Annotated in this window: 101 protein-coding genes and 15 pseudogenes (2 of these 116 cut by a window edge); 59 read left to right on the top strand and 57 right to left on the bottom strand. The window is 69.0% G+C overall.

What is annotated here, in order from left to right; translation table 11 throughout:
* Nucleotides 1-186, bottom strand: the 5' end (the start) of a protein-coding gene (locus ACSU6L_RS40110; protein WP_437064568.1) for a hypothetical protein. 408 nt of this gene lie to the left of the window's left edge; only the first 186 of its 594 coding nucleotides appear in the window; it begins with the start codon at nucleotides 184-186; its stop codon lies beyond the left edge, outside the window.
* A gap of 468 nt (nucleotides 187-654) precedes the next feature.
* Between ACSU6L_RS40110 and ACSU6L_RS40105 the strand changes: the two genes are divergently transcribed.
* The gene (locus ACSU6L_RS40105) at nucleotides 655-1,428 is read left to right on the top strand and encodes a PspA/IM30 family protein (RefSeq protein WP_437064566.1); all 774 of its coding nucleotides are present in this window, start codon (nucleotides 655-657) and stop codon (nucleotides 1,426-1,428) included.
* Entirely contained in the window at nucleotides 1,425-1,703 is a 279-nt protein-coding gene (pspAA, locus tag ACSU6L_RS40100) for a PspA-associated protein PspAA (protein WP_437064565.1), read from the top strand. The genes ACSU6L_RS40105 and pspAA overlap by 4 nt, the downstream gene beginning before the upstream one ends.
* A gap of 358 nt (nucleotides 1,704-2,061) precedes the next feature.
* Here the strand turns inward: pspAA and ACSU6L_RS40095 are convergent, their stop codons facing one another.
* Both ACSU6L_RS40095 and ACSU6L_RS40090 read right to left on the bottom strand, forming a co-directional pair.
* On the bottom strand, nucleotides 2,062-2,604 hold the full coding sequence (locus ACSU6L_RS40095; protein ID WP_437064564.1) for a hypothetical protein: 543 nt from the start codon (nucleotides 2,602-2,604) through the stop codon (nucleotides 2,062-2,064).
* 642 nt (nucleotides 2,605-3,246) lie between these two features.
* The gene (locus ACSU6L_RS40090) at nucleotides 3,247-3,711 is read right to left on the bottom strand and encodes a hypothetical protein (RefSeq protein WP_437064562.1); all 465 of its coding nucleotides are present in this window, start codon (nucleotides 3,709-3,711) and stop codon (nucleotides 3,247-3,249) included.
* Between the two features lie 709 nt (nucleotides 3,712-4,420).
* On the opposite strand from ACSU6L_RS40090, the gene ACSU6L_RS40085 reads away from it, so the two are divergent.
* The 4 genes from ACSU6L_RS40085 to ACSU6L_RS40070 all read left to right on the top strand — a co-directional run bounded on the left by ACSU6L_RS40085 (nucleotide 4,421) and on the right by ACSU6L_RS40070 (nucleotide 10,185).
* A complete protein-coding gene (locus tag ACSU6L_RS40085) occupies nucleotides 4,421-7,483 on the top strand; it encodes a CHAT domain-containing protein (protein WP_437064561.1) in 3,063 nt (1,020 codons plus the stop codon).
* Nucleotides 7,484-7,538: 55 nt separating this feature from the next.
* Entirely contained in the window at nucleotides 7,539-7,898 is a 360-nt protein-coding gene (locus ACSU6L_RS40080) for a CATRA system-associated protein (protein ID WP_437064559.1), read from the top strand.
* Nucleotides 7,891-9,396: a CATRA conflict system CASPASE/TPR repeat-associated protein gene (locus ACSU6L_RS40075; protein ID WP_437064558.1), complete on the top strand. Its 1,506-nt coding sequence runs from the start codon at nucleotides 7,891-7,893 to the stop codon at nucleotides 9,394-9,396. The genes ACSU6L_RS40080 and ACSU6L_RS40075 overlap by 8 nt, the downstream gene beginning before the upstream one ends.
* A gap of 402 nt (nucleotides 9,397-9,798) precedes the next feature.
* Nucleotides 9,799-10,185, top strand: coding sequence for a hypothetical protein (locus ACSU6L_RS40070; protein ID WP_437065263.1), 387 nt, complete (start codon nucleotides 9,799-9,801; stop codon nucleotides 10,183-10,185).
* Here the strand turns inward: ACSU6L_RS40070 and ACSU6L_RS40065 are convergent.
* A pseudogene (locus tag ACSU6L_RS40065) lies at nucleotides 10,186-10,389 on the bottom strand (Tn3 family transposase); the annotation flags it as partial.
* A 186-nt stretch (nucleotides 10,390-10,575) separates the two neighbouring features.
* Nucleotides 10,576-10,794: pseudogene (locus ACSU6L_RS40060) on the bottom strand (Ku protein); the annotation flags it as partial.
* Between the two features lie 322 nt (nucleotides 10,795-11,116).
* Here ACSU6L_RS40060 and ACSU6L_RS40055 point away from each other — a divergent pair.
* Nucleotides 11,117-11,533 carry a hypothetical protein gene (locus ACSU6L_RS40055; protein WP_437064557.1) on the top strand — a complete coding sequence of 139 codons (417 nt, stop codon included), beginning with the start codon at nucleotides 11,117-11,119 and terminating at the stop codon, nucleotides 11,531-11,533.
* 310 nt (nucleotides 11,534-11,843) lie between these two features.
* On the opposite strand, the gene ACSU6L_RS40050 is transcribed toward ACSU6L_RS40055, so the two are convergent.
* A complete protein-coding gene (locus ACSU6L_RS40050) occupies nucleotides 11,844-13,910 on the bottom strand; it encodes an NACHT domain-containing protein (RefSeq protein ID WP_437064555.1) in 2,067 nt (688 codons plus the stop codon).
* A gap of 179 nt (nucleotides 13,911-14,089) precedes the next feature.
* Here ACSU6L_RS40050 and ACSU6L_RS40045 point away from each other — a divergent pair, with 179 nt between their 5' ends.
* The 3 genes and pseudogenes from ACSU6L_RS40045 to ACSU6L_RS40035 all read left to right on the top strand — a co-directional run.
* A complete protein-coding gene (locus ACSU6L_RS40045) occupies nucleotides 14,090-14,320 on the top strand; it encodes a hypothetical protein (RefSeq protein WP_437064554.1) in 231 nt (76 codons plus the stop codon).
* Nucleotides 14,317-14,649, top strand: coding sequence for a hypothetical protein (locus ACSU6L_RS40040; RefSeq protein ID WP_437064553.1), 333 nt, complete (start codon nucleotides 14,317-14,319; stop codon nucleotides 14,647-14,649). The genes ACSU6L_RS40045 and ACSU6L_RS40040 overlap by 4 nt, the downstream gene beginning before the upstream one ends.
* Nucleotides 14,607-14,756 (top strand): annotated as a pseudogene (locus ACSU6L_RS40035) (ATP-binding protein); the annotation flags it as partial. The gene ACSU6L_RS40040 and the pseudogene ACSU6L_RS40035, both read left to right, overlap by 43 nt.
* A 38-nt stretch (nucleotides 14,757-14,794) precedes the next feature.
* On the opposite strand, the gene ACSU6L_RS40030 reads toward ACSU6L_RS40035, so the two are convergent.
* Nucleotides 14,795-15,229, bottom strand: coding sequence for a chromate resistance protein ChrB domain-containing protein (locus ACSU6L_RS40030; protein ID WP_437064552.1), 435 nt, complete (start codon nucleotides 15,227-15,229; stop codon nucleotides 14,795-14,797).
* Entirely contained in the window at nucleotides 15,226-15,744 is a 519-nt protein-coding gene (locus ACSU6L_RS40025) for a Chromate resistance protein ChrB (RefSeq protein WP_437064551.1), read from the bottom strand. The genes ACSU6L_RS40030 and ACSU6L_RS40025 overlap by 4 nt, the downstream gene beginning before the upstream one ends.
* 179 nt (nucleotides 15,745-15,923) lie before the next feature.
* Between ACSU6L_RS40025 and chrA the strand changes: the two genes are divergently transcribed.
* The 11 genes and pseudogenes from chrA to ACSU6L_RS39970 all read left to right on the top strand — a co-directional run bounded on the left by chrA (nucleotide 15,924) and on the right by ACSU6L_RS39970 (nucleotide 23,657).
* The gene (gene chrA, locus ACSU6L_RS40020) at nucleotides 15,924-17,345 is read left to right on the top strand and encodes a chromate efflux transporter (protein WP_437064550.1); all 1,422 of its coding nucleotides are present in this window, start codon (nucleotides 15,924-15,926) and stop codon (nucleotides 17,343-17,345) included.
* 223 nt (nucleotides 17,346-17,568) lie between these two features.
* Nucleotides 17,569-18,375, top strand: a pseudogene (locus tag ACSU6L_RS40015) (AAA family ATPase); the annotation flags it as partial.
* Nucleotides 18,372-18,572 carry a hypothetical protein gene (locus ACSU6L_RS40010; RefSeq protein WP_437064549.1) on the top strand — a complete coding sequence of 67 codons (201 nt, stop codon included), beginning with the start codon at nucleotides 18,372-18,374 and terminating at the stop codon, nucleotides 18,570-18,572. The pseudogene ACSU6L_RS40015 and the gene ACSU6L_RS40010, both read left to right, overlap by 4 nt.
* 111 nt (nucleotides 18,573-18,683) lie before the next feature.
* On the top strand, nucleotides 18,684-18,986 hold the full coding sequence (locus tag ACSU6L_RS40005; protein WP_437064548.1) for a hypothetical protein: 303 nt from the start codon (nucleotides 18,684-18,686) through the stop codon (nucleotides 18,984-18,986).
* Nucleotides 18,987-19,075: 89 nt separating this feature from the next.
* A complete protein-coding gene (locus ACSU6L_RS40000) occupies nucleotides 19,076-19,753 on the top strand; it encodes a GGDEF domain-containing protein (protein WP_437064547.1) in 678 nt (225 codons plus the stop codon).
* Nucleotides 19,750-20,193 carry a hypothetical protein gene (locus ACSU6L_RS39995; RefSeq protein ID WP_437064546.1) on the top strand — a complete coding sequence of 148 codons (444 nt, stop codon included), beginning with the start codon at nucleotides 19,750-19,752 and terminating at the stop codon, nucleotides 20,191-20,193. The genes ACSU6L_RS40000 and ACSU6L_RS39995 overlap by 4 nt, the downstream gene beginning before the upstream one ends.
* 288 nt (nucleotides 20,194-20,481) lie before the next feature.
* Nucleotides 20,482-20,682, top strand: coding sequence for a hypothetical protein (locus tag ACSU6L_RS39990; RefSeq protein WP_437064545.1), 201 nt, complete (start codon nucleotides 20,482-20,484; stop codon nucleotides 20,680-20,682).
* A 3-nt stretch (nucleotides 20,683-20,685) separates the two neighbouring features.
* Nucleotides 20,686-21,162 (top strand): hypothetical protein, encoded by a 477-nt coding sequence (locus tag ACSU6L_RS39985; RefSeq protein WP_437064544.1) that lies wholly within the window; start codon nucleotides 20,686-20,688, stop codon nucleotides 21,160-21,162.
* A gap of 274 nt (nucleotides 21,163-21,436) precedes the next feature.
* A complete protein-coding gene (locus ACSU6L_RS39980; protein WP_437064543.1) occupies nucleotides 21,437-21,808 on the top strand; it encodes a hypothetical protein in 372 nt (123 codons plus the stop codon).
* A 321-nt stretch (nucleotides 21,809-22,129) separates the two neighbouring features.
* Nucleotides 22,130-22,291, top strand: coding sequence for a hypothetical protein (locus ACSU6L_RS39975; protein WP_437064542.1), 162 nt, complete (start codon nucleotides 22,130-22,132; stop codon nucleotides 22,289-22,291).
* A gap of 536 nt (nucleotides 22,292-22,827) precedes the next feature.
* A pseudogene (locus ACSU6L_RS39970) lies at nucleotides 22,828-23,657 on the top strand (IS5 family transposase).
* Here ACSU6L_RS39970 and ACSU6L_RS39965 read toward each other — a convergent pair.
* Nucleotides 23,623-23,904: an ArsR/SmtB family transcription factor gene (locus tag ACSU6L_RS39965; RefSeq protein ID WP_437064541.1), complete on the bottom strand. Its 282-nt coding sequence runs from the start codon at nucleotides 23,902-23,904 to the stop codon at nucleotides 23,623-23,625. The pseudogene ACSU6L_RS39970 and the gene ACSU6L_RS39965 sit on opposite strands and share 35 nt — an antisense overlap.
* 192 nt (nucleotides 23,905-24,096) lie before the next feature.
* On the opposite strand from ACSU6L_RS39965, the gene ACSU6L_RS39960 reads away from it, so the two are divergent.
* The 4 genes from ACSU6L_RS39960 (at nucleotide 24,097) to ACSU6L_RS39945 (ending at nucleotide 26,552) form a co-directional block, all read left to right on the top strand.
* Nucleotides 24,097-24,363 carry a hypothetical protein gene (locus tag ACSU6L_RS39960; RefSeq protein WP_437064540.1) on the top strand — a complete coding sequence of 89 codons (267 nt, stop codon included), beginning with the start codon at nucleotides 24,097-24,099 and terminating at the stop codon, nucleotides 24,361-24,363.
* A gap of 48 nt (nucleotides 24,364-24,411) precedes the next feature.
* A complete protein-coding gene (locus ACSU6L_RS39955; protein ID WP_437064539.1) occupies nucleotides 24,412-25,353 on the top strand; it encodes an IS630 family transposase in 942 nt (313 codons plus the stop codon).
* 185 nt (nucleotides 25,354-25,538) lie between these two features.
* Nucleotides 25,539-25,913, top strand: coding sequence for a hypothetical protein (locus tag ACSU6L_RS39950; protein ID WP_437064538.1), 375 nt, complete (start codon nucleotides 25,539-25,541; stop codon nucleotides 25,911-25,913).
* A 171-nt stretch (nucleotides 25,914-26,084) separates the two neighbouring features.
* Nucleotides 26,085-26,552, top strand: coding sequence for an ArsR/SmtB family transcription factor (locus tag ACSU6L_RS39945; RefSeq protein ID WP_437064537.1), 468 nt, complete (start codon nucleotides 26,085-26,087; stop codon nucleotides 26,550-26,552).
* 492 nt (nucleotides 26,553-27,044) lie between these two features.
* Here ACSU6L_RS39945 and ACSU6L_RS39940 read toward each other — a convergent pair whose 3' ends face one another.
* Together ACSU6L_RS39940 and ACSU6L_RS39935 are read right to left on the bottom strand one after the other, a co-directional pair.
* The gene (locus ACSU6L_RS39940; protein ID WP_437064536.1) at nucleotides 27,045-27,236 is read right to left on the bottom strand and encodes a ComF family protein; all 192 of its coding nucleotides are present in this window, start codon (nucleotides 27,234-27,236) and stop codon (nucleotides 27,045-27,047) included.
* Nucleotides 27,237-27,414: 178 nt separating this feature from the next.
* A complete protein-coding gene (locus ACSU6L_RS39935; RefSeq protein ID WP_437064535.1) occupies nucleotides 27,415-27,678 on the bottom strand; it encodes a hypothetical protein in 264 nt (87 codons plus the stop codon).
* A gap of 240 nt (nucleotides 27,679-27,918) precedes the next feature.
* Between ACSU6L_RS39935 and ACSU6L_RS39930 the strand changes: the two genes are divergently transcribed.
* Complete coding sequence (locus ACSU6L_RS39930) at nucleotides 27,919-28,686, top strand: PIN domain-containing protein (RefSeq protein WP_437064534.1); 768 nt, start codon at nucleotides 27,919-27,921, stop codon at nucleotides 28,684-28,686.
* Between the two features lie 804 nt (nucleotides 28,687-29,490).
* Here ACSU6L_RS39930 and ACSU6L_RS39925 read toward each other — a convergent pair.
* The 3 genes from ACSU6L_RS39925 to ACSU6L_RS39915 all read right to left on the bottom strand — a co-directional run bounded on the left by ACSU6L_RS39925 (nucleotide 29,491) and on the right by ACSU6L_RS39915 (nucleotide 31,543).
* On the bottom strand, nucleotides 29,491-30,270 hold the full coding sequence (locus ACSU6L_RS39925; RefSeq protein ID WP_437064533.1) for an SDR family NAD(P)-dependent oxidoreductase: 780 nt from the start codon (nucleotides 30,268-30,270) through the stop codon (nucleotides 29,491-29,493).
* A 629-nt stretch (nucleotides 30,271-30,899) separates the two neighbouring features.
* Nucleotides 30,900-31,256 (bottom strand): NAD-binding protein, encoded by a 357-nt coding sequence (locus ACSU6L_RS39920; protein WP_437064532.1) that lies wholly within the window; start codon nucleotides 31,254-31,256, stop codon nucleotides 30,900-30,902.
* The gene (locus ACSU6L_RS39915) at nucleotides 31,196-31,543 is read right to left on the bottom strand and encodes an NAD(P)-binding domain-containing protein (RefSeq protein WP_437064531.1); all 348 of its coding nucleotides are present in this window, start codon (nucleotides 31,541-31,543) and stop codon (nucleotides 31,196-31,198) included. The genes ACSU6L_RS39920 and ACSU6L_RS39915 overlap by 61 nt, the downstream gene beginning before the upstream one ends.
* Before the next feature lie 317 nt (nucleotides 31,544-31,860).
* Between ACSU6L_RS39915 and ACSU6L_RS39910 the strand changes: the two genes are divergently transcribed.
* Nucleotides 31,861-32,691 carry a helix-turn-helix transcriptional regulator gene (locus ACSU6L_RS39910; RefSeq protein ID WP_437064530.1) on the top strand — a complete coding sequence of 277 codons (831 nt, stop codon included), beginning with the start codon at nucleotides 31,861-31,863 and terminating at the stop codon, nucleotides 32,689-32,691.
* 194 nt (nucleotides 32,692-32,885) lie between these two features.
* Nucleotides 32,886-33,170 (top strand): annotated as a pseudogene (locus ACSU6L_RS39905) (transposase); the annotation flags it as partial.
* Between the two features lie 160 nt (nucleotides 33,171-33,330).
* On the opposite strand, the gene ACSU6L_RS39900 reads toward ACSU6L_RS39905, so the two are convergent.
* The 3 genes from ACSU6L_RS39900 to ACSU6L_RS39890 form a co-directional block, all read right to left on the bottom strand.
* Nucleotides 33,331-33,486 carry a hypothetical protein gene (locus ACSU6L_RS39900; RefSeq protein WP_437065262.1) on the bottom strand — a complete coding sequence of 52 codons (156 nt, stop codon included), beginning with the start codon at nucleotides 33,484-33,486 and terminating at the stop codon, nucleotides 33,331-33,333.
* Between the two features lie 983 nt (nucleotides 33,487-34,469).
* The gene (locus ACSU6L_RS39895) at nucleotides 34,470-35,633 is read right to left on the bottom strand and encodes an ATP-dependent DNA ligase (protein WP_437064529.1); all 1,164 of its coding nucleotides are present in this window, start codon (nucleotides 35,631-35,633) and stop codon (nucleotides 34,470-34,472) included.
* Between the two features lie 1,020 nt (nucleotides 35,634-36,653).
* Complete coding sequence (locus ACSU6L_RS39890) at nucleotides 36,654-38,120, bottom strand: non-reducing end alpha-L-arabinofuranosidase family hydrolase (RefSeq protein WP_437064528.1); 1,467 nt, start codon at nucleotides 38,118-38,120, stop codon at nucleotides 36,654-36,656.
* 514 nt (nucleotides 38,121-38,634) lie between these two features.
* On the opposite strand from ACSU6L_RS39890, the gene ACSU6L_RS39885 reads away from it, so the two are divergent.
* The 3 genes and pseudogenes from ACSU6L_RS39885 to ACSU6L_RS39875 form a co-directional block, all read left to right on the top strand.
* On the top strand, nucleotides 38,635-40,068 hold the full coding sequence (locus ACSU6L_RS39885) for an endo-1,4-beta-xylanase (protein WP_437064527.1): 1,434 nt from the start codon (nucleotides 38,635-38,637) through the stop codon (nucleotides 40,066-40,068).
* A gap of 31 nt (nucleotides 40,069-40,099) precedes the next feature.
* A complete protein-coding gene (locus ACSU6L_RS39880; protein WP_437064526.1) occupies nucleotides 40,100-41,467 on the top strand; it encodes an RICIN domain-containing protein in 1,368 nt (455 codons plus the stop codon).
* Between the two features lie 63 nt (nucleotides 41,468-41,530).
* Nucleotides 41,531-41,698 (top strand): annotated as a pseudogene (locus ACSU6L_RS39875) (non-reducing end alpha-L-arabinofuranosidase family hydrolase); the annotation flags it as partial.
* Nucleotides 41,699-41,802: 104 nt separating this feature from the next.
* Here the strand turns inward: ACSU6L_RS39875 and ACSU6L_RS39870 are convergent.
* Entirely contained in the window at nucleotides 41,803-42,753 is a 951-nt protein-coding gene (locus tag ACSU6L_RS39870) for an expansin EXLX1 family cellulose-binding protein (RefSeq protein WP_437064525.1), read from the bottom strand.
* A 336-nt stretch (nucleotides 42,754-43,089) separates the two neighbouring features.
* Between ACSU6L_RS39870 and ACSU6L_RS39865 the strand changes: the two are divergent.
* The 11 genes and pseudogenes from ACSU6L_RS39865 (at nucleotide 43,090) to ACSU6L_RS39815 (ending at nucleotide 55,900) form a co-directional block, all read left to right on the top strand.
* Nucleotides 43,090-44,347, top strand: a pseudogene (locus ACSU6L_RS39865) (SLC13 family permease).
* A gap of 3 nt (nucleotides 44,348-44,350) precedes the next feature.
* A pseudogene (locus tag ACSU6L_RS39860) lies at nucleotides 44,351-44,838 on the top strand (universal stress protein).
* 623 nt (nucleotides 44,839-45,461) lie between these two features.
* On the top strand, nucleotides 45,462-46,523 hold the full coding sequence (locus ACSU6L_RS39855) for a LacI family DNA-binding transcriptional regulator (protein WP_437064524.1): 1,062 nt from the start codon (nucleotides 45,462-45,464) through the stop codon (nucleotides 46,521-46,523).
* Nucleotides 46,524-46,646: 123 nt separating this feature from the next.
* On the top strand, nucleotides 46,647-47,981 hold the full coding sequence (locus tag ACSU6L_RS39850) for an extracellular solute-binding protein (RefSeq protein ID WP_437064523.1): 1,335 nt from the start codon (nucleotides 46,647-46,649) through the stop codon (nucleotides 47,979-47,981).
* A 5-nt stretch (nucleotides 47,982-47,986) separates the two neighbouring features.
* Nucleotides 47,987-48,976: a carbohydrate ABC transporter permease gene (locus ACSU6L_RS39845; protein ID WP_437064522.1), complete on the top strand. Its 990-nt coding sequence runs from the start codon at nucleotides 47,987-47,989 to the stop codon at nucleotides 48,974-48,976.
* The gene (locus ACSU6L_RS39840; protein WP_437064521.1) at nucleotides 48,973-49,809 is read left to right on the top strand and encodes a carbohydrate ABC transporter permease; all 837 of its coding nucleotides are present in this window, start codon (nucleotides 48,973-48,975) and stop codon (nucleotides 49,807-49,809) included. Before ACSU6L_RS39845 ends, ACSU6L_RS39840 begins: the two co-directional genes overlap by 4 nt.
* A 53-nt stretch (nucleotides 49,810-49,862) precedes the next feature.
* Nucleotides 49,863-52,085, top strand: a complete 2,223-nt coding sequence (locus ACSU6L_RS39835) for a beta-glucosidase (protein WP_437064520.1) — start codon at nucleotides 49,863-49,865, stop codon at nucleotides 52,083-52,085.
* 63 nt (nucleotides 52,086-52,148) lie between these two features.
* Nucleotides 52,149-53,228: an endo-1,4-beta-xylanase gene (locus ACSU6L_RS39830; protein WP_437064519.1), complete on the top strand. Its 1,080-nt coding sequence runs from the start codon at nucleotides 52,149-52,151 to the stop codon at nucleotides 53,226-53,228.
* Nucleotides 53,229-53,446: 218 nt separating this feature from the next.
* Nucleotides 53,447-53,947, top strand: coding sequence for a hypothetical protein (locus tag ACSU6L_RS39825; protein ID WP_437064518.1), 501 nt, complete (start codon nucleotides 53,447-53,449; stop codon nucleotides 53,945-53,947).
* 911 nt (nucleotides 53,948-54,858) lie between these two features.
* The gene (locus ACSU6L_RS39820; protein WP_437064517.1) at nucleotides 54,859-55,449 is read left to right on the top strand and encodes a helix-turn-helix domain-containing protein; all 591 of its coding nucleotides are present in this window, start codon (nucleotides 54,859-54,861) and stop codon (nucleotides 55,447-55,449) included.
* Nucleotides 55,450-55,459: 10 nt separating this feature from the next.
* Nucleotides 55,460-55,900: a hypothetical protein gene (locus ACSU6L_RS39815; protein ID WP_437064516.1), complete on the top strand. Its 441-nt coding sequence runs from the start codon at nucleotides 55,460-55,462 to the stop codon at nucleotides 55,898-55,900.
* A 318-nt stretch (nucleotides 55,901-56,218) separates the two neighbouring features.
* Here the strand turns inward: ACSU6L_RS39815 and ACSU6L_RS39810 are convergent, their stop codons facing one another.
* The 4 genes and pseudogenes from ACSU6L_RS39810 to ACSU6L_RS39795 all read right to left on the bottom strand — a co-directional run bounded on the left by ACSU6L_RS39810 (nucleotide 56,219) and on the right by ACSU6L_RS39795 (nucleotide 58,209).
* A complete protein-coding gene (locus ACSU6L_RS39810; protein WP_437065227.1) occupies nucleotides 56,219-56,863 on the bottom strand; it encodes a CHAT domain-containing protein in 645 nt (214 codons plus the stop codon).
* Between the two features lie 192 nt (nucleotides 56,864-57,055).
* A pseudogene (locus ACSU6L_RS39805) lies at nucleotides 57,056-57,172 on the bottom strand (hypothetical protein); the annotation flags it as partial.
* Between the two features lie 17 nt (nucleotides 57,173-57,189).
* Nucleotides 57,190-57,402 carry a helix-turn-helix domain-containing protein gene (locus ACSU6L_RS39800; RefSeq protein ID WP_437065225.1) on the bottom strand — a complete coding sequence of 71 codons (213 nt, stop codon included), beginning with the start codon at nucleotides 57,400-57,402 and terminating at the stop codon, nucleotides 57,190-57,192.
* Between the two features lie 129 nt (nucleotides 57,403-57,531).
* On the bottom strand, nucleotides 57,532-58,209 hold the full coding sequence (locus ACSU6L_RS39795; RefSeq protein ID WP_437064515.1) for a hypothetical protein: 678 nt from the start codon (nucleotides 58,207-58,209) through the stop codon (nucleotides 57,532-57,534).
* 238 nt (nucleotides 58,210-58,447) lie between these two features.
* Between ACSU6L_RS39795 and ACSU6L_RS39790 the strand changes: the two genes are divergently transcribed.
* On the top strand, nucleotides 58,448-59,395 hold the full coding sequence (locus ACSU6L_RS39790) for an alpha/beta fold hydrolase (protein WP_437064514.1): 948 nt from the start codon (nucleotides 58,448-58,450) through the stop codon (nucleotides 59,393-59,395).
* 595 nt (nucleotides 59,396-59,990) lie between these two features.
* Nucleotides 59,991-60,074: pseudogene (locus ACSU6L_RS39785) on the top strand (hypothetical protein); the annotation flags it as partial.
* On the opposite strand, the gene ACSU6L_RS39780 reads toward ACSU6L_RS39785, so the two are convergent.
* The 7 genes from ACSU6L_RS39780 to ACSU6L_RS39750 form a co-directional block, all read right to left on the bottom strand.
* Entirely contained in the window at nucleotides 60,071-60,370 is a 300-nt protein-coding gene (locus tag ACSU6L_RS39780) for a helicase-related protein (protein ID WP_437064513.1), read from the bottom strand. The pseudogene ACSU6L_RS39785 and the gene ACSU6L_RS39780 overlap by 4 nt on opposite strands.
* Before the next feature lie 305 nt (nucleotides 60,371-60,675).
* A complete protein-coding gene (locus tag ACSU6L_RS39775) occupies nucleotides 60,676-61,503 on the bottom strand; it encodes a hypothetical protein (RefSeq protein ID WP_437064512.1) in 828 nt (275 codons plus the stop codon).
* Nucleotides 61,500-62,024, bottom strand: a complete 525-nt coding sequence (locus tag ACSU6L_RS39770; RefSeq protein ID WP_437064511.1) for a hypothetical protein — start codon at nucleotides 62,022-62,024, stop codon at nucleotides 61,500-61,502. Before ACSU6L_RS39770 ends, ACSU6L_RS39775 begins: the two co-directional genes overlap by 4 nt.
* Nucleotides 62,025-62,122: 98 nt before the next feature.
* Complete coding sequence (locus tag ACSU6L_RS39765) at nucleotides 62,123-62,524, bottom strand: hypothetical protein (protein WP_437064510.1); 402 nt, start codon at nucleotides 62,522-62,524, stop codon at nucleotides 62,123-62,125.
* Between the two features lie 752 nt (nucleotides 62,525-63,276).
* The gene (locus ACSU6L_RS39760) at nucleotides 63,277-64,320 is read right to left on the bottom strand and encodes an ABC transporter ATP-binding protein (RefSeq protein ID WP_437064509.1); all 1,044 of its coding nucleotides are present in this window, start codon (nucleotides 64,318-64,320) and stop codon (nucleotides 63,277-63,279) included.
* Complete coding sequence (locus tag ACSU6L_RS39755; protein WP_437064508.1) at nucleotides 64,317-65,828, bottom strand: ABC transporter permease; 1,512 nt, start codon at nucleotides 65,826-65,828, stop codon at nucleotides 64,317-64,319. The genes ACSU6L_RS39760 and ACSU6L_RS39755 overlap by 4 nt, the downstream gene beginning before the upstream one ends.
* Nucleotides 65,829-65,920: 92 nt before the next feature.
* A complete protein-coding gene (locus tag ACSU6L_RS39750) occupies nucleotides 65,921-66,961 on the bottom strand; it encodes an iron ABC transporter substrate-binding protein (RefSeq protein WP_437064507.1) in 1,041 nt (346 codons plus the stop codon).
* Nucleotides 66,962-67,200: 239 nt separating this feature from the next.
* Here ACSU6L_RS39750 and ACSU6L_RS39745 point away from each other — a divergent pair, with 239 nt between their 5' ends.
* Nucleotides 67,201-69,786, top strand: a complete 2,586-nt coding sequence (locus ACSU6L_RS39745) for an AMP-binding protein (protein ID WP_437065223.1) — start codon at nucleotides 67,201-67,203, stop codon at nucleotides 69,784-69,786.
* Nucleotides 69,787-70,046: 260 nt separating this feature from the next.
* Here ACSU6L_RS39745 and ACSU6L_RS39740 read toward each other — a convergent pair whose 3' ends face one another.
* The 3 genes and pseudogenes from ACSU6L_RS39740 to ACSU6L_RS39730 form a co-directional block, all read right to left on the bottom strand.
* On the bottom strand, nucleotides 70,047-70,532 hold the full coding sequence (locus ACSU6L_RS39740; protein ID WP_437064506.1) for a transposase: 486 nt from the start codon (nucleotides 70,530-70,532) through the stop codon (nucleotides 70,047-70,049).
* On the bottom strand, nucleotides 70,427-71,158 hold the full coding sequence (locus ACSU6L_RS39735; RefSeq protein WP_437064505.1) for a helix-turn-helix domain-containing protein: 732 nt from the start codon (nucleotides 71,156-71,158) through the stop codon (nucleotides 70,427-70,429). Before ACSU6L_RS39735 ends, ACSU6L_RS39740 begins: the two co-directional genes overlap by 106 nt.
* Before the next feature lie 105 nt (nucleotides 71,159-71,263).
* A pseudogene (locus ACSU6L_RS39730) lies at nucleotides 71,264-72,144 on the bottom strand (aldo/keto reductase).
* A gap of 644 nt (nucleotides 72,145-72,788) precedes the next feature.
* On the opposite strand from ACSU6L_RS39730, the gene ACSU6L_RS39725 reads away from it, so the two are divergent.
* A complete protein-coding gene (locus ACSU6L_RS39725) occupies nucleotides 72,789-73,424 on the top strand; it encodes a hypothetical protein (protein WP_437064504.1) in 636 nt (211 codons plus the stop codon).
* 1,210 nt (nucleotides 73,425-74,634) lie between these two features.
* On the opposite strand, the gene ACSU6L_RS39720 is transcribed toward ACSU6L_RS39725, so the two are convergent.
* Together ACSU6L_RS39720 and ACSU6L_RS39715 are read right to left on the bottom strand one after the other, a co-directional pair.
* Entirely contained in the window at nucleotides 74,635-76,440 is a 1,806-nt protein-coding gene (locus ACSU6L_RS39720) for a trypsin-like peptidase domain-containing protein (RefSeq protein WP_437064503.1), read from the bottom strand.
* Nucleotides 76,433-76,747, bottom strand: a complete 315-nt coding sequence (locus tag ACSU6L_RS39715) for a CU044_2847 family protein (protein WP_437064502.1) — start codon at nucleotides 76,745-76,747, stop codon at nucleotides 76,433-76,435. The genes ACSU6L_RS39720 and ACSU6L_RS39715 overlap by 8 nt, the downstream gene beginning before the upstream one ends.
* Before the next feature lie 1,566 nt (nucleotides 76,748-78,313).
* On the opposite strand from ACSU6L_RS39715, the gene ACSU6L_RS39710 reads away from it, so the two are divergent.
* The 3 genes from ACSU6L_RS39710 (at nucleotide 78,314) to ACSU6L_RS39700 (ending at nucleotide 81,542) form a co-directional block, all read left to right on the top strand.
* Nucleotides 78,314-79,210, top strand: a complete 897-nt coding sequence (locus tag ACSU6L_RS39710; RefSeq protein WP_437064501.1) for a hypothetical protein — start codon at nucleotides 78,314-78,316, stop codon at nucleotides 79,208-79,210.
* Nucleotides 79,211-79,293: 83 nt separating this feature from the next.
* Nucleotides 79,294-79,503, top strand: coding sequence for a hypothetical protein (locus ACSU6L_RS39705; RefSeq protein WP_437064500.1), 210 nt, complete (start codon nucleotides 79,294-79,296; stop codon nucleotides 79,501-79,503).
* 332 nt (nucleotides 79,504-79,835) lie between these two features.
* Complete coding sequence (locus ACSU6L_RS39700; protein ID WP_437064499.1) at nucleotides 79,836-81,542, top strand: S8 family peptidase; 1,707 nt, start codon at nucleotides 79,836-79,838, stop codon at nucleotides 81,540-81,542.
* 187 nt (nucleotides 81,543-81,729) lie between these two features.
* On the opposite strand, the gene ACSU6L_RS39695 is transcribed toward ACSU6L_RS39700, so the two are convergent.
* Together ACSU6L_RS39695 and ACSU6L_RS39690 are read right to left on the bottom strand one after the other, a co-directional pair.
* Nucleotides 81,730-82,239, bottom strand: coding sequence for a polysaccharide biosynthesis/export family protein (locus ACSU6L_RS39695; protein ID WP_437064498.1), 510 nt, complete (start codon nucleotides 82,237-82,239; stop codon nucleotides 81,730-81,732).
* On the bottom strand, nucleotides 82,182-82,679 hold the full coding sequence (locus ACSU6L_RS39690) for a hypothetical protein (RefSeq protein WP_437064497.1): 498 nt from the start codon (nucleotides 82,677-82,679) through the stop codon (nucleotides 82,182-82,184). The genes ACSU6L_RS39695 and ACSU6L_RS39690 overlap by 58 nt, the downstream gene beginning before the upstream one ends.
* 231 nt (nucleotides 82,680-82,910) lie before the next feature.
* Here ACSU6L_RS39690 and ACSU6L_RS39685 point away from each other — a divergent pair, with 231 nt between their 5' ends.
* A complete protein-coding gene (locus ACSU6L_RS39685) occupies nucleotides 82,911-83,243 on the top strand; it encodes a hypothetical protein (protein WP_437064496.1) in 333 nt (110 codons plus the stop codon).
* A gap of 49 nt (nucleotides 83,244-83,292) precedes the next feature.
* Here the strand turns inward: ACSU6L_RS39685 and ACSU6L_RS39680 are convergent, their stop codons facing one another.
* The 6 genes from ACSU6L_RS39680 to ACSU6L_RS39655 form a co-directional block, all read right to left on the bottom strand.
* On the bottom strand, nucleotides 83,293-83,538 hold the full coding sequence (locus tag ACSU6L_RS39680; protein WP_437064495.1) for a hypothetical protein: 246 nt from the start codon (nucleotides 83,536-83,538) through the stop codon (nucleotides 83,293-83,295).
* Between the two features lie 384 nt (nucleotides 83,539-83,922).
* Entirely contained in the window at nucleotides 83,923-84,279 is a 357-nt protein-coding gene (locus ACSU6L_RS39675; RefSeq protein WP_437064494.1) for a hypothetical protein, read from the bottom strand.
* Between the two features lie 74 nt (nucleotides 84,280-84,353).
* The gene (locus tag ACSU6L_RS39670) at nucleotides 84,354-84,716 is read right to left on the bottom strand and encodes a hypothetical protein (protein WP_437064493.1); all 363 of its coding nucleotides are present in this window, start codon (nucleotides 84,714-84,716) and stop codon (nucleotides 84,354-84,356) included.
* Nucleotides 84,717-84,735: 19 nt separating this feature from the next.
* Nucleotides 84,736-85,647, bottom strand: coding sequence for an aldo/keto reductase (locus tag ACSU6L_RS39665; protein WP_437064492.1), 912 nt, complete (start codon nucleotides 85,645-85,647; stop codon nucleotides 84,736-84,738).
* Nucleotides 85,644-86,816, bottom strand: coding sequence for a JmjC domain-containing protein (locus ACSU6L_RS39660; protein WP_437064491.1), 1,173 nt, complete (start codon nucleotides 86,814-86,816; stop codon nucleotides 85,644-85,646). Before ACSU6L_RS39660 ends, ACSU6L_RS39665 begins: the two co-directional genes overlap by 4 nt.
* A 21-nt stretch (nucleotides 86,817-86,837) precedes the next feature.
* Nucleotides 86,838-86,987 (bottom strand): hypothetical protein, encoded by a 150-nt coding sequence (locus tag ACSU6L_RS39655; protein ID WP_437064490.1) that lies wholly within the window; start codon nucleotides 86,985-86,987, stop codon nucleotides 86,838-86,840.
* Nucleotides 86,988-87,153: 166 nt separating this feature from the next.
* On the opposite strand from ACSU6L_RS39655, the gene ACSU6L_RS39650 reads away from it, so the two are divergent.
* From ACSU6L_RS39650 to ACSU6L_RS39640, 3 genes are read left to right on the top strand one after another with little or no spacing between them, the layout of a single operon-like run.
* Complete coding sequence (locus ACSU6L_RS39650; RefSeq protein WP_437064489.1) at nucleotides 87,154-87,489, top strand: hypothetical protein; 336 nt, start codon at nucleotides 87,154-87,156, stop codon at nucleotides 87,487-87,489.
* On the top strand, nucleotides 87,486-88,139 hold the full coding sequence (locus tag ACSU6L_RS39645) for a hypothetical protein (RefSeq protein WP_437064488.1): 654 nt from the start codon (nucleotides 87,486-87,488) through the stop codon (nucleotides 88,137-88,139). Before ACSU6L_RS39650 ends, ACSU6L_RS39645 begins: the two co-directional genes overlap by 4 nt.
* Nucleotides 88,097-88,480 (top strand): hypothetical protein, encoded by a 384-nt coding sequence (locus ACSU6L_RS39640; RefSeq protein WP_437064487.1) that lies wholly within the window; start codon nucleotides 88,097-88,099, stop codon nucleotides 88,478-88,480. Before ACSU6L_RS39645 ends, ACSU6L_RS39640 begins: the two co-directional genes overlap by 43 nt.
* A gap of 598 nt (nucleotides 88,481-89,078) precedes the next feature.
* On the opposite strand, the gene ACSU6L_RS39635 is transcribed toward ACSU6L_RS39640, so the two are convergent.
* Nucleotides 89,079-89,870 (bottom strand): replication-relaxation family protein, encoded by a 792-nt coding sequence (locus tag ACSU6L_RS39635; protein ID WP_437065222.1) that lies wholly within the window; start codon nucleotides 89,868-89,870, stop codon nucleotides 89,079-89,081.
* 475 nt (nucleotides 89,871-90,345) lie between these two features.
* Nucleotides 90,346-91,269 (bottom strand): hypothetical protein, encoded by a 924-nt coding sequence (locus ACSU6L_RS39630; RefSeq protein WP_437064486.1) that lies wholly within the window; start codon nucleotides 91,267-91,269, stop codon nucleotides 90,346-90,348.
* A gap of 1,066 nt (nucleotides 91,270-92,335) precedes the next feature.
* Between ACSU6L_RS39630 and ACSU6L_RS39625 the strand changes: the two genes are divergently transcribed.
* On the top strand, nucleotides 92,336-95,302 hold the full coding sequence (locus tag ACSU6L_RS39625; protein ID WP_437064485.1) for a TIR domain-containing protein: 2,967 nt from the start codon (nucleotides 92,336-92,338) through the stop codon (nucleotides 95,300-95,302).
* A 929-nt stretch (nucleotides 95,303-96,231) separates the two neighbouring features.
* Here ACSU6L_RS39625 and ACSU6L_RS39620 read toward each other — a convergent pair.
* Both ACSU6L_RS39620 and ACSU6L_RS39615 read right to left on the bottom strand, forming a co-directional pair.
* The gene (locus ACSU6L_RS39620; RefSeq protein ID WP_437064484.1) at nucleotides 96,232-97,179 is read right to left on the bottom strand and encodes an IS5 family transposase; all 948 of its coding nucleotides are present in this window, start codon (nucleotides 97,177-97,179) and stop codon (nucleotides 96,232-96,234) included.
* Nucleotides 97,180-97,341: 162 nt separating this feature from the next.
* A complete protein-coding gene (locus ACSU6L_RS39615; protein ID WP_437064483.1) occupies nucleotides 97,342-98,688 on the bottom strand; it encodes an FG-GAP and VCBS repeat-containing protein in 1,347 nt (448 codons plus the stop codon).
* A 323-nt stretch (nucleotides 98,689-99,011) separates the two neighbouring features.
* On the opposite strand from ACSU6L_RS39615, the gene ACSU6L_RS39610 reads away from it, so the two are divergent.
* Nucleotides 99,012-99,823 (top strand): IS5 family transposase gene (locus ACSU6L_RS39610; RefSeq protein ID WP_437064482.1). Its coding sequence is split into 2 segments (ribosomal slippage): nucleotides 99,012-99,324 and nucleotides 99,324-99,823, totalling 813 coding nucleotides; the frame shifts between segments, so codons are not numbered across the junction.
* A gap of 34 nt (nucleotides 99,824-99,857) precedes the next feature.
* Here the strand turns inward: ACSU6L_RS39610 and ACSU6L_RS39605 are convergent.
* Nucleotides 99,858-100,025 (bottom strand): annotated as a pseudogene (locus ACSU6L_RS39605) (IS5/IS1182 family transposase); the annotation flags it as partial.
* Nucleotides 100,026-100,168: 143 nt separating this feature from the next.
* On the opposite strand from ACSU6L_RS39605, the gene ACSU6L_RS39600 reads away from it, so the two are divergent.
* Nucleotides 100,169-100,480: a hypothetical protein gene (locus tag ACSU6L_RS39600; protein WP_437064481.1), complete on the top strand. Its 312-nt coding sequence runs from the start codon at nucleotides 100,169-100,171 to the stop codon at nucleotides 100,478-100,480.
* Between the two features lie 40 nt (nucleotides 100,481-100,520).
* Here the strand turns inward: ACSU6L_RS39600 and istB are convergent.
* From istB to ACSU6L_RS39575, 5 genes and pseudogenes are all read right to left on the bottom strand, one after another.
* Nucleotides 100,521-101,288, bottom strand: a pseudogene (gene istB, locus ACSU6L_RS39595) (IS21-like element helper ATPase IstB).
* 54 nt (nucleotides 101,289-101,342) lie between these two features.
* The gene (gene istA, locus ACSU6L_RS39590) at nucleotides 101,343-102,713 is read right to left on the bottom strand and encodes an IS21 family transposase (RefSeq protein WP_437064480.1); all 1,371 of its coding nucleotides are present in this window, start codon (nucleotides 102,711-102,713) and stop codon (nucleotides 101,343-101,345) included.
* 294 nt (nucleotides 102,714-103,007) lie between these two features.
* A pseudogene (locus ACSU6L_RS39585) lies at nucleotides 103,008-103,107 on the bottom strand (IS5/IS1182 family transposase); the annotation flags it as partial.
* 265 nt (nucleotides 103,108-103,372) lie between these two features.
* A complete protein-coding gene (locus tag ACSU6L_RS39580) occupies nucleotides 103,373-103,774 on the bottom strand; it encodes a DUF4345 domain-containing protein (protein ID WP_437064479.1) in 402 nt (133 codons plus the stop codon).
* Nucleotides 103,758-104,180: a DUF6463 family protein gene (locus tag ACSU6L_RS39575; RefSeq protein WP_437064478.1), complete on the bottom strand. Its 423-nt coding sequence runs from the start codon at nucleotides 104,178-104,180 to the stop codon at nucleotides 103,758-103,760. The genes ACSU6L_RS39580 and ACSU6L_RS39575 overlap by 17 nt, the downstream gene beginning before the upstream one ends.
* Before the next feature lie 105 nt (nucleotides 104,181-104,285).
* Here ACSU6L_RS39575 and ACSU6L_RS39570 point away from each other — a divergent pair, with 105 nt between their 5' ends.
* Entirely contained in the window at nucleotides 104,286-105,293 is a 1,008-nt protein-coding gene (locus ACSU6L_RS39570; RefSeq protein WP_437064477.1) for a LysR family transcriptional regulator, read from the top strand.
* Nucleotides 105,294-105,435: 142 nt separating this feature from the next.
* Here the strand turns inward: ACSU6L_RS39570 and ACSU6L_RS39565 are convergent.
* From ACSU6L_RS39565 to ACSU6L_RS39555, 3 genes are all read right to left on the bottom strand, one after another.
* A protein-coding gene (locus ACSU6L_RS39565) for an IS5 family transposase (protein ID WP_437064476.1) occupies nucleotides 105,436-106,247 on the bottom strand; the annotation gives its coding sequence in 2 pieces (ribosomal slippage) (nucleotides 105,436-105,935 and nucleotides 105,935-106,247; 813 coding nt in all).
* Between the two features lie 222 nt (nucleotides 106,248-106,469).
* Nucleotides 106,470-106,760, bottom strand: a complete 291-nt coding sequence (locus ACSU6L_RS39560) for a hypothetical protein (protein ID WP_437064475.1) — start codon at nucleotides 106,758-106,760, stop codon at nucleotides 106,470-106,472.
* Nucleotides 106,761-107,250: 490 nt separating this feature from the next.
* Entirely contained in the window at nucleotides 107,251-107,733 is a 483-nt protein-coding gene (locus tag ACSU6L_RS39555; protein ID WP_437064474.1) for a hypothetical protein, read from the bottom strand.
* A gap of 367 nt (nucleotides 107,734-108,100) precedes the next feature.
* Here ACSU6L_RS39555 and ACSU6L_RS39550 point away from each other — a divergent pair.
* Nucleotides 108,101-108,909, top strand: a protein-coding gene (locus tag ACSU6L_RS39550) for an IS5 family transposase (RefSeq protein WP_437064473.1) whose coding sequence is annotated in 2 segments (ribosomal slippage) — nucleotides 108,101-108,448 and nucleotides 108,451-108,909 — 807 coding nt in all. Because the reading frame shifts where the segments join, the coding sequence is not laid out codon by codon here.
* A 184-nt stretch (nucleotides 108,910-109,093) separates the two neighbouring features.
* On the opposite strand, the gene ACSU6L_RS39545 is transcribed toward ACSU6L_RS39550, so the two are convergent.
* Both ACSU6L_RS39545 and ACSU6L_RS39540 read right to left on the bottom strand, forming a co-directional pair.
* Complete coding sequence (locus ACSU6L_RS39545) at nucleotides 109,094-109,897, bottom strand: hypothetical protein (protein ID WP_437064472.1); 804 nt, start codon at nucleotides 109,895-109,897, stop codon at nucleotides 109,094-109,096.
* Complete coding sequence (locus ACSU6L_RS39540) at nucleotides 109,894-110,262, bottom strand: hypothetical protein (RefSeq protein WP_437064471.1); 369 nt, start codon at nucleotides 110,260-110,262, stop codon at nucleotides 109,894-109,896. The genes ACSU6L_RS39545 and ACSU6L_RS39540 overlap by 4 nt, the downstream gene beginning before the upstream one ends.
* Before the next feature lie 46 nt (nucleotides 110,263-110,308).
* Between ACSU6L_RS39540 and ACSU6L_RS39535 the strand changes: the two genes are divergently transcribed.
* Nucleotides 110,309-111,484, top strand: the start of a protein-coding gene (locus tag ACSU6L_RS39535; RefSeq protein WP_437064470.1) for a CHAT domain-containing protein. 2,286 nt of this gene lie beyond the right edge of the window; the window shows 1,176 of its 3,462 coding nt (coding positions 1-1,176); its start codon is at nucleotides 110,309-110,311; its stop codon lies beyond the right edge, outside the window.

Genomic DNA, 111,484 nt, shown 5'->3' with positions numbered 1-111,484 from the left:
CTCGCGAGCTGCCGCGCCGGCCTGTTCCCGGGCCTCACCAGTTACGGCCTTCGCCTGCTCGGCCACCGTACCGGCCACCTGACCTGCCGCCTGCCTGGTCCGGTCGGCCGTGGCCGACGCCTCCTGCTTCGCTGTCTGCCCGGCCTGCTGAGCCCGCCCGGCACCCTCATTCGCCATGTCACTCATGAGTCCCTCCCTCTCTCCGTTCCCCGGGGACACCGCCCATGGATCTCGGTCAAGAACCCCGGCTGCCCACGGCATCGATACACGCCCCACCGCGCCCCGCCCCCGCCAGCGCCGCATGCGCCTGGCATGTCCGGCGCTCCCTCCCCTTCGGCGTAACCCTCACCCGATCGACGAAACAGCAAAAAAACCACAAACCGGACTAAATCTTCCTGGTCCGTGGTCCTGTTATCCGGCCCGCGCCCTCCGCAATGCCGCTCCTCGCTGCGCTGGGCTCCTGCACAGGTCACGGTTCCGGTGGCCGACAAAGCGCAGCACGGCCGCCTCACCCACCGGTCCAGGCGGCTTCAACAGGCAGGGACACCGCCCGGCCCGCGGCCAGGATCGCCGCCGCCGGGACGGTTTGCGGCGCACCGCCGCCGGGCGGAGCCTGAAGGTGTACGCCTCTGACCGATGAGAGGAGGCGGGGCTGTGGGCAGCATCGCGGACCGCGTCACCCTGTTGTTCCGGAGCAAGGCCAACCGGGCTCTCGACCGGGCCGAGGATCCCCGTGAAGTGCTGGACTACTCCTACGCCCAGCAGCTGGAGCTGTTGCGCAAGGTGCGGCGCGGAGTGGCGGATGTAGCCACCAGCCGCAAGCGGGTGGACCTGCAGGTGGTGCAGCTGCAGCAGTACGCCGGGAAGCTGCAGACCCAGGCCCAGCAGGCACTGGCCGCAGGCCGCGAGGACCTCGCCCGCGAGGCGCTGACGCGGCGCGGCGCGGTGACCTCCCAGCTCACCGATCTGCAGAGCCAGCAGGCAGCGTTGCAGGCCGACGAGGACAAACTCACCGTCGCCTCGCAGCGCCTGCAGGCCAAAGTGGACACCTTCCGTACGCGCAAGGAGACCCTGAAGGCCACCTACACCGCGGCCGAGGCCCAGACTCGCATCACCGAGGCCGTCACCGGCATCAGCGAAGAACTGGGCGATGTCGGCCTGGCCATGCAGCGCGCCCAGGACAAGACCGAGCAGATGCAGGCACGCGCCGGCGCCCTGGACGAGCTCATCGACTCCGGCGTCCTGGCCGACGCGACCCTTCCCGCCGGCCGCGACGACATCCAGGCCGAGTTGGCGGCCCTCAGCTCCGGCACCGAAATCGAGCAGGAGCTGGCCCGGATGAAGGCCCAACTCCCCGCATCCGCAGCCCATCCGGCGGCCGTGGAAGGCGGCAGCCTCAACCGTCCACCGGGACAGGAGGCACCATGATCATCCGGATTCTCGGCGAGGGCCAGTACGACGTCACCGATGCCCATATCGACGAACTCAACAAACCCGACTCAGCCCTGCAGTCCGCGGCCGACGCCGCCGACGAAGCAGCCTTCCACACCGCGCTGAGCGCCCTCCTGGACACCGTGCGCCGCCTGGGCACACCGCTGCCGGACGAAGCCCTCACACCCTCCGACCTCGTGCTCCCCGACCAGGACGCCAGCCTGACAGACGTACAAGCGCTGCTGACCGACGAGGGCCTGATCCCGGGGTGAACGGGTCCTCCAGGCTGTGGCGTTCGACGAAGACGACCTCGCGTCAGCGGCCGTGGTGACCGCCGACGCGTTCGCGGGTGCACGGTTCAGTCCGGATTACTGCCAAGTCGCCCGCAGGTAATCGCGCTCGGCTCGCTCGAGCGGAACGTACCCATCATGTCGCCGCGGAGGAACCCCATTTGGCAGCGTCTACTTCGTCCACGAACCCGAGCGAACCCCGGCGGCGTACGGCGCCGACACGAGCGCGCTCAGTGGGAACCGCCCGCCAGAACGCGGACTCCACACGCTCGGGTCCGCACCCGCAGCCGCAGCCGGACTACCGGTCACCGATGCCGGTGCCGCCGCTCCTGGAGCTTCCTCAGCTGCTCCTCGATGCGCTTACTGCGCCCTTGGTCCTTGGAGGTGGTTCGGTGGTGTCGCCGGTGATGAACCGGGTGACTTCGGCGACCTTGGCGGCTACTGCGGCCCGGCCGCGGATGTCCCGGCCGATGGTGACGGGGTAGATCCTGCCGCGGAACCGCCGCCGCACCCGTCGGTGTGCGCACACCGCGGTGGCCAGGGTGGTTTTGCCGAAACCGCCCGCACCCCACAGTGAGGTCGTGATGCCGACCGCACGGCCCCCGCGGCGGCAGACTGCGGCCACGGCCTGGCTGGTCTGTGCCCGCTCTTCGAACCACGGGGGAACCTGGGCAGGCGGCGGAGGCGGAGGATCGTTGTGGCCTGCCGGCGGGTGCAACTGCATGCGCATCACCACGCCCGCCAGGACGGCCAGCAGGACCGTGGCCCCGGCAAGCCACGGCCACGGCGTCTGACGCAGCTCATCCAGCACACCCGGCCAGCGCGACGTCGACGTGGCGGCATTGCCCACCAGCGCCAGCAACACCGTCAGCAGCGCGCTCACGCAGGTCAGCATCACCAGAGCCGCGCCCCAGACCCGTCCTCGCACCCGTACCCCCGGCACAGTCGTCCTGCGCCGACCTTAGCGACACACCGCCCACGCCGTGGTCGAAACAGATCGGCACCGCGGGCACCATCTGGCGGCCAAGCCAACACTGGCCCGTGACAGGTAAGTGTTCTCAGGCGAGGGACGTTGCATCGTTGCCTGCGATGCACAGGGCGGCGCCGCAGCTCGCACGTTGGTTCGGGCGAGGGTGGGAGCCGGCCCGCCGGGGGCACTGCGCGCTCGGGCCGAGGTCCGAACCGCTGGCCGGCCGGAAGCGAGCGCCCAACCGTGCAGTGTGCCGGGCGCCCGCAGGTGTGGGGAGTGCCGCCTGGGCGATGACGACTCGGCAGGTGTGACCTCGCCGCCCCGCACGAAAAGCGCCTTGCACCCGGTCAGTTCCTGCGGACGCCCGCTGCGGGGACGAGCTGCGGGAGACGGGTCGCGAGCGTCTGGCTGCTGCCGCGGAAAAGCAGTGTCTGCATGCCGAGTTGGGCAGCTGCGGCGCAGTTCTCGAGCCGGTCGTCGACGAAGAGCGTGTTGTCCGGGTGGGCCAGCCGGCGGCCATGAGGGCCGCCTCGTAGGTGCGAGGGTCCGGTTTGTTCACGCCGAGGCGGGCGGAGTAGAGGGTCTTCGATACAAGGTGCTGCACCAGGTGGTGCGGTCGTGTGCGTCCGCCAGGGGATGCGGGGCGTTCGACAGCAGCACCATGCGCAGGCCGGTTGCGTGTGCTGCTTGCAGGACCTGGACGACGGCCTCGTCGGTGTGGGTCCACATGTCGGCGTCCGTGCTGCGCAGGGCGTCCAGCAGGGCGCTTCCCGGCGGGGCGGTCAGTTGGCCGTTCAGCAGGCCGCTCCAGAAGTCGTGGGTGCTGATCTCGCCGGCGTCGTACGGGGCGCGTCGTGCCCAGAACTGGGTCTCGAAGTCGGCGCTCTGGCCGGCGGGCCATCCGGCGAGTGCGGCCAGTCGTGACCACATTCGCTGGGTGGGTTGCCGTCCGATGACGCCGTTGTAGTCGAGGATCAGGGCGTCGAGTCTCGGGGCAAGGGCGGGGGAAGGTGTGGTCACGTAGGACGGCTTTATGGCCGCCGTCGGAGCAGGACGATCACGTGCAGCTCGCGGCGGGCCAGCGCGATCATCGAAGGTCCTGCCGTTGCCGTCGAGGGCGGCGTGAAGGTAAGCGGTGCCCAAGGGCACCGTGCCACCGAACGTTACGCCGTGTGTCGCTCGGCTGCCTGGCCCGTCTCGGCGGCCGTGGTAGTGGAGCTGGCCGCGTCGGAGAGCTACCACCCAGAGCAGTCCAGCTACGAGCCGCGCCTCATGCGATGTGCGGAGAAGCAATGTCCCGAGCCGCCGATGGCCCGGCCCCTCCCCGCTTCCGCGATCTTACGATCACCCAGCTACACCTACGTAAGGGTGAGAACCTGCGCCAGTCACTGGCTTTGTTCACAAGTTGCGTCGTCAGTTGTTCACGGGTTTGGGAGGTAACCGTTTTAGATTTCGATGAGCGCTTCCTCCTGTGGCGGAATCGGAGGGTCAAGGACATCGCGAAGGCGGGTAACAATGGGCTCTGCACCAGGTGCCTCTCGAACACAGTTGGCGTTTGTGAAGTAGTAGACAGCACCGGAACACCAGCGGTAGATGTGATCTCCGCAGCTGGTGAGCTTGTCCGGCCCGGAAACGTCCGGCAAGGCCCCGATGTCCTGGCATGACACCAACGAAGTGGGGGTGCGGCAAGCGGCGCCCATGGGTCGGTGTTCCTCGATACCATGTGCGGATGGGGGGCTTCCGACTGACCTTTCTGCGTGCCCGCGCGGAGAAGCTCATGCGCCGGTACGAACTCACGGGTGACCGGTCGGCGCTGCACCAGGCGACGTCCCTGCTGCGACGGGGCGCCGACGGGGGCAGTGGCCAGCCCCTGGCTGCGCTTCTGGGGACGTACAGCAGAGCCCTGACTGAGGAGTTCCGGCTGACGTCGGATCTCGCGCAGCTGGCGGAAGCGCTCGACGCGGCCCGGGCGTCGGTGGCGATGACCCCGCCGGGCTACCGTTACCGGGCCGCCCGTGACCTGGCTCTCTGCGCGGCGGGACGCCTGTGGTTCGAGCAGACCAGCGATGTCGAGGTGCTCAAGGAAGCCATATATGCGGGCGGGCAGGCCGCGGACGCGTGTAGCGCGGAAGACCTTCCCGTCGTCTACAACAGTGTCGGCAACGCGGTCCTCACGCTGTATCTGCACACAGGGGCGCCGGACGCCCTCGACCGCGCGATCTCGGTCTGGCGCGAGGCAATCGGGCGGACGCCGTCCACGCACCCGTTCCGTGGTGCGCTACTGAGCAGCTTCAGCTCCGGTCTATTCCATGCCTACCGGACCGATGGAGACCTGGACCTGCTCCTCACAGCCGAAAAGATCGGCCGCGAAGCCATCCGCGCACTGCCCGCCGGAGGGATCCCCTGGGCGATGGCGGTAGGCAACCTGGGTGTCGTGCGACGCAATGTCTTCATGCGCACCGGAAATCTTCCGGCGCTGCTCGAAGCGGCGCGACTGGGCCGGGACGCACTGCAGGCAAACGGACGCCGACAGGACAGGTTTCGGTTCCTGACGAACCTGCAGGCCGCCCTGCTGACCCTCTACGCCCGGACGAACGAACTCGCGCTGATCGAGGAGGCCGTCGACGTGGGCATGGAGGCCCTCGACTCGCTGGACACGAACCACGCCAGTTGGTCGATGGTCGCCAGCAATGCCATCGTCACCCTGACGGAGTACGCCAACCGCAATGCTGACAAGACTGCCTTGGACGAGGCGATCAGATTGGGCGAGTACGCGTTGGCCTCGCTCCTGAAGGCGCATCCCACCAGGGTTCCGCTGCTGAGCGGGCTGAGCCAGGTCTGTCTCGCCCGGCTTGAACACGGCTCCGGCGAAGAGATGATCCGCCACGCGGCAAGGTACGGCGAGCTGGCGGTCGCCGAAACGCCGTCCGACCATCCCTTGCGTGCCGGGGTGCTCCTCCTGCTCGGACGCGTCCTGGAGATGCTAGGGCGCTTGTTCCATGATGACAATGCCAGCCAACGCTCGGCGGCTTTGGGTAAGGAGGCCGTCGGACTGCTGCCGGCCGACCATCCGGGGGTGCCCGAGGCCCTGGGCATGGCTGGAGCCAGCCTGCTGAACCTTGGCGCCGCGGGCGAAGCGCGGCAATACTTCGAGAAGGCGATCGGACTGCCGGCCATGGCGGTCACCCGACTGCGAGTTTACCGGGGCCTGGCAGCCTGCCATATCCAGCAAGGGAAGCCGGACCGGGCGCTGGCCCACTTCGAGGAGGCCCTGGCCATCGCCGCCACCCTGAGCCCGCGAGTAATGCGGCGTTCCGACCGACAGTACCGCCAGACGTTTCTCGACGGACTGGCGCAGGAGGCGGCCGCGTGCGCCGTGCTGACGGGCAAGCCCGAGCGAGCCGTGGAACTGGCCGAACAGTTCCGCAGCATCCTTCAGGCAGAGGTTCTGCAGCTGCGCCAGGACCACCGCGCGGCCCAACGCGACGCTCCGGAACTGGCCGCCGAGGTCGCTCGGTTGCGTGACCGCGAAGCCGACCTCGAGTACGCCTTGTGGGGTAATCCGTTGTCGTTCGTGGACCCCGCGACGGCGGAGGCCGAGACGCAGCGGCTTACTGCCGACCTCGCGGCCGTCATCGGTCGGCTCACCGAGGTGCTCGCCCAGATCAGGCAGCTGCCAGGTCATGAGGACTATCTGCGGCCCCTGCCTTTCGCCAGGTTACGCCAGCAGGCAGGTGAAGGGCCCATCATCATGCTGTACAACACCGAGTGGCGCAGCGACGCCCTCATCATCACCCCCGACGGGGTTGAGGTCCTGCCGCTTCCCGTCAACGGCCGCCATAAGGCGCTCATGTCCGGGCTCAAGCTCGTCGAGGCATGGGTCGCGGCGGCTACGGCGGCGAGCAGCGCGAGTGACGTGCAGCAGGAGATGCGCGAGGTGCTGGAGTGGACCTGGGACAACGTCACCGAACCGGTCATGCAGCACCTGGGATACCCGCACCGGCCGGGTGACCGGCAGTCGAGGATCTGGTGGTACCCGTTGGGCGGGATGGCCGGCCTACCACTGCACGCATCCGGTCATCACCGTGAGTCCGGCCGGTCGGTGCTGGACCGGGCTGTCTCGTCCTATACGACCACCATCCGCGCGCTGGAGTTCACCCGGCGGGCAGCTGATGTCGCCGACACGGCGAACACCGCGCTGGTCGTGGCGTTGCCGGATACGCCGGGCCAGCCCCGGCTGCCCCACAGCGCCTGGGAGGCCAGCCGGATCGCCGCCCTGATCCCTGGGTCGGAACAACTCCTGGCCGACGATGCGACATTCGCCCGAGTCCGCGACGCCCTGCCCCGGCACCGCATCGCTCACTTCGCCTGCCACGGGGCGTTCAACGTCAGCGACCCGAGTGACAGCCGACTGGTTCTGTCTGATCACGAGACGACCCCACTGACAGCGGCGTCAATAGAACAGTGGGAGCTGCCCGAGGCCGAGCTGGCCTTTCTATCGGCCTGCATCACCGCGCTGGCCACCGGCATGCTCGCCGACCAGGGCATCCACCTCGCTTCAGCGTTCCAGACAGCCGGCTACCGGCAAGTGATCGGCACCCTCTGGCCGGTGCCGGACGCCACCGCACTGGTGATCGCCGACTCGTTCTACGAGCGGTTGACTGATAGCGGCGCGGATGAGCCGCGTACGGCAGACGCAGCCCGCATCCTGGCCGCGTCTGTGCAGCAGCTGCGAGCCAGCAACCCTGAGGCCGTCTCCAGTTGGGCGGCATACATCCATCTCGGCGCATAGCCGACCACGACCGCCGGATCGTCAACTCGCTTCCTTCCGCAGGAACTTCGATACCGTGGACCTTCTCAACACCAGCGAAAGGCTGACCACTGTGGATGGCCACTGGCTTGACCGACAGATGCTGGCGGAAGTCGCGCACTGGCGGGTCGGCGCACCCACGTGGGAGCAGATCGAGCAACTGCTGACCCGGATCGCCGCGAGCCTGGACGAAGGCGACCTGGCGGGGCTGAGCCGGGACATGACCAACCTCGCGCTGCTCGGGCCGTCGCGCGTCAGTACACCGATCAACCCTGATATCGGCGTCAGCGATCAGACGCGAACTGTGCCCGACCACGTCGCCGAGCTCGTCAACACTCTCGTCGACCGGCTCACCCCCGACCAGTCCGCCACGCCGACGCCGCAGCCCGGTGACTGACACACCGGCTCAGCCCGCGCTGCTGACACATCTGTGGTACGCCGTGGACGACGTGATCCGGTCAGGGACGTCCGCGGCGGCGCTGTCACAAGCGTGGGCAGCGGTGCCCGCGCTCGGAATGGACCAGCCCGTGCCGGGACTGCCGGGCGAGTTGCAACCACCCTCGCCGCAGCTCTTCCCCGAGCGGCTGATCGTGCTCGGCGCCCAGGCCGCGGCAGGGGCGGGCATCGAGCAGGTGATCGTGGTGCAGACCCATGACGTGATCATGGTTAGCGTCATGCTCGCACCCCGCCCGGACAGATCCTGGGCCGATCTGGCCAGACGCTGGGAGACAGCCGCGGGCTCGGCGATCGCGGCGGCCGCGTTGGGCTCGGCCACCCTATTCATCGGCCAGACCACACACGATTTGAGCTCCCTCGAGTCGGTCGCCGCCGCCGCGCGCAGCTACTGTCCGCTGCTGCCGTCCGTCGCGAACGGGCCGTGGGACGAACAGGCGACACGCCTCCACGATGGCATCTGTCTGTGGGAGCTTCCGCTGGACGCCGGCGACACAACGGCGGCGCACCGCCGACTGCTGGCTCTGTCGCCGGCCGCCGCAGAGGCCAGCCTGGACCGGTGGCTGTGGAGTGGCCCAGGCCCCGGCTTGGTGCCGTTCACCCGCTACCTGCTGCACGCCTGCAAGTTGCGTTACGAACACGCGGTGCTCGTCCGTGACCTCTCCCAGCTGCGATCCTTGGCAGCCCGGGCGGACGCCCTGTGCACCTCACTGACCACAGACCTGGAGCTCGGCACAGTGCCACCCGAGCGTCTGCGCGACACCGTCCGTGCCCTGACCGGCCTGCAAGCCAGTGGCAGCGGGCTGATGGTCGCCACCAGCAGGCTGCAGGTTCTGGACGCCGCCGTACGCACCGCGCAGCAGAACATGGCACGAGCGATGGACGCGGCGCCGGTTCCCGCGTCGCCGGCCCTTTGCAACGATCAGCAGCTGATCGACTGGACGCTGCAGCAGGCCGATCTCGAGCGTACCTACCTTCAGGCGACAGCCGACCGTGTCAGCCACGTCGTCGCGCTCGCCGAGGCTGCCGTCAACGACATCCGGCGCGAAAGGCAGGAGGCCCTGACGCTACTGCAGACCTCGCTGCTAGGCAGCCTCGTTACGGCATTAGCCGCGACACAAAGCTTGCAGTACAAACCGCCGCTGGACGCTAGCCTCTACCCGCCGGTGATCGCATTACTGACGGCGGTAGCGCTGTGGCTGCCGGCCGCGGTGCTGTACTGGCCGCCGGGTTCCCGTGCTTCCGCTCGCTGGCGTGCCATGGACAGCCTGACCTCCGGGCTGGTTGGCGGCAGCCTGGCGTGGGTGGTTGCCGAGATGTCGGCACAGCCGTCGGCCGGGCTCTCGGCCGCAGTTGCGCTGCTCGCCGGAGCGACGGTCGCGGGGATGACCTGGGTACTCGCCGCCAGGCGTACCAGGCGGCTGCGGCAGGCGGATGCATGATCTGGACACGGCGTGCGCAGGCCTTGTCCCCGCGGCCAGAGTGTTCTGCTTCGTTGGGGCGCGTCCCTGCTCGACGGCAAGGTCGGCCTCGGGACTGGTAGGCCCGCATGTTCAGGTGTCACGTATTCGCGAGCAATCCGATGGGTGGTCACAATGCGTGATGACATCATCGCCGCCGACAAGGACACGGTCCGGTCGGTGATGCGGGGCCTCCAGCAGTTGTGGGCCACCTCCGGCATCACCCGGGTGTAGCGCGTGCCCGGCGAGGCCGGGGTCAGGGCCCGGGTGTTACGCCGACGTACGCCACCTCCCGATCGGGGCGCTTGAGGAGTCACCCGGCGGGTCCGGCGTACCGGGTGGGCCCCCGCGTGACGGCCCGCGGCGGCTGGCTACGCTGCCCCCATGGGTTACGCATTCACGTTCGAGCAGCCGACTCCTGACGGCTCGTTCGGCCTGAACAACTGGCAGATGGGCTTCGTACGGGAAGCCATGCGCGAAGCCGGCGCGGCGGCCGGACAGGGCCTCGGACAGGCGTTGCGGGCGCCGGGGCTGGAGCCGACCGACCGGACGGTGGCCATGGACAAGTTCCTCTCGAACTCCAACTGGCACGTCAGCGCGGCGGAGGCCGAATTCATCGCCGCACGCCTGCGCCTGGCCATCAGCGAGCACGTGGTCTCCGACCTGCTGTCCTTCTTCGACGACGCACCGAATGAAGCCGCCCAGTGGGTGAGCGACTTCGCCGACTTCAACGAGCGGTCGGTCGCCCACGACGGCTACCGGGTGAGGTAGCCGGCGCGCCTGGTGGATGGTGCCGTGCTTGCCGTGGCACACGTCCCGGGCCAGCTTGTGGCGGGACTCCTGCCCGGTGAGCTGCCGATTCATCTGCCGCCGGTAGGTGTCGTCCACCGGGTCGACCACCCGCAGCAGGTGCTCGGTCTAGGCGATCCGCCTGTACTCCGCGAACGCCGCCCCGAGCGGGGTCGGGCGGCCGTCGATGATGAGCGCAACACCGTGCGCACCCGGGCCCGGTAGCGGGCCTCGTTCGCCGCCTCCGCCGCCAGCGCCTTCAGCGTGGACTGTCTCCATGTAGCCCGGATATAGCGACCCCACACCTGAACCGGCGATGATCGCTACGGTGCCCGTGTCGGGCCAGCAGCTAGCCGTTGTATCGAGGGTCCGCCTTGTGGGCAACGGCAGACAGGCCAAGTCGTCCTCCGTGAGCGGCACCGTGCGCCCGTCCGCCAAGGTGAAGCTCCTGCCGACCTGCGCATACGGAATTTCCCGGTTCTCGGCCTTGCAGAAGCGGCGGTGCTCGACGCGACTGCCGTCTGCGACATGGATTTCGTGAAGGCGCACAGGATGCTCCTCCGTGGCCGCGTACAGCTTGACCGGCAGCACGACCAACCCGAACTGGATCGTCCCAGACCAGATTGCCTTCACACATCCCGGGTCATCCGCCAGCAGACAGCGCGCATCCCGGTCGCGCCCTCACACTGACCGTGACTTTGTCACCGTGCGGCGGACGACGATGGCGGGATGTATACAGGCGGTCCCCACGACCGACACCCCCGCCCCACGCGACCACACCGGCCCGTTGACCGAACGTGTCACCGACGAGCGGTTCGAGCGGCGCTGCGCATGGTGATCAGCTCGGTGGTCTTCCGCTCCCCCGGCCAGGACCTGACCACCGCCGACACCTACACCGAGATGACCTCCCGCCTTGCCGATCCAGTTCTCCTCGACCTCGTGGCCCGGTCGTCCGCAGCCGCGTCAAACACTGACCACTGCGGCGATCTCACAAAGATGCCACGGGGCGACCGAACGCCGACTGCCGTCCGGCCCGCAGGTCTTCGCGGCCGACCTCCTCGCCGGCGACACCGACGCTCTCGACTGCCTGGCCGGCCGGGCCGAGCTTCCGTCCCGCCCCAAGGACTGGGCTGACTACCCCAACAGCCTCGGCCGCCGAGCCCGCGTCGCGTACTTCGGCCAGACCGGACCTGGTGACATTCCGGCCGCCGACTACGACCGCTTGCTGCACGAGCTGGCCGGCCAGACCCCGAACACAAGCGATAGCACGATCACCGGAGCTCAGCCCGGCCACGCCGACGGCAACGTGCACCCGCCGCACAAGCGCTGACCTGCTGGTCGCTCCGCCTGGCCAACTCGCCCGGCGCCTGCGCGGCATCGGACTTCCCACCGAAACCGGACGATGCGCGACCCTGCTCGACCTCTGCACACAGATGCCCGCAGCCGTTCTTCAACGTCTGCTTGAGATCAGCCCATCGGCTGCCGAACGCTGGTCGGCCGGGGCTGTTAGGACCGCCTACGCAGCCGAGGTGGCCGGTAGATCATGACCCTATCCCGGGGCGCAGCCGACCGACTACGCCCCGCCTCCGGCCGGCGAGGCTGTCGGCGAACACGTCTGGGTTGTTAAGCAGCACCAGGTACTACCGGCGGGGGTGAGTGGCGAGCCAGTCCTGGAACTCTCGGTGGCGGAAATGGTATGCCACACCCGAGATCCGCAACAGACCCGCTCCGTAGGCCCAGTGGAGGAAGGTACCAAGCCGCCAGGGCAGTCGGCCTCGGGAACAGCAGAGAAAGACCAAGTAGCGGCGGGCGGACCCGGCAACGATATACAGCCCGATTGTGATTCCCATCGTGAGCCCGAACACGAGCCCGAACGCGAAATCCACCACACGCCCAGCCGTGAGCCCGAACGTGAGTCCAGTCGTGAGCCCGAACGCGAGCCCAGTTGTGAGTCCGAACACGAGATCATCCCGTACCGGATAGCGAGGATCTGTAGGTGCAAGATCGCTGGCCAGGCGCTCTGTGAGTCCGAACGTGATCCCCATCGTGAGCCCGAATGCGATCCCGAACGCGATCCCGGCCGCGAGCCCGAACGTGGGACCGATTGTGAGCCCGAACGCGAGCCCGAAGGAAAGCCCGCCCGCCAGGCCGCCCGCGAGCCCGAACGCGAGATTCTTGGCCAGCTGGCGAAGGTGAGAAGGGCTCCGGAGCCGGTGGAGCTGGGCTATTCGAGGAATTGGGACGGCAGCACGGCTGGCCGCCCAGACGGCCACGACCCAGGGGAGCGCCATCACAGTGAGGGCGAGTAGATCGGTGTCCGAGAAGCCGATGTGGACCTCGGTCAGGTACAGGGCCGTGAAGGCGAAAGAAAAAAGGACCGCGGCGAGGAGAGTGGCGAGGAGGGCATCGGTGGTGCGGACGCGGCGGTGGCCGGACATGGGCCAGAGCTGATGCAGGACGATGTCGGTGGCCGGTGCGATGCCTGCGGGGCTGGCGGTAGCGAGGTGGGTGGCGAGCATGGCGAGCCAGCGTTGGATCTGATCGGGCCGGTAGCGGTAGGCGTGGGCGGGGTGTTGGCTGGTGGCGGCGGGCAGATACAGGGCTAGGAGGTGGTCATTGACCGCGCTAGGGGAGGCCAGGGTGAGCAGGTGGTCGGGGTGGCGGAGGTAGGTGAGAGTGTCGGGATGACGTTCTTCATAGGCGGTGGCGGCCAAGTTGAGCCGCCAGGGCGTACAAAGGGCGCGGGCCAGGGTGCCGTCCGGGGCGGCGGTCAGGGTGTCGAGGACGGTGCTCCAGCGGGCCGGGTTGGTACTGCGGGCGGTGAGGTACGCGGTGGCCTGTTCGGGGGTGACGGGGGTGAGCTCGATACGGCTGGCCTCGCGCATCCGCACATCCAGGGCAGCCAACTCGGCATACTGGGTGGTGCGGCAGGTTAGGACGATGGGGGCGTTGCCGGCGGGGTTCTGGTAGGCGTTGAGTTGCTCCAGGGCACGGGGGGCGCGGCGGCGTGCGGGTGAGGTGGTGGGGGTGTCCATCTCGTCCAGGCCGTCCAGGACCGGCAGGATTCGGTGCTCCTGAACCAGTCGCCGTGCATCCGCGAGGCTTAGGCCGCGGTCCCGAAAGTGGGCGTGGACCTGGTCGGCTAGCCAGTCGGGCAACGAGCGGTTGGTGTCCCAGCCAGCTAGGGAGAGGCGGACCGGGACCGGGGCGGCCTGGTTCCGATCGGGGTGGGTGAGCAGTCCGAGGATGAGTTCTAGGGCGAGGAGGGTCTTGCCGGCGCCGGGTGCGCCAGTTATGACCAGGCGGGCCGGCTGCAGCCGCTGGTAGTAGGCGACGATGTCGGTGATGCTGCCCTGGCGGGCAGACCCGGTGGCATTGTTGGCAGGTTCGGCCCGATGGATGAAGGTCAGGTTGATGCGGTGGACGCCGGGGCCGATTAGCTGAGCGCGCTGCCGGGTCTCCGCGGCGGCCACAGCCTTGGCCAGGGTCTGGGCCTTCGTGTCGGTGTCCGCCGCCGCCTCGACGCGGTCGGCTTGGTAGGCCACCCAGGCCAGGTAGGCGCCGGGCAGGGTGGGCACCAAAGTGACAGCGGTGGCGGCCAGGCGTGCCACTTCAAACTGTTTGGACAGCCACAGTGCCAGTGCCGCAGCGGTCGCTTGCAGGACGAGATAGATGACAGCGACCCGGCGTGTGCGTGATGCCCCCATGTGGTACATCTTCCCGTTTCGGCCTCAGCCGGGGGCGGGATCACCTGAGTTGGCACCGGGCTCTGCCCGGCGATGCTACAGGGGGGCCGACTGTCATGAGCTCTGTGCCGCAAGCTTCGACGGCACCCGGGTATGGGCATAACCCCAGACCACATCAGGCCAGGGCAGGAGGCTGGCATGTGATCAGTCTGCCGTGTTCACTGACAACGCCTGCAGCTCTATTCCGCACCGACGAATATCCGAACCTGACGATACTGCTGGGGAGGATCGCCACCAAGACCGGCAAGGGCGGCTTCTACAAGCTCACCGACTTCGGCATCAACGGCGCCTTGCACCTCGACTCCGCCTGGCACCACGGCTGGGAAACGGTCGCGGCCCTGGTCGCCACCACCAAGGCCACGGCCCGGTGACCGGCCGCCAGCAGGTTCACGACGGCCTGAACGCCGACGACGTCGACGCTCGCGAGCTCGCCGCGATCCCGCGCGAGCTCCAGGAGGACATCGACGACCCCGGCGGCCTCTGCCCAATGCTCGCGCAGCTGCTCAGCACCGCAGCGCGTCGGGCGGAGCAGATCGAGCCGGACCGTGACGGCGACGCCTCCTACTCCCTGCACGAGGCCGCCGCCCTGATCACCGACAACGCCGGGCAGCGCCTGAACTGGGCTGCCCGCTCCCTCGACCCGCAAGGAGACGTCCAATGGCCTCAGCGCTGTACCCGGACCTGCCGGAGAACAGGCTGATCGTGCTGATCGGTGCCTCCGGCGCGGGCAAGTCCACGCTGGCCCGCACCTGGCCGGCCTCCCAGATCCTCTCGCTCGATGGCCTGCGAGGCGTGGTCAGTGACGACTTCTCTGTCAAGTTCAGCGTGTTGAGCCCGAGGAGGTGTCAGGCAGGTTCACGGCCCAGGAGGGTGGAGCGCCGGTAGAACTCGTACAGGCCGTCGAAGACGGGCTTGGTGACGGTCATGGTGTGCTCGTCGTCGCCGATCATGGACAGGCCGCGCAGGACGACGTCGAGGCCGGGGGCTTCGGGGGCGTCGAAGCGTTCGTCGTCGAGGTCGGCTTCGTGGATGATCTCCGCGATGCGCTGCAGGGCCGGGTCGTCGGTGAGGTCGTAGCGGCAGAGGATGGTTTCGAAGCTGCAGTCGCCGTGGTGGTGGCCGAGGTCGGCGCCGCGCATGTCGAACGCCGTGGCGTCGTCGGGGACCTGCACGGGGTCGGTGACGAAGACGAAGGTGGCGTCAGGGTCGATGAAGCGGCGGATCAGCCAGGCGCAGGCGGCGCGGTCGATGTGGATGCCGGCGCGGGTAGCCCACTTCATGCGATCTCCTCGGTGGGGTTGTGGGTGCGATGCAGAGTGTTGACGGCGGTTTCGGCGGCGCGTCGTGCGGGTGGGGGGAAGTAGTCCCGGCGGTGTATGCGGCGTAGTTCGGCGCGGAGTTTGCGCAGGATGCGCTGGCGCTCTTCCTCGCTGAGGCTGCGTGCTTGCTCGGCTTGGTCGATGACCTGCTGATATTCGGCCGTGCGGGCGCCGGCCATGCTCTGGGCGAGCTGGCGTTCCTGCTCGGCGGTGCCGGGCTGGGCGATCCACACGGTGGCCGTGCCGCCGAAGTCGGTGATCTCTTCGGCGATCCAGTCGATGTGCTCGCGGGTGCGGGCGTCGGCGGGCAGGGCGATCAGGCCGTCGCTGAGCTGTGCGACGCCGAGCCGCTTGAGCTTGCGCCAGACGGTGATGCGCGGCGTGGAAGGCTCGCGGGGCAGCCGGTAGGACAGCAGAACCCACTGCCCGGGCCCGGGGGCGGGCGTCGAGGGCGGCAGACTTCCGGTTCCGGTCACCCGCGCACGCTCCGCCGGCCGTGGCCGCAGCTGGTCTTCTGCCCGGGGCACATCCTGGCTGTGGACAGCGGCTGCAACGAAGTTTTCATGTTCGGCGTCACCGGGCTCTCTTCCTCCATTCCTGAAGCGATGTAACCATGGTTGCACTTTGCTGCCTCTATGGACGGAGAACACTGCCGGTGACCGCCGCCGACCACCCTCAGCCGACCCCGACCAGTTCGGCGTCGCCCTCCACGCAGGCGGCCCCAACTGGTGACCTCGTCCCGTTCCGGCAGGCGGTGAAGGCCTGGTTCTCGATTTCCCTGCAGACCTTCGGGGGACCTGCCGGGCAGATCGCGGTGATGCAGCGTGCCCTGGTCGAAGAGAAGCGGTGGCTCGGACAGCAACGCTTCAATCACGCCCTGTCCTACTGCATGCTGCTGCCCGGCCCCGAAGCCCAACAGCTGGCTATTTACATCGGTTGGCTGCTCAACGGCACCCGGGGCGGCCTGGTGGCCGGCACCTTGTTCGTGCTGCCGGGCGTGGTGGCGCTGCTGGCCCTGTCCGCGATCTACGTCGCTTTCGGTTCCACGGCCGCGGTCACCGGCCTGTTCGCCGGGCTGGCGCCCGCAGTGGTCGCCATCGTCGCCCAGGCGGTGTGGCGGGTCGGCCACCGCTCGTTGACCCACCCGGCGCTGGTTGCCCTGGCGTTGGCCTCGTTCGCCGCGTTGGCCTTGTTCGCGGTGCCGTTTCCGCTGGTCATCGTCGCCGCGGCGCTGGTCGGCTGGCTCTTGGCGCGGGTTACTCCGCACCTGCTGAAGCCGGCGACCGCGCACGACGCGGGGGACGGGCCCACGCCGCTGATCCCGGACGACGCGCTGCACCACGAGGCTCCGGGCCGCGGCCGCACCGCGCGCATCCTGCTGGTCGGTCTCATGCTGTGGGCCGTGCCGGTCGCGGCCGTCGCCGTGCTAGCCGGCACGGGCAGCGTGTTCACCACGCAGGGCCTGTTCTTCTCCGGTACTGCCCTGGTCACCTTCGGCGGCGCCTACGCCGTCCTCGCCTACGTCGCCCAGCAGGCGGTTCAGCACTACGGCTGGCTCAGCGCGGGCGAGATGGCCCGCGGGCTGGCCCTGGCGGAGACCACGCCCGGGCCGCTGATCATGGTGGTGCAGTTCGTTGCGTTCCTCGGCGCTTACCGCGATCCCGGGAACCTCAATCCGTGGGCCGCGGCCCTGCTCGGTGCACTGCTGACCACCTGGGTCACCTTCGTGCCGTGCTTCTTGTTCATCTTCCTGGGCGCCCCGTACATCGAGCGGCTGCGCGGCAACCGCTCGATCTCCGCCGCCCTGACCGGCATCACCGCCGCCGTGGTCGGCGTCATCGCCAACCTAGGCGTGTACTTCGCCGAGCACACCCTGTTCACCAAGATCCACACCGTCACAGCGGGGCCGCTGCACCTTGCCCTGCCCGATCTGAGCAGCGTGCGTCCGGTCGCTGTCGGCATCGCCGCGGTGGCGATCCTGCTGATCTTCAAAGTGCGCTGGAGTGTCCTGCGCACCTTGGGTATCTGCGCCGCTCTCGGGCTGGTCTCCGCTGCGTTGGGGTTGCCTATGAGCTGAACCGTCCCGGTCCGGAGGGGCATGACGGGTCGGGCGGCACCGGGAAGGTGGCTATGGATGAATCCGAACTCGGTCCTCACGCTCAGCCAGGTCCTCCTCCCACCCGGCCAGAGCAGGCGCTTGGTCCCCTGCCACCCGGCGGTCCATCGGCACCCAGTACGTACGCCAACCCGGCACGCATCCACCCCTCCTCGATCACGCTGATCCAACAGGGAAGGCGACCCCGGCCGGGCAGGACGCCACGGCTGATGCCGCCGGCGTCCTCAAGCTGATCCTGGAGCGCCGGATGGCCCGGAAGCTCAACACGGTGATCGACGCCACCAATTGTGAGCAGTCCGTGCGGGTGGAGCTGGTGATGGCAGCCAAGCGGCACGGCATGCCGACCGTCGCGGTCGTCGTCGCCACGCCGCTGCCGGTCTGCCTGGAGGGTCAAGGCCCGCGGCCGGACAACCGGCGCGTGCCCGAGGACGTCGTCCGCTCCCAGCATCAAGCCATGGTCCACTCGCACCAGCGGCTGGCCGCCGAAGGCTTCAACACCATTGTCTTCGCCGACTCCCTGCACCGCCTGGAGCCGTTCCTGAAGCGGCTCTCGCAGGTCCGGGAGGCCGGCCTCGGGCGCGACGGCCGCGAGGGCCTGGGCGATCTGCTGCTGGTCCGCCGCTTCTTCGGCCCGGAGATCCTGCCGCTGTGGCGGTGGCGGCCGGGCTCGGACCTGGTGACCGGCCGGGACCGCGTCGCGGAGATCCGCCTCGGACAGCAGCACCTCACCCTGGCGTTCCGCGACGACGTCGACGGCGAGGGCGACTTCGGCTTCGACGTCCTGCTGCCCTGCCCCTTCGACCCGGAGTGCGCCGGGCAGGCGTGGGCGCCGGTCTACTCGGTCACCCACCTGCACAAGGCGCTGACCGGCGCCATGGACAACGACCCGGACATCATCTGCACCGTCCACGGCGACGGCGTCGACGACCAGGACGGCGACCCCGAGGGCGGCGCGGACCTTCAAGCGCAGTACGCGGACGCGGTCGCGTGAGCCGCGCCGCCGACGGCCCGCACCCGCATCCGCTCACCCCGGCCGAACTCCCGGCCGCAGATGAGTGGTGGCACGGCTGCCGGGACTGCCACCTGCCGATCCAGGGCGGGGCCGCCGGTCTCGCCGCGCACCGGCGCACCGTCCACACCAGCGCCGGTGATTCCCTGCGCCGGATCACGATCCACCTTGAGTTCTGACCGCCCTCATCGGGGTGACGGACGCTCCGTGCCGCCCCGGCCCCGTTCGACGGAGGCCGGGGCGGTCGCGCTGGTCCCTCACCACCGCGTACACGAGAGGAGCTGGACGTCATGCACCTGCAGATTTACGAGGTCGACGTCCCGATACACGACAGCACCAACCCCGACCGGCGCGGACTGCACGTCTTCACCGGCGTCGCCGACTCCCCCGCCGCGGCCCTGCGCCGCGCGCACGAGGTCTACGACGCCGCGCTCGCCGCGCACAAGGCCGGACTCGAGATCCCCGGCAAGCAGCCGGGCAGCTGGGGAGCGCGCGGGCTTCGGCCCGGCTGGCAGATGGAGTGGCCCGCCGCGAAGGTCGGCCTCTGGCACAACCCCGTCAGCTGGGCCAACCGCAGCGACTCCGCGCTGTAGATCCGCCCCGGGACAGCCGCTGTGCTTGGCGGCCTGACGGCTGCCCCGGGCCCACCCATCCCGTACGAGACGAGACGGAGAACCCAAGCATGTCGTCCCTCCTGAGCTTTCGGGGCCGGTTCGCCCAGCGCACCCTCTTACTGACGACCGCCGCCGTGCCGCTGACCGGCTGGGCAGTCCACGCGGTCGCCCTGCACAAGCGGCTTGCCGCCACCCGCCGCGACCCGCTGACCGGCCTGCTGCGCCGCGACTCCTACACCGTCCAGGCCCGCCGACTCCTGGCCCGCCACGGCGACGACACGGCTGTGGTCTTCATCGACCAGGACCACTTCAAGACCGTGAACGACACGATGGGACACCTGGCCGGAGACGCCGTCCTGGCTGCCACCGCCGCCCGGCTCACCGCGTGGGCGGGCCCGCGCGCCGCCATCGGAAGGCTCGGTGGCGATGAGTTTGCCGTCGTCCTGGCGCTGCCCGCTGCCCGCCTGGAGCAGCGCCTCGCGCAGCTGCTCCGCATGCTCCACACCCCGGTCGTCCTGGACGACGGCCGCACCGTACATGTCGCCGCCTCGGTCGGCGCCGCGACCCCGCAAGCGGTCGGCTCCCGCGACCTGACCGTGCTGCAGCGGGCCGCCGACGCGGCCCTGTATGACGGCAAGCACTCGGGCTACGCCGCTCTCGCCTCGCCTGCGCACACCACGGTGCCGTCCATCAATGGCCGCCGCGCCGGGCGCCCGGGAACGGCCGCGTGGAGGCGGGCAGCATGAGTATTACGGCCCTCCCGCAGGGCGACTGGATCCGCGGCATCAGCGTCCAGCAGCCGCACGCCACCTGCATCCTGACCGGCTCCAAGGGCGTCGAGAACCGCCCCAGGTCCTGGAGCTGGCGTGGCTGGATGCTCCTGCACGCGGGTCAGCGGATCGACCGGCCCGCCCTGCGTGTCCCGTTGATCGCCCGCACGATCCCCGGCCGGGAGCTGACCACTGGAGCCGTGATCGGCGTGGCCCGCCTGGTCGACTGCCACCAGGACCCCGAGGGATCCCCGCCCTGTACGCCGTGGGCGCAGGCCGGCGCGTGGCACCTGGTCCTCCGGGACGTCCAAGAGCTGCCGCTGCCGGTCCCTGCCGCCGGGCAGCTCGGGCCCTGGAAACCGACACCGGACCTGCTGGACCGCGTGTTCCAGCAATTGCCCGATTTCCGGCCGTGACCACCCGGCGCCGCCATCTGCGGGCGGTGCCCATTCCACCGGAGCAGCCCGTGGTGCCGGTCCAGCTCCTGAACTGGCGCTATGGGCTGCACGTCGGTCCGCCCGCGCCGTGCGTGCTGTGCGGCACCACCACCCCGCTGAGGTCCCACGCCAAGGAGCCCGTCCACAAGTCTGCGCGGAGCTCTGGAACGGACGGCACCCCGGCGAGACCCGGTTCGTCTCCGCCCCGCCCATGGGCGGCGGTACGACCGACCACGCCTGAACCCCTCACCTCCAGCTGAGGATCCCATGAGCCGCACTAATTGCGACGTCGACCACGCCCTCGCCTACCCCGAGCCACCGGCCTCCCCGCTATGGCACCGCCACGGCGCAAAGGCTCGCCCGCTCACGCCCGCCCAACAGCGACGCAGCCGCGAGCTGCTGGACATCGCCCAGCGCACCACCCGGCCCCGCTCCCCTCGCCCCACCAAGACCCTGGCGGAGAACTAGCTGATGGACACCAAGCACCTCACCGTCGACGGCTACGTCGACGCCCTCCCAACCCCCGGCCCGCGCGGTACCACCGACTTCGAGCTGATCGTCCGACCTACCGACGCGGACACCGTAAGCCCGGACGCCCCGGACACGGTTGTCGTCTGCTCGACCGGCGACCCCCGCATCACCGAACTGCTCCTGAACGGCATCCAGCTCGGCGACCTGGTGCGCGTCACCGGCATCCTGGTCCAGCCCGACGACCCCGCCACGCCCGCCCGGATCACCGTCGCTGCGCTGGAGATCCTGGCCGCTGCACCCATCCCGGTGCCTCACGAGCTGGTCTTCGACCGGTACGGGGCATACGTCGTCATCTTCGATGCCGACCGCGACTCCGTGCCCGTCTTCCTGGCGTCCGGCGAGTGGGTCGGCGAGGCGGCGAGCGCCGAGACCATCGGTCTCCTGATCGACGCCTACGAGAACGGCGGCCCCCGATGACGCCTGCCACTCCACCGTTCCGCACCGTCCTCGAACGGTTCCCCGCCGGCCACCCCTGCGGCTCGCCGCCCGGTGCCGAATACGCCGCCGCCCACCGGCGTTGACCTGCTGACTGGCCGGCAGCACCGCAAAGGGCGTCCGCAGCCATTCGGTCTGGTTGCGGGGCGCCGCCCCCGGTATGGCCGGTTCGGCGCTGGTGCGCGTCGCGCCCCTCAGGAAGGCTGCGGAGTTGCGTCAGGTCTACAGAGGCATGACAAGAATCGTAGGGGAGCTCATGAGGGAGAAGATCCGACGCGTCTTGGTGGTGGCCCTAGGGGCCGCGACGGCGATAGCGATGGCGGTCGGCCCCGCCCAGGCGAGTGCCGCCAGCCCCTGGGTCAATTGTCCGGACGGAGCCGTCTGCCTGTACCCCGAGGGCGAGGACCCCCCTCAGTATCCCAGCCACATGTTCTGGAGCTATGGCGCTCACAACCTGCAAGATCAGTACAACTGGCACTGGATCCTCAACAACCAGTACGGCGGCGCACGCGTCAAACTATGCAGCGGCCCCGACGGGACCGGCACCTGCAGTGACGGCATGGCGCCGCAGACTGGCTGGTGGGTCTACTTCACACCGGTCAACTCGGTCGTGCTCTACCTACCGTGATCCGGCGGGTCGCTCGTCCGTACGGGCGGCCTCGGGCAGCGCGCCCAGGCGATGCAGTACCTCTGCGGAGCACTCCCGTCGAGGCTAGGATCGCCGCGCCTGACCTTCCCGGCCGGGCGCGGCCTTTCGCTGTTCCCAGTGACCCGAAGATACCTTCGTGCGCCCGATGCGCCTGGCCTCCGTGCTGCTGCTTGCACCTGCGCACGCCGTCTCATCTAGCCCGCCAGTGTCCAGCTTGAGGATGTCGGTGACCGACTCCGCGTTCCGGTAGCCACCGCGCGACATGCTCGACCTGGTCGGGTCGGCCTCACCCCGCGTTTGGTGAAATCACGGGCCTGCGGCCAGGCCATTACCGATGTCATCAACCTCGCCAAGGCCAACTGCCTGCAGCGGAACTACCGGCTCGGGGCGCAGGAGAAGACCTTCCATCACATCGACCTCACACCAGCAGGCTCGGCTGCGCACGCAGCGACCTGCGGTTGACTCATGATGAGTACATCGTCGGGATGGCCACCCTTCGTACCCAGGCGACTACTTCGCGCACAACTCAACGGCTGCTCCGATCAAAGTGCGCGCCGTGTGCGGTGCGGGGCTCTCAACGCTGGGGCACGACAAGCTGCGATGGGCTCCAACTGCGGCCAGTCACTGCTGCTTGCTGCTGACGCTTTGCCCAGAGGGCCCTGGCTCTCAAGCAGCGATTGCCAAGCGGCAGGCCACCCCAGTCACGTGCGTACGGCGCGCAGTGCTCTGGTGATTACGCCGTAATCACCAGAGCACTGTGTCTGAGGCTCACCGGTCCTCCGGTCCGCATAGGGAAGGGCGCGCCAATTCATCCGAGCTGTCATGTGATGGTCCATACCTACGAGTCGCTTCGCCTCTTCTTGCCGTGCCGGCTGCGCATAGGGCCCCGGCTGACACTGATCCTGTGGAGCACAGGCCCCTCGCCGCATGTGCAGGCGCCACTTCGCCGAGCGCCTAGGTCGTGTCCGCAAAGTGGTTGGCGCGTTGGTCTGTTCGTGGTGCGTCGTCACGAGCTGACTGATCAGGCATGGGCGGTCATTGAGCCGTTGCTGGCTCCGTCGCGGATGGGCCGCCCGGCCCGCGACCGGCGGCAGGTCCTCAACGGCATCCTGTGGAAGCTGTCCACGGGGGCGGCCTGGCGGGACCTGCCCGAGCGTTACGGGCCGTGGAAGACGGTCTACGAACGCTTCCGCCGCTGGTCGGCCGACGGCACCTGGGACCGGCTGCTGGCCCACGTCCAGCAGCACTCGGATGCCGTCGGTGCCGTTGACTGGACGGTCGTGTGTGTCGACTCCACGACCGTGCGGGCTCACCAGCACGCGGCCGGGGCGCGAAAAGGGGGCTCTGGCCGGGTGAGGCGATCGGCCGGTCCCGCGGCGGGCTGACCACGAAGATCCACCTCGCCTGCGACGGCGAGGGCAGGCCACTGGCCTTCACCCTGACCGCCGGGAACGTCAACGACTGCACCCAGTTCGAAGCGGTGATGGCCCGCATCCGCATCGGGCGGTGCGGGCCCGGCTGTCCTCGCACCCGACCCACCCTGGTCGTCGCGGACAAGGGGTATTCGTCCACGAAGATCCGCTCCTACCTGCGCAGGCGCGGCATCAAAGCCGCCATTCCGGAGCGGATCGACCAGATCAACGGCCGCATCCGACGCGGAGAGAGCAGATGCCGGCTTGACCGGGCCGCCTACCGGCGCCGCAACACCGTCGAGCGCTGCTTCAACAAGCTGAAGCACAACAAAGCCCTGGCGACCCGCTACGACAAACGCGCCCGTCACTACCAAGCCCTGGTCACCATCGCGTGCCTGCGACTCTGGCTGCCGTGACATTGCGGACACGACCTAGGGCGTGGCCAAAGCGTTCGTCGGCGAGCTCGTAGCGGGTGCGCCGTCCGTCGGGCACGGCGACGACCACGCCGCAGTCTCGCAGGCAGGACGGGTGGTTCGACAGACAGGTCCGCGAGATGCCCAGGGCGTCGGCGAGATCGGCCGGATAGGCAGCCGCCTGCCTCAGGACAAGCAGGATCCGGCAGCGGATTGGATCGGCAAGCGCGCGGCTGAAACGGGCCAGCACCTCGGTGTCGGAGGCAACGGTCGGTTCGTGAGGACGGCCGCGGAGACCGGAACGCCGGACACCGCCACTGCGCTCAGCCGCCGACCGCAGGCCCGCAGCCGTAGAGGTCTCGGATAGAGAGATACCCGTGTTCGGCTCTTGCGGTGCTAGTGCCGCGTCAGGCAACGTTCGCCCTGCCTGTACGGTCAGGGCATGGATGCCAGCGGCCAGCCAACTCTTGATGAGATCGAAGATCGCTTCGTTGGGCTTGTGGCGGGTCGGTTGCCCAGGGACGAGGCCGATCGCTGGGCTGCGAGGTGGGTGATGGAGGACGGGATCGTCTGGGACGACCTCTCCTGGTGGGCGCTGAACCGCCTCTACGGAATCGATCTCCCCGCGAGCGAGAGCGGCGGCTACCTGCACGACGACGAACAGGTGCGGACATGGCTTGCTGAGCTGAGGAAGCGCCGAGCGATGTGAAGCGGCCGCAGCTCCGTCCCAAGTCCCGGTCGCTGCCAGGATGTGGGCGTGGCCGAACGGGTGCAGGTACGGGAAATCGATGACGACGAGGGCCGAAGACTGCTGCGGATCATCCGCAGGGGCACGGGATCGGTGGTGACCTGGCGGCGAGCCCAGATGGTGCTGCTGTCCGCACAGGGCATGCCCGTGGCCAAGATCGCCGAGGTGACATTCACCAGCGCGGACCGGGTCCGGGACGTGATCCACAACTTCAACGCCGACGGCTTCGAGGCGCTCTACCCGAAGTACAAGGGCGGTCGGCCCAGAACCTTCACTCTCCCGGAACGCCGGGAGATCAAGAAGATCGCTAAGTCCAAGCCGGCCGAACAGGGCCTGCCTTTCTCGACGTGGAGCCTGGCCAAGCTGGCCGACTTCCTGGTCGCCGAGGGGGTGGTCGACGACATCAGCCACGAGGGCCTACGGATCCTGCTCCGCGAGGAGGGCGTGTCCTTTCAACGCATAAAGACCTGGAAGACCTCCCGCGACCCCGACTACGCGACCAAGAAAGCCCGCGTCGAGCACCTCTACGCGATCGCCGACGGCGAGGTCATACCGGAGGACGGCGAACCCCAAGTCGTCTTATGCCTGGACGAGTTCGGCCCGCTCAACCTCCAGCCCCACCCCGGGCGGCATTGGACCGAGCGCGGCGGGAAGCACAGGGACCCCGACCGCGAACCCCGCCCCCGCAGGCGGGCGACCTACACCCGCCCGCACGGGGTCAGGCACCTGTTCGCCGCCTACGACCTGGCCAAAGACAAGCTCTACGGCCACATCAAGCCGAAGAAGAACCGGACGAGGTTCGAAATCCGCCACCTACTCGCCGCCGTCCTCAACCCACCGGCCATCTCCGTGGCCAGGCTGCTGCACTGGTCCACCTGGCGCCGGCGCCACCAGGCAACAGCCCGACGCAGCCACTACCGACGACGGTCCACCGACGAACCCGCTGGATAGATCGCGAAACCACACTGGAGTACTAGACGACATTGGCGATCAGAAAGCGGCGCCAGCCGTGCCGATGCGAACTCTCTTGCGCCAGTCCCGGAACACATCACCCTCACGAGTGACCCGCTCCGTACGGTCGGGGCACGAACGGGGCGGGAAGAGCCCGGGCCCGTGCAACCGGCAGGAGGAGCGGCATGGCGAACGTGGAGATCTCCCTGAAGGAGATGATGACCGCGGTCGAGGGGGCGCTGGGCGCGGCCGTGGTGGACTACACCAGCGGTATGGCACTGGGCACCCTCGGCGGCGGCAAGGACCTCGACCTGGCCGTCGCGGCGGCGGGCAACACCGACGTCGTCCGCGCGAAGGTCCGCACCATGGAGCATCTGGGGCTGACGGGCGAGATCGAGGACATCCTGATCACGCTCGGCGGCCAGTACCACCTCATCCGGTTGGTCAAGGGGCGCCAGGGCACCGGCCTGTTCATCTATCTCGTCCTGGACCGTGAGCGTTCCAACCTGGCCATGGCCCGCCACCAGCTGAAGCGGATCGAGGCGGAGCTCGAGGTGTAGAAGGTCCGGCGGCCGACGGCTTCGCACGCCCGGAAGTTGAAGATGTCTTCAACTCGACACATCCACATCCGTGCATCACCGGGGTGTGCGGAGCCCGCAGTCGCCAGGATCGTGACGGACACCGGACACCGGATACCGACCCCGAACGCGGCAGGGAGCGAGCGAGCGACGATGCAGGTCCCCCTCTACCAGGCCAAGGCCGAGTTCTTCCGCATGCTCGGGCACCCGGTGCGCATCCGGGTCCTCGAACTGCTGCAGAGCGGCCCCGTCGCCGTGCGGGACCTGCTCGCCGACATCGAGATCGAACCCTCAAGCCTTAGCCAGCAGTTGGCCGTGCTGCGCCGCTCCGGGATCGTCGTGTCGATCCGGGAGGGCTCAACGGTCAGCTACGCGCTCGCAGGGGGCGACGTGGCCGAGCTGCTGCGGGCGGCTCGTCGCATCCTGACCGAACTGCTCGCGGGACAGAACGAGTTGCTGGCCGAGCTGCGCCAGGCCGAACCGCCGCGCCCCGAACTGCCACCGTCCGGGCGACCGCGGACCGGGCCACCGCGGTCCGACCCGCCGTCGGAGCCGCCGACCGGCCCCGCGCCGTCGGTGCGGCCGCTGTCGCTGCCCCAGGGCGGCACGAGACGGTCCTGACGAACGCCGCCGCGCTCACAGCTCCGCTTCAGGTCCGTCGTGGAGCTTGTGCCCTTGCAGTGAGGTCCGCCAGGTGCTGCCGTGCAGATAGTTGTCGCTGGTCAGGGCTACATGGGGCCCCGCTGCTCAGCTGCTCTCATCCTCCAGAGCATCGAACGGGTCATGCCGCACAGCACCTGCCATCTCAAGGTCTGGTACTGGCACCCTTGTGGTGACGACCGTGCGTAGTGCATGGCGGCGGAACGCAGCGGAGAAGCTGACGGGCTCGCCGCCAAAGTGCGTGAGATCTGCCTCGCCGCCCTGTGAACTCGCAGGTCAGGGAGTCCGCTCCCCGCGCCTGCGGGGATGGCCCCGCCTGGGAGGTCGTCTGCCGTGTGGCCAACGACCGCTCCCCGCGCATGCGGGGATGGTTCCAACATCGCCACGAAACTTGGCATTGGCAGCAACTGCTTTCCGAGCACGCGGGTGCTGTAGCCGACGGACTGATCCCTCTCAGCTTCGGTTTGGTGCCCGGGCAAGCACCAGTCCTCGGACTTCGACTGCACCCCATTCAATGATGAGCCGCTTCCCGACGGTGTGGAAGGTGGCGCCGGTGGTGAAGATGTCGTCTACCAGCAGGACGCGCTGGCCCTCGACGCTCTGCCGGAGCCTCAGGGCTGCCGCGTGCAGGCGGGCTGCGTCCATCTTTGCTCCCCACCCTTGCTGTTGGCAGACTTCTTCCTCTCACCCCGCTTGATCAGCACAGGGCTTGCAGGGTCAGCGATCGGCCAACGCCGTAGGTAGCGTCTTGTCGCGAAGTCGTCTACGGCGAGCAGCACGCTGACTGGGGTGAGCAATTGCCAGACCACCAGCTCGTGCGGGCTCAGGTGGCGGCCGCCAGCGCGGCGCAGACCATGGCTCCGACGACGGCGATGGTGGGTGTGCTGGGACCGCACACATCGCCGTCGGCGCAGCGGGCCCGCCCGAGCCATCCTTTCCCGGCGCCGACGAAGGGGTGTCCGGCAGAACAAGCTGCCCGACATGGCGTATCGGGCTGCGCGGGAAGCCGGTACGCGGTGCGCGGTATGAGCAGGCCTTTGCCGGCACTCCATAGGTCCGCCGCAGTGATGATCCAGAACGTCTCCATCAGACGGGAGCCTAAGCTCAGCTGCGTCCGGTGTTGCGGACGGCCCGTACCGTGAGGAGTACCTGCATGCTGCTGAGGCCTGGAACGACCTGCCCTGAGGCGATCGCGCTGCTGGAGCGCCTGACCGACCAAGGGCTCAACGACGTCCAGAACTCAGTACCGCATGTGGTTGGAAACGCGGTGCCCGGTATGCCTGTGATGCCCGGCCTGGCTCAGGAGCACTGGGATGCCGTCGCTCGGATGAGGCGCATGTACGACCAGTGGACGCTGCAGGCCGGGATCGAGCTCCTGAAGGCGTTCGCCGACCGGTCGGTGGCCTCCCGACTGCGCAGCGAGCGATACAACGCGATCATGCACGGTCAGTTCAACGCCGACCGGCTCACGGCTCTGACGAACACCGAGTTGCAGGAACTGCGCAGCTATCTCATGGAGTCGGCCAACGAACTGCGCCGGACACAGGAGCGCTTCACCCGTCACCAGGTGCGGACGGTGGTACTGGACACCAACGGCCTCCTGCACTACATGCGCTTCGACAAGATCCCGTGGCAGCGGCTCTTCGGCCGCGGCACGTCCGTAATGATCCCGCACGTCGTACTCGACGAGATCGACAAGAAGTCGTACGAGACCCACGACACCGGTGTCCGGAAGCGGGCGCGCGGCGTCTTCGCGCTCCTGGAGCGGACCCTGGCCCAGATCGAGACCGACGGCCACGCGGTGGTGAACGAGGACACCCTCGTCGACGTCCTCCTGGACGAGCCCGGGCACGTGCGGCTGCCGAACAACGACGACGAGATCGTCGCGCGCGCCTGTTATCTACAGCAGGCCATCGCCCCAGCCCCGGTCACGGTGGTCACTGGTGACAACGGGATGCGGGCGCGAGCGCTGTCCTGGCGGCTGAAGGCCCGTGTCTTGGACGAGAAGTACAAGATCGAGCGGCTGCGTGCTGAGGAGAAGGCGGAGAACGAGCAAGCCATCACGTTCGAGATGCCCGACGGCGGAGACGGATAGACCCGGCTCAGGCCCGGGCCCTCACCCTGTGGACCAGGCGCGCAGCTACGAGGCGACTCCTGAGAAGCGATTTCCAAGCCGAGGGATATGGCTACTGCTCGAACTTCCGTGCGCATCAGCCTCGTCCGGGTGATCGCCCCGCAGTCGGCGCATAGGAGATGGGTAAGGGCCTCCCGCACAGTTCGGTGATGGCGAGTCAACGAACCATTAGGAGGTCCGGGTGTCCCACTCTGGCGTGCTTGCTCCATCCGCGTCCGGGTCCGAACGGCTGTCGGCGCCTCGGATACAGCGGCTTCATCGGCCGCCTCGGCCAGGGCCTCGACGGTCTCCTCGTGAGCGATGACCGCGCGCCGCGCGGCCTCCTCCGCCTCCGCGACAGCGGCTTGAAGCCGTTCCAGCTCGGCCCTCAGCTCCTCCGCCCGAGCCAACGCCACCCGCTCACGCCGCTCCAGCACCCCCAGCACCGACGCCATCCGCCACCTCCCAGCACGCCCCGCACCGACACGACGGCCCGAGCATGCCTAACGAGCGACGGCCACCCACCTCACCTGGGAAACGTGACCTTACCTTCGGTTTGGGAATCGCTTGCAAGGAGGAGGGTGGCAGCCCTTCGTCCTCGGCGCTACGCCAGCGCAAGTGGCACGCCGCGTCGCGGTGGTAGTTCTGCATGATGACCTGCCGCAGGGCCTCGGCCTGCGGGCCGGGCCGGTAATCCGGCCCGTGGCGGAGGTGTTCGAGCAGCCGACAGGTGGCAGTTCCCGTGTCGCCCGGCCCCGGCCGCATGGCCGGGGCCGGGGGCCTGGTTCAGTTGGCCCGGTAGCGGGAGGCGAGGGCGGGGCTCTGTCCGCCGAACGCGGCGAGGTCGGCCTGGAAGACGGCGTCGAGCAGGCCGGCGTCCTCGACGCCGGGGGCGCAGACGACCTCGCCGAGTTCGAGGCCGCGCAGGCCGGCGGTGACGACGTCCTCGGCGCTCATGCGGGGCACGACGCTCATGTCGAGGCCCTGGCGCGTGTGGAACTCGGTGGCGACCACGCCCGGGCACAGCACCTGGACCTGGACGCCGGTGTCCTCCAGCTCGGCGCTGAGAGTCTGCGACATGGCGACGAGGTGGGCCAGGCTGCCGGCGTACACGGCGCGGCGGGGCATCACGGACTTGTCGGCGGGACCGCTGAAGGCGATCATTCCGGCCACGTTGATGATCTTCCCTTCGCCGCGTTCCTGCATGCCGGCGACGGCGGCGCGGGTGAGCATGGTCGGTGCGACGACCTTGACGTGGACGAGTTCGCGGGCCTTGTCTGCGGGCAGCTGGGCCAGCGGCATGTAGTGGGCGACTCCCGCGTTGTTGACGAGCATGGTCAGCGGCTCGGTGGCGCAGATGTCGGCGACGGTGTCGACGCCGATGTCGGTGGACAGGTCCGCGGCGACGGTGCGGACGGTGACCTCGGGGTGGGCGGTGGCGAACTCCTCCAGGCGGTCCTTGTTGCGGCCGACGATGATCAGGTCGTAGCCGTCGGCGGCGAGGCGTTCGGCGAAGGCCTCGCCGATGCCGGAGGTGGCACCGGTGACGAGGGCGAGCTCGCTCATGGGGGTGTTTCCTTTCAGAGGGTGGCCGAAGCGGCCGGGGTGGGGTCCTGGCGGAGCCAGGCGTGTTCGGCGCGGTACTGCTCAGCGACGGCCTCGGGCCGGTCGTCGCCGAGGTGGTGGTCGCCGACGGTGTAGCCCTTGCGGTTCAGGTACCAGGCCAGGGACCGGTAGGAGGGCCTGTAGCGGGCCAGCTCGTCCGGGTCGACGGTGAGCCGGGCGCCCGGCAGAACGGGGACGAGGGTGTCCTTCTCGTAGATCGAGGTGATCCGGGCGATGCGCCACCGGCCATCGGTGCCGCGGTGGGCTCGGTACTGCGAGCGGCAGGCGGAGGCCAGATCCGCCTCCGTGCCGTGGACGTCGATGCGCCAGGTCGCCGTCGATGCGGACGGCGGGTGGACTGAGCCGGTGCACGGCGTAGTCGCCGCGCCCGGCCATAGCGCGGGTCTGCGGGCGAACTCGCTCCGCTGCCGGTAAACCAGCTCATCTGGACCATGGAGTCGTCGGCGAAGCAGGCCGCCATCTCGGTGTGCCAGCCGCGGTCCCGGCTCTGGCGTTCGCGCAGCACCAGCTGCGTCACGTCATCGGCCGACATAGGGGCCCTCCTTGTGCGAAGTGAAGGCGGTCGTGGTTCAGGCACTCAGGCGGTGTACGAGCTGCGTGAGCCCGTGTGCGCCGGCCAGGCCGCGCTCGGTGACCGGGGTGTAGTCGATTCCGGCCTGGCGCATGGCCCGGTCGAACAGCTGCATGTCGAGGGCTTCGACGGCGGAGAGGTGGTCGACGTTGTCGGGCCGCACCATGGTGTTCAGCAGGGACAGGGCCGCGCTGGCGGCGCTGCCCAGCTTCAGGACCTCCACCAGCCGGGCGGGTTCCAGCTCCAGCCGGGTGGCCAGTTCGACGATCTCGGCGATCGCGGCCTGGTTCATCATCAGCAGCGCGTTGTTGAACAGCTTTGCCGTCTGACCCGCCCCGGCGTCACCGAGGTGCACCACATGGCGGGACAACGAGCGGAACACCGGCGTGCAGCGTTCGGCTGCGGACTGCGGACTGCGGACTGCGGACCGCCGACCGCCACGGTCAGCCGGCGCTCCTGCGCGGCCGGGCGGCCGCCGCTGACCGGCGCGTCCAGCACCTCGACCCCGCCCTTAGCGCACAGCTCGGTCAGGCGGACGGCGTTGCCGGGCAGGCCGGTGCCATGGTTGACCACGACGGCGCCGGGGCGAAGGTCTTCGAGTAGCTGATCGGCAAGCTGCAGGACGTCGTCGTCGGTGCCCACGCACAAGCAGACGATGTCGCAGGCGGCGGCCAGCTCACTGAGCCAGTCGTGCCGCTGGTGGGGGACCTCGGCGAGGCCGTCCAGGGAGGTGGGCGCCGGGCCCAGGCGTGCAGGGGGAAGCCGGCTTCGGAGATCGCGGTGGCCATGGGCAGGCCCTGGTCACCCAGCCCGATGAACCCTACGACGGGTCGTTCAGGGAATCGTGCTCGTGTCATGCCTCCACGGTCGGCGAGGGCCGTGCGACCAGCCAGTAGACCGGTTTTCCTGGGAATGGCAGTACCAGGCTGGTCATCGACTCATTTGCCACAATCGACGGTATGGCGACCACAGAACTCGGCGCGGCCCTGCGCCACTGGCGCGATCACGTCCCGCCCCAGGCCGTCGGCCTGCCCGGCGGGGGTCGCCGGCGTGCCGCCGGGCTGCGCCGCGAGGAACTGTCCCAGCTGGCCGGCATCTCCGCCGACTACATCATCCGGCTGGAACAGGGACGCGCCACCAGCCCCTCACCCCAGATCGTAGAAGCCCTGGCCCGCGCCCTGCGGCTCACCCAGGAAGAACGCGCCCACCTGTTCCGCCTGGCCGGCCTCGCGCCGCCCGGGCCCGGCATGGTCCCGCGGCACATCACCCCCGGCGTCCACCGCATGCTGGACCGCCTGGCCGGCACACCCGTCGCCGTCTTCGACGCCGCCTGGAACCAACTGCTCGCCAACCCCCTCTACACGGCTCTCATGGGCGAATGGCAGGGCGACGACCTCAACGGCGTCTGGCGCAACTTCCTCAACCCCGACAGCCGCGTGCGCCAGACGCCCGAATCCAGGGGCGCCCTGCAGGCCTCCCTCGTCGCCGACCTGCGCCGCACCGCCGCCCGCTACCCCGACGACGCAAACCTCAAGGCCCTCATCGCCGAACTGCGCCGCCGCAGCGCCCACTTCGAGACGCTGTGGGAGTCGGGCGCGGTCGGCGAGCACCAGGCCGCCCGCAAGACCGTCGACCACCCCATTGTCGGCGCGCTGACCCTGGACTGCGACATCCTCAGCATCACCGGCAGCGACCTGCGGATCATGGTCTACTCCGCCCAGCCCGGCACCGAGGACGCCGACCGGCTGGCGCTCCTGAACGTCATCGGGACGCAGTCGCTCCTCGGGTAAGAAGCGATTTACAAACCGAGGGATACGGCTGCTGCTCGAACTTCCGCGCATCAGCCTCGTTCGGGTGATCGCTCCGCAGCTGGCGCGTAAGGGTAGGGCCTCCTGCACAGTTCGGTGATGTCGAGTCATCGAAGCATCAGGAGGCCCTGGTGTCCCACTGTGGCGTGCTTGCTCCGTCAGCGTCCAGTTCCGGCATGTCGTGCGATTGCCTCGCACGCTGGCTCGGGAATGCCGCCGACCAGCCGGACCGGAGCCGTCGCTACGGCTCCGACCTCACCGACGCGGAGTGGGCGATCGTGCGGCCACTGCTGCCCGTCCCGGCCTGGCTGAACGGACAAGGGGGCCGTCCGGAGGGCTATTGCCACCGCCAGCTGATCGATGCGGTGCGCTATCCGGTCGCCGAGGGTGTGCGCTGGGCCGGCCTGCCCGCCGACTTCCCCAAGTGGCGGACCGCGTACCGGTTCTTCCGCCGCTGGCGCGACAACGACTTGCGAGGAAAAATCAGTCGCTGCTGGCGGCCGTCCTCGGTGTTCCCGACACGAGTATCGGGCGCCTCGGATGGCCCGGCTGGCTGCCCGCCTGCAGGGGCCCGGCAGGGCCCCTGCTACACGGCGAAGGCCCCGTCGGGCCGCAGGGCCCTCAGCAGGGCACCTGGCTTCCTCCGTCCGGTAGGTTGCCGTCGTAGATCCAGCCTTGCCAGTTCCGGCCGCTGTAGTAGGCGGTGCCGTGGGTCCAAGTGTTGCCGAGGTCGTTCACGACGTAGCAGTCGTACGTGAACGGGGTGTTGGCCGGCATGGAAACGGACGGGGTGCAGTCGGCGTATGGGCCGTAGGTGCGCAGTGCTGTAGAGGAGCGAGTGGTCCTTACGGTGGTGCCGTCCCAAGAGGACCAGTCGTGGTCGTGACAGGCATCGGGGCCTGCGGGTGAGGCGGTGACGGGGCTTGCGACCGATAGGCAGGAAGCGACGATCGCGGTCGTCAGCAGTGCAGCACGTAAAGACGGTCTCAACAAGGAAACGCCCCCTATGTGACCAGGTGATTGCACACTGGTTTGCCGTGAGCCTTGAGCGTAGGAGGCACGTCCGGCAGATCGTAGGCCGCATCAAGACACGGTGAGGGTCATGACCGCGCCAAAGAGCATGTCCCGCCGTCCCACGGCGAGGAGCGCGGACAGGTCGTCGGTGGCGGTGTCGAGGTCCTCAGCAAGATCAATCTCACGGGGCAGCGGGGGCCCGGGGGCCGGCGAAGGCCAATGCAGTTGCTTTTGAGCTGCGGGGACCGTTGCCCTGCGTGTGACGGGGTGGGGTGCGGGCCAGCGGGTGCGGATCGGAATCCTGAACGAAGGATGCGGTTGGTGGCCGCCGCGTGCCGGAGGTCGATGACCGCCACGGTCAGGGCGTCGGCTTGGGCCCTCAGGGTGGCCTTCTCTCCTTCGCGGTCGGCGCGGCCGCGGGAGAGGTTGGCCAGTCGCCAGGCGAAGAAGGCTACCCTCGCGTTGACCAAGAGGTCGATGAGCTTGTCCACGCGGGCAGTGTCGAGCCAGCGGCCGGCGAGGGAGGGGCTGTTGCTGTACGGCAGCAGAAGCTGGACGTGATCGTTGCCGGGCGGCTCACTCGTCGGCGGCCGCGCGCGGCAACGGTGAAGTGCGCGACGAACGAGACTGCACCGACGGCGGCGGCGGCGCGCCACGGCCGCACGTCGTGCAGAGAGCGTCTAGCGGGGGCGGGGTGGGAAAACACTCGCGGCAGTTCGAGCTGGCACAGCGCCCACAGGTCGTCTTCACCGCTCCGGGCTCCGCGCCGAAGTCGGGTTCACCCCGCCGCGACACGATCCGGACACTCCGCCGCCGTACCCCGACCCACATTCAGGCGAGACCAAGCGGGAGCCCACGGCGGACGGTCTCCGCAAGAGCCAGGAAACGTTACGACCGTAATGTGACGAAGCGGGGCCCGTCAGCCCGTCGGCCTTGGCGCGAAGAGCAGGAGTGGGAGACAGGTCGGGGCGCATACGTAGGTAGCGCACCGGGTGCCGGTGCCGGCCGCGGTCCACTGCTGTGTCGGCGCGCACCTCGGCGACGACGTTGGGCTGGACGGTGCTGTACCGAAGGTCCTCCCCGGTGTCCCATCCAGCGCTGATCCGCACTCCCGTCCACGGATGCTCGGGGCCAGCCGGGGTGAGGACGGCCCCCAGCTCACGCCGGGCGGCGGCGGACAGAGGCGTGGTGCGGCCGACGAAGCGCAGCCGCCCCGAGGCGTCGTAGCGGCCCAGGAGCAGGCCGTGGGGCGCACGCGGATTGCCGGTAACGCCGGCGATGATGCCCTCGGCCGTGTCATGCGCACGGACCTTCAGCCAGCTGCCGCGCTGCCCGGGGCGGTACGTGCCGGTGCCCGACTTGACAACGACGCCTTCGACACCGACGCGGCCCCACTCCGGGGCCAGCCACTCCTCGGCGATCGCCCGGTCGTCCGTGCTTGCCACCAGTACCCAGGGCGGCCTGAGGACACCGGAGGAGAACACTTCCTCCAGGCGCGCCAAGCACTCTCGGCAAGGGCGAGAGAACAGGACCTCCCCGCCGGCCTCCAACAGGTCAAAAGCGATGAAATGGGCGGGCGCCTCGCGGGCGGCCTTGGCAGCACCCATGCCGCGCCGCCGGGCCCGCTGCTGAAGCGCCGCGAAGTCCAGGCGGCCGTCGTGGAATGCGACCAGCTCCCCGTCAAGCACCAGGTCCGCGTCGACGTCCGCGGCGGCCTCGGCGAACTCCGGGAACGCGGGCAATAGAAGCGCGCCACGCCGGGACTGGAGCAACACCGTGCCCGCACGGAGGAACGCAAGGCACCGGTAGCCGTCTGTCTTCTGCTGCCAGATCGCATCCGGTACCTCGCCAGGGCGCGGCAGGGTGTCTCGGGCCTGCGCCAGCATCGGCTCGATCGGTGGTGTCAGCACATGTCCACCATCACGCACAGGCTCCTGAAGTTGCCGGCGTGCACCAGGGCCGAGGCATCCGGGTACCCCACCCAGTGGCTGCCGACCGAGCCCTACCACTGCCAGTGCCTGACCGACCGCAACCGCCCTCCGGCCGGCCGGGGGCGGGACGGGGGCGGAGGTTGCGGTAGGAGGCGGTTGGACGTGGGCATGCGGGCACGGCGCGGCCCCGGGACCGTGAGGGCGGCCCCGGGGCCGGTAACGGTGAAGCGGCTGCGTGGGGGGTCAGCTGCCTGTCTGGGGGTGCAGCGGCATGACGGGCAGCCACGCAGTCGGCGTCCGCCGCTCCGCAGGAGCCGACTTCCGCGGTGGCGACACCGTCGGCGCAGCCCGCGGCGGACGGTACGGACGGAGACGACGGCGTGTCCGCTGCCGTGTCCGTGGGAATCGGTACCGCTGTCCTCCTGCTCGTCGGCGGTGCGTGGTGGTTCCTGCGACGCCGTGGCGCGGGTGTTTCCCATACCTGACAGCCAGCGGAACCACGCCCGGCAGCACCCCCAGAAGCCGGAAGGACTCCAGGTAGCCGGGCCGCGACGCGGCCTCGTCGGTGCCCTCGGTGGCCTCCGCCGCCGTTTCGGGCGCCCGCCGCTGACGGCCGCGCAGCAGGAAGTACAGCGCCAGCAGGGACGAGAGCGCGGCGATCGCCCAAAGGTCGCCCCGCCAGCCCCACCACAGGGCCGGCAGCGCCACGAGCGGCGCCGGAGGAGCGCGGTGAGCGACTGTCTGGCCGTGATGAGTGTGGCCGCGCGGCCGGCGGCGTCGTTGTCGAAGCGGTCGGCCGCGGCGGCGGTGAGCGCCGGGTTGAGCACGGCCGTACCGGCGCCGTGCCGGTGGCGTGGGAAGCCGCCTCCCGCACCGGCCCGCGCACACATCGTGCTCCGTCGCCGTACAAGCGCCGACGTTGCCTGACCTGGGCGGGCTCGGCCTACCGCCGAGCCCGCCACGCCGGCCCCGTACCGGGGCCGGACTCGTGTCGCGCCGTCAGCGCTGTAGTGTCAGCAGGCCCGGACGGTAGGGCAGGAGGCCGTAGTCGCCGCCGGAGTTGGGGTTGCGCCCCTGGTAGAGCAACTGCAGATTGCAGGGATCGACGGTCATGGTCTGATCGGGGCTGGTGCGGATCAGTTCGCCGTGGCTGATGTCGTTGGTCCAGGTGGCGCCACTGTTGGCCTTGCCTGCGAAGGGATTGCTCTCGGTCGCTGCCTGGGGTGTCCATGAGCCGCTCAGACTGGTGGCCGTGAACGAGCGGAAGTAGCGGCCCTGGGAGCCGATCGCCTCGACGATCATGAGGTAACGGTTCTGGCCCTGGAGCTTGTAGACCTGCGGGGCTTCGAACAGGTTGTTCGTCGTATCACTCATGACCACTGTCGAAGTCGTGCCGAAGCTGCCCGGGAAGTTCCCGATCGGCGTGCTGGCCCGGTAGATCTTGCCGTTGTCACCGGCGAAGAAGAGGTACATGTTCGTCCCGTCACCGATCAGCGTCTGGTCGATGGGTCCTGTTCCGGAGCCGGAGATGCTTCCGGAGAAGAGCACCTGCTCGGATGACCAGCCGTTCGGGTTGGTGGGGTCGCTCGACGTCCGGTAGGAGAAGGCGGTCCGGCCCCACTGGTAGGCGAGCACCCAGATGTTCTTCGGCGCGAAGTAGAAGAGCGTGGGCGCGACGGTGGAAGCCGACATCGTGTTCTGGCTGGCCGAGGCCATCTCCGGCCAATTGGTGAACAGGCCGAAGTTCATCGAACCCCAGCTCGTCCCCGTGTCGTGCGTCGTCGCGTAGACGAGTTGCCTGCCGTTGTAGGGGGCGACGGTGAAGTCCTTGAGCGAGACCCACCCGGGCTTGGGCTGCGCCAGTGCGCCCGTCGATGTCCAGCGGTAGGTCGACGGAAGCTCGCACGGGCCAGGGGCGTCGCCGCCGACCTTGACGAGCTGCCACTGCTGGTTGGCGCCGCCCCAGTCGTCGTACTGGACGATGTTCGCGTTGTCGGCGGTGGAGGCGCCTTGCACCTCAAGGGCCTTGCTGCTGTGGCGTGAGATCAGTCTGACGTAGCCGTCCGAGCTGTCGGCCAGCCGCCACTGCTGGTTTGTGCCGTTCAGGTCGGCCCACTGGACGATCGAGGCACCGTTCGCGGTGGACCAGTTGTGGACATCCAGCACCTTGCTCGAGTGCCGGGACTTGATGCGGTAGTAGCCGCCCCCGGAATCGACGAACTGCCACTGCTGCTGGGCCTGATCGTTCCTGGTCCACTGGGTGATGCGGGCGCCGTCGTCGGTCGCCAGGTTGTGGACATCCAGGGCCTTGCCGCTGTTGCGGTTGACCAGCACGTACGAGGCGTTGGGGTCTACGGTCGCCGCGCCGGCGGGCTGGGCACCGAGGAAGGTGGCCACGAGCAGCAAGGGCGCGAGGACGGCGAGTAAGCGTCTCAGACGGATCGGGGAGGGGCGGCGGAACCGCATGAGGGGGCCTCCTTTGGGGGCGCGGAGGTGGGGGTGGGACTCTCCCGCTTCGAAACTTCCGAAGAATTCCCGGATACTTTGACGCCACAAGTTAGAAATGCGGCGCCCCCTGGTCAAGGCCCGGCGTCGATCTGGCCACAAACAGCGCCTCCTTCCTGAGGCATGGAGGGGCGAGAAGCCGAGCAAGTGGCGTCCGTGCACTTCATCCAGGGGCTTTGGAACTTTCGGGCGGTAAGCCGAAAGTTCTCCTGTCGGGAGTATTGACGATCCGTCGTCAATACTTCAATCTCCCTGTCTGAGGAACCGGCCACAGTTCGAGATATCGAACCGCGTCGCCCCTGAGCAATCGGTGCTGCACGGCAGATCCGCGCCCCAAAGCACATGCGTCACCCCGTTTCGTCCCGGTGAGGTTCCCACCAGCGCATCCGTCTGCCGAGCGGGAGCGAAACGGGAGCGCACGACGCATTCCCCTGCGCTTCAGTCCTTCCGTGATGCCTACCTTGGAGGCACAGCCATGGGCTCGTACGCCCTTCCCAGATCCGTGATTCGCCGGAGGATCCGCGGCCTGCTGCTGGCGCTGGTCGTCGGCGTCCTCGGTACGGTCTCCGCACTGGTCGCGCCGCCGACCGCACAAGCCGCCGAGACCACGCTCGGCGCCGCGGCGGCGCAGAGCGGCCGCTACTTCGGCACCGCCATCGCCTCGGGCAGGCTGAGCGATTCGGCGTACACGACGATTGCGAACCGTGAGTTCAACTCGGTGACGGCCGAGAACGAGATGAAGATCGACGCCACCGAACCGCAGCGGGGCCAGTTCAACTTCACCGCCGCCGACCGCGTCTACAACTGGGCGGTGCAGAACGGCAAGCAGGTGCGCGGCCACACCCTGGCCTGGCACTCCCAGCAGCCCGGCTGGATGCAGAGCCTCAGCGGCAGCGCGCTGCGCCAGGCGATGATCGACCACATCAACGGCGTGATGGCCCATTACAAGGGCAAGATCGCCCAGTGGGACGTCGTGAACGAGGCCTTCGCCGACGGCAGCACGGGGGCCCGCCGCGACTCCAACCTGCAACGCACCGGCAACGACTGGATCGAGGTCGCCTTCCGCACCGCGCGCGCCGCCGACCCGTCCGCCAAGCTCTGCTACAACGACTACAACGTGGAGAACTGGACCTGGGCCAAGACCCAGGCCATGTACGCCATGGTCCGCGACTTCAAGCAGCGCGGCGTGCCGATCGACTGTGTCGGCTTCCAGTCGCACTTCAACAGCGGCAGCCCCTACAACAGCAACTTCCGCACCACCCTGCAGAACTTCGCCGCCCTCGGCGTCGACGTGGCCATCACCGAACTCGACATCCAGGGCGCCTCGCCCACGACCTACGCCAACGTGGTCAACGACTGTCTGGCCGTCTCGCGCTGCCTCGGCATCACCGTCTGGGGCGTGCGCGACACGGACTCCTGGCGGTCCGGTGACACGCCGCTGCTGTTCAACGGCGACGGGAGCAAGAAGCCCGCGTACACCGCCGTCCTCAACGCCCTCAACGGGGGCTCCACCACCCCGCCTCCCACGGACGGCGGACAGATCAAGGGCGTCGCCTCGGGCCGCTGCCTGGACGTGCCCAGCAGCAGCACCACCGACGGCACCCAGCTCCAGCTGTGGGACTGCCACAGCGGCACCAATCAGCAGTGGACGCACACCGCCGCCGGCGAGCTCAGGGTCTACGGCAACAAGTGCCTGGACGCCGCCGGCACCGGCAACGGCACCAAGGTCCAGATCTACGGCTGCTGGGGCGGCGACAACCAGAAATGGCGTCTCAACTCCGACGGATCCATTGTCGGCGTCCAGTCCGGCCTCTGCCTCGACGCCGTCGCGGGCGGCACCGCCAACGGCACCCTGATCCAGCTCTACTCCTGCTCGAACGGCAGCAACCAACGCTGGACCCGCAGCTGATGGGGCCCGCCTCAAACGAGAGGGTGAATCGATGAAGACCTACCGTGCGGCTTCTCCCGCCCCTCCACGCAGACATCGCTGGTGGTCCCGGGTCGCCGCCGTGGTGGGGACGACCCTCGCGATCGGCATGCTCGCCGTGGTGAAGCCCGCGCCCGCCGAGGCGGCGACGGTGGACACCAATGCCTGGTACGTCCTGGTCAATCGCAACAGCGGCAAGGCACTGGACGTCTCCGGCACGTCCACCGCCGACGGCGCGCGGGTCAGCCAGTGGACGCGCCACGACGGAGCCAACCAGCAGTGGCAGTTCCTGGACTCCGGCGACGGCTTCTACCGCCTCAAGGCCCGCCATTCGGGCAAGGTTCTCGACGTGGCCGGTGCCTCGACGGCGGACGGCGCCGCGATCCAGCAGTGGTCCGACCGCAACGGGGCCAACCAGCAGTTCCGCCTGGCCGACTCCGACGCGGGCCACGTCCGGCTGATCAACCGCACCAGCGGCAAGGCGGTGGAGGTTCAGGGCGCCTCCACCGCCGACGGCGGCAACGTCGTCCAGTACACCGACTGGGGCGGCGCCAACCAGCAATGGCAGATGATCAAGCTGTCGTCCGGTGGCGGCGGATGCGGCAGCGCCCCGACTCTGGCGAGCGGTACGCACACGATCCAGAGCGGCGGCAAGAGCCGCAGCTTCATCCTCAGGGTTCCCGCCAACTACGACAACAGCCACCCCTACCGGCTGGTCTTCGCTTTCCACTGGCGGGGCGGAACCGCCGCCGACGTCGCCTCGGGCGGCACGAGCGGGAGCGCCTGGGCCTACTACGGCCAACAGGAACAGTCGAACAACAGCGCGATCCTCGTCGCCCCCCAGGGCCTCGGCAACGGCTGGGCCAATTCCGGCGGTGAGGACATCACGTTCGTCGACGACATGATCCGGCACATCGAGGGCGGCCTCTGTGTCAACCCGGCACAGCGTTTCGCCACGGGATTCAGCTGGGGCGGTGGTATGAGCTACGCGCTCGCGTGCAGCCGGGCAAACGTCTTCCGAGCCGTCGCGGTCATCTCCGGCGCTCAGATCAGCGGGTGCGGCGGGGGCACTCAGCCCATCGCCTACTTCGGAATCCACGGCATCAGCGACTCCGTCCTCGGCATCGCGCAAGGACGCTCCCTGCGGGACAAGTTCGTCAGCAACAACGGCTGCACCCCCCAGAGTCCGCGTGAGCCCGCGCCGGGCAGCCGAACGCACATCACCACCACCTACTCGGGCTGCCGTGCCGGATACCCGGTCCAGTGGGCCGCGTTCGACGGAGGCCACATACCCGGTCCGGTCGACGGCTCCTCCGGCGAAAGCGGCGTCACCACTTGGACCAAAGCAGAGATCTGGAGGTTCTTCGCACAGTTCCAGTGACACGCCGCACCATGGAGTGGAGCCAGGACGAACCCGGCTCCACTCCGTCGACGGCCGGGTTGGGCCCGGGGTGGTACGGCCAACGGCACGGCGGTGCAGATCGGGACGTGCAACGGCGGCGGCAACCAGAAGTGGACCGGGCTGTCCGGGCCGGGCAGACCATCACCGGAGACCCGCGTGTGTACAGGCGGGTGCACATCTCCACCAACGGGCGTGGCATCCAGTACGGGGACCCGGTCTGACGCCCGGCTGACCAAGGATGCCGGCGCCGACTCGGTCGCCCTCCCGCCCCTTGGCACCGTGAACGTCCGGTCCGGCGGCCTTGGACGGCGAGATCAGTGTCGGGCGAACTGGACCCGCGTGGATTGCACGACGTTCGGCCGAAGGGGTATTCCGTCGATGGTCAGCTGTTCGCCGTAGATGTCGGTGAGCCTGATCGTGCCGCCGCACCCGCTGCCGTCTGCGGAGACGAAGTAGTTGTAGGTGGTCCGGGACAGCTGCCGCCAGCCGCCTGGTGTGCGGACTTCCAGCCCGGCGAGCGGATTGCGATGGTCGACCGCCTGGAGGGCGCACCAGTGGGGGCTGGAGCCTGTCTTGTAGCGGACGGAGAGCGTGACCGAGGTGCTGGGGCTCACCAGGCTCCAAGTGATGGGGATCCGGCCGACCTTGGGGTCGGCGAGTTCGGCGAATGCCTGCCGGCTGAGGTCGAGTTGCCCGGGTGCGCAGGGCAGGGGGCATTCGTTGGTTATCCGTACCGTGATGGATCTGCCGTTGACCGCTCGGACGAGCACGTATGCGCCGCACGCCTTGGACGTCTCGTAGTCGGTGGTGTTCATAGCGGCGATCATGAGGTCGGGGCTCGGGCCGAACAGGCAGGCGCCATCTCCGTCCCCGGCCTCGTACGCGGTGGCGACGCCCCGGTAGGTGGTGTCTGGCTGAAGCCGGCCTGCCCGCGAGGGGGTGGCGAGTTCTTGCCGTGGCCCCGGGGTGTCGGTGGGGGACGGTCGCGCTGACGTGGGGGTCGCGGCACTCGTCGGGGTGGGGGAGGCGGTCGGGCTCGGCGTCGCCGTCGGGGTGCCTGTCCCGTCGGCGGCGGTGGCTCTCACCTGGGTGGCGGCTGGGGGTGTGGACGCGGCAGTCCCCGGATCGGTGTCGCGGTCGTGGGGCGACGCCATGACCAGGTAGGCGAGAACGCCCGCGGAGATCAGCGCCGATATGGCGCCGCGCATGAGCCTGCGTCTGCTTCTGTGTCTGCGCTGCCGGGCGGCCTGCCTCGGTGTGGTCATTTCCTGTCCGTTCGCAAGATCGAGCCGATGGGGCACCCCTGAGTGACCGCGGGAAGCGCGAAAGGTTGCCGACGATTTCAGCCGGGCAGCGGCCCGCGCGAGACGCTGCGCAAGCGGAGCCGGAAGGACCACACCTGCGCTCGTGGCACCAACGCCTGATACGCGACCCCGGCATCGCCGGGAGGGCGTGTCAGAGGCGGCCGGGGTGAAAGGCGCCCCTGTCGCGGTCACTCCGAGCGCGGCGGCGACTTCCTCATACGTGTCCTCTTCCGTGAGGCGTATCTTCTGGTGTGATGTGGAGACGGTTCGTCCGCCGCTGAACGGAAGGACCCGATTCTGAACACCCAGCTCGCGGAGACGCTTTCCGCGGCCCTGCTCGTCCTGGTGCTGGCCTGCGCGGTCATCCGCCCCTTCGGCTGGCCGGAGGCGGTGGTGGCCGTGCCGGCCGCCGGGCTGCTGATCGTCACAGGGGCGATCCCGCTGGACGACGTAGTGGACGAGGTCGAACGACTGGGACCGGTGGTCGGCTTCCTGGCGGTGGTACTCGTACTGGCTCAGCTCTGCGACGACGAGGGCTGTTCCAGGCGTGCGGGGCCTGGATGGCACGGACGGCGGCGGGCCGGCCGCGGCGGATGCTGGTACAGGTGTTCGTCGCGGCGTCGGGGATCACGGCGGTACTCAGTCTGGACGCCACGGTGGTGCTGCTGACGCCGGTGGTGTTCGCCACCGCGGCCCAGATCGGCGCTCGCCCCAAAACGCACGTGTACGCCTACACCCACCTGTCGAACACGGCCTCCCTGCTGCTGCCCGTCTCCAACCTGACCAACCTGCCGGCCTTCGCGGCCAGCGGGCTCAGCTTCACCCGGTTCGCCGCGCTGATGGCACTTCCCTGGGTCGCCGCGATCGCCGTCGAGTACGTCGTCTTCCGCCGCTTCTTCGCCTCGGACCTGGACGCCGGAGCGCAGCCCCCTCCGTCGCCGAGCCACCGCGGCTGCCGATGTTCGCCCTGGTGACCGTGGGGTGCACGCTCGCTGGGTTCGTGCTGACCTCGGCGGTCGGCGTCGACCGCGCATGGGCGGCCCTCGGCGGTGCCCTGGCCCTCGCCGTCAGGGCCCTGCTGCGGCGGCGTACCACCCCGCGGGCGCTGCTGGGCGCGGCCTCGGTGCCGTTCCTCGCCTTCGTGCTGGCCCTCGGGATCGTGGTCCGGGCGGTCGTCGACAACGGGCTCGACGAGGCTCTGGGCCACCTGATCCCCGAGGGCACCGGCCTGCCCGAGTTGCTCGCCCTCGCCGGGCTGGCCGCCGTCCTCGCCAACGTCATCAACAACCTCCCCGCCGTGCTGGTACTGCTGCCCCTGGCCGCCCCGTCGGGGCCGGGCGCCGTCCTCGCCGTGCTGCTCGGGGTGAACATCGGCCCCAACTTCACCTACGCGGGCTCGCTGGCCACCCTGCTGTGGCGGCGTATCGTCCACGCCCACGATGGCGAGGTGGAGTTGAAGGAGTTCACCCGGCTCGGCGTGTACGCCGTGCCCGCGAGCCTGGGCGCCGCGGTGCCGGCACTGTGGGTCTCGCTCGCCGTCATCGGAGGAGGGTGACTCATGTCCGTCATCGTCTGGATCGTCGAGGGCACCTGGCCCGCCTGCGTGGACGCCGCCCGCGCCCACGCCCCGGCGGACACTGACATCGTCCTGCTGCACGTCACCCCGGCCGACGCCCCGGCGCGGCCCACGGCGCCTTCGCCGGACTGCTCGGCCGTGGCCACCCCGAGTGTGATCCCGGCACGCAAGTGGAGCGCCTCGCCACCGCGTCCGCGCAGGAGTTGCTGCAGTCCGCCGCCGACCGCTTGGGACGCCGCTGTACCCGCACCGAGCGCACCGGACGTGTCGAGCGGGAGGTCGTCGCCGTGGCCGAGGGCTGCGACCTGCTGATCCTGGCCCGCGACGGCGACCGTACGCACCTCGGCCCGCACAGTCTCGGCCCCGCCAGCCGTTTCGTGGTCGACCACGCCCCCTGCCCGGTGCTCCTGGTCTGGCCCGAGCCGTCGCCGGGCCTGTCCACCATGCCGCCCCCGCCGCCGCATCCCTGACGGGTGACGGCTCCCGCCGGAGTGGCTCCTCCTGCGGGATGCGTCGTTGCCCGTGACGAATCAAGCGGTCAGCAGGGGGAGTCGCGGGCCGGACAGCCACGGGCGGAGGGTGTGGTCGCCGCCCGCGTTGGGGTGCATGCCCCGGTGGAGGTACTGGGGCCGCACGGTCGTGGCGTACCTCCGGCACCGGCGCCTTCAACGCGCCCGCACCTCATGCCGTCCTCCACGCGTCCATCACCACCGTCGCCGAGGTCGTCGGCATAGCCGAATCTCCAGCCTGCAAGAAGGCTTGCCGCCGCGAACTGGGTGCGACGTAGTGAGTCAGGAGCCCCGCGTCCAGGAACCGCCCCGAGGGGCCGACCGGGTCGATGCTTCCCTGCCGGCACAGCGGCCGGGCGCAACCACCTTCGCCGGGGGAAGCGTGAGCGGCACAGTCGGCAGGGAAGCGACATACGCAGCGTGGTCAGCGGCGCCTTGAACGCTCACGCGATGTCACTGAAAGCATGGATGTGTTCGAGCGGTCGGACGGAAGCGCGGGGTGAAGGGCGGGCGGTCGGCGGCATGTCCTACGGTTTCCGGAAGGAGCCCGGACTTTTTCCGGGCGTACAGCCAGGGAGGTGGGGATGGTGGCTGGGGAAGGCGCTCAGCGCAAGACAGGCACAAGGAGCCCGGACGGGGCCTCGAAGGTGACGATCAGTGAGATCGCACGGGAAGCCGGAGTGTCCGTGCCGACCGTCTCACGAGTCGTCAACGGGCGCTCCGACGTTTCGCCCGCCACCCGTGCCCGGGTCGAGGACCTGCTGCACCGGCACGGCTACCGTCGCCGCCCGGCCGCTTCCGGCACCCGGGCGGTCCTGTTCGACCTGGTCTTCAACGATCTGGACAGTCCCTGGGCCGTCGAGATCATCCGCGGTGTCGAGGAGGTCGCGCACGAGGCGGGTGTGGGCACGGTCGTCTCCGCCATCCACGACCGGGCGGGATCCGCGCGGCTGTGGATGACCAATGTGCGGGCCCGCCCGTCCGACGGCGTGATCCTGGTGACGTCGGTGCTCGAACCGGGGATCCACGACGAACTGCGCCGCCTTGGCGTGCCGTTGGTGGTGATCGACCCGGCCGGTTCGCCGGCCACCGACGCGCCGACCGTGGGCGCCACCAACTGGACGGGCGGAATGGCCGCGACGGAGCATCTGCTCCAGCTCGGACACCGCAGGATCGGGTTCATCGAGGGCCCGCCCAGGCTGCTGTGCTCGCGCGCCCGGCTCGACGGCTACCGGGCGGCGCTCGACGTGGCCGGAGTGGTGGTCGACCACGCCCTGACCGTGCCCGGTGACTTCTACCACGAGTCAGGATTCACCGGCGCGGGCAGGCTGTTGGACCTGGACGAGCCGCCGACCGCGATCTTCGCGGCGAGCGATCAGATGGCGCTCGGAGCGATCGAGGCGCTGCGGCGGCGCGGGCTTCGGGTGCCGGAGGACATGAGCATCGTCGGTTTCGACGACCTTCCGGAGGTGCGCTGGTGCGCGCCTCCGCTGACGACGGTCCGCCAGCCTCTGTCCGACATGGGCAAGTTGGCCGCCAGGATGCTTCTCGACCTGGCGCGCGGCGTCGAGCCGGCCTCGCCGCGAGTGGAGCTGGCGACCGAGCTGGTGGTCCGTGCGAGCACCGCACCGCCACGCCACGCCTAACGGAAGATAACGCTCCGGGGGTGTCGACGGCCTTTTTTGTCAAGGCCGTTGACACCCCTCTTGCGTGCCCGTAACTTCCATGGCCACCCAAATGGCTATCGGAAATTTTCCGGAAGGTGTGTCATGTCATCTTCTGCTCGAGCCGTCACTTCCCTTTCCGGCCCCTCGTCCTCCTCCTTCTCCCGCCGCCGGTTCCTGGGGACAGCCTCGGCGGCGAGTCTGGGGGCGGCCGGTCTGTCCGCCTGTTCGGACTCGGGGTCCTCCAGCACCGACGGCCAGGGCCGGACCGTCGTGGAATGGTGGAACATCCAGACCACCGAGCCGTCGAAGAGTGTCTGGCCCGAGCGGGCGAAGGCGTTCGAGGCCGCGCACCCCGATGTGCGCATCAAGCTCGTGACGATGGAGAACGACGCCTACAAGTCGAAGATGACGGCGCTGACCAGTTCCGGAAAGCTGCCGGACATCTACCACACGTGGGGCGGCGGCGTTCTCAAGCAGCAGATCGACGCAGGCCTGGTGGAGGACCTCACGCCCTCCATCAGCTCTGTGACCGACACCCTCGTACCGGCGTCGGTCAAGGCGTACCAGTTCGACGGGAAGACGTACGCCATGCCCTTCGACATCGGCGCCGTCGGGTTCTGGTACAACAAGGCCCTGTTCGCCGAAGCCGGGATCCAGGCACCGCCCGCCGCCTGGGCCGACTATCTCGACACGGTCAAGAAGCTGAAGAGCGCCGGGATCACCCCCATCGCCCTCGCGGGCAAGGAGAAGTGGCCCGGCATGTACTACTGGGCGTACCTGGCCATGCGGATCGCCGGGATCGACGGCATGCAGGCGGCCGCCGACGCCAAGGACTTCACCGGCGACGACTTCGTCAAGGCGGGCGAGCACCTGAAGGAACTCGTCGCGCTTGAGCCGTTCCAGAAGGGATTCCTCGGCGCCGCGTACTCCACGCCCACCGGCGAGGCGGCCGCGATGGGCAACGGCAAGGCGGCGATGGAACTGATGGGCCAGTGGGCGCCCGTCGTCCAGGCCGACGCGGGCAAGGGCATCGGCAAGGACCTCGGGTTCTTCCCGTTCCCCGCCGTCGCCGGAGGCAAGGGCGCGCAGACCGACGTGTTCGGCGGAGGCGGCGGCTACGCGGTGCGCAAGGGCGCGCCCAAGGCCGCCGTGGACTTCCTGAAGTTCTTCATGTCGGCCGAGTCCGACCGCGTTCTCGTGTCGAAGGCCTCGATGATGCCGGTCGTCGAGGACGCCACGAGCGCCCTGACCGATCCCAGCCTCAAGCTCGTCTCCGACGCCCTCGGCGAGGCGACCGGCTTCCAGCTCTACCTCGACCAGGCGTACCCGCCCGCCGTCGGCCAGGAGGTCAACGACTCGGTGGCCGCCCTGATCGCCGGCTCCAAGTCGCCGGAGCAGGTGGCCCGTTCGGTCACCCAGGTCGCGAAGAGCCAGTGACCGCGATGGCTTCCACGTACGTGAAAGACCCCGCGACCGCCGCCGCTCCACCGAAGCGGCCGGACGCCGGGGCGGGCCGCTCAAGGGCCCGGCGGATCGCCGACTGGCTGACCGCCTTCGGCTTCACCCTGCCCGCCCTGCTCCTGTTCGGCGTGCTGGTGCTCGCCCCGATCCTGTACGCCCTGTACGTCAGCCTGTTCGACTGGGGCGGCTTCGGCTCCCCTTCGGACTACGTGGGTCTCGACAACTACAGTCGGCTCCTGCGTGATCCGGTCTTCCTGGGCGACCTGTGGCGCGGGCTGCTGCTCGTGCTGTTCTCGGTCGGCGTGCAGCTGCCGTTCGCGCTCGGCATGGCCGTGCTGCTCAACCAGAAGCTGCGCGGCCGGGCCCTGTACCGGACGCTGTTCTTCGCCCCGTACGTCCTGTCCGAGGTCATCACCGGCGTCCTGTTCTCCATGATCTTCGCGCCGGACGACGGGCTGGCGGACAACGTCCTCGGCTCGGTCGGCCTCGACGGCGTCGGCGGACTGTGGTTCGCCGATCAGGGCCACGTACTGCCGACCCTGTTCCTCGTCATGACGTGGAAGTACTTCGGCTTCCACATGATGCTGTACCTGGCCGGGCTGCAGGGCATTCCCGCCGAACTGCACGAGGCGGCCCGCATCGACGGCGCGAGCCCCTGGCAGCGCTTCCGCCACATCACCCTGCCGCTGCTCGGACCGACGATCCGCATCAGCGTGTTCCTCTCCGTGATCGGCGCCATCCAGCTCTTCGACCTGGTGTGGGTGGTCACGCAGGGCGGCCCCGACCACCACTCGGAGACCATGGCCGTAACCATGTTCCAGTACGGCTTCAAGCGCTTCGAGATCGGCTACGCCAGCGCAATCAGCATCGGCATGTTCCTCGTCAGCCTCGTCTTCGCCCTCGTCTACCAGCGCTCCGTGCTGCGCCGCGACACCGAAGGAGCCCTCACCACCATGCGAGCCTCCCGATGAGCGCGGGCACGCGCAGAAGGCTGCGCTCCGCACCGCTGTACGTGATCGTGTGGCTGGTCGGCGTCGTCATGGTCACGCCGCTGCTGTACGCGTTCGTGTCCGGGTTCAAGTCCACCGATCAGCTCTCCCGCAACACCTTCGGCCTGCCCTCGCCGTGGGTGATGTCCAACTACACCGATGTGCTCGCCTCCGGCTCGTTCTGGCGCATGCTGGGTTCGTCCACGCTGATCGCGGTGGGCACGACCGCGCTGACCGTGGGCACCGCGGCCCTCGCCGCCTTCGCACTGGCCCGATTCGCCTTCCGCGGCCGAGAGTTGATCTTCACCCTGTTCACGGCGGGGCTGATGTTCCCGTTCGCCGTGGCGATCCTGCCGCTGTTCGTCCTGCTGCGCACCTTCGGACTGCTCGACAACCCATGGGGCGTGATCCTGCCGCAGGCGGCGTTCGGCCTGCCCATGACCATCGTCATCCTGCGCGGCTTCTTCCGGGAGATCCCCGGAGAGCTCGAGGAGGCGGCCACCCTCGACGGCTGCTCGGCGTTCGGCTTCTTCTGGCGGATCCTGCTGCCCATGGCGCGGCCCGCCCTCGGCACCGTGTCGATCCTCGCCATCGTCGGAAGCTGGAACAACTTCCTTCTTCCGCTGCTGGTGTTCAGCGAACAGACCTGGTGGACGATCCCCATCGGCGTCCAGCAGTTCCAGGGCCAGTACGCCACCGACATCGCCCGCGTCTTCGCCTATCTCGTCCTCGCCATGGTGCCGGCCCTCGCCTTCTACGCCGCCGCCGAACGGCAGTTGATCGGCGGCATCACGATGGGCGCCACCAAGGGCTGAGTCCCCCCCTCCCCCAGGCCAACCCCGTACCAGCACCGCCCTTAAGGAGTTCCATGGTCGAGCCATGGCAGGACACCACCCTGCCCACCCACGTCCGGGCGGCGGACCTGCTCGCCCGGATGACCACCGAGGAGAAGACCGCCCAGCTGTCCAGCGTCTGGATCGGCGCCGACACCGAGGGGGCCGACGTCGCACCCGGCCAGCACACCTACGCGGCCCGCAGCGCCGCCCTGGACGCACTCCTCCCCTACGGCCTGGGCCAGCTCACCCGGCCCTTCGGCACCGTTCCCGTCGACCCCGCCGAAGGCGCCGCCCGCCTCGCCGGACTGCAACGTCTGATCCGCGACGGCAACCGGTTCGCGCTGCCCGCGATCGCCCACGACGAGTGCCTGACCGGGTTCACCGCCTGGCAGGCCACCGTCTTCCCCACGCCGCTCGCCTGGGGCGCCACCTTCGACCCCGAGCTGATCACCGAGATGGCCCGGGCGATCGGTACGTCGATGCGCGCCGCCGGCGTTCACCAGGGCCTCGCGCCGGTCCTGGACGTCGTACGGGATCCGCGGTGGGGCCGCACCGAGGAGTGCATCGGCGAGGACCCGTACCTCGTCGGCACCATCGGCACCGCCTACGTGCTAGGTCTCGAGACCGCCGGGGTCGTCGCCACACTCAAGCACTTCGCCGGGTACTCGGCCTCGCGCGCCGCCCGTAACCACGCGCCCGCCTCGCTCGGCCCGCGCGAACTCGCCGACGTGATCCTGCCGCCGTTCGAGATGGCGGTGCGCGACGGCGGCGCCCGATCCGTGATGCCCGCCTACAACGACATCGACGGCCTTCCCGCCCACACCCACGCCCAGCTGCTCACCCGGATTCTGCGGGAAGAGTGGGGGTTCGCCGGCACCGTGGTCTCGGACTACTACGGCGTCTCGCTCCTGGAGGAGGCGCACCGGATCGCGGACGGCAGGGAACAGGCCGCGCGGATCGCTCTGGCGGCAGGCGTCGACGTGGAACTGCCGGCGGCCCGCTGCTACAGGCCTGCGGACCCGCTCCCCGAGGACCTGCTCGACCGGGCCGTGCTGCGCGTCCTCACACAGAAGTGCGAACTGGGGCTGCTCGACCCCGACTGGGAGCCCGTGACGGGCGGGGAGCCCATCGACTTCGACCCCCCGCACATGCGTGACCTGGCGCGGAAGGTCGCCGAGGAGTCGGTCGTGCTGCTGGCCAACGACTCCGGCGTGCTGCCACTGCGCGACGGCCTGCGCGTCGCGCTACTCGGTCCGCTCGCCGACGAGCAGGCCTCGATGCTGGGCTGCTACACGTTTCCCCGGCACGTGGGCGTGCACCATCCCGGACTGCCGACGGGGGTGGAGGTGCCGACGCTCGCCGAGGCGCTGCGCACCGAGCTGCCGGACGCCGTGTTCGTCGACGATCCGGCGGCGGCCGAAGTCTGCCTGGCCGTGGTCGGGGACCGCTCGGGTCTGTTCGGGCGCGGCTCGTCGGGCGAGGGATGCGACGCGGAGGACCTGCAACTTCCTTACGAGCAGGCGGAGTTGCTGGACGAAGCGCTGGCCTCCGGCGTGCCGGTCGTCATCGTCGTCCTCAGCGGAAGGCCCTACGCGCTCGGCCGCTGGGCCGACCGGGCAGCCGCCGTGGTCCAGGCGTTCTTCCCCGGGCAGGAAGGCGGCGGCGCCGTCGCCGGCGTCCTGTCCGGGCGCGTGGAGCCGTCCGGACGGCTGCCGCTCGGCGTGCCGCGCACTCCCGGCGGCCAGCCCGCGCCCTACCTCGCCCCGCCGCTCGGCCGGCACGGCTTCCCCAGCACCGTCGACCCGACGCCCCTCTACCCGTTCGGGCACGGCCTTTCCTACACGACGTTCGCCTGGGACACCCCCCGGTGCGACGCCCCCGAACTGCCCACCGACGGCGAGACCACCCTGCGCCTCACCGTCCGCAACACCGGCGAGCGGCCCGGCACCGAGGTCGTCCAGCTGTACCTCCACGATCCCGTCGGCACCGTCGCCCGCCCCGAGGTCCGTCTCGTCGGCTACGTCCGCGTCACACTGGACGCCGGCGCGTCCGCCGAGGTCCACGCAACGTTCCCGGCCGACCTCGCCGCGTACACCGGTGCCGACGGCCGCCGCGTCGTCGAACCGGGCGCCCTCGAACTGCGCGTCGCCGCATCCAGCGAACACGTCCACCACACCGTGCCACTCACCGTGACCGGTCCCGTACGCGAGGTCGGGCACGAGCGCCGGATGCGCTGCGAGCTCCGGGTGAAGTGACCCCACGGACCTGCTCCATGGACAGCAACCGGACCATCCGTCCCACAGTTGAGGAGATTCACCATGCGCACACCCGCACGCCGTGTCCGCGTCGGACCGGCCGCGCTCGTCGCGTCCGCGGCCCTGCTGCTCGGCCTCGCCGTAGCGCCCTCCGCGCAAGCCGGCACCGACGGCGCGAAACCGACGAAGACGCTGCACGAACTGGCCCGCGAGTCAGGCCGCTACTTCGGCGCCGCCGTCGACAACCCGGAGCTCGCCGACACCGAGTTCGCCCAGCTGCTCGGCACCGAGTTCGGCCAGACGACCCCCGGCAACGGCATGAAGTGGTACGCCACCGAACCCCAGCGTGGTGTCTTCGACTTCACCGCCGGCGACGAGATCGTCGACTACGCCCGTGCGAACGGCCTGAAGGTCCGCGGACACACGCTGCTGTGGCACTCCCAGCTCCCGGACTGGCTCACCTCCGGCACCTGGACCGCCGACGAACTGCGCTCCATCCTGAAGAACCACATCACCAAGGTGGTGAAGCACTACCGGGGCAAGGTCTTCGCGTGGGACGTCGCCAACGAGATCATGAACGAGGACGGCACCTACCGCGAGAACATCTTCTACAAGACCCTCGGCCCCGGCTACATCGCCGACACCCTGCGATGGGCCCGCGCCGCCGACCCCAAGGTCAAGCTGTACCTCAACGACTACAACGTCGAGGCCCTCGGCCCGAAGTCCGATGCCTACTACGCCCTGATCAAGCAGCTCAAGAGGGACCGCGTCCCGATCGACGGGTTCGGCCTGCAGGGTCATCTCGCCCTCCAGTACGGCTTCCCCGGCGGCCTGAAGGAGAACCTGCAGCGCTTCGCCGACCTCGGCGTCGACGTCGCCATCACCGAACTCGACATCCGCATGATCCTGCCCGCCGACGGCACCAAGCTCGCGGAACAGGCCGACTGGTACGGCCAGGTGACCGACGCCTGCCTGGCCGTACGGCGCTGTGTGGGCATCACCCTGTGGGGCTACACCGACCGGCACTCGTGGATCCCCGCGGTGTTTCCCGGCGAGGGAGCGGCCCTGCCCTGGGACGAGAACCTGAGGCACAAGCCCGCCTACGACGCGATTCGCAACGCGCTCAAGGCGGCCGGGGCGTAGGACGTCCAGGGCTGCTTCGCCCGGCGCGAGGGCGGCGGTGGGGGCGTGACCGGTCACCTCCGCGTCGGAACGCCGCAGCACGACGCTGTCGCGGACCAGGGGCTGTGCGTCGAGCGGTTCCCGGACGCGGTAGGTCTCGACGGGGTCGCCCTGCGCGTCGGCGGGCGGGGCGATCGGGCCCAGCAGTTGAGGACCTCAAGGCGCCAGACGGCGGGCAGGTGAGGGCCTTCGAGTCCATCCGGTGGCAGCCCTCCAGCCGGCTGTTGGACCATGTCGGCCACGACCTCGAGGGCAACCGTGCCTTCGCGCTCGTCGGTGACCAGCAGGACGCGTTCGTGTGGATCCGCCGGGCCGCGGCACGCCACCTGCCCGCTGGGGACGAGGAGCACACGCCGGGCGGCGGCGGAGCAGGCGCGGTGATCACCGTCCGCGGCGGTCCCGGCAGCGGCAAGACCACGCTGGCCGTGCGGCTGCTGGGCTACCTCATGCGTCGGCACCGTCGGGCGCGGCCGCATGTCAGCGGCGGGGGCCGGGATGCCGACGAACTGGGGGATCGCTCGATCCGTGTACTGCTGTCGTACGGCGACGCGGTCGGTGTCGAGGGCCGCCACCTTCTCCAGCGTCCCGGCGAGCTCCTGCCACCAGGTGTCCGGCTGCTGGAGGATCGGGTCACGGACAAGACCGGCTGGTCGACGCGCACCGACAGCTCCACCTGGTAGGTTAAGGAGGCGGTCGCCTTGGTGCGGGACGCCGCATCCGGCGCGGCGGGTGTTGGTCTGATCGGCCGTCAACTGCGTGCGTGGAGCGGCTCGGGGTTCTGGGGCCGGGCGCTCGTTTCCGGCTGGCTCCAGGAGGAGGTTCGCCTTCCGGTGGGGGCTTGCGCGGTTGGTGACGTGAGGGGGCGGGTGACGTTCCTGGCGATCGGGCATGCCGGTCTCGGCGACTGTGTCACTGTGCTCGGTGGGAGCAGGCAGAGGGCGGGGAGGCGGCAGGGGGTCGTGGCCTCGAGCAGTCGGCTGTTCTCCACCATCAAGCGCTGGTTGACGTTGCGGAGGGCGGCCAGGTCGGCCTCTGTCCGCTGGCTGGCGGCCAGGGCGGCGTCTCGCTGCTTCCGCAGTTCCTCCATCTCGGCATCGCGGTCGGCCGGCCGGCCCAGTCCGTCGCGGGCGCGGCACCGAGTTCCTGGATGCGTAGCGCACGGAGCTGAGCTCGCGCCGCGTCAAGGCTTCGCCGGAGGGCGGCGTTCTGTTCCAGGAGCATGCGGTTCTCGACCTCCAGGGCGGCTTCCTTGCGGGCCGATGCTGCCGCCGCGGCCCGTGGCCGATCGCCAGCAAGACGGGCACGTCCCTCGGCATGCCGGCATTCGACCCGCCCCTGGGCGCGACGGACAGCAAGGGGAAGTCGCAGGACGCTGCCGCCCACGGTGAGGCGTCGCAGCGAGCGTTAAAAAGGCAATTCACCGGCGACTCAGTCGGCATCGTAAACGTCGCCGCGCCCCAGTCGGGGCGCTAGCTGACCCCGCACCGGAAGGCCTCCCGCCGATCTCCGGCGGGGCCGCGACAGACCGGATCGCCGACGCGCTGGGCACCGGCGAACGTGATTGGCGAGAAGAGACACGTCACGGCCTTCGGTGTCCGGCGATTCGTCGACCACAGCCCTGCTACCTGCCGCGAACAGTACGGAGAGGGACCACCGGGCCCTGGCCACCCGCCGCCGACCCACCCCCGTCACCTACACCCACAACACCGCGGCCGCCGCCGACACCCCGACCCTGCGCCGCCCGGGCCAGCGCCTGGCCAGCGCCCTCACCCTGATGCAGAAGGGCTCCGGCCGCCGCCAGCGCGAACTCGCCCAGAAGATGGGCGTCCACGAGTCCTACGCATCGCGCATGCTCTCCGGCCAGCGCGACCCCTCCTGGAAACATGTAAAGATCATTTGTGAGATGTGCGGGATCGACCCCGAGCTGATGAAGCCGCTGTGGGAAGCAGCCGCCGGCGTCCAGCCGTCGGACACCGCCCCTCCGCCTGGGCCTGGGAAAAGCACACCCGCGCCATCGCCCGCCGCGCAGGCCGCACCCCCACCCCGGCCGAAGACAGACGAGTTCGGCGTCGGCGCAGCGGCATCGGAGATCTCCCTTGTCTCGGAGGCAGCGTCGTCCTTCCAGACTGGGCAACCACCAGACGAGTCAGGTGGTCAAGGCGCCGCCTGCCCGGCCCCGTAGCGTTATGCGTATGAGCGATCTCTACGAACTCCAGCTGATCCTCGACCTGCCGAGCTCGCTTCCGGCCGCTGACCTCGCGCTGCTGCGCTGGCACCTCGGGGAGGGTGGCCAGGAGTCGCAAGGTCCGGACGTCTATCCCCTGCTCTCTGCCCGCGGGCCCGCCGAGCGGGTCGGAGGAACGCTCGTTGGCGACCTCGCACGCAGCGAACGAGGCTGGGCCCTCACCGCCCGGCAAGAAGTACATCCCGACGAATTCGACCAACTGCGCGAACTCGTGGAATGGTTCGCCAGACGGACCAGCACCTTCGGCACCATCGGCTATCTGCGGTTCTTGGAGCACGACGTTCCCGACCTACTCATCGCCGACCCCGCCACCGGCACCGCGCAGCGCCTGACCCTGCTGCCCGGACCCTCCACCGAAACCCAGCTCATCCCCGACCCCTGGAGCTGAGCTGATCGCGCAATACCCGCACCACCGTGGCTCAGTCCAACGCACGCGTGGGAGCGGGCCTCGGCACCCGGCCCACGCAAGCGCCTCCACAGCTGACCGGCCCGTCGGTCGCCGACAGATCACACGTCCGGGGGCGAGCGGCCGAAGGTGGCGACACGATCGCGGCCACCCTTGGCAGCTCGCCGCGGGTGTGCCGGGGACGAGTCCAGGTGAACGCAGCTTGGCAGGAGCACAGTGCCCTCACAGGTGCATCTGGCACGAGCGGCGAGGGAGGTCGTGTTGGGGTTGGTGGTCGTGGGATTTGGGGGGGAGTGCGGTTCAGGCTCCGGCGTGGAGGTGGGCTGCCCATACATAGGGTGTTCGTGTCCGGTCTTTGCCGGGTGGCAGGTCGTGGCCGTCTCGTACGCTCCGCACGGCCTCATGGAGGGCGCGGGCTGCCTGGTCGGGATCCAGTGCCGCAGTATCGGACCTCAGGCCCTCGTAGAACGTCTTGGCGATACGGACGGCGATCCGATCGTCGATTTCCCACAGAGTGCCAATCACATGGGGGTAGCCGACGAGTTGGAAGGCGGAGGTGAGGTGAATGGCCTCGTCCAGCAGGCGGGTCGTGTCGATGGCCGCGGTGCGGCAGGCGGAGAGGTAGGCCAGCCTGGCCCGGTCGAGTGCCACGGGGGCAAGGCTCCCCACGGTGAGAGGGTCGTCCTTGTGGTCGTGGAGCAGCAGCAGGCTCTTCGACGGGTCGGCGGGATGGCTGGCGCCGTGGCAGGCGAAGTGCGCGATCGCGCAACGGGGCAGGTGGGCCAGGACGTTGGCCTTCGTCGGTGTGGACGGCGTCGGATCTGCAGGGCCGTCGGCAGGGTCCGGCTCCCGTAGGATCACGGAGTCGGGAAGACGGGCCTGCAGCATGGCGGTTTCGGCGTCGACGAAGGGCAGCCGACCCACCACGTGCGGCGTGGTCGGCATCGCGACGATGAGCGCCCCTTGGCGGCGACCGGGGTGGTGTCCCGGGCCAGGTGAGGACCGGCGGATCCCCCGAGCATGCCCAGTCGGAAGAACACGGTGCCGACGAGGCCGTCGAGCACCGGGCGGCGTCGGCGCCGGGGCCGGTCTGCCGACGGGCTGTGCCCGGTCGAAGACGACGCTCAGGCGCTGCCTGGCGGGTTCGAGGAAGGCGGAACGGATCCTGCGCGCAGGCCGGGCGCTGCGGCGAAGCCGGCCGGCAGGCCGGGCAGTGCCGCGGCGGCGGCCGGGGCGGCTGAACTCGTCGATCACCTGCCGGACGAGGACGGTCAGATCGCCTTCGAGGCTGCCGGTGTCGGGGATGGGCGCGCAGCCTCTGGTGGCCGGCACGGCCTCGGAGACGAGCCGGTCTTGCCGGACCACCGGCGGTAGATGGTGTCCTTGCCCGCTCTGGCCCGCGCCGCCACGGCATCGAGGGACATGGCGGCGTACCCCGACTCGGCCACCAGCTCGGTGGCGGCGGCGAGGACCGCTGCGTGTATGCGCTAGTCTCGCGGGCGTCCCGGGCGAGTTGACACTGCCTCCATGACTGCCCTTTTTCCATACGGACCGTCCCGTATCGCAATCGGTGATTCCCGGCCTCCCCCGGGGCCTGCCGGTTCCCGGGCCGGTCAGGCGCAGCCGCGCCGCCAGTTCCAGCCGACGAAGGTGTGACGCAGTTGCACCTCGAAGCGGCAGGAGGCGGTGCCGTCGTGCTGGAGATCGACGTACGAGTGGTGGGTGTTGGCGTACCAGGTCCCGGTCGCGTCGAAGATGCCCCGGTAGGTGAACTGCGCGTGCGCCTCGCTGAGGGAGGCGGGGCAGTCGATGGCACAGCCAACGCCCTCCGTGGCCGACTTCCGCGACCAGCCGGCGCCCCATGGCTCGCGATTCCCCTTCTGAGTGGCGTGGGTGGCCGCGCTGACGACACGGCCACCGCCGGTGACCCATTGCGACGTCGAGTACAGGCCGGTCATACGGATATTGCAGCAGTCGTACATCTCGTTCCAGCTGGAGAGCCGATGCCGACCGCCCTCTGCGTCTTTGGCCCCCGCCCGGCTTTCGGTTCTCCCGGAAGCGTCGAGCGGTATCAGCCGCACCGGGCCGAGCCGTGGCCTGCAGTCGGCTCCGATCGAGACCTCCTGCTGGACGGCCATACCCGCGGCAGGCGCGGGCAGTGATCCCGTCAGCCGGAGATCGCCACAGGGGCGGTCGGCCCGAACCCCGTCGTCGGCGGCGGACGCAGGAGCGGCCGCGAGGAAGAGCAGCGCGGCGGCGAACACGGAGCCATGGGCGATTCGGATGCGCAAGTCCAAGTCCTTTGCGTCAGGTGCTTTTCGTCAGGTGCCAACTGAGCCCCGTGTCACGACTTCCACCGTTCACCGGCTGGCAACCACCGGTCGGGGACATCCAGTTGAAACAGCAGCTTCTCAGCCAATCCCCTGAGTCCTCGGCGCACCGCAGTCCGTCGATATACAGAATGGGCGCCGTCAGGCGCGCTCCGGCCCCGCCCTGACACACCACAGGGGCGGGACTTGGGAGACATCGATGAGTATGCGGCTGGTCTGCGGTGGCGCTGTGGCGGCCCTCACCGTCATCGCGGCGGCGCGGGTAACGGCCGGCTGGATCGAACGCCAGCCGGATCCCGTCCCCTACGAACGGCTTCGCCGCGAGCCCGAGGGCGAGGAAGTGTTCCTCTCCCGCCCCGACGGGACGGTGCTGCGCACCCTCGTCGCGGGTGACGGGCCACCGGTGGTGCTGGCCCACGGCTACGGTGCCTCACTCCTGGAGTGGAACCTGGTGCAGGCCACGCTCGTGGCCGGCGGTCACCGTGTCATCGCCTTCGACCAGCGCGGCCACGGACGGTCGACGATCGGTTCGGACGGCATCGGCTCCGGTCCCATGGCGCAGGACTACCTGGCGGTCCTTGAGCACTTCGACGTACGCGACGCAGTGCTCGTCGGGCATTCCATGGGCGGGTTCCTCGCACTTCGTGCCGTGCTCGACCATCCCGGCGTCGCCCGTCGGCTGCGCGGTCTGGTGCTGTTCGCGACCTGGGCGGGCCGCATCTACGACGGAGCACCGCACAACCGGCTGCAGATCCCGCTGCTGGAGACGGGCGTCCTCCAGCGGCTGGCACGCACCCGCACGGGCGGACTCCTCTTCGGAGCCGCTCAGTGCGGCAAACACCCCTCACCCGCGATGATCAAGGTATTCCTCGAGGTCTTCCTCCGGCAGGCCCACACCCCGCTCGTGCCGATCGTGCGGGCGTTCGCCCGCGAGGACCGTTACCCACGGCTGGCCGAGATCGCGGTCCCCACCGTCGTCATGGTCGGCTCGGCGGATCGCAGCACACCGCCCAGCCACGCCCAACGCCTGAGCGCCGGCATCCCGGGCGCACGGCTGATCACCGTGCCGGACGCCGGCCACATGCTGAACTGGGAAAGCCCACACGCCTTGGTGCAGGCCGTCATCTCCCTGCACACGGCTCATTGATCCCATGCCCCGAAGCGGCCCGCACGCCGCGTGGGGCCCTGCGACCGGCCGTGCGGGGCTGGTTCCCGACAAGATGACAAACAGCCCCGTAACTGGCCGACAGCACGGTGTGATCCCCCCCCCGGATGCCGCTTGAGCAGCCGTGCCGGGCGAGGCCAGGTGTGGATGAGCTACCACATGCCGCGCGCCCAGAGGCAGTGCGGCCCCCTGGCACCAGCCTCCCACTCACCTCGACCGTCACTGCCATGACGACACAGCCACAAACGGCCATCACAACCCGGCACCCGCGATGCCATAGCACCGCGGCCTCAGACCTCAGCCTCGAGTGGCTCTCCAAAGATCCATCGCCCGTCCGAGGCCACCTACACATCGTCGATGGTTTCACCCGTCACGACGTCCAACGCGTCACCCTCGGCTGCGCAGGCTGTGCCTCGGCCGGGTCAGGGAGGGACGCCGGACGGGCGGCCCGGCGGCGCTCGGCGAGGCGTAGGCGCTCATGGTGCCAGCGGATCCGGTGGGCCTCGCGGTGTCAAGCGGGGGTTAGGCAGCGCCTTTCCGATTACCGATCGCTGGACTGGCTGTCAGGAATGGGGAGATGTCTGACGCTGAACGGTCGGTGATCGAGCCGCTGCTGCCGCCGGTCGGCCGGGCCCGTGGCCGGTGGCGGGATCACCGTCAGGTGCTGGAGGGCATCGTGTTCACGTTCCGTACCTGTGTGCGCTGGAGAGATCTCCGCCGGTGGAACTGGACGGGACCGATCAAGCTCGCGGTCTTGCCGGAGACGTCCACGCGCAGAGCGCGGCCGAGGGCCTGGACGCAGCGGGTGACGCTGCGGGTGAGGTCGGCCAAGACGACCGCGTCGACACTGGGAATGTCGACGCCCTCCGCAATCAGGCGGGAGTTGGCGAGGATCGCGCAGTCGGACGGTGAAGGCAGCGAAGATGCCCGGACCGACCCCAGCCTCGTCCCGGACATCACCTCTTCTTCACCCACGGCAAGAGGTTCAGGCGGCGGCGCAGCTCGGCGCCGGTGAGGGTGGGCACCACGATGTGGTAGCAGTCCGGACGGGCCGTCGATCCGGGCTGCCGTGCGGACGGCTGCGCCGGAGCATGAAGGCGATCTGGTTCGGTACCTGCGCGCCGGCACCACCTTGGTCGCCACGCCTTCGGCTGTGCCTGACATGCTGAGCGAGACTGGCATGATCACCGACCGCACCAGCAACGGGGCACGTCAGATTTCAAAGCTCTCTGGGCTGCTGTACACGTGTGGCCGCCATGAAGTCATTTTTGTTGTGAGTTCCCGCCGCGCTCATGGGCCGGTGCTGGGGCCTTCTTGGCCGCTTGAAGGAGTTGGGCGATGGTGCGGTCAGTCGCTGCCCACATGGTCTTCATTCCGTACGGTTCCTGTTCGGCATCGCTGAGGAACTGCTCGCCTTCCGGATCACGAGAGATACTCACTGTCATGTATGGATCGGTTTCGCCCTTGGCAAACGGCGCCCCCTCCCACCACTGCGGCAGTACCCACCATGCGGTTGCGAAGTCGCCCGCGTGCGTTAGGTTGAGCAGTTCGCTACTGCGGTAAATCCTGGAATGATATCGATAGAAATCATCCCCCGGCTGTGCGACCCACTTGGGGGCGTCCCATGTGTGCTTCCCTTCCGTGTCCCACGAGTGCTCCGCGGAGGCCTTGTAGCTGTTTCCCAACTTGCATCTGTCGGCCCTGATGTAAGAGATGCCTGCACTGACCTCGACGCGGCCGACGTCAGATCGCAGAGGCAAATCAACAGTGACGTCTGTTGAGAAGTCGTCACCGGGGTCCAGCGCGTCGCCCGGGAACCCAACGTTGCCTGTTCCCAACATGTGCGAACGAGAGTAAGTGACATGTCTCAGTGTGCCGCCGTACTCCCAGAGCTGTGTTTTCAAGTCACCCATGGTGTTGCCTTCTGTCCTGAACTTGGTCGGGTAGCCATTGACTTTCCACATGGTTCCCACAACGAAGATTCTCACGGAACCCGTGTTACGGAATTCGATATGTGCTGGCACGTGAAGCACCGCGCCGTCGGCACTCATCGTAGGGTCACCGAGGGAGACACCGAAGGGTACCTTCACGGGAATTGAATAGGGACGTACATCTGCGAGTAGGTGAGGCCCGCGGCCCCGACGATGCCGGACACTACAGCGCTGATTGCGACGCTCTTGGGATTCGGGATCTTTTGCCAGATTTTCTGCCGAGTCAACGTCCACAGTGCCCAGATCGACCAGATACCCAACCCGATCCACAGCCAGAGAAACCGGGTGTAGTCCCCGCCCTCAATCTGAATGACCATGAACATCAGATTGGTGCCCGTCACGGAACCGACGCCCATCAGAACTGCCTCGCCCGAGTACCGAAGGACCCTCGTGCGCCAGTAGTCCCATAGGGCAAGAGCGGCGACCACCTCCACCAACGCCGCAGCCATGAAGAAGGCGCCCATGACGCGCCCCCCGAACGCCAGCGCATTGAACGCGTCTTTGACTCCCACACAGGACAGCACGCTGGCGGATGTAAGAAGCCCTAGAGCCATGCCCATGGCGGTAGCACGCCTTCTCCACGGGTGGTCGGGCCAGGCCACAACAGGTTGATTCTTCATGGCTAAAGAGTGGGTGTTACCCGCTGATCGTCTCCGCAATGACACGCGTCCGCACCGGGCGGCGGCGAACCGTACTCGTGTTGCAGTTCGGGACTGGCTTACCGACTTTGAAAGAGCGTTCGCCCGTCGCCTGCCTGGCCGGGTGTGAGGACGAAGGCGAGCGGGCGACAGCGGCTGGCCGCAAGCCCAGCATCGGTCAACGCAGTGTCCAGCGCCTTGGCGAAGTCGCCATACGCGCTGTCGTAGTTCAGCCCGGCGAGACTGTTGCAGTCGCCGCAAAGGCCACGCATCCACATGCCGCCAGCAGCGAGCCAGCCGATGCTGCGTACATTGTTGTGGAGCCGAACGGTTGCACTGGTCACCTTGCCCCGATTGCCGGCCACCTGTGGCGGCACATGCGCCTTCGTCATCTCGCGCACCTCGCCGCAGAGGCCGCATGGGCGAAGGCCCGGTGCGCGAAGGTCAATCCCCAGGGTGCCGGGAGGCCGCTTGTCAGACATCCAAGAGAGCGTAATAGGCCCTCACGCCCGACCGCCGGCCTCTTATGTGCGCCCGAGCGCAGCGGCCCGGCACGCTGCGCATGCACCGTCCTGATGTCAAGGGCGCCGGTCGCGGACCGTCCCTGCCCGCAGGCGCGCACCGTCGTCTCCATCCGGTTTGCGATCACCTGGTGCGTGTGTGTACTCGCCGAGGCGGGAACGCTCCGCGGATCGACGGCGTTGGGACCGAGAAATTCTCCCAAATTTTGGCCCCTTGGGCCCCGACAGCACACAGTCTGGAATGGCCAGGCCACTCGGAGGCACTGTTCGGGACTCCTTCCGCCTGTGCGACTCGGTTGAGACGACATAGGCCACTGCGGCCCGCTGCCGCGGTCCGGGCTGGCTACGAGAGTCTGGTGCTGGGGCCCCAGGGCTCAGTGACGGGCTGTCACCAGGCTGGCGGGGCTGAGGGTCCGTGTCTGCCACCGGACCAGCCAGCGGTGCATGGCACGCCATGCCCGTCACGCCGAGCGGCCTCAGTTGCCGCGAACTGCCTCGCTGTGGGTCATCGCGCGAATGCGCCGCTGCAGAACGCGTCGTCCTGTGACAGGGCCCGGTAGGTGGCTCCTTCCCATCCGTTGGGCCTGAGCGACATCGCATTCAGTCCAGAAGTTGCCGATGGATAGTACTGGGCGGTGTTTCTCGGATCATGTTCGGAGCGAGATGATGACGGCTGCGAGGGTGACGGTTTTCAGACAGACACAGGCGCGGCGCTACGGATGCAGAGCCCCCTCGCCGTCCACGCGCACGCCCGTCTCGTCCCCCGGCCGGACCCCGACGGGCCCCGCGACCCGGATGTCGACCGGCGCGTCATGGCCCTCGACGGCCACGGTCACCATGGCGTCGTGCCCGTAGTAACGGACGTCGGTGACCTTGCCCGTGACCGCGCCCTCGGTGTCGGGGCCGGTGAGCCGGAGTTGTTCCGGGCGGAGTAGGACCGTGCCGGTGCGCAGGCCGTCGGTGGCGCCCGTGAGGGGGACGGGGCCGAGGGCGGTGTGGGCGCGGCCGTCATGGTGGACGGTGGCGGGGAGCAGGACGGCGTCTCCCACGAAGTCGGCGATCCAGGGGTCGGCGGGCCTGCGGTAGAGCTCCTGCGGGGTGTCGCACTGGGCGACCTGGCCGTCCCGGACGACGGCGACGAGGTCGGCGGTGGACAGCGCCTCTTGCTGGTCGTGAGTGACGAGGACCGCTGTCGCTCCGGCCGCCCGCAGCGCGGCCCGTACGTCGGCGCGGACTCCCGTCCGCAGGGCGCTGTCGAGGGCGTTGAACGGCTCGTCCAGCAGCACGAGTCCGGGCCTCGGGGCGAGGGCGCGGGCGAGGGAGACGCGCTGCTGCTGGCCGCCCGACAGCTCGTGCGGCATACGGTCGTCGTATCCGGCGAGGCCGACCAGTTCCAGCATCTCCTCGGTACGGCGCCGCCGTTCGGCCCGGTCGAGGCCGCGCAGCCCGAAGGCGACGTTGCGGCCGACGCTCAAGTGCGGGAAGAGAGCGCCTTCTTGCGGCACGATGCCGATCCCGCGGCACTCCGGCGGCAGGTGCAGGCGGGGGCCGGTGACGAGCCGGTCGCCGAGCCGGACTGTGCCCGCGTCGGCGTGCAGGAATCCGGCGACGATCCGCAGCATCGTGGTCTTGCCGCAGCCGGAGGGGCCGAGGACGGCGGCCAGCGCCCCTGCCGGGACGGTGAGTTCGAGCCCTCGCAGGACCGGGTCGGAGGCTCCGTAGGACTTGGTGAGCCCTTCGATGTGCAGTTCGTTCATGTCCGGTGCCTGCCTAGGAGGTACGAGGGGACGGCGGCCAGCAGGATGAGCGCGGCGGCGTAGGGTGCGGCCGCCGCGAAGGATCCGGCGCCGGTCTCCGTCCACAGGCGGGTGGCGAGGGTGTCCATGCCGGTGGGGCGCAGCAGCAGGGTCGCGGGGAGTTCCTTCATGCAGACCACGAAGGTCAGCGCGGCCCCGGCGGCCACTCCGGGGGCGGCCAGCGGGACGGTGATCTCGCGCAGCACCTGCCACGGCCGCCGTCCGAGCGAACGGGCCACGTCCTCCAGCGCGGGCGGCGCCTGGAGCACGGCCGCGCGGGTGGCGGCCACCGCTACCGGGAGGAAGAGGACCGCGTACGCACAGACCAGGAGTGGGAGTTGCTGGTAGAGGGGGTAGGCGTAGCTCACGGCGAAGAAGACCAGCGCGAGGGCGACCGTGATGCCGGGCAGCGCGTGGCCGGCGTAGGCGGCCTGCTCCAGCAGGCGGGCGCCGCGGCCCCGGTGACGGGCGGCGATCACCCCGACCGGCAGCGCGAGGACGGTGGTGAGTGCCGCGCCCGCCGCGGCGACACCGAAGGTGGTCCAGGCCGTCTCCGCGAGTGTGCCCATGTCCCAGGTGGCCGAGCTGCCGGCGGTCAGCCAGTAGCCGAGGGTGCCCAGCGGGAAGGCGACGGCGACGGCCACGACCGTCCCGCACCACAGCAGGGCGAGCGGCCGCCACCGGCCTAGGGGTGCGGGTACGGGCGGCCGGGCCGTGCCGGTGCCGGTGCGGGTGTGCCCGGCCCGGCCGCGGGTGCGGGCCTCGGCGGCGACCAGCGCGACGGTGAGCAGGACCAGCAGGACGCTGAGCGCGGCGGCGGGGGTGCGGTCGAAGGAGGCGCGGTAGGAGGTGTGGATGGCCCGGGTGAAGGTGTCGTACCGCATCAGCGAGACCGCGCCGAAGTCGGAGAGTGCGTACAGCGCGACAAGCAGGGCGCCGCCCGCGGCCGCCGGACGCAGTTGTGGCAGCGTCACTTTCAGGAAGGTCCGCAGGGGCCCGTGCCCGAGGGAGCGCGCGGCCTCCTCCTGCGCCGGGTCGATGCCGCGCAAGGCGGCGGCGACCGGCAGGTGCACGTACGGGAAGCTGACGAGGGTCAGGGAGAGAGCGGCGCCCCCGAATCCGGCGAGCTTGGGTTCGGCCGACAGCCATGCGAAGGCGGCCACGTAGCTCGGCACGGCCAGCGGCAGCGTGGCCAGCACCGACCAGGCGCGGGCGCCGGGAAGGTCGGTGCGCACGGTGAGCCAGGCCAGCGAGACGCCCAGCACCACGCAGGCGGCGACGACCACGGCGGTCAGGCCGAGGCTGCGGCCGAGGAGGTCGAGGGTGCGTTCGTCGGAGACGACGTCCCAGGCGAAGGCGGGGCCGCGTTCGAGGGCGCGCACGGCGAGGTAGCCGAGGGGCAGCAGGGCGAAGAGGGCGGCGACGCAGGCGGGGACCAGCAGGACCAGGGGCGGTCTGTGGCCCGGCACCCGGAGCGGTCGGGGCGCACGGTCGGGTGCGGCCTCGCGACCGGCCGGGGCTCCGGCGGGTCGCGAGGTGAACGGCGATGCGGGCACGGCGGTCAGACCAGGCCGACGTCCTGGAGCATGGCCAGGGTCTCCTGGAGGGACTCCAGCCTGCCGAGGTCGATGTCGGGGGACTGCAGGGAGTCGAACGCGGGCAGGCCCTCGACGGTGCTGGTGACGCCGGCGGCGAGCGGGTATTCCTTGGTCTCGTCCGCGAAGTAGGTCTGCGCCTCCTTCGACAGCAGGTAGTCCACCGCCTTCTGGGCGGTCTCGCCCTGTCCGCTGTCCTTGAGGATGCCCGCGCCGGCCACGTTGATCAGCGCGCCGGGGTCCTCGCCGGGCAGGAAGTGCAGCTTGGAGTTGACGTTGTCCTCGCCCTTCTCGGCGACGCGCTCGTACCAGTAGTAGTGGTTGACCAGGCCCAGGGAGACCTCGCCGGCCTCCACGCCGTCCAGCGTGGCCAGGTTGTGGGCGTAGGTCTTGGCGCCGTTCGCCTTGAGGTCCTGGAGCCACTTGCGGGTGACGTCGTCGCCCTTCAGCACGCGCATGCCGGTGACGAACGCCTGGAAGGAGGCGTTGGTGGGCGCGAAGCCGACCTTGCCCTTCCACTCGGGCTTCACCACGTCGAAGACGCTGTCGGGGACCTCGTCCGCGGCGATCTGGTCCGGGTTGTACGCGATCACGCGGACGCGGCCCGAGAGACCGACCCAGTCTCCGGCGGAGCCGCGGTAGGCCTCGTCGACCTTGCCGAGCGTGTCCGCAGGCAGCTTCTGCAGCATGCCCTCCCTGGACAGGGCGCCCAGCGCGCCGGCGTCCTGGGAGAAGAACAGTCCGGCCTTGGTGCGGTCGCCCTCCTCCAGGATCTGTGCGGCCAGTTCCGCGCTCTCGCCGTAGCGCACCTCCACCCTGGTCCCGACGGCCTTCTCCAACTTGTCCAGCAGCGGGTCGACCAGCTTCTCGTTGCGCCCGGAGTAGATGACGAGGGCGGAGTCGCCGGCCTCGCCGTCCTTGTCCTCGGAGCCGCATGCCGCAAGCGCGGGGAGCAGAAGGCCTGCTGCGGTGAGAGCGGTGATCCGGCGGACGGAGGGGCGTCTCATGGGTGTGTGCCTCCCGCTGTGCTCGCCTCACCCCCCTGGTCCGTGCGGAGCAGAGGCGAAGCGAGTCTGTGGCTTTCCTGTGGCTTGAATATGACTCCGCTATGAATAAGGTATGGCTTACCTAAACGTCAAGGGTTCTGTGCTAGCAAGCGGACAATGCCGTAGAAAGGGCCCGCCCAGTGAGCCGATCCGGTTCCCTCCCGTCACCTGCCACCCCCCAGTCACCCACGCAACGATGGCTGAAAACAGTCCCGTTCGCGCATGACCTCGCGGCCCACGGCGACCGTCCGGCGCTCGTCACAACCGACGGCGAACTGTCCTACCGAGAACTGGCCGAACAGGTGGCAGAGACGGCCCGGCGCCTCGGGCCGGTACGGCGGCTGGTCATGCTCGCCGGGGCCAACAGCGCCGACGCACTGGTCACCCACCTGGCCGCCCTGTCCGCCGGACACCCGGTCCTGCTCGTCCCCGGCGACAGCGAGAGCACGATCCGTTCACTCACCGAGGCCTACTCCCCCGACGTCGTGGCCCGCCCGGACGCCGACGGGACCTGGACCCTCGACGAACGGCACCCGGGAAGCGCCCACACCCTCCACCCGGACCTCGCCCTGCTGCTCAGCACGTCCGGCTCGACCGGCTCCCCGAAACTGGTACGCCTCTCGCACGACAACGTCCAGGCCAACGCCGAGGCCATCGCCGCCTACCTGGGCATCGACGACACCGACCGGGCGGCCACCACCCTGCCCATGCACTACTGCTACGGCCTGTCCGTCATCCACAGCCATCTGCTGCGCGGCGCCGCCCTGATCCTCACCGAGCGGTCGGTGTCCGAGGCGGCCTTCTGGGAGGAGTTCCGCACCGCCCGCGGCACCTCGCTCGCCGGGGTGCCGTACACCTTCGACCTGCTGGACCGGGTCGGCTTCGAGCGGATGGACCTGCCGCACCTGCGCCGCCTCACCCAGGCCGGAGGGCGGCTCGCCCCGGAACGGGTGGCGCACTACGCCGGGCTGGGCCGCCGCGCCGGGTGGGAGCTGTTCGTCATGTACGGCCAGACCGAGGCCACGGCGCGCATGGCCTATCTGCCGCCGCACCTGGCCGCCGGGCGCCCCGAGGCCATCGGCGTGCCGATACCCGGTGGCTCCTTCCGGCTGCATCCTGTCGACGGCCACGGCCCGGACGTTGGCGAACTGGTCTACTCGGGCCCGAACGTGATGCTCGGCTATGCCGAGAGCCCCGCCGACCTCTCCCTGGGCCGGACCGTCGAGGAACTGCACACCGGAGACCTCGCCCGGCGCGCGCCCGACGGGCTGTACGAGATCGTCGGCCGCCGCAGCCGCTTCGCGAAGATCCTCGGACTGCGCATCGACCCGCAACGCGTCGAAAACCTCCTGGCACTGCACGGGGTCACCGCCTACTGCACGGCGCACGGGGAGGCCCTGGCGGTGGCCGCGCTGGTGGGCACCGGCGAGGAGGCGCACGTCCGGCGGCTGATCGCCCGGGAGTGCGGACTCCCGGCCCGTGCGATACGGGTCCGGATCGCGCCCGAACTCCCCCGCCTGGCATCGGGAAAGCCCGACTACGAGACGGTACGACAGCTGACACGCCCGCAGCAGCAGGAAGCCGCCGGCACCGTGGACGACCTGCGCTCTCTCTACGCGGAGATACTCGACCACCCCGACGTCACCGAGGACAGCAGCTTTGTCAGCCTGGGCGGCGACTCCCTGTGCTACGTCGAGATGACCCTGCACCTCGAGGAGGCGCTCGGCCACCTGCCCGCCGACTGGCACACGACGACCATCCGCGACCTACAAGCCCTGGCGGCGGCCACGACCGAGGGCCGCCGCCAACCGGACGGCCCCAGAACACACCGGGACCGGGGGGTGACACGGGCTGTGCGTTCCTGGACGGACCCCCGGTCCTTGAGGAGCCGCCGCACCCTGGAGACGGGCATCGCCCTGCGCGCCGTCGGGATCGTCCTCATCGTCGGCTCGCACGTCCAGCTCTTCAGCATCAAGGGCTTCGCCCACATCCTCATCGCCGTCGCGGGGTACAACTTCGCCCGCTTCCAGCTGACCGCCGCCGCCCGCCGTGAGCGCGTACGGCGCCTGTGGCGCAGCATCGCCCGCATCGCGGCGCCGAGCATGGTGTGGATCAGCGGCGCGGTGATCCTGACCGACTTCTACGACCCGGCGAATGCCGTCCTGCTGAACAGCCTCCTCTCGCAGGGCAACGACCGCTTCGACTGGGCCTACTGGTTCGTAGAGGCCCTGGTCTACTACCTCGTCGTCCTCACTGCCCTCATGGCCCTACCCCTGCTGGACCGGCTCGAGCGGCGACACACGTTCGGGCTGCCGCTCGTGCTGGTAGCCATCGGACTGGCAGGCCGATACGACCTGTTCGGCTTGGCCTCCGCTCGCCCCCAGCTGAGCCCCTCCGTGGTCTTCTGGCTGTTCGCACTCGGGTGGGCGGCCGCACGAGCGGGCACCGTCCGCCACCGGGCGCTGCTGACCGCCGTAGTCCTCCTCACCGTGCCCGGCCTGTTCCAGGACCAGCCCCTGCGCACGACCCTCGTGATCATCGGGCTGGGACTGCTGATCTGGGTACCGACCCTGCCCAGCATCGGCCCGGTCAACGCACTCGCTGGCGTCCTGGCGAGCAGTTCCCTCTACATCTACCTGACGCACTACCAGGTCTACCCCTATCTCCAGGAGGACTTCCCGCTCACGGCCCTGTTCGCCTCCCTCGCGGTCGGCGTCGGCTATGCGGCGATCGTGAACCGGGCGGCGGGCGCGCTGCGCTCCCGCCGGTCGAGCAGGCTCCCTTGACCAGCGACAGCGCACCGGTCCCTCAGGCACTTCCCGGCTGCGGCCGGTCGTAGTGGCGATGCACACCGTGCTCTTCCGCGGTAGGAACGCCTCGCGTAGCAGCCGCCGGGAGCCCGCCCCCCCCCCCATGCACACCACTCGCCGATCCGGTCGCCAGTCGCACCATTCCACGGTCGCCTCGCGGTCCCAGGCACCCACAACCACGGCCAGCTCCCGCCGACCAGCTTAGTGGTCGGCTCCGAAAGTCCTTCGGGGGTTGATCAAGCTGCGAGTGCGACGGAGGATTCTTCCTGGTGATCGGTGGTGTGCCGATCGAGTCTGGCCGGCAGATCGTCCAGGTCGGAGGTGGTAAGTCTCCACTGTAACGGCTGTGCCGTGGCGTTGTAGCGGTCTTCGAATGCTCGAAGCCGGTTCCGGACCTGGGTCAGGTCTGTGAAGTCGTTGGGCGAGATGGCCGTGCGCTGCACGATCGAGAAGAAGATCTCGATCTGGTTTGTCCAGGAGGCGTGGACGGGGGTGTGGACCATGACCGCGTTCGGAAACGCCTTGGCCAGACGGTCAATGGCCTTCGTCCCGCGGTGAGATGAGCCGTTGTCGACGATCCAGAAGACGCGTCTGGCGCTGGCGTAGGGCTCGGTGGTCATGACCTGTTCGACCAGGGCGATGAACGGCGTGATGCCGGTGGTGGCCTCGCAGCGGCCAAAGACTCTCGCCAGGTGGACGTCGTAGGCGGCCAGGTAGGCCACGGCGCCGCCGCGGCCGTACTCGTGGTTGACGGCATCGTCCTGGCCCGGCCTGGAGCGAGGGTCGGGTGACATCGGCAGCGGGCCTGGACCGAGGTCTTCTCGTCGCTGGAGATCACGTACTCGTCCGGGCCGAGGGGTTCACCCTCGTAGGTGCGGGCGTAGAGGTCAAGGATGCGCTGGGCTTTGGCGCGGAAGCCCGGGTCCCGGATAACGATCCAGGACTGGTACTGCCAGGGTTTGAGCGCGTCCTGGCGAAGCCAGCGGCGCACGGTGGACGCCGAGTCGGTGTCGGTGATGCTCCGCGCGGGCAGTTCGGCGGCCAGTTCCGGGCACGACCAGCGCGCCAGCGGCACCCCGGTCTCGGCCGGGAGCTGGCAGGCCAGGGCCTTGGCCTCGGCGACCTGCACGGGCGTGAAGCGGGCCGGGCGCCCGCTGCGCATGCGGTCGTCCAGAGCCAGCAGACCGCCGCCGGCGAACCGGCCCCGCCAGGTGCGCACGGTGTCCACGTGCACCCCCACCTCGGCAGCAATCCGCGCGTTGGACCTGCCCCGAGCCGCCAGGGGCACGATCTGCGACCGGACCCTGCTCTGGTGCGGAGTCTTGTGACCGTAGGCCGCCTTATTCAACCGGTGCCGCTCGGCGGCAGTCAGGGTTATGCGACGGGCGGCGGGAACTGGCAAGGCAGACAGGCCGATCAGCAGAAGTGGATCACAGCGCCATGGGGATCTTGGTCATGCTTCGTGGTGGAGTGCGTCCAGGGCGGTGAGTTCGTCCTCGGACAGGCGCAGGGAGCCGACGGCGACGTTCTGAGCGAGGTGGTCGAGGTCACCGGTGCCGGTGATGGCCAGAACGTGGGAGCCCAGGGGCAGGGTCCACGCCAGCCGAATCTGGGCCGTGCTCACGCCGTGGGCGCGGGCTATGGCGACCACCTCCGAGTTGTTGTCGGTGGTCGCGCCGCCTTCGCGTCCGGTGCCGGCGATCGAATAGAACGGCACGAACGCGATGCGCTGTTCACCGCAGAGGTTCAAGAACGCCTTCTGCTCGGGTGATGCGCCGATGCCATACATGTTCTGGACGCAGACCACGGGCGGGATGGCCTGGGCCTCGGCGAGGTGGTGGGGGCGGATGTTGGACAGCCCCAGGTGGCGGATGAGTCCGGCCTCGCGCAGGTCGGCGAGTGCGCCGAAGCGTTCGGCGATGGAATCGGTGCCGAACGATGCGCAGGTTCACCACGTCGAGATAGTCGCGGCCGAGCTGACGCAGGTTCTCCTCGACCTGGCCGCGCAACTGCTCGGGGGTGGCATGCGGCAGCCACTGGCCCGAGGGATCGCGGCCCGGTCCTACCTTGGTGGTGATGACGAGGCCGTCTCCGTAGGGGGCCAAAGCACGGTTGATCAGTTCGCTGGCGGAGCGCAGGGGCGAGAAGTAGAACGCGGTCGGTGTCGATGTGGTTCACGCCGAGCTCGACCGCGCGACGCAGCACACGAATCACGTGGTCACGGTCACGTGGGACGGCGTCGACCGCGAACGCCTCGCCGTGTTGGGGCAGGCGCATCGTGCCGAAGCCGATTCGGTTGACCGTCAGGTCGCCGAGTTTCCAGCGCTGGGTCATGGCGATGGATCACGCGCAGTACGTCGACGGGGGTGCCGGCGTCTGCGTGACGCTGGGCGTGGGAGTGGCGGAAGGCGTAGGGGTAGATCAGGGACCGGTCGAAGAGCAGTCGTTGTCCTTCGGAGTCGGCGCCCTCGGCGTGGAGCGGGGGCAGGGCGTCTGCCCAGTGCCTGAGGGCGTCGCTGAGGTAGGTGCTGGAGATGCAGGGGGCGTCGCTCAGGGGGGTGAGGGACGGAAAGAGGTATTGGCCTCCCTTGGCGGGGAGGTGCAGCTGGTCGCGGCAGGCTTGAGCGTGCCGGGCGCACAGGCGCTCAGGGCCAGCACCCCGCCCCAGCACCCGCCCAACCCACGCCGTGCGCATCGCGTCCGAGAAGGCCGCTCCCACGCCTCAGCATCGTCTGGGTGATCCTGCGACAAGCGGGTCCGCAGACCGAGGGCAGGCCAGTTCGGGCAGCGACGATTCACTGATCAGGCCCGGGGTAACGACCGGCCAGCCTGCGGGCTCGCCGGGGGGACGCCGAGACGGCCATGGGCGGGTGACGGGGCAGCACGGCGCAGCAGCACAGGGGTCATCAACGGCACGTCGAGGAGCCGCAGTCCCTGGTGGCCCCTCGCAGTGCCACGGGTGGCCACGAGTTTTCCCGATGACCAACGTCGGTTTCCCTGCCTATGCTGGCGTGATGGGTGTGGGGATCGAAGTCCTGATCGTGGACTGGCCGCAGGTGGAGGCGGCCGCGCCCGGTGACCGGGAAGAGTTGCTGATCGATGCCGCCTTCGAAGAGGCGTACAGCGACGACGTCTTCGAGCACGGCTGGTCATGGCCCGCGCAGCCGGGTCATGCCTGGTACGGCAGATACGCCTTTCGGAACACGCTCGGCTCGTACAAGCCGCACTTTTGGGCCGGGCACCGCTGGGACCACATGCGCGACTTCGTCGAGCCGAAGCTGCGCGACTGTTTGGACCGGTTCAACGACGCGCTGTTCTGGCACCGTTTGGAAGACACCACCGGGGTCGGGTCCGGCCTTCCGGATCAACCGTGCACCTGGGACGCGGATCTGCTGCTGTGGTGCCCGCCCGATCACATAGCGATGATCGCCGGATGGTGGCAGCAGGCGGAACCAAGCCTGGAAACTCTGCGTGAGCCGTTCACCCGGCATGCCGCAGATTCCAGCGGCTGGATCACGACGTTCGAATCGTTTGCCGACCTTCTCACCGACTGGGGGAAGGTGGTCACGGAAGCAGAGCGCCGCGGCTGGGGCATCGTCGGCTTGCGCTGCTGAGCTCACTCCGCGATGGGCAGCGCATGTATGTGGTCCGCTGAGTGGCTGGTGGACTTATCCGGAAGCGGGGACCTGCCGGGAAGTGGACGCCGACGTGCTGCGGGATCGTCGCCTGTCGGCGGTCAAGTCCGTCTGGGAGGCGTTGCGTCCGTTGGGGGTGGGCCCGCACGAGGTCGAGCGGGTGCTCCTGGCGCGAGACGAGGCTCTCGGCGACCGAGTGGCAGCGCACGCCGCCCGAGCCGGTTGATCTGCCCTCACTCGCGGCCCGTGCCGCGGCTCTCCCGAGCCGTGTGGTGGCGGTGGAGGCGCTCTGGCACGGCGATACCGTGCACGGCTGGTACGTGCTCCTGGTCGCTGTCCGGGACGCCCCCAGAACAGAGGGTTATTTGGCGACCGTCTACCACCGCCAGAGGCCCTCCTCCCGGCGTTGCCGCCGCCCAGGCCGACCGAGCACTGGCCGGCCGTCTTGGTGTGCCCTTCCACTTCGCCTCCCCGGACGTGCCCAATGACGTCGCCCCGAACCGGCAGACCGCCCAGCGCCTGACGGAAGGGCCGTGCCCCGGAGGCCGCGGGCGGATCACGATGACGTCCCGGCCGGGGCCCACACTGCACATGGACGCCAAGCTCGACGAGCAAGCCCGGCAGCGACTTGGCCCAGCAGCTCGCTGAAGAATCCGGGCACCCCTCGGTTTGCCGCCTCCACGAGTGACTACACGCCGGTCGCCGGGCGCGGCGTGACGGAGGACCGCTGCACAGGACACGACCTGGTCGTGGACCTCGACAGGGGTTTCGCCGTACGTCTGGCCCGGACCGCTCTTGCCGTCATAGCCCTCGCACTCCTTCCCGCCGCCCGGGCCACACCCGCGGCCCAGGCCCCACCCATCATCCGCACCACTCATCGCGAGCACGAGCCGCAGGCACGAGGTGCGCACGAATTACGCCACCTTCACGGGAACGTCCCCGTCGCTCTGGTTCGGGGCGTTGGCGTCCGCAAGAGGAAAGGCGAGCGGATACTGCCGTTACGGAACAGGCTGGACCTCTGGAGGGCGAAAGACGAGGACTTCCGGAGCGGGACCGACAAGATCGAGATATACCACGGTATGGGCGGGCCGCGCTCGCCGAACCGGCGACGGAACGGCGCAGGGAAAACGGGACGGCGTGACCTTGGAGCAGACCTTCAGATGCGGCCTTCACACGCTGGGCGCGCGTATCAGGGATGGCCGGAACTCCCCGGAAAATAGAACTCGTTCACCTTCTGGTTGAACTCCCAGACCAGGTTCTTGACAGTGCCGAAGTCTTGCCCAGAGCGTAGGGCGGCGACGACCTCGCCGGGGAGATCGTCCGGGAAGCCGAGCGACACGCACCTCCTCTCGACGCCGGACGCGATGGACTCGCGCAGGACGTCATCGGGATAGATCAGCCAGCCCACCAACCTGGTGCAGATCCACAACAGGCTGTGGGAGTCCTGGCCGTAGCGCTCCCTCAGCACGGTCAGCAACGGATCCGGCAGCCGGTGGAGCAGGTAGTGCACCGCGTGGGCACCGTCCTCGGCAGGGTTCCCGGTGGCTTCGAGGAGGCCCGCCACCGGGAGGTCCAGGCGTGCCCCGTATCCACGGGCCCGCCCCATCAGGCCGCCGGCCAGCCCGGGCGCCATGCGTTCCGACCGCGCGAGAGCGGCGAGACAGGCGCGCCACGCCATCCGCCAGAGGGTGCACAGCGACAGCCGCGCCCAGAGATGGCGGCGGACCTGGTGCTCGTACCAGAGGGAGACCTCGTCATCGAAGGCGAAGGCGCCGTCCTGCATCACCTCCTGGCCGGCCGCGCCCGCCATCGCCCCGGCGCGTTCGACCAGCTCCCGCGGGAGCTCCAGCTCCGAGGCGAGCGCCAGCAGGCCGCGGGTGCTCTCGGCCCGCTGCTCCGGAGACAGCTGCGGGAGCATGGCGGGGCAGACCCCGATCTTGAGGCCGAGTTGGAGTGCTGCCACGGCCCTGGCGCCGAAGTCCGGCGTCCCGCGCTCGCCGTGCTCCCGTCGGAGCTGCCCGGCGATCCGATTGGCATGGCCGATCCGCAGGACGGTGGCGTCGTTCCCCTCCTCCTCTGCGAGCCTGCCTGGCGGGGCGACGACGGACAGGAAGCGGCAGGCGTCCGCGCAGATCGCCCGGTACTCCGCCAGGTACCGCTCCCGCTCGGCCAGCTCCTCGCTGCCCTCTCGGTACCGGTGCGCCACGGACTCCATACGCCCCAGCCGTGCGAGTGCCGATCCGAGGCGGTACGAGCGGCGCAGCACCGCGCTCGGCGGAACGGGCACGTTCTCCGGCGCGGGCAGCGGGGTGTCCTGCTCCCATAAGGAGTTCTCCCACAGCACGTCCCGCAACGGTCCCGGCAGCGTCAGTCCGGGGTCCTCCAGCGCGGCGACCGGCGCGGCCCAGCCGCCCAGGTCGGTGCGGAGGTCGCGGGAGGCGGCGATCACGCCGAGCACCTCGTCCGGCCGGGCGGCGTCGACCAGCGGCGAACCGGACAGCCCCGCTGCGGCCTGCCCCGACGCCAGCCGCAGATAGCCGTCGCCCTCGTGGCCCTCGAAGCGGAAGGAGACCGGCGCCCCGTCGGGAACCTCCCCGTCCGCCCGGGGCGCGTAGCCCCACGCCTGGTACCACCCGCCGACCGCGAGCCGCCGCTGCGGCCGGAGCGGCAGCACCTCGTGGTGCAGGTCGCTCTCCAGCTCCAGCAGCGCCAGATCCGGCAGCGGCCACAGCACGCCCTGTGTCGGAGGTTCCGTGCAGGCCACCACCCGCGCGGCCACCGGTGCCGAGCCCAGGGAGGGGTCGGGGACCACGAGGACCTCTTCCAGCGGGATGCCCGTCGACGCGTCACATACCACGTGCGCGCAGGTGAGCACCTTGCCGTACGCGACGAAGAACCCGGTGCCGAGCGTGCCCTGCCTCCTCGGGGAATGCTCGTCGGGGACGTCCAGCCGCACGATGAAACGGCGCGACAGGCGCCAGTCGAGCTCACCCATTGGCGGATTCCGGGGCCCTCCAGGTGAGGCTGACCTTCAGGCTCGCCGTCCCGCCGCCCTCCACGATCAGTCCCACGAGCTTGCCGCCCTTGGTCGTCACCGACAGCCCGAACTCAACGGTCGCCTCCGACGGCCTCACCCGGTCCCATGCCTGGGCCAGTTGGGCCGCCACCGCCTCGACGCACTCCCGGACCTCGTCGAAGGACACGGCCCGGCCCAGCCCGACGGTCTGCGGTCCACCGCCCCCCGCTACCTCCATGTAGAACTCTGAACCGCCCGCCTGCACCAGCACCTGCTGTCCCGGCATGTACTCCGCCCTCCCCAACTTCCGTTGCAGGCTCGATTCTTACCGGACTGCTGGCGCACGTGCCTGATGTTCGAACGATGTTCTGCGCATGAACACCGTGAGGATCGTTTCACCGAGTTCACGCGGGCAGCTGCCGGCGAAGACGTGGACGTGGACGTGTCCAGGTTCCAGGCGCATGAGGAAGGCAGTCTGTAACGCCACGACCTACGCGAACGCCCAGGCGTACGCGAACGCCCAGGCGTCCAGGCGCCCACAGGGGAGATCGCCGGACTGTTCACGGTCGGTACCTTCGCGACGCGTGCCGCCGCCACGTGCGTCCTTGCCCGGGACATCGAAACGCCGGGCAGTCGACTGTCGCGGAGCCGTGGCAGGCCGGCTCGTGCCGTCATCAGTGTCAAGGCATCTCGGCCTCACCGGCACGGTGCTCACAGCGAGGGGATCGGCATGCGCCGGCGGCACACAGGGCGACGGGAGAAGCCGTCGTACGACAGCATCCCGACCGGACTCCGTGCCCGTGCCGCTGAGCTGGAAAGCCGTGTTCCCCCGGTCGGGGCCGGCCCGCCCACCGATGCGGCGCACCGCGCCAGTGGACATCGTCGTGCGGTGGGCGAGTGGACTCATCCTCGGTGCGCGCCCCGGATGGGAGATCGGGCATGAACCGGTTGGTGCCCCGCTCAGTGGTCGCGCCCTGCTCCCCTGCCGGGCCGCGGCGTGTGGTGCTGCCGCTGATCGGTGGGGCCGGCGGGCTCGGTCGGCGGCTGCGGCTGCTGGTGGTCGGCGATGGCGCGGCGGCGGGCATCGGCCTCCGCTTGACCCCCGCATCGTGAACGTGCCGTACGTGCCTGAACACCCCGCAGATATCTGTCAGGCGCGGCGACTGAGGGACACATGCTTCATATGCCGGTCGCCCGCTCGACACTCGAGATAACGGAGGTGGTCTCCCTACGCCAGCCTGAAGTTGGTCGACCGACCATGGCTCCAGCGCTGCGGGACTCGACCCCGTGTCTCCCACACCGCAGGCCAACCATCTTGCTCGATCAAGACAGATGCGTCCGTTGAGAACGATCTATCAGTAGCAGACCCCGGTATGGACGCATTTTTCGTTAGGAGTTCTAAGGGCTCGGGCGCAGGCGTGGCGCCCAGACGGCACCGTGGCCCGCGGCCGGGATGTCTCACCGACTGCCTCCTGGAAAGGGCAAATGATCCGTGGGCCGCAGGCCCGTAATGACCGGGGCGCCCTCGCGTGAGTGTCTGCTCCGTCGGCGGCTTACGGATTTCAACTCCATCGTGAGAGCCGCCAGGACCTTCGGGCGCCGCCCTCATTGCGGTTCTTGATGCCGGTGCTGACGCGGTGCTTCATCCGGCCGTGCGCAGATGAGTCTGAGCGTTCGTGGCCCGGCAGTTGCTGTCCGAAGGGAGGCAAGCACACCTTTGATGAAAAGGGCAATATTGCGCCGTCAACTAGCTTCTGTTGCCGCACCCCTGGTAGGCGTATAGGTTCCCAAGGGACAAAACAGACATATGCCTCCGATTTGTCTCGGAGGTGTACGCGAGAGGATGTTCGGAATGACGACTCCCAACGGTGGTCAGCAGGGAGCTGCCCAGGCTCTCGGGAACCTGCTGGGGCAGGGGATACCCTTCGGTGCGCAGAGCGCCGGCCAGGCTCAGCCTCAGGTGGCCACTGCGGGCCAGCAGCAGCTGGACCCCCAGTTCTTGGGCGTGCTGCTGCCGATCCTCGGCACCGTGGCCCAGGGCATCATCAGCCAGCTCGGTACGCAGCAGGGCCAGCCTTCGTCCGCGCAGCCGCAGGGGGCCATGGGCGGCCAGCCGCAGGGTGTGAGCCCGCAGTTCTTCCCGGGATTCCCGTTTGCTCCGCCGCGGCCCGAGAACCTCTTCCGTGGCGGCTCCAAGGTCGTCGAAGGAATCGGCGACATCTTCGGGCTCAGCGCTCAGCAGGGCCAGCCTCAGGCGGCCGGCGCAGGCCAGCAGCAGCTGGACCCCCAGTTCGTCGACGTCCTCCTCAAGATGATCCCCATCGTCGCGCCACCCGTCATACGGATGATCGCGCAGAGTGCGCCGCAGGGCCAGCCCTCGTCCGCGCAGCCGCAGGGGGCCATGGGCGGCCAGCCGCAGGGTGTGAGCCCGCAGTTCTTCCCGGGATTCCCGTTTGCTCCGCCGCGGCCCGAGAACCTCTTCCGTGGCGGCTCCAAGGTCGTCGAAGGAATCGGCGACATCTTCGGGCTCAGCGCTCAGCAGGGCCAGCCTCAGGCGGCCGGCGCAGGCCAGCAGCAGCTGGACCCCCAGTTCGTCGACGTCCTCCTCAAGATGATCCCCATCGTTGCGGAACCCGTCATGCGCATGATCGCGCAGAGTGCGCCGCAGGGCCAGCCCTCGTCCGCGCAGCCGCAGGGCGTCGGCCCGATGGGTGCAGGACAGCCCATGGCTGCGGCGGGCTGGAGGTAGGAGTGAGCTCCGCAGGCCTCGCAGGGGCCGGCGTCAGCGCCGGTACAGCCCTCCCGCCGGAATTCCGGGACATCGTCCAAGGTATGTGCGCGGCAATGCTCCGCCGGATCCACCTCTGGCTCAAGCAGGCCGTCTTGGATGTTCCGGAGTTCGCCCAGGCCGTTCCCGCCCTCAGGGAATCCGTCCGGCTGTACCAGTACGGCCAGTACGACGCGTGCCTGTCGCAGGTGACGTCCGTGGGCCGCACGCTTGAGGCTTCGCGGGCCAGCTATCCGGGCCTGCCGCCACTGTGACTCCTTCTGCCGGGCCCGGACCGGTCGGCGGCCGGTCCGGGCCCCGGCTGCCGTATGTCATCGGTTCCGCTGATCCGGCCACGCTGAGCAGCCTCGCGACGGCACTTGCACAGGATGCGGCGGTGACGGTCCGAGGGCAGCACGGTCCTGCCGATCGGCCGACATTTCTCCTTGTCGACATGACACCCGATCACGCAGACCTGCTGCGCCGCAGGTATCCCTACGTGACCATCGAGTTCGACGCGCCGCTCGAACCGTATACCTAGCCTTCCTGGCCTGCCGAAACCGCATAGGTACGGGGTCGGCACGACGTCAGGACAGTCGGAGACACTATGAGCGAGAAGAGCCCATTTAACCCCGACGCACCAGAGCATGAAGTCCAAGAGCGTCCTCAACGCTGGCTCGTGGCACCGCTGCCCGGGGCAGTGCTCCCCCAGGGAGTCAGCCCCCTGCCGCCCGACTCGGTTTTCGACCAGCTCGCCGCGGAACCGGACGTAGAGCTCCAGGACCGCATCGCACCCAGCGAAAAACTGCAGACACTGTCAGATGACTCCGCGTTCCCAGAGGTCGGGGTCTTCACGATGACAAAAGAGCGCGCCCGCCGGCTCAACGCGGAAGTCCCCATCCACGTAGAACGCGACAACCGGCTCATCTACGGCGTACCCACGGCTTCCCCCGAAAACGTCCAGGCATCCCTGAACCCTGCAGCCATGCCACCCCTCAGCGGCGAAACGCGTCTGGCCTTCGTCGTCCGTGGCAGCGACGGGACTCCGCTTGCACGGGCAACGGTGGCGCTGACCGGGGCATCGTGGCCTGCAAAGGGCATCACGGGCCCGGACGGACGAGTGGTGATCTCCCTCCCAGGTGAAACGCCGGGATCGATCGCTGCGGTGTACGCCCAGGCCGAAAGGGATTACTGGGACCGCTGGGTGATGCACCCACAGCTGGTCACGGATGGCGACAACGTCATCACACTGGCCCGGTTGGACGAGACGATACCCGACTTCCCCGGCCGCCAGATGTTCGGCTGGGGGCAGAAGGTCATGCACCTGGACCGCATCCCACCCTCCTACCGCGCCCACGGAATCAAAGTAGCAGTCATCGACTCGGGAATCGCGACCTCACATCCTGACCTCGCGGACCAGGTGGTCGGTGGCATGGACGTGGCCGACAACGCAGGATGGAGCGTGGACGTCATCGGCCACGGAACACACTGCGCGGGCACGATCGCCGGTGCGGACACCGGCACGGGGGTCATCGGAGCCGCCACGGAGGCCGAAATCCATGCCTGCAGGATCTTCCCCGGAGGTCGCATCAGCGCGCTCCTCGCCGCCCTGGACTACTGCATCGAGCAGAACATCGATGTGGTCAATCTCAGTCTCGGTACCGGGGAGTTTTCGCCGCTGGTCGCCCAGAAGATCGCAGCGGCACGGAGCATGGGCATGGCCTGCATCGCCGCCGCGGGCAACAACGGCAGCGACAAGGTCCTGTTCCCGGCGTCACTCGACACCGTGCTGACGGTTGCCGCTCTGGGCAAGGTCGGGGAGTGCCCACAGGACAGCTCTCACGCCTTCCAGATGTTCGGCAAGCCCGATTCCGAGGGGTACTTCTCCGCGAAGTTCAGCGCCTACGGACCGGGCGTCGATCTTTGTGCCCCTGGTGTGGCCATCATCTCCTCGGTGCCGCCTGACGGCTACGTCGCTCAGGACGGAACATCCATGGCCGCACCCCACGTCACGAGCCTTGCCGCTTTGACGCTGGCCCACCACCCGGACTTCCATGAGCAGTTCGTTCCCCGGAACGAAGCGCGTGTGGAGCGCCTGTTCCAGATTCTCCGGGACAGCTGTCAGCCGCTCGACTTCGGCGACCCGCGCCGCTCCGGGGCCGGACTGCCCAACGCGGTACGGGCCCTCGGCCTGGAGTCCGGCATGCTGCTCGGCGGTGCCACAGCGGGCACGACCGGCGGCTTCTCCCGTACGTCAGCCATGGCCGCTGTCGAGCAACTCGGGCAGGAGTTGGCACGCGCGGGTATCGCCTGACGATGCCTTTGCCCGTCGGCCCCAAACCGACGGAACAGCCCGTGCGGTAAAAGATCGATGAGATCAACTCCGCGCCGACCCCAGAGGAACAGGGCACACCACCCTCGGCGCTGGCGGCCATGAACCCCGTCAGGGCCGGGAGTCTCGCCGCCGCCGGCTTGCGGCACGCCGCAAGCCGGCGAGTGTCTCATGAAAGGTGTACGCGGGTCACGTTGACCAGAGGCCGAGGGAAGAATCGCCCGTCCAGCAGTCCCTGCTCGATTGCATGTTCCGCCTCGAAGAGCCGGTGGTCGCGCACAAGTACACTCCCCAGGAAGGGGATGCTGATGGCCCCCGATCCATCGACCGGAAAGGACCCCGAAGCGGGGTCGACCTTGCCACCGGTGTCCAGGAACCTCACAAAGAGCGTGTCACCCGGTTGAATCGTCCTCTGCCAGTCGACACGTGCAAGGGCAAGGGAAAGATTGACCGTGATGGTGCCGCCGAGAGCACGGTCGGCGATGAGCCTGTCGTGGATCTCGTCGCGGAGATCCGGTGTGAGTGGCTTGCCCTCCGCAATGATCGGTGCCAGATCGGGAATGCGGATCAGGCGGGACGCATCGACAGGATACTCATGCGAATACGTCGACACCGTGCCTGTCAATTCGCGGACTTCGGCATGGACGATCTCGCCCAGCTGTAGCGAAGCAGTAGACATGATTGTTCCTCCCGCGTCAACACTTTGGTCGACGCGAAGTTCGGAGGCAGACATCCCCCTCTGTATCCAGAATGCTCTTGCCCGTGGCGGCGTGCCACCCCGAGATGGTCACACGCAGAAGGCCGCCGTTTCCCCGGAAGGGGCAGGATGCGGCTGGCGATGCGGAAGGCCATGTTGGTGTGGATCTCCAGGTGGTTTTCCTGGTGGCAGATGACGTTCAGGTAGCCGCTGATGCTGGCCATCGCGCTCTTTCGCGGCTGTTCCAGAGGGTGGGGGTGTTCGCGCGTGGTCATCAGGCACTCGAAGAGGAGAGCCTGGAAGGCCAGTTGCCCCCGGTCGGTGGGGTCCAAGGCGGGGCGACCGCCTTTCGGCTGGAGTCGTCCCAGGTACAGAAGGTGGGCGAGTTCCTTGCTGATCCGCTTGTCGGTCGTATGCGGCATGAAGTTCCTGCTCCGGCTGTCCCCCGGGCGGCAGCCGTGGAGGAAGTCATGCACGGGCACCGAGAAAAGATGTTGCGGGACCGGGCATCCCACCCTTGAGGCATCTGCGACTCCGCCCGGGCGGATCGCTCGCCTCCAGGCCGTCCTTGGCCTGTCAGGTTCACTGTACCGAACCACGCGCGGCAGACACCACGACACGCCGGGTGAAGCGACCTCGTACGGTCCAGTGGCATGGCGAGTAGTTCGTCGTGGCACGGTGGAAAGGATCCGGTTCAGGACACCGGCCGCACCACCACTCTCGTCCAGGCGGCGAGCAGCACCGTCGCCGGGCTACTCGCTCCGGCCCGGCGTGGTCATCCGTGGATGGGCTGGTCATTCTCCGCCAGGTGGGGCAGCCGGGAGCCGCTGGACGTTACGCTGGTGGAACCCGAGCTGGTGGTGGAAGTAGGCGTCGACGTCGCACGCGATGCCTCCGGCCGGTGGCGCCACCCCGCTCGCCTGCACCGTGCCCGCCCCGACCTCTTCCCCGCCGACGTCCCCCGCACGACGGCGCCGCCGCGCTGACGCCCGAGCTCGACTGCGTCCACGCCGCCCGTCCCGCCAGCTGGGTGCGTCAGCGGCCGGCGCGGCAGTCGTAGACCGTGAGAGACAGGGCCTTGACCGCTGCCTGGGCGCGTTCGGTGTCCTGGCCTTCGTCGATGGCCTTCAGCGCCGCGGCAGCCGACACCCGAACCGCACGGGGCAGGCCGTCGTAGGCGGCAAGCCGGTAGGCGACGGTGCGTCGGGCCTGTTGTTCCTCTTCGTTCACTCCGTCAGGGGTAAGCGGGAAGACGGCGGCGTGGTACAGCGCAATGCCCATCAGGACCGCGTCGGCGGTCCCTTCTGTGCCCCCTTGTTTCGGCGGCTCGCCGGGAAGCCACCAGACGGCGGCGGTAGACGAACAGCCCGGCTCCCGCGCCCAGGCCGACTACACCCGCCCCGGTCGCGGCCCCCCACCGGCCGCCCAGGAAAAAGCCCAGACAAGCTCCGAAGCCCGCCCAGCACACTGCCAGCGCCACGGATATCGCGTTGATGCGGGTGGCGAGCGCAGGCGTCATGACCAGCAGTATGCACACGCCCTTGAAGGCGCTGACCTGCCGTGGTCGGGGCTGTACGTGTCATGGGTGGGGGCGTGGTCGGCCTCAGGTCGGGTTTCGTGGTCGCCCCACCATGAGGGACCCGCCGGTGTTCCTCAGCGCCCTCTTCAGCGGTGGCGCAGTTCCTCTGCCCAGATGCGGAGCTGGTCTTCGAGGGCGAGGTTGTCACCGCGGGCCACGGTCTGGAGCAGTTGGGCGCACACAGTTGCTTCGGCGGCGAGGCCGGCCGGGCTGCCCAGGATCGGGAAGACGGTGCGGAGGCGGGCGGCGGTGTCCGGCTGGAGCAGCGTGTAGGCGTAGAGGGTGGCGGCGTCGAACCCCTCCGGCGCGCGCCCCCAACCCTCCCAGTCCAAAAGCCGCAGGGGCTCGGTGAGGTTGGCCCAGTGCACGTCGGAGTGGGCGGTGGTCCAGCAGATGGCGGCGGGTGCCGGGATGCCGACGAACTGGGGGATCGCCCGGTCCATGTACTGCTGTCTTACGCAACGCGGTCGGTGTCGACGGCCGACACCTTCGCCAGCGTCCCGGCGAGGTCGGCCCACTAGGAGTCCGGCAGCTGGAGGTCGTGCTGGAGGATCGGGTCGTCGGACAGGACCGGCTGGTCGACGCGCGCCGACAGTTCCGCCCGGTAGGCGGTGCCGTCGTCGACGGCGTCGTGGACGGCCAGGAGCGCGGGCCTGTGCCCGTCGAGATCGCCGAAGACGTGCTGGGCATCGAGGGCGCCGTCCCACAACTTCCCCGACGCCTTGCCCTCCGGCACGGACACCAGCCGCAACCACGCCGGGGCGCCGGTGGCGGTGCGGGCCGGGGCACCCAGGGTGCGCCCGGCCCATCCCCAGAACTCCCCGCCCGGCTCGGTCTGCACGTCCAGGGCCTTTGCGGCGCGGACGTGGTGGGCGCGCATGCGGCGCTCGGTGTCCGGGTCAGGCGGAGGCGAGTACGCCAGTGATCTCCCGCAACTTGGCGGCGGTCAGGGAGGGTTGAGCGACGGCGTCAGCCGCCTCTCTCCAGTGTGGCGCACTGGAAACGGCGATGAGGACGTCCGTCACCCCTGGGCATGACGCGACCGCCAGAACGCACGCCTGTGCGGGCGTCAGGCCCGGCCGAATGAGGTCGGCGAGCTCCTGGCCGACCATGCCAGGCAACTCACCGCCGTGCAGCGGGGTGGAGGCCATCACCCGCAGTCCCGCGCCAGCGGCGGCCGGGAGCGGGCCCCGACCATGAAGGGCCTGCGCGATCGGCGTCATCATCACCAGGCTGACGGGCAACTGGACCGCAACCAGGTGGTGACGCTGCCCGCCAGCGGCTTCGACGGCCAGGGCGAGCAGCTCCCCCACCGTGAAGACCTCTTCCTCGAGGCCCGCCCACGTGGCGATACCGTACCCGGTCACGTGCCCAGCCGCCGCGGCTTCTTCAAGGACGGCGAACGCGTTCCGTATCGCGTGGTGCAGGGCGCGGCGGTCGCCGGTGTATGCGCGCTCGGGGTTGTGGAGCAGGACCATGTCCAGCGCGTCGCGCCCGAGTTGCTCGCGGTTGCGGGCGATCTGCCAGCGCACGTAGTCCGGGACGAGGCTGTGTCCGGCCGGAGCCTGGTCCTCGGTGAGGGCACCGGCATTCACGGCTTCGGCACCGGTGGCCACGGTGAAGTAGCCGACCTTCGTGGAGACCCACAGCGACGGGTGGGCGGCCAGGGCCGGGGCGAGCAGTTTCTGCGCGCGGCCGGCGGCGTAGTTGGGGGCGGTGTCGATCCACTGCGCGCCGGAGGCGGCCGCATGGGCAGCCGCCTCCGGGATCGCCCGGCACCGGTAGGTGCCCAGAGCGAGTTGTGCCGTCACAGCAGGCTCCCCACCGTCGCGGCCTGCCCGGCTACGAGCTCCTGGACCAGCCCGGCGACGTCATCCAGAGCGAGGCCGGCCGTTTCCGCGAGCGTGGCCAGGTCCACCGTGCGGCCGTCGACCAGCGGGCGCAGCACCGCCTCAGCGGCCGGGGCGAACTCGTATGTGCTCCCGGCGGCGGACAGCGTCACCGCGTCCTCTCCGGTCTCCAGGGACGCGCGGGCCGTGGTCAGCCGCACCCGCAGGCTGCCTTCGGCCGGAATGCCGTCGATGTACGGCAGACTCGGCACCATCCTGCCGACGGCCTGTCCGTCCATGGCCGCCCGGTAGCGGGTGATCAGCGTCGGGTCGTCCAGCAGTTCGGCGAGTCGCTTGCGCATCCCGTCCACGGCGTCGGCCTGGACGTCGGGGGCGGCGAGCAGGGGCAGGTCGCGCCTCCAGTCCTCGTGCGTGAGCAGCTGCTCGGACACCCACGCCATCAGGTCGATCGCGGTGTGGGTTTGCAGGCCGCAGGTGACGTGCAGAGAGCGCACGCCCTGGTCGGCGGAGACCGCGTGCCACACGCCGCGCGGCACGTACAGCACGTCGCCGGGATGGAGGACCAGGTCGGCGACGGGCTCGCTAGGCGCCTCGCCCGGGTACGCGATGTCGCAGTAGAGCGGGAACGGTCGGGTCGTGCCGTAGATCCGCCACCGCTTGGCGCCGTCCAACTGGACGATGACGGTGTCGTGGTCGTCCCAGTGAATGCCGAAGCCCTCGGTGCTGGTCCACGAGGCGTAGAGGTTGGCCTGCACGCGGGTACGGAGGTCGCGCTCGATCGCTTCGGCGAGGCGGGCGATCGGCGGGTGAAGTTCGTCGACGCTGTCCAGGGCGAGCGAGGCTCCCTCCTGGAGGCGGGCGTGCAGTTCGGCCGGGTGGAGGCGGTGCCACACGGTGTGCCGACGCGTGGCCACCGGGGCGGTGTATCCACCGACCAGCAGCGTCTCGCCATCGCGGGACAGCCGCATGCGCGGCGGCTCCAGCCGGTGCGCGGCCAGGATGTTGTTGAGGTCGTCCCAGGTCATCAGTCCGGCGACGTCGAGCGCGCCGGGTACGTGGCGGTGTTCGCGGTGCGCTGCCTGGGCGAGGAAGTCCTCGCCCAGGCATGCCGCGATGGACAGATCCGTCATCGCGTCAGGGCTCCCGGTCCGTCAGTCGTTGCCGTCGCTGCGGCCGGTGCCGCCGCCGTCCGAGGGGATGGCGTTGCGGCATCGGGCGGCGACGATCAGCCGGCGGGAGCGGACCAGGCCGCCGGTCGACGGCCCGGACGTGGCGGGCGGGGGCTGGACGGGACTCTGCATGAGGACCCTCCTCCTGATCGGTCGGCCGCCCCCTGGACGGAACGGCCGCGAACACCCGCCAGTGAAGCCGGGGCAGCCTCTTGCGCTAACCCCTCCATGGGGGCCCCACGGTGGGTATGGTCGTGAGGTTGACGACTGTCATTCCACGAGATTTCAGGGGGGACTTGTGGACGACTTACCGCCGTCACCCGCTCAGGTGCCGCACCGTCTGCTGGCCGACCCCGCCTTCGTTCGGGCCCTGCACGAGCGTGACTTCTCCACCGTCTTCGCCATGGCCCACGGCGCGGGGATCTCCTTCAACCGGATCGCCGAAGCGTGCGCGCTCAAGTCCGAGCGGTCAGCCAGATCGCCCGGGGCGCTGCGGCTGTCACCGCGCTGGCAACTGTCGAGCGAATCTCCGGCGGTCTGCGCATTCCCGGTGCCCTCCTGGGGCTGGCTGCGCAACCCTGGGAGGACACCGCCGCTCTCGGCACGGAGTCCGACCATGGAGATGATCCGATGAAGCGCCGCAATCTGCTGCGTGGCGCGCTCGCCGCCGACCTCACCGCTCCGGCGCTCGCCGCTCTTACCGCCGCCCGGACCGACGTCGACCAGGCCCTCTCCTCCGACACTCCCCAGGATCTCGCCGACCTGGAGGCCGCAGCCGAGAGCTACGAATACGGCTACCACGGCCAGCAGCCCACTCGCGTTCTTGCCGACCTGGTCTCGGACTTCGCCGACCTGCGTTCGCTGCTCACCGTCCCGCAGCCCGCCCCGGTACGGGCCAGGCTGTGCCGTACTGCCGGGCAGATGGCCAGCATAACCGCCATCATCTTACACGACCTGGGCAGCCGCCGGGAGTCCCGCGCCTGGTTCGCCACGGCCGCCCGGGCAGCCGCCGAATCCGGCGACGACCAGTTGCACGCATGGGTCCTCGCCCGGGAGGCGATGGTCCCGCTCAACTACGGCGCCCCGAAAGCGGCGGTCGGCCTTGCCGAACGGGCCCGTCACGTCGCCAGGCACCGGCCGACCGCCGCGGCAACGCGGCAGCCGCAGTCGCCGCCCGCGCCTACGCCCTCAACCACCAGGGCGAGCAGGCCCGCGCCGCGCTCGGGGCCGCCGACGCCCTCATGGACCGGCTCCCCGAGAACGAGCGGTCGGACACGTGGCTGACGTACGGCGAACAGAAGCACCACGTCCACCTCAGCCACGCCTTCACCACGCTCGGAGACACCCGCCTCGCCCACGTCAGCCAAGAGCGCGCCTTGGAGCTGTCCGCGCCGACCAGCACCATGACGCGCACCCTGCTGAACGTCGACGCGGCGGCGTGCTCCCATCACGACGGCGACACCGAGCAGGCGTGCCGCCGTACGGTCGCCGCCCTGACCGCGCTGCCCAGCGACTACCGCACCGGCCTGGTCCGCCGCCGCGCCCTGGACCTGTACGACGCGATCCCCGCTCAGCACCACCACGAGCACGCCGTACGCGACTTGCGGGACGCCCTGGCTGCCTGACCCGTGGGCGGTCGCGGCACTCCCTTGGCGAGGGACACCGAGTACACAGGCGGCAGTTCATTGCCTATCTGCGATCAGTCACCGCCCGGGGCGGAACCTCCCAGCCCTCGGGAGTCGGATGCTGGGAAGGGACGACTGTGGTCGTGGCCGCCAGGACGTTGTCGTCTTGGTCGTACTGAATGGCCTGGTAGACCACGACTGGAAGCATGGCGTACCTGGGCAAGCCGAGGGCTTCGAGTTCGTCCGCAGACGCGCCACGTGCTGTGATCTGTCGTTCGACGCGCGTGCATCCGGGAATCACTGGTGCCGGGGAGCGCTCTCCTCCGCTGCTGACGGCGGGATTGATGCGGGGCTCCTGTGCGGTCACCGGGGTCTCCCGGGCTAAGGGCATGGCGGGCGATCCGAGCGTACGCGCGGACACCAACATCCCGGCCCGGTTTGGACAGCAGGAAGGCCCGGGCGCCGGGCGTGTTCGACCCTGACCGGCCTGCCCGGCGACTACCGCACCGGCCTAGCCCGCCGCCGCGCACAGAACGACGCTCCCCCACGGCTGTTGCGGGAGGGAGCGTCGTCGTCTCCGGCGGGCCTGCTCCGCACCTCAACGGCCTACGGGCTCCGGGTAGCGCCGGCGGCGCCGGTCCGGGTCGTCGACGCCGATCTCGTACCAGGGCTCGCCTCGCTGGAGCCGGGGCAGGGTGTTCACCCAGACCGCGATGGCGATGCCGTGCACGTTGTCGGCGAGCGCCTGGAGGCGGTTGTCGAGCAGGTGCTCCTCCTTGCCCGCCAGGACGACGTGCAGCCGCGGGAAGGTCTGGGAGCGGGTGTAGCGGTGGCGCTGCCAGAACGGGAACGTGCGGCCGTTGGTGCCGCGGGCGCCTTCCCAGACGCGGTGCCCGGCGTAGCGCTCGTAGTCCCAGACCTCCTTGGCGAGGCGGGCCTGGGACATGGTGCCGTTGTCGAGCTCGAAGAGGCGCACCTCGCTGGTCTTGGTCGGCAGGGCGAGGACGGCGTCGGTGTTGAAGCTGAGGCCGGTCTCTTTGATGGCGTGGTTGACCTCCACCTGCCAGTCGGTCAGGTGCTTGCGGCCGCCGTAGGCGAGGATCATGTCCGTCACCGCGACGCCGTGCGGACCGAACCCGGCGCGAACGGCCTTCGCTCCGGTGCCGGCCTTCGGTCGGGGAGGCAGCTCGTTGCCGTCAGCCAGAGCCTTCTGTCCCGCCGGGGTCAGGTTCCAGATCTGGTGCTTGCCGTCCTTGCCGTTCGTCTCCGCCAGCCCGAGCTCCGCCAGCTTGTTCATCGCCCTGCGCACGTACGACCGGCCGTCGGCGTCCTCCTTCGTGATCACCTGAGCCAGCTGCCGGACCGTGGCTATCCGCACGCACCCCAGCATCCGCAGCGCATCGGCCCGCACCTTCCTGGCCGTGGGGGTGGACTTCTTCCCCTTCGTCGACGTCTCAGGGGAAGGGAGAGAGGTGTCAACGTGTCGGGAGGCCCCTTGTCGGGCGGTGTGAGCTGCAGTGATGGGCACGACGTTGGAATCGTTCGCGGCACCGTTCACGGCACTGGATTCCTGGCCGCCCGGAGGCCGCTCAGCACCCCTTGAACAGGTCGGGCGCGGCGCCGGTTCGGGCTGCCGGGCGCTGCTGGTGTACGTCATGACAAGGCTCCTCACACAGGTGGCGCGGGGGTCCGGACGGAACCCGCGGTCACCTGCTAGAGGTGTCGTGAAAGTCGACGGTGTGACGCTCCACTGAGTGCCGTTACCGAGCCGTGATCATCAGGCAGGCGCGGCTGTCCAGTGACACCAAACCGGGACACGTTGCCGCTGAAGTTGGACCAACTGCTCGCTGACCGGTCTCGGGCCGTCAGCGCGCCAGTCTGAGGCGTGCCGTCTCTGCGGCATGGGAGGCTGCTTCGATCAACCCGAGTTCGCCGGAGAGCGTTCCCACGAAAGCGTCGACCGCCTCGATCGCGCGGCCCTCCATGGTGTCGGGCTCAGCGAAGTACGCCGCGAACTCTCCGGCGCCGATGGTCGCCATGGCGGGCCGACGAGCCTGGTAATCCGCCCACTCTGGCCGAAAGGCGGCGCGCACCCGGTCGAGCTCTTGCTCGTCGATCTCCTCGTGCCGAAGGCGGCGGATCGTCTGCTCTCTGGCCTTCCACATCGCGATGTGGTGCTGGACGGGGACGGGCCCGAACGGGCCGGCCAGGGCTCGTTCGATCCTCGGCATTCCGGGCTGGACTGGCCAGGGTGAGTACAACTCCGTGAGGACCGCGGTCAGTCTGTCGGTGTCGATTCGGCCCGTCCGCTCGCCTTCCTCGAGGACGAGCTGGGCGGCGCGCCGTTGCTTGAAGGTGGCTGATGGGTGGGCGAGTTGCTCAACGATGGCACGGACGTTCTCGCGGCGCCGGACGGCGGTCGTCTGGCCAGTAGCGCGCGCGTGGGTACGCCAGGCCCGGCGCGCCTGCGGGGTGAGCACGATCGTGTCGTCGATCAGCCACAGGTACAGCACGACACGGATCAGCGACCGTTGCGGGATGCGCCCCAGCGGGGAACGCTCTCGAGCTTCGAGAAGTCTGGTGAACAACTCACGTTGCTCCGGGGGGAAGACTCGCGGATCGCTGCCGTGCGCGCTGGTCTTGCGCGGCTCAGGGTTGGCGAGCATCCCGTCCTCGACCCAAGAGGTCACCATCCTGGGACTGGCTTTCATCACACCCAGAGCGTGTGCGTCGGCTACCAGATCGGCCGAAGTCCCTTCGACCCACGTGGTGGCCCGATTCCCGTTCATGGCGCCGAACTTACATCGAGATTCGAGCCTCGGGAGCTGCATTCAGCGCACGTCAGCCATAAGGCTTGGGGCCAGCAGAAACGGCGCCCCGCACCGTATCCCTGCCAGGAACACGCGGTGCGGGGGCAGCCGACTCATCCCCTGATCGGAGACCGTCATGTCCCACCGTACGCACCGCCCGGTCCCGAAGCGGCGACGTGCCCGCCGCCCTCTAGTCCAAGGCCTCGGACAGGCGGCGTTCTACGCCGCTTCCGCCACGTTGGTCGGCGGGCTGGTCCGCGAGCTGCTCCACCTGATCCACACGTCCGTCTCTTCGTGCTGACCTGGGCGCCGGGGAGATGCCGCGTCCTGCCGCGCGCGGCATCTCCCCGGCGCCGGCTACGGGTAGAGGGGCGCATCGGGGACCAACGACAACGCGGCGAGGCGCGGTGCCAACGAAGAATCTGATGCGCGTCAAATGTGCGGTGCGGGGCTCTCAACGCTGGGGCACGACAAGCTGCGATGGGCTCCAACTGCGGCCAGTCACTGCTGCTTGCTGCTGACGCTTTGCCCAGAGCACCCTGGCTCTCAAGCAGCGATTGCCAAACGGCAGGCCACCCCAGTCACGTGCGTACGGCGCGCAGTGCTCTGGTGATTACGCCGTAATCACCAGAGCACTGTGTCTGAGGCTCACCGGTCCTCCGGTCCGCATAGGGAAGGGCGCGCCAATTCATCCGAGCTGTCATGTGATGGTCCATACCTACGAGTCGCTTCGCCTCTTCTTGCCGTGCCGGCTGCGCATAGGGCCCCGGCTGACACTGATCCTGTGGAGCACAGGCCCCTCGCCGCATGTGCAGGCGCCACTTCGCCGAGCGGGCCCGTGAGTCTGGCCTCTGTCTTTCGGACTGCACGTACTGGCTGTTCGCTGACTAGTCCCAAGCGTTAGCAGCGTTCGGCCTGAGCTGAGTGAGCTGGCAGCTGAGCCACGCCATGGTGATTCCAGTGCGAGATGACGAGCCTGTGCAGGACGATGTACAGGAAGTGGGCCGCTAGGGCACCTCGGGGAAACGGTGGAGGGGGAGGTGGGATGACCGATGCTTCGGACTTGATCTTCGTCCACCATGCCGGAGAGCCGGACGACCAGTGGGCGGAGTGGGTTGCGTGGCAACTTGAGGAGGCTGGTTACCGAGTCGAGCTGCGGCTGTGGCACTGGCGAGCTGGTGACGACTTCGTCGTGAAGATGAATGCGGTGTTGGAACGGTGCTCTGCGGTGGTTGCCGTCCTTTCGCCGCACTACTTCGAGCCTGGGCGGAACAGCGAGGCTGTCTGGGCTGCTGTGGTCGGGCGCCTCGGCCGGTTGATCCCGGTGGCCGTCCGCCCGCTTGAGAAGCATCACCTGCCAGCAGTCTTGTCCTCTCGCCTGGTTGTGCAACTTCACGATCTGGATGAGCCTGCCGCGGTGAAGGCGCTGACCCAGGCGGTCCGTGGCTCCGGACGGCCGCAATCACCGCCACCGTTCCCGTCGAAGGGCACACGGCCGCAGCCTCGTTTCCCCGCGGAACCCTCTGCAGTAGCAGTCTCTCTCGACAGGTACGCCGGGCTCGTGGAAGTTGAGCAGGCCAGAGCCGAGTTCATCGAGACGTCCGCTTCCAGCGGCGGCTTCGCGGTCACCGGCCACTCGCCAAGGCACACAGACGCGGCAGACGTGGATGCCGGTGACCGCGCCATCCGTTACGTCGCACAAATCGGTTACCAGCCAGGCCAGAGAGCTATCGGGGCGGACAGCGGCTGGCCAGAGGCCTCTTCAAGGATCCAGTCCCAAACTTGGGCGGCAGAGCCCGTGGGACGCCCCGTTAGAAGCGTCGATCCGTACCACCTGGAGGTGCATCCATCGATCGCAGTGCAGGGTGCTGAGGGACTGCCCGCATACGTGCAGCGTCCGCACGACAAACGGCTACGGGCCATCGTCGCGAGGGCTGTCGAGGGGCGAAGCCAGTTCGTCATGCTCGTCGGGACGTCGTCGTCGGGCAAAACCCGCACCTGCTATGAAGCTCTGCAGGCACTGCCAGATGACTGGCGCTTGTGGCATCCATTTGATCCCGACCGGCCCCGAGCTGCGCTGGCTCAGCTCGAGCGTGTGGGTCCCAAGACAGTGGTCTGGCTAAACGAGGCGCACCACTACCTGCTTCACCTCGAGCACAGTGAGGCCATCGCTGCAGGGCTTCGCACGCTACTCAGCGATGATCGGCGCGCGCCGGTCCTTGTTCTGGGCACCATCTGGCCCGGTCCCGGATACTTCGACGAACTACGCAGCGCCCCGCCGCAACAAGCATCCCTCCGCGCTGGGGTACCTGAACCGCCAGCCAGTCAGCGCGATCCGTTCTCGCAGGCCCGCCTACTGGTGGCCGGCCACGACCTGCACGTGCCCACCTCGTTCTCGGCTGCAGAGGTGGAACAGCTGCGGCAGTCGAGCGATCCACGGCTCGTTGACGCAGCTCAATCCGCACGCGACGGCATGGTCACCCAGTACCTGGCAGCCGCATTCGAACTGGTCGCGATCTACAACCAGGCGCCACCAGAGCACAGAGCACTTCTCGATGCTGCAGTCGACGCCAGGCTCCTTGGGCATCCCCTGCGCCTATCCCTCCCTTTTCTACTCGAAGCGGCAGAGGCATACCTGACCGACACCGAGTGGGACTTGCTCCCTGACAACTGGCACACATCTGCCCTCGCCCAACTGGCAGCCCCCATTAAAGGAGTGCACGGCCCGCTCTATGTGGAGAAGCGCCCCCGAGGCACGTTCTCGGGCAAGAAGGAGCCGACACACGAGCCTGCCTACCGCGTAGCCGACTTCCTAGTCGACCACCTGCGTGCCCAACGACGCGCGCAACCGATTCCTGCACTGTTCTGGGAAGCGGCAGCGCGCCACTGTGCTGGGCAAGGAGCGCAAAACCTGGCCGTGGCGGCCGCATCTCGAGGGCTGAAGCAGATTGCCTGCCTGCTGTGGTCGCAAGCTGGTGAGTTCGGCGAGGTTGGACGGCAACTCGTTGAGGCGGGACGCCTCGACGAGGCTCTGCCCTGGTTCGAACAGGCCCACGCGTCAGGTGACGCTGGGTCTGCCCGCTCGGCAGCGGAGGAGCTCGTGGTGGTGGGCCGGGGCGATGAAGCCGCCGCCTGGTGTGAACGTCTGCCTGGCGTGACGACCGCTGCGGCAGCGCGATGGACGGCAGACGCCATGGCCAAGGCAGGCCGCATCGAACATGCCCTGCTCTGGTTCGAGCAAGCGGCGGCCGCCGGCGACGACAGCGCTTGCCTGGCTGCCGCAGAGGCACTAGCGGACAGTGGACGCCGCACCGAGGCGATGCCCTGGTTTCACCGCGCCGCCGCAGCTGCAGACACCGATATCGCAGACGTTGCAACCGAGTGGCTGTCACTGCTCACTCCACAGCGCGGCGGTCACGAGCCCGCAACACTAGGTGAAGAGGCAGACGATGTCCTCGACTACGACGGCCCGGACTGGGCTGCAGAGAAAGAAGCAGACGCTTCCTACGCCGATCCGCGGGCGCCGAGAACGGAACGTCCGGATGCGGCGTTTGTCGAATCAACCCTGACTCATCACGCGCACGAGCGGACCCCCAAGCTCCTGGGAGAGGTGTCGCAGTGGGCGAAGCAAGCCCTCCGCCGACACCCAACCAGTGCTCTTTTGGCGGCGGCTCAGCGGCTGGCGATGCGAGGGCTGCTGGAGGAGGCGTTGGATGCAGCCGAGCAGGCAGCCGCAGAGGGTGCGCCAGGCGCCCTCTACTGGGCAGCGCAGCAACTTGCTGACAGAGGGCGGTGGAGCGATGCCTACTCGTGGTGCAGGCGAGCTGTGGCTGCTGGCAGCGAAACGGCCGCGCAGCTCGCGATCGTCTGTCTCGAAGAGCTCGGCCGCATTGCGGATGCCCAACAGCTGAACCGCTTTGGATGGACCGCTGAGGGCGGCATCGCACCCTCATGGCACTTGCTTCCCGAAGGTCCGAAGAGAGAGACCTGGACACAAGCTGATGTCAGGTGACGCGGTTCCTCGAGGCCCAGACACCGCCTCCATCTCGCAGTCAAGGAGCGTCGGCTTCTGCGTTGGTGTTGCGGGGCCCTGCCCGCGCAATCTCGACCCGAGGTTCGTCCGCTTCTCGACGTCTATGTCTTCGTAGGCCCCGATACATCTAGCCTGCCTTGGCAAGCCAAGGCAGCAGGAAGGCACGTACGGCCATCCCGCATGGAGCAACCTCATCAGCGTGAGTCGAGGATTGCCTCTCGCTCAAGTAGCCGCAGTGCGAGGCAGCTCGCAGTCCCTCCCGGTGGACTGGTGATTACGTCGTAATCACCAGCTCCTCCTCGCCCCCTGGCGATTACGACGTAATCACTGCCAATCCTGCCGGTTGCACGGAGGGCCAGGGGTGGAGATGCGACTGCTCTAGATGGCTAGGACCAAGCCTGTGCCGGGGGGCTTGCACAACCTCGCATGCATCACCTGACGCATCCGAGCTGACCGGATTCGACGGCAATGCAGGCTTCGCTGCCTATCAACCCTTGAGTGAGCGTTTGTGCGAGGGCAACTAAGGATTTCATCGATCAGCCTCCTCTGCCCCACCGCCGGCCTGCCCTGCATCGGCACCGGAAGCATCGGTTCCAGCACGGCCCACTGATCGTAAGAAAGATCCCCTGGGCCACACCGCGATCATCACGGCGCAGGGCGAGCGATGAAGTCCACCTCTGAAACACGCCTAGGGGGCGTCTCGCCGATCATGCCGGGCTCGCGGCGCCTGGCACCGCACCTCGCCGCGTTGTCGTCACTCTCCCCCACGCTCGAACGAACTCCCGCGGGGGCACCCCCATGGCGCCGCATCGGCTCCCTCCTCCGCCTTGCGATGCACGGCACCAGGCGCCGCTCCCTGATCCGGCGTGATCGACGAGACGCCCCCTAGGGGCTGTTCTGAGTCGGGATCACGGGAGGGCTGGCAGGCTGCGTAACCAGAGGATGGATCCGCGCAGGTGGAGCCCGGCGGCGTAGCTCTCGGGTGTCTTGTCGTAGCGGGTGGCCAGCCCCCGCCACTCCTTGAACTTGTTGATGGCTCGCTCGACGGTGTTGCGATCTTTGTAGAGCGTGGCGTCGTGGCTGACCGGGCGGCCGCCGGAGTGTCCCTTCTTCTTGCGGTTGGCGGCCTGGTCGGCCTTCTCCGGGATCACCGCCTTGATGTTGCGTCTGCGCAGGTGGGCACGGTTGGCGCGGGAGGAGTAAGCCTTGTTGCCAGCCACTGCGTCCGGCCTGGTCCTGGGACGGCCGACCCGGCCGCGGACCTTGATCTTCTTGAGGACGGGGATGAAGCGCGGGCTGTCCGCGGTCTGACCGGGGGTGAGGATGATGGGCAGCGGACGGCAGCGCCGCTCAACGGCGAGGTGGACCTTGCCGGTCAGCCCGCCCCGGGAGCGGCCCAGTTCGGCGGCCCGCAGCCGGGCCCTGCGGCGTCGGCGCACGGCCCGGCGCTGGTCCCGCTCGGGATCCTCCATGTCCGCGGACCCCTCTCCTACGGGGTCGTTTTGCCCCTTTTCCTCCGCCACGGCCTTCTCCAGATCCTCAAGGAGTTCCGGGTCGACCACCATGCCCGCCGCATGGTGATGCGCGCGGACAACCGTCGAGTCCACACTGGCCAGGCTGAGATCGACATCGTCACGGGCCGCTGCCTCAGCGATCACCGCGTCCATGAGGGTCTGGAAGACCGCGTCACGCGCCCACGTCCGGAACCGGTCGTAGATCGTCGACCAGGAGCCGTAGCTGTCCGGCACATCCCGCCAGGGGCTGCCGGTACGGAACCGCCACATCACCGCGTTGAAATAGCTACGCAGGTCAGGGATCGGTCCGAACGCCCCCAGCGGCAAGTGCGGCTCGATCAACTCCCACTCGCCATGGTCAGGTCACCACGAGTCACGCGACCGGCCTACCGCAGCCAGCACCCTCCTGGAGCGGGAATGTGCGGGGAACTGCGCGAGCGGCCACGACGCGGGCGCACTCGTACGAACAAGGCGAACCCCAGGCACCTGGGCGGGAGGCCGGGCCTACTGGAGCATGCCCCAGATGAGTTCGGTGTCGGCGTCGGTCACACCGGTCGTGGTGACGCCGGACGACGTGCCGGGGAAGCGCAGCGAGCCGTTGATGGCGCCGACGTAGAGGTCGGCCTTGCCGTCGCGGTTGGTGTCGCGGAGGCGGACCGGCTCGCCGAAGCAGTCGTTCCATGCGACGTCGCCGGGGACGCCGGCGGTGTTGCGGGCGAGCCACTGGGAGTTGGTGCCGGTGATCCCGCTCGCGCTGCCGCGCAGGACGTGGACGCCGCCCTCGGTCGTCTCCTGGCTGATCTTCTCTCCGTAGACGCCGATCGCGAGGTCCTTGTAGCCGTCGCCGTTGATGTCGGCGGCCGAGACGGAGGAGCCGAACAGGTCGCCGGACTCTGGGGTGCCGGCCACGTTGGTGGTGGCCTGCGTGATACGGACGGCGGTGGCGGGGCCGGTGGAGGAGCCGTACCAGATGGACAGCCGGCCCTGGGAGTTGTTGTACATCTGGCTGCCCGCCGCGAGGTCCCCGTAGCCGTCCTTGTTGAAGTCGGCGATCACCGCCTCGCTGGGGTCGCCGTAGTTCGTGACGAGGCGCAGAGTCTTGCCCGCGCTGAGCGGGGAGCCGCCCTTGATGAACCACGCGTCCGTGCCGAAGTTGTCGGGCTCGTCGGTGATTCCGATGATCACCAGATCGGTCTTGGAGTCCCCGTTCATGTTGCCCGAGACCAGGGACGTGGGCGCGAATCTCGTCGTCTTGTCGTGGCTGGTGACCGAGCCTGCCACACCGGTGCGCGTGATGCTGCGGTAGACGTAGGCCTTGCTCCCGCTGATCGCGGCCAGGTCCTTCTTGCCGTCCCCGTTGAAGTCCCCGGCGGCCAGGTCGCGGCCGAAGCGGGCGTTCGACACCTTGGCGCCGGCGTTGGGGATCGCGGTGCCACCCGAGAGGCCGGTCGCGCTTCCCCACAGGATGACGACGCCGCCCTCGTCCGTGCGCCCGTCGACGTCCTCGCGCGACACCGACACGGCGAGGTCCCCGTATCCGTCGGCGTTGAAGTCGGCGGGCACCCGGACGTCGCCGAACTGGTCCTCCGTCTCGTCGGCGCCGGGGACACCGGGGCTGTCCTGGGTGATCAACTGGGTCTGGGTGCCGGGTCCGGAGGCGGTACCGAAAGTGACCCGGACGCCGCCGCCCTTGCTGTACTGCTCGTAGGTGTAGCTGGCGTAGTCGCGGTAGCCGTCGCCGTTGAAGTCGTCCGCGTACCTGGCCGCCGCCGCGCTGGCGGGAGGTGCCGTGAGGACGGGGGCGAGGGACGCCACGAGGAGTGCCGCGCAGGCTGCGGGGCGAATGCGCATGAAGTGTCTCCAGATTCCGTGCGACCGCTCCTGTGCCGATTGATTTCTCAGGGACAACAAGGAGCGGCTGATGATCAGGAGACAGTCGGACGGGGGAAAAGGTTGCAGGCGGATAGCTACGCGGGTCAGGGATCGGTCCGAACGCCCCCAGCGGCAGGTGCGGCTCGATCAACTCCGCTCGGCATCGGTCAGATCACCATGAGTCACGCGACCGGTCTACCGCAGCCAGCACCCTCCTGGAGCGGGAATGACCGATCCCGTGATCTCAACTCAGAACACTCCCTAGGCAGCGTCTTTCCGATCATCCGATCGTTGGGCTGGCTGTGAGGGATGGGGAGATAACTGACGCCGCGTGGGCGGTCATCGAGCCGTTGCTGCCGCCGGTGGGCCGGGCCCGAGGCAGGTGGCGAGACCACCGCCAGGTCCTCGAAGGCATCGTGTTCAAGTTCCGCACAGGGCTGCCCTGGAGACATCTGCCGGAGCGGTTCGGGCCCTGGCAGACCGTGCACGGACGCTTCGCGCGCTGGGCCGCCGACGGAACCTTCGACAAGCTGCTGGCCGCAGCCCAGGGACGGGCGGAGGTCGACTGGCTGGTCGCGCTGGACTCCACGATCGTGCGGGCCCATCAGCACACCGCGGCCAAAGGGGGCTCGACGAGCGCGGGCTGGGACGCTGCCGCGGCGGGCTGACCAGCAAAGTCCACCTGGCCTGCGACGGGCGGGGCCGGCCGTTGTCCTTCACGGTCACGGCCGGCACCCGCAACGACTGCACCCAGGCCGAAGCGGTCATCGATGCCATCCGTGTCACGCGGCCCGGACCGGGACGGCCCCGCGTCCGCCCGGAGCGGGTGGTGGCCGACAAGGGCTACTCGGCCCGCTCCTTCCGCGCCTACCTGCGCAGACGCGGAATCAAAGCGACCATCCCCGAACGCGTCGACCAGCTCGCGGGCCGACGCCGGCGCCGTGAACGGCCCTGCGGCTTCGACAGAGCCGTCTACCGGCGCCGCAACGTCGTCGAACGCTGCTTCCACCGCCTCAAGCAATGGCGCGGCATCGCCACCCGCTACGACAAACAGCCCGGCCACTACCTCGCCGCCATCACCCTGGCCAGCACACTCATCTGGCTCGATGCATGATCGACAAAACACCCCCTAGGTCGTGTCCGCAGTGTCAGGTGAGCCAGAGGCGTAGGCAGGCGAGGGTGACCATGCCTTGGTAGTGGCGGGCGCGTTTGTCGTAGCGGGTGGCCAGGGCCTTGTTGTGCTTGAGCCGGTTGAAGCAACGCTCGACGACGTTGCGTCGACGGTAGGCCACGCGGTCGAGCCGGCACCTGCTCTCGCTGTCGACGTACGGTCTTGGCTCCCCAGCCACGTACACGTGAACGTCCCCAGTTGTTGGTAGGCGTTCGGCATCGGACCTTGTGAGGTCACAAGATCGTCTCTGCCGTAGGTGGGTTGGCCTGGTCCTGGCAACATGCGTGGGTGCACATATTCAAGGTGGCGGGCTGTATCGGCCTGCTCGTTGCGCTCGTAGGCTGCGGTAGCTCGGAGAGTGATGCAGCCGTCCCGAGCGGGAAGCGTGTGGAGGCGACGGCTCCGATGGACCCGAGTTCGATCACCGTTCTGGTGACCTTCATCGGCGGGCCCGCCGACGGCCGGACTGAGCATCTGCCGCTGTCCCAGGCGACGGGCAAGGTTACCGTCGCGGGAGTGACCTATCAGAGCAACCCTGGCCCGCCGCCGGAAGTGAAGGACACTCCGGAGGGGTTGGCTCAGGTGATGCGGCCCGTCTGAGGCGACGCGGCCTGCGTTCCTGGCTGGGCGATCCTGCTGCTTAAGCCACGTCGTTCTCTCGCTCGATGGCCTTGAGGCGGTTCTTGAGCCGGTAGCTGGGACCGTTGATGGAGATGACCTCGCAGTGGTGGAGGAGGCGGTCGAGGATGGCGGTGGCGAGGACCTCGTCGCCGAACACCTTTCCCCATTCGCTGAAGGTTTTGTTCGAGGTCAGGGTGATCGAGCCCTTCTCGTAGCGCTTCGAGATCACCTGGAAGACCAGGTTCGCTTCGGCGCGTTCGAGGGGCTGGTATCCGACCTCGTCGACGACGAGGACGCTGGGCCGCAGGTAGGTGCCGAGTTTGTTGAGGAGCCGTCCGGCGGCTTCGGCTGCTTTGAGGTTGCGGACCATGTCGTCGAGGCTGGTGAAGTAGATCGATAGCCGGCCCGGCAGGCGGCGACCGCGAGGGCGACGGCGATGTGCGTTTTGCCGACCCCGGGCGGGCCGAGCAGGGCGGCGTTCGCCTTGGCCTCCACGAAGGACAGGGTGGCGAGGTCTGACCTTGCGCGGGTCGAGGTCGGGCTGGAAGGAGAAGTCGTATTCGTCCAGCGTTTTGTGGTGCGGCAGCCGGGAGAGCCGCAGTCCCTGGCGGAAGCGACGGTCGTCGCGGACGGCGAGTTCCTCGGACAGGACCAGGTCGAGGAAGTCGAGGTAGCCCATCTTCGCTTCGTCGGCCCGGCGGATGTACTCGTTGATGGTTTCGGTCAGGTGGGGCAGGCCGAGCTTGCCGGCCGTGCTGCGGATGCGGGTGCTGACCAGCTCGCTCAAGACGTTTCCCTCGTGCTCGGGTGGGTGGTGAAGGGACGGGTGCCGGTCAGCTCGTCATAGACCGACAGCGGACGGCGGCCCACCTCGATCCGGGTGGCCGCAGCCCGGTTCAGCAGGGCCTGCAGAGGCCCAGCCTCCGGGGCCGGCATGCGATGAGGCTGAACCGGGACGTCGCCGGTGGTGGTCCTGCGACCTTTGCCGGTGGGCAAGCCGTCCCAGTGCGTCTCCTCGACGACGCGGACACCGCGGCCGACGGCCCGCTGGTGCATGGGTCTCGCCACTGGCATCCGCGACGGTCGAGTGCAGCATGACCTGCGACTTCGTGGCCCGGACCTCGACCAGCTGGCGGGGGCGGACCTTGCGGGCGGGCACCGAGTAGAGGTTGCCGCCGAAGGCGACCAGGCAGTCCTTGCCCACCGGCCGCAGGTGGCGTTCGGCCACCAGATACGGGGTCGGCGGCAGCGGCTTGAGGGCCGCATGGTCGCGAGCCGCCCGCTCGCCGATGACCTCCCGGTGCGTCTTGTGGATCTGGGCCCGCCGCTGCGGCACCCAGGCGGCGAAGGCGGCGTCCATCTCCTCGGTGGAGGAGAAGGCCCGTCCGGACAGGACGTGGTCGCGGACGATAAGGACCTGCCGCTCGACGCGGCCTTTGCCGGTGGGGCGGTAGGCGGCCAGCACATCGATGTCGAAGTCGTAGTGGCCGGCGAAGCCGACCGCCTCCGGATGCAGCGGGACCGCCTCGCCCGGGGCGACGTGCCGGCGCACGACGGTCTTGGTGCGGTCGTAGACGATCGTCATCGGCACACCGCCGAAGTGGGCAAACGCTCGCCGATGGCATTCGAAGAAGGTCTGCAGGTCCTGGCTGGTGGTGAAGCAGCAGAACGGATCACGGGAGTACGACAGCGTCATGTGGAAGGAGTAGACCTTCGGGATGCCCATGTGGGCGAGGATCTTGCCCTCATCACCCCAGTCCACCTGGGCCTGGGCACCCGGAATCACCTCGAACCGGCGGTGCATGCCCGCCAGTTCCTTCGGGGTGATGCCGAGTTCCTCGGCGATCCGGGGCCGGGCTTCCTGAACGTAGAGCTTGACGCGCTGGTAGTTGCCGGTGAACCCGTACTCACCGACCAGCCGCTCGTGAATCACCGATGCTTTCAACAGGACCTCAGCCCGCAGCATCGAGTCGATCAGCGGCGCGAACTCGTCGATCTTCCTCGCGAGGGACCGCCCGTTCGCAGACCGGCAGGGTGGGGTCGCGGGGCCCGGCACGGAGAGGTACTTGCGGACCGTCTTGCGGTCCAGCCCCGTCTCTCTGGCGATCTCCGACAGGCTCATCGCCCCGGACTCCAACAGGCCACGAAAACGCCGCAGTTCCACCCAGCGATGCGGATCCAAGACCACCGCCAACCGCCCTTCGCCGCCCACACCGACCCAACCAGCAGCGTGCCGACCGACACTCCTCAGCGCATCAGAAACTGGCCGCGTTCACCAGTACGCGGGTGGGGATGTTCAGGTGTACGCCGACACTCGCCTCTGCGGATGCGGCCGTTGATCTGGTCGATCCGTTCCGGGATCGCCGCTTTGATGCCTCGCCTGCGCAGGTAGGAGCGGATCTTCGTCGACGAGTAACCCGCGCGGGCCGGGTCCTGGGCCGCCCGGGCCCGCACCGCGCGATGCGGATGCCGGCCATCACCGCCTCGAACTGGGTGCAGTCGTTGACGTTGCCCGCCGTGAGGGTGAAAGCCAGGGGCCGCCCATGCCCGTCGCAGGCGAGGTGGATCTTCGTGGTCAGCCCGCCACGGGACCGGCCGATCGCCTCACCCGGCCAGTCCTGCCCCCTTTTCGGGCCCCGGCCGCGTGCTGTGGGCCCGCGCGGTGGTCGAGTGGCCATCGATCTTCACGCAGTGCAGTCGCGAGGGTTTCGAGGCCTGTCGTTACATACGGACCAACGAGACCCTCGCTTCATGCACCCGGCCCCTTCGGTACCTACTCGTCCAGGGGTGTTCTGAGAGTCCCGCACAGCAGCCGCGGCGCCCGGCACGCCCAGGGCACACACCGGACACCGCGGGCACCGCACTGGATGTTCAGAACACCCCCTGGCTTCGCGACCGCGCGACTCGGGAGTGCCAGACGAGGAGGAGGGGTGGAAGGAGCAGTTCTACGCCGATGAACGCCGTGTGCAACGGGTGTGGGGCACCGACTGTGAGGAAGGACACCAGCCGCGCAAGTCCTCCCAGGAACACTGCGGCGAAGACGACCCGCAGTCCTGGGCCGTTGGTCTGGACCCGTCGGGCGAGTCCCAGCAGGACCAGGCCGAGCATCGACCAGACACCGGCGAAGAAGCGGTAGTTGCTGTCCACGGTGGTGCTCACCTCCGGATGGCCCGGCAACGCAGCGGGCCCGGCCACGACATCGAGCACGCCGGTACCCAGCACGAAGAGACCGAGCAGAACAAGAACCGTCTGCAGACTACGACGGAGGGACACGGCGGCGGCCTCCTTGAGATTGAAGGGTGGACGACCGGCGGGCCACGATCAGCGCCATGACGCCGATAACGATGAGTGCCCAACTGCCGGTGTAGGGGAAGTAGATGACGCTGAGCGACACCCCGAGGGCCAGCAGGTACCAGCCGACCTGGACGGGCAGGCGTTCCGTGGCCCGGAGCGTGTGGCGCGTGAGGGTGCCAAAAGCGAGCATGACCAGGCCTGCCGCCATGTACCAGACGGTGGCGTCACGCCGGTGGTAGTCCTCCCCGTTCGGGTCCACGACGGTGGCGAGGAACCCGTCCCCGGCAATCCCGGACCACTCGTTGCTCTGGACGAAGGCGTAAGCGATGTGAAGCACCGCCGTGGTGATCATCAATCGGGGCACCCAGGGAGCGAGACCGTTCATCCGTGTCCTTTCCGGTCGTCCGATGCATTCAGTCTGATCACGCAGCAGATGTGACGGGAAGAGCGGATCAATGCGACTGCGCGGGTGATTGATAGCCTGCGCTGCATGGGACGGGACGGGGCATCGCGACTGCAGCCGCACGATCCGGGACGTGGTGACGTCAGCTCCGATCCGAGCCTGCACCAGTTGCGTCTGCTGCTCGTGCTGTCGGAGGAACTGCATTTCGGTCGGGCGGCACGACGGCTCTTCATCAGTCAGCCCGCCTTCAGTCGGCAGATCCGAGCCCTCGAGGAGCATCTCGGCGTGACTCTTGTCGAGCGGTCCACGCGGCGGGTGGAACTGACGGCGGCGGGGGAGGCGCTGTTACCACGGGTGCAGGCTGTGGTGGAGGCCGCGGACAGCCTCCGTCAGGCAGCCGCGATGGAGGCCCACTCACTCTCAGGCCGTCTGGTGCTCGGCTCGTACATCACCGCACTTCCCATCATCAGGCTGGTCATGGAGCGCATGCGTGTGCGCCATCCCCGCCTGGAGATTCGCTTGCGGGAAGTCGACTTCGTCGAGCAGGCCGGAGCCCTTCTGGAGGGGCACGCCGACGCCGTTCTGTGCTATGAACCCATGCCCACCGGAATTCACACGCTTCAGCTGGCCTCCGAGCCGCAGGTCGTCTGTCTCCCCGAGAGTCATCCGCTCGCCGAGCGGGACAGTTTGACCCTCGCGGACCTCGCGGACCTGCCCGTCATCGGACTTTCCGAGCGGGTGCCCCGGCAGTGGCGCGACTTCTGGGCGGCGGACCCGCGCCCGGGCGGAACTCCCGTGCGATACACCGATCATGGTGCGACCACCTTCGAGTCCAGCATCTCTGCCGTCAGCTTGGGGCACGGCATCCGTTTCGTCTCCGACAGTTGCCGGGTGCTTTTCCCGCGTCCCGGCATCCGTTACGTCGACGTCGTCGACCTGCCTCCCTGTTCTGCCGCGCTCGCCTGGTCGGCCACGCGCCGCGACTCCCTGATGGTTACCGCACTCCGGCACGTCGTCCACAAGTTGGCAAGCGCCCCCGGTGCACTGCGAGCTCCTGCGCCGAACACCTTCTGGTGGGACACTCGCGGCGGATGAGGACGGGTTCCGGCTCGGCGGTGGCCTTTCCAGAGCCTCCATAACGGTGCCGGCCGACATACTCACCCACGACCAGGACCTGCTGGCCACCTATCCCGGACAGACGATCGCCGGCGACAAGGCCTAGGGGGTGTTTTGTCGATCATGCATCGAGCCAGATGAGTGTGATGGCCAGGGTGATGGCGGCGAGGTAGTGGCCGGGCTGTTTGTCGTAGCGGGTGGCGATGCCGCGCCACTGCTTGAGGCGGTGGAAGCAGCGTTCGACGACGTTGCGGCGCCGGTAGACGGCTCTGTCGAAGCCGCAGGGCCGTTCACGGCGCCGGCGTCGGCCCGCAAGCTGGTCGACGCGTTCGGGGATGGTCGCTTTGATTCCGCGTCTGCGCAGGTAGGCGCGGAAGGAGCGGGCCGAGTAGCCCTTGTCGGCCACCACCCGCCCGGGCCGGACACGGGGCCGTCCCGGTCCGGGCCGCGTGACACGGATCTTGTCGATGACCGTCTCGGCCTGGGTGCAGTCGTTGCGGGTGCCGGCCGTGACCGTGAAGGACAACGGCCGGCCCCGCCCGTCGCAGGCCAGGTGGACTTTGCTGGTCAGCCCGCCGCGGCAGCGTCCCAGCCCGCGCTCGTCGAGCCCCCTTTGGCCGCGGTGTGCTGATGGGCCCGCACGATCGTGGAGTCCAGCGCGACCAGCCAGTCCACCTCCGCCTGTCCCTGGGCCGCGGCCAGGAGCCGGTCGAAGGTTCCGTCGGCGAACCAGCGCGCGAAGCGGCCGTGCACGGTCTGCCAGGGACCGAACCGATCCGGCAGATCCCTCCAGGGCACACCGGTGCGGAACTTGAACACGATGCCTTCGAGGACCTGGCGGTGGTCTCGCCACCTGCCTCGGGCCCGGCCCGCTGGCGGCAGCAACGGCTCGATGACCGACCACGCGGCGTCAGATATCTCCCCATCCCTCACAGCCAGCCCAACGATCGGATGATCGGAAAGACACTGCCTAGGCGCACAGGCGGCCTGCTGTGGCGCCGCACGTTCCAGCACCACAGCAGGTCCTCTGGGAGCAGCTGCGCGAGGTGGCGGCCGACGCTCCCCGCGCGCTGCGCTGGGCGGAGCAGGCCGCCCCGGTCTGACCGAAGCGGCGTGGTCAACGAAGGCGCCCTTCAGGCTCTTCGGCTCCCGGCATCAGTACTTGGCCGACGGGCCCTCGGTCTCCTCGTCATGGAGCGGCTGGTGTCCCTCCACCAACTGATCGACTTCCTGAGGAACCCCATACAGCGCGTCCACAACCAGACCCCACGCCCGGTCCCGCAACTCCTCCGGCACCTCGTTCTCGATTTTCTCCGCAAGCCTGTCGATCTGGGAGTGGACGTCATACTCGGTGCCCGTGGTCGGTGCGGTCACCACTGCCCACACCAGTCGGCCCGCCCCGGCCGCCACTCGGCCTATGCTGCCGAGCACCGATCCCACATCCATCTGCGCTCCATCTCTCGGCGATTGGTGTCCTGCCGCAGCGAGAACTGCCTCAGTATGCGGGGCAGGCCACCAGCGTCTCTTCAGGCGGTGACCTGCCCCGCTCCGCAACAAAGCGGCGATCTTTCCTGCGGTGCAGGCCGAAGCAGGTCCTTGAGAGCCACGGCGACCTCGATCAACCACCCCATCAACACCACAACCAGCGCATAGGAACACTCAACCAACCTGATAACCACTCAGGCAGACTGACCACAGTTGACCAACGCTCACTCCATCTGACCAAGTGCCTGCTCAGCACGTAGCCCATGCCCTCATCTCCTCCGTCAGCCAGCCGCTGCGACCGGGACTCAAAGCGCTACCCCCACCAGACACCAAACTGATCAGCCCAGGCCAAACCACAACCTACTGATCAGAAAAACCACCCATGGACAGAACAGCTCGCTCGCCTCGGACTCGACTGGGCGAGGGCATGAAGTAGGCGCACGACACCGGATCAGGCTGGCTCCAGCGAGGTCGACGCGTCCGCCGCGCCAAAGCCGCCCCAGACCCCCGCAGCGTCCGGTTCCGCCTCGGCGATGTCCCCTTCGACGAGGCCGGCAACCTGGTCGAGGCCGACAACATCTTCCCCGAAACCCTCCCCGCGAACCCCAACCCGGTCCTGGCGGCCTTCTACGACTACTACCGCACCGAGCGCGGCTACCACCCCCGCCCGATCAACTCCACCACCGCGTGGACCGCCACCACCCCCATGGCCTTCTTCGCCTTCCCGCTGATGGCCAACCTGGACATGCTCGCCCCGCGCAAGGTTCTCCTCGTGGCCGGCGCCGACGCGCACTCTCTCTACTACTCCGAGGACGTCCACAAGACGGCCCCCGACACCGTCGACCTCGTGGTCGTCCCGGGCGCGGACCACGTCGACCTGTACGACCGCAGTGGACCTCATCCCCTTCGACACCCTGGACGAGTTCTTCACCAAGAACCTCGCCTGACCGCAAGCACTCCCCCCTCAGGCCGGTACCCCCTACCGGCCTGGCGGGGAGCCCTCGTGCCCGGAGCCGAGGCGGCAGGCAAACCGCCCAGCGGCAGCAGCCCGCACCTGCGCTGCCGCCTGTGCATCCGATGTCGTTATGGCACCCCGGCAGGAGCAGGACACACTCCGGGACCTGCTGCAGCGAGCCCTTTCCCAAGGTGCAACACCCCAGCCCTGAAGGCGCGGACGACGACCTCGACCAATCCTTCTTCGGACTCGCCCTCTGCCTGATCACCCAACGACACGTCCAACCCCTTTGTCAGGGCCAGTTAAGACGCCGTTTCTGACGGTGTGATCGCTCGTTGAGCCGTGCATGACGGATCTGGTGGAGCGGTTGGTGCCGGACGAGTTGTGGACGCTGTTTCGGCGGGTGGTCCCGCCGACGGAGGTCATACGCCCGCAGGGCGGCGGGCGACGGCGGGCTGGGGACCGCGAATGCCTCGCGGCGATCATTTTCGTGGCCACCTCCGGCTGCACGTGGCGGCAGCTGCCGCCGGTGTTCGGGCCGGCCTGGCCCACCGTCTACCGGCGCTTTGCCCAGTGGAGCCGGGACCGGGTGTGGGCCAGGCTGCACCGGGTCATCCTCGATGAACTCGGCGCGCGGGGTGAGCTGGACTGGTCGCGGTGCGCGATCGACTCCGTCAGCGTCCGGGCGGCAAAAGGGGGCTACTGACCGGACCAAATCCGACCGACCGCGGCAAGCCGGGATCGAAAATCCACCTGATCACCGACCGGAACGGCGTGCCGCTGTCGCTGGGCATCTCCGGCGCCAACATGCACGACAGCCTCGGCCTGGTACCGCTCGTGCGCGGGATCCCGCCCATCCGTTCCCGTCGCGGCCCGCGCCGCCGGCGTCCGGCCAAGCTCCATGCCGACAAGGGCTACGACTACGACCCCCTGCGGAAATGGCTTCGCGAGCGTGGCATCCGCCACCGCATCGCCCGCAAGGGCATCGAGTCGTCCACGCGGCTCGGCCGACACCGCTGGGTCGTCGAGAGAACGGTCTCCTGGCTGGCCGGATGCCGAAGGCTGCACCGGCGCTACGAGCGAAAGGCCGAGCACTTCCTGGCCTTCGTCGGCATCGCCGCAGCCCTCATCAGCTACCGACGACTCACCAACTGAAACGACCTCTTAAGCGGAGATGCTGCGTGGGGCCCGGGACTCTTGGTGCCTGCCTGCTCGAGAGTCCTCCTAAGCCGTGGAGCGGCAGGCCGTGACAGGACGCTGCCGCCTGTCCGGCGTGCCCTGGAAGAAGACCACCATCTCAAGGTGGTTAGCCAGCCTTCCAACTGGCAGAAGGCCGGGGTCAGGCCCCCTTGTTGAGGCGGTCGGTCACGTCGGCGCCTTGCGCTGGGCTGATCGAGCCGTTGGCGAGTGTCAGAGAGAAGGCGGCCGCCAAGGCCGGCTGATGGGTGTCGACGGCGGACTCGACGAGCACGGCGAAGTCGTCGATCGCCGAGCGCAAGCGCACCGCGGCCGTAGCGCACATTGCCGCGCCGATGAGCAGGGAAGGCCACCAGAGCGGGCCCAGCACCAGGTAGAGCAGGCCCCAGCCGGCCAGCGTCGTGGCTGCGGTGTAGGAATCAGCGGTCGCCTGGATCGGGGCCCGGACGTCCGGGGACAGCAGCAGCCACAGCCGCGGCCAGAGCAGGGCGGCGCGCAGCCCGTACTCGGCGTCCAGCCGCTCATCGATGAGCCTGACGCGGTCTGCGGCGGCCGTCGGACGGGCGGGCCGGTAGCGTTCCAGTCCGTCCGGGGCGCGGCGCCTGCGGCGCTCGGTGAGCCGGTTCGTCAGTGGGGTGAGCGGCCGCGGCCACGGCCCGAGCCACGCGCGGCCGACGAGGAACGCGGCGAACCGCGCCAGCAGCCCGAGGCCGGCAACGGCTAGCAGGACGAGGACTGCCAGGACGGCCGCGGCGTATGGTCTGCCGCCGTAGGACTTCAGGTAATTCTCGGCGTGGTCGGCGAGCAGCCGTTCATCGAGGGCGTGGTCGTGGGACAGCCAGGCCGCGCAGAGCACGGCCGCTCCGTAAAGCAGGCCGGGTAGCAACAGGAGCGACACCCACCGCTCGGCGAGCTTGGCGCCAAGGCCGTTGAGGAACGCGGTCATGCTTCGGCTTTCAGCGTCAGCCTGGTCCCGGAGATCCGGCAGACCGGCACCCTGCCGTCGTCGGCCCTGCCTTCCAACCGTCCGCAGCGGCTGGTCGGGCACCTGTAGATCCCAGCGGGGATCTTCGGCTGCGGTAGGCCGGGCAGGGCGGGTAATCCGGCGTCGCGGCGGGTCCCGGTCTCGAATCCGAGGGCCCGAAACGCCTCCGAGGCGGGCCCGCCTGCTGCGACGATCGCCGCCTGTGCGCGCAGCTCATCCAGCCAGCCGCCCACCGCTGCGGCATTTTCAAGTTCGGGCAGCAGTCTGCACCAGCGCGCGAGGTGCTCGGTCTCGTCGGGAACGGAAGACCGCGGAACGTGATTCATGTCACCATCTTGGGGTGTTGGGGCGGAACGATGAGCGGGATTCCGAATGATGCGATGGTTCGGGCAGCGTGCCGGGCGCGAAGTGGACGAACTGCAACGACGGGTCCTCGCTTGGGTCCAGCACGGCAACCCGGACCGGATCATGGGCCGCGGCGCCGAGCAGTGCGCCGCTCGGGTCCGTTCCGGGATCCACGAGGGCGTCGACCCGATGCACGCGCTTGGGGCGGTGGTCGCTCTGGCGTCCTGGCGGTGGCACCGGCACAGGTACCTCCTGATGGCGGCCGCTCTCACCGCCGACGAGGCCGCCCTCGGCGCGGTGGCGGAGGAACTCGGGCTCGCTGTCGACTACTTCCGGGTCATCCAGGCAACGGCGCCGGGGCTCGTCCCCGACGAAGTGCGGCACGCGCTTGAGCGCCGCGCCGCCGAGCAGCCTTCCCGGGAGGCCGTGGAACTGCTGAAAATCCTGCGGCCCGCTGCGCGGATCGTCGAGGGAATCGAGAACCAGCGCAGGACGAGCACGGAGTATCCCCGGGAGGTCCTGAAGCCGCTGCGGGCCGCAGCACGGATCGTCAAACAGCTCGACCGCGGGGGAATCGACCGTGTCGACGAGGCCGCCGACCTGCTCGAGCAGGCACTGGTCCTGCTGCCCGAGGAGCATCCGAGGTACCCGGCGGTCGCCAACATGCTCGCCACGGTCCTGGTGCGCCGCGGCGCGGTCCGGAGGTTCCCGGACGACCTCGACGCTGCCCTGAACCTCGCGGAGTCAGCCGCCGAGACCGGCGATCCAACCTTCGTCGCCACCCTCGCCGACGTGCTCCACACCCGGCACTCCGTCGGCGGCGACGACCGGGACCTGGACCGGGCCATCGACGTTCAGCGAACGCTTACGGACACCAATCCCGAGCAGCTCTTTACGCTCGCCCAATTTCTCCACACCCGGCTCGAACGAACGGGCAACGATGTTGACCTCGCCGAGGCCGAGGAACTCGCCGGACGGCTGGCCGACGTGGCGACCGGCCTGGAACGGGCCGACGCGCTCAACCTGCTCGGCGTGCTCGCGACCTACCGATACGAAACCACCTCCGACCGCGCCCACCTGGAGGCGGCCCTGGCACACCAGCGGAAGGCCCTCGCACTCGCCCGCAAGTCCGACAAGCACGTCGTCTACCTGACGAACCTGGCCTGGAACCTGCACAGGCTCTACCAGCTGTCCGACGACCCC

Source organism: Streptomyces sp. enrichment culture (genome assembly GCF_964272855.1).
Lineage (GTDB): Bacteria > Actinomycetota > Actinomycetes > Streptomycetales > Streptomycetaceae > Streptomyces.
The sequence above is the reverse complement of the archived record's forward strand: the minus strand, read 5'-3'. Positions and strand labels throughout refer to the sequence as shown.

What these genes read in the sequence shown, in the direction of transcription:
- pspAA (WP_437064565.1), top strand. Translation starts at nt 1,425, where the DNA reads ATGATCATCCGGATTCTCGGCGAGGGCCAGTACGACGTCACCGATGCC.
- ACSU6L_RS40085 (WP_437064561.1), top strand. Translation starts at nt 4,421, where the DNA reads ATGGGGGGCTTCCGACTGACCTTTCTGCGTGCCCGCGCGGAGAAGCTC.
- ACSU6L_RS40070 (WP_437065263.1), top strand. Translation starts at nt 9,799, where the DNA reads ATGGGTTACGCATTCACGTTCGAGCAGCCGACTCCTGACGGCTCGTTC.
- ACSU6L_RS40050 (WP_437064555.1), bottom strand. Translation starts at nt 13,910, where the DNA reads ATGGGGGCATCACGCACACGCCGGGTCGCTGTCATCTATCTCGTCCTG.
- ACSU6L_RS40030 (WP_437064552.1), bottom strand. Translation starts at nt 15,229, where the DNA reads ATGAAGTGGGCTACCCGCGCCGGCATCCACATCGACCGCGCCGCCTGC.
- ACSU6L_RS40005 (WP_437064548.1), top strand. Translation starts at nt 18,684, where the DNA reads ATGCACCTGCAGATTTACGAGGTCGACGTCCCGATACACGACAGCACC.
- ACSU6L_RS40000 (WP_437064547.1), top strand. Translation starts at nt 19,076, where the DNA reads ATGTCGTCCCTCCTGAGCTTTCGGGGCCGGTTCGCCCAGCGCACCCTC.
- ACSU6L_RS39995 (WP_437064546.1), top strand. Translation starts at nt 19,750, where the DNA reads ATGAGTATTACGGCCCTCCCGCAGGGCGACTGGATCCGCGGCATCAGC.
- ACSU6L_RS39990 (WP_437064545.1), top strand. Translation starts at nt 20,482, where the DNA reads ATGAGCCGCACTAATTGCGACGTCGACCACGCCCTCGCCTACCCCGAG.
- ACSU6L_RS39985 (WP_437064544.1), top strand. Translation starts at nt 20,686, where the DNA reads ATGGACACCAAGCACCTCACCGTCGACGGCTACGTCGACGCCCTCCCA.
- ACSU6L_RS39980 (WP_437064543.1), top strand. Translation starts at nt 21,437, where the DNA reads ATGAGGGAGAAGATCCGACGCGTCTTGGTGGTGGCCCTAGGGGCCGCG.
- ACSU6L_RS39960 (WP_437064540.1), top strand. Translation starts at nt 24,097, where the DNA reads ATGGATGCCAGCGGCCAGCCAACTCTTGATGAGATCGAAGATCGCTTC.
- ACSU6L_RS39950 (WP_437064538.1), top strand. Translation starts at nt 25,539, where the DNA reads ATGGCGAACGTGGAGATCTCCCTGAAGGAGATGATGACCGCGGTCGAG.
- ACSU6L_RS39945 (WP_437064537.1), top strand. Translation starts at nt 26,085, where the DNA reads ATGCAGGTCCCCCTCTACCAGGCCAAGGCCGAGTTCTTCCGCATGCTC.
- ACSU6L_RS39940 (WP_437064536.1), bottom strand. Translation starts at nt 27,236, where the DNA reads ATGGACGCAGCCCGCCTGCACGCGGCAGCCCTGAGGCTCCGGCAGAGC.
- ACSU6L_RS39935 (WP_437064535.1), bottom strand. Translation starts at nt 27,678, where the DNA reads ATGGAGACGTTCTGGATCATCACTGCGGCGGACCTATGGAGTGCCGGC.
- ACSU6L_RS39930 (WP_437064534.1), top strand. Translation starts at nt 27,919, where the DNA reads ATGAGGCGCATGTACGACCAGTGGACGCTGCAGGCCGGGATCGAGCTC.
- ACSU6L_RS39925 (WP_437064533.1), bottom strand. Translation starts at nt 30,270, where the DNA reads ATGAGCGAGCTCGCCCTCGTCACCGGTGCCACCTCCGGCATCGGCGAG.
- ACSU6L_RS39910 (WP_437064530.1), top strand. Translation starts at nt 31,861, where the DNA reads ATGGCGACCACAGAACTCGGCGCGGCCCTGCGCCACTGGCGCGATCAC.
- ACSU6L_RS39900 (WP_437065262.1), bottom strand. Translation starts at nt 33,486, where the DNA reads ATGCCGGCCAACACCCCGTTCACGTACGACTGCTACGTCGTGAACGAC.
- ACSU6L_RS39890 (WP_437064528.1), bottom strand. Translation starts at nt 38,120, where the DNA reads ATGCGGTTCCGCCGCCCCTCCCCGATCCGTCTGAGACGCTTACTCGCC.
- ACSU6L_RS39885 (WP_437064527.1), top strand. Translation starts at nt 38,635, where the DNA reads ATGGGCTCGTACGCCCTTCCCAGATCCGTGATTCGCCGGAGGATCCGC.
- ACSU6L_RS39880 (WP_437064526.1), top strand. Translation starts at nt 40,100, where the DNA reads ATGAAGACCTACCGTGCGGCTTCTCCCGCCCCTCCACGCAGACATCGC.
- ACSU6L_RS39870 (WP_437064525.1), bottom strand. Translation starts at nt 42,753, where the DNA reads ATGACCACACCGAGGCAGGCCGCCCGGCAGCGCAGACACAGAAGCAGA.
- ACSU6L_RS39855 (WP_437064524.1), top strand. Translation starts at nt 45,462, where the DNA reads ATGGTGGCTGGGGAAGGCGCTCAGCGCAAGACAGGCACAAGGAGCCCG.
- ACSU6L_RS39850 (WP_437064523.1), top strand. Translation starts at nt 46,647, where the DNA reads ATGTCATCTTCTGCTCGAGCCGTCACTTCCCTTTCCGGCCCCTCGTCC.
- ACSU6L_RS39845 (WP_437064522.1), top strand. Translation starts at nt 47,987, where the DNA reads ATGGCTTCCACGTACGTGAAAGACCCCGCGACCGCCGCCGCTCCACCG.
- ACSU6L_RS39840 (WP_437064521.1), top strand. Translation starts at nt 48,973, where the DNA reads ATGAGCGCGGGCACGCGCAGAAGGCTGCGCTCCGCACCGCTGTACGTG.
- ACSU6L_RS39835 (WP_437064520.1), top strand. Translation starts at nt 49,863, where the DNA reads ATGGTCGAGCCATGGCAGGACACCACCCTGCCCACCCACGTCCGGGCG.
- ACSU6L_RS39830 (WP_437064519.1), top strand. Translation starts at nt 52,149, where the DNA reads ATGCGCACACCCGCACGCCGTGTCCGCGTCGGACCGGCCGCGCTCGTC.
- ACSU6L_RS39815 (WP_437064516.1), top strand. Translation starts at nt 55,460, where the DNA reads ATGAGCGATCTCTACGAACTCCAGCTGATCCTCGACCTGCCGAGCTCG.
- ACSU6L_RS39810 (WP_437065227.1), bottom strand. Translation starts at nt 56,863, where the DNA reads ATGCCGACCACGCCGCACGTGGTGGGTCGGCTGCCCTTCGTCGACGCC.
- ACSU6L_RS39790 (WP_437064514.1), top strand. Translation starts at nt 58,448, where the DNA reads ATGAGTATGCGGCTGGTCTGCGGTGGCGCTGTGGCGGCCCTCACCGTC.
- ACSU6L_RS39780 (WP_437064513.1), bottom strand. Translation starts at nt 60,370, where the DNA reads ATGTCCGGGACGAGGCTGGGGTCGGTCCGGGCATCTTCGCTGCCTTCA.
- ACSU6L_RS39770 (WP_437064511.1), bottom strand. Translation starts at nt 62,024, where the DNA reads ATGAAGAATCAACCTGTTGTGGCCTGGCCCGACCACCCGTGGAGAAGG.
- ACSU6L_RS39765 (WP_437064510.1), bottom strand. Translation starts at nt 62,524, where the DNA reads ATGTCTGACAAGCGGCCTCCCGGCACCCTGGGGATTGACCTTCGCGCA.
- ACSU6L_RS39760 (WP_437064509.1), bottom strand. Translation starts at nt 64,320, where the DNA reads ATGAACGAACTGCACATCGAAGGGCTCACCAAGTCCTACGGAGCCTCC.
- ACSU6L_RS39750 (WP_437064507.1), bottom strand. Translation starts at nt 66,961, where the DNA reads ATGAGACGCCCCTCCGTCCGCCGGATCACCGCTCTCACCGCAGCAGGC.
- ACSU6L_RS39725 (WP_437064504.1), top strand. Translation starts at nt 72,789, where the DNA reads ATGACCAACGTCGGTTTCCCTGCCTATGCTGGCGTGATGGGTGTGGGG.
- ACSU6L_RS39720 (WP_437064503.1), bottom strand. Translation starts at nt 76,440, where the DNA reads ATGGGTGAGCTCGACTGGCGCCTGTCGCGCCGTTTCATCGTGCGGCTG.
- ACSU6L_RS39715 (WP_437064502.1), bottom strand. Translation starts at nt 76,747, where the DNA reads ATGCCGGGACAGCAGGTGCTGGTGCAGGCGGGCGGTTCAGAGTTCTAC.
- ACSU6L_RS39710 (WP_437064501.1), top strand. Translation starts at nt 78,314, where the DNA reads ATGACGACTCCCAACGGTGGTCAGCAGGGAGCTGCCCAGGCTCTCGGG.
- ACSU6L_RS39705 (WP_437064500.1), top strand. Translation starts at nt 79,294, where the DNA reads ATGTGCGCGGCAATGCTCCGCCGGATCCACCTCTGGCTCAAGCAGGCC.
- ACSU6L_RS39700 (WP_437064499.1), top strand. Translation starts at nt 79,836, where the DNA reads ATGAGCGAGAAGAGCCCATTTAACCCCGACGCACCAGAGCATGAAGTC.
- ACSU6L_RS39695 (WP_437064498.1), bottom strand. Translation starts at nt 82,239, where the DNA reads ATGTCTACTGCTTCGCTACAGCTGGGCGAGATCGTCCATGCCGAAGTC.
- ACSU6L_RS39690 (WP_437064497.1), bottom strand. Translation starts at nt 82,679, where the DNA reads ATGCCGCATACGACCGACAAGCGGATCAGCAAGGAACTCGCCCACCTT.
- ACSU6L_RS39685 (WP_437064496.1), top strand. Translation starts at nt 82,911, where the DNA reads ATGGCGAGTAGTTCGTCGTGGCACGGTGGAAAGGATCCGGTTCAGGAC.
- ACSU6L_RS39680 (WP_437064495.1), bottom strand. Translation starts at nt 83,538, where the DNA reads ATGGGCATTGCGCTGTACCACGCCGCCGTCTTCCCGCTTACCCCTGAC.
- ACSU6L_RS39675 (WP_437064494.1), bottom strand. Translation starts at nt 84,279, where the DNA reads ATGGACCGGGCGATCCCCCAGTTCGTCGGCATCCCGGCACCCGCCGCC.
- ACSU6L_RS39670 (WP_437064493.1), bottom strand. Translation starts at nt 84,716, where the DNA reads ATGCGCGCCCACCACGTCCGCGCCGCAAAGGCCCTGGACGTGCAGACC.
- ACSU6L_RS39660 (WP_437064491.1), bottom strand. Translation starts at nt 86,816, where the DNA reads ATGACGGATCTGTCCATCGCGGCATGCCTGGGCGAGGACTTCCTCGCC.
- ACSU6L_RS39655 (WP_437064490.1), bottom strand. Translation starts at nt 86,987, where the DNA reads ATGCAGAGTCCCGTCCAGCCCCCGCCCGCCACGTCCGGGCCGTCGACC.
- ACSU6L_RS39645 (WP_437064488.1), top strand. Translation starts at nt 87,486, where the DNA reads ATGAAGCGCCGCAATCTGCTGCGTGGCGCGCTCGCCGCCGACCTCACC.
- ACSU6L_RS39640 (WP_437064487.1), top strand. Translation starts at nt 88,097, where the DNA reads ATGGACCGGCTCCCCGAGAACGAGCGGTCGGACACGTGGCTGACGTAC.
- ACSU6L_RS39635 (WP_437065222.1), bottom strand. Translation starts at nt 89,870, where the DNA reads ATGCTGGGGTGCGTGCGGATAGCCACGGTCCGGCAGCTGGCTCAGGTG.
- ACSU6L_RS39630 (WP_437064486.1), bottom strand. Translation starts at nt 91,269, where the DNA reads ATGAACGGGAATCGGGCCACCACGTGGGTCGAAGGGACTTCGGCCGAT.
- ACSU6L_RS39625 (WP_437064485.1), top strand. Translation starts at nt 92,336, where the DNA reads ATGACCGATGCTTCGGACTTGATCTTCGTCCACCATGCCGGAGAGCCG.
- ACSU6L_RS39615 (WP_437064483.1), bottom strand. Translation starts at nt 98,688, where the DNA reads ATGCGCATTCGCCCCGCAGCCTGCGCGGCACTCCTCGTGGCGTCCCTC.
- ACSU6L_RS39575 (WP_437064478.1), bottom strand. Translation starts at nt 104,180, where the DNA reads ATGAACGGTCTCGCTCCCTGGGTGCCCCGATTGATGATCACCACGGCG.
- ACSU6L_RS39570 (WP_437064477.1), top strand. Translation starts at nt 104,286, where the DNA reads ATGGGACGGGACGGGGCATCGCGACTGCAGCCGCACGATCCGGGACGT.
- ACSU6L_RS39560 (WP_437064475.1), bottom strand. Translation starts at nt 106,760, where the DNA reads ATGGATGTGGGATCGGTGCTCGGCAGCATAGGCCGAGTGGCGGCCGGG.
- ACSU6L_RS39545 (WP_437064472.1), bottom strand. Translation starts at nt 109,897, where the DNA reads ATGACCGCGTTCCTCAACGGCCTTGGCGCCAAGCTCGCCGAGCGGTGG.
- ACSU6L_RS39540 (WP_437064471.1), bottom strand. Translation starts at nt 110,262, where the DNA reads ATGAATCACGTTCCGCGGTCTTCCGTTCCCGACGAGACCGAGCACCTC.